The following is a 110,351-nucleotide window of genomic DNA, read 5'->3' on the forward strand; positions in this document are numbered from 1 at the left end:
CGTGGGTTATACCCTAAGAGCAAACCACCCTTTTTAAGGGTGGTTCTGATTTGTGAAGGACGCTTTGGATCCCGCTTTGCAACTGATTCGCCCACGCAATAAGGGGCCGTGGGCAAAAAACGTCAAATATGAGTACTGTCACAAGCCCTGTAGCATTATCTTTTTGCAAAATATGCAGTGTTACGCAACATATGTCCAAGTACTTAGCTGATAAACGCCTGCAATTCCTCCGCCGTAGGACGCCTTGTGTCCAAATCGCCTTCTGATGGCATGAAATCGCTGTTACTAAATTGGTAACAGTACTCATATTTGCTATTTTTTGTCCACGGGCCCTTGGATGACAGTGTGATTTTATGCCTTCGGGGTTCGAATCCCGGCGCATGGGTAGCAAAAAGCCCGCCGCCGCGAGGGCAACGGGCTTCTCAGATTCAGTGGTGCCCCCAGCGGGATGTCCGCGTGCGGCTGGCGCCGCCCGCTTTCGCTGCGTCGCTCCGCTCCTTGCGTGCTGCGCTGGAAAACGCTTACGCGTTTCCTCAGCTCCGCACCCTGTCGGGTTCGAATCCCGGCGTTGGAGAAGAAAAAAGCCCGTCACCACAAGGGTAACGGGCTTTGCATTTCAAATGGTGCCCCCAGCGGGATTCGAACCCGCGATATCCACCTTGAAAGGGTGGCGTCCTTGGCCGCTAGACGATGGGGACAGCGGGGAAGAGTATAGCAGACTTTTTTGCCGGCGCGTATATCGTTGGCAAACTGGAAAACCACCACAAAGGTGCCTGTCCCCTTTGTGGTGGTGAGGTGCTAGGAGAGGAGCTTCATGGCGGCGTCGTGGGCGGCGTGCTCGTAGGTGTCGTCGAGGGGTTTGAGCGGCAGCAGGGCGGCGGCCTGTGTGTCGCCACGGCGCTCGAGGGCGTGCGCGATGAGCCAGTCGGCGAGTTCGGGGTTCTTGGGCAGCGCCGGGCCATGCAGGTACGTGCCGATGACACCCTTGTAGATGAGACCCTCAAAGCCATCGTCGCCGTTGTTGCCGGTGCCCGTGACGACGGACGTTCCGAGCGGCGTGGCATCGGCGTCCAAAAGCGTGCGGCCACCGTGGTTCTCGAATCCCACAAAGGGCTCGGGTGTCAGGTCGGTCTTGACGGCGACGTTGCCGATCAGGCGGTCGGAGCCGCGTACGGTCTCGGCGGCAATGACGCCCAGGCCCTCGATGCGATTTTCGCCCATATAGTACGAACGGCCGAGCAGCTGATAGCTGCCGCAGATGGCGAGCAGCGAACCGCCGTCCTCAACATAGGCTGCGACCTTGTCTTTTTGGGCGAGCAGCTCGTGTGCCACGGCTAGCTGGTCGCGATCGGATCCGCCGCCCATCATGACGATATCGGCATCATGCAGATCGAGCACCTCGCCCATGCGGACCTCATCCACGCGAACGGGGATGCCGCGCCAGGCGCAGCGGCGCTCGAGGGCGATGACGTTGCCGCCGTCGCCATAGAGGTTGAGGGCATCGGGATACAGGTAGACGATGCGCAGCGGGCGCGAGAGCTCGACTGGCGCGATATCGGTGGGGACAGCGCTACCATCGGCGCGCGTTACGGCGTGGGAGGCGACCGAACTTGCATCGGTGCCTTTGAGCCCGTCGAGTTCTTTGACCAGCGGCGGGAAGGCCGTGTAGTTGGCGACGGCGTAGAAGGTGTCATCGGCGGCCTCGTCTGCCATGGCGCCAATTGCCTGCGCGACGTCCGAGATAATGGCGGCGTCGATGCCGGCGTACTTGAGGCGCACCTGCATATCGTGTGCACGCGTGCCGCCGGCAAAGGCGACAAGCCCCGAGGTATCGGCGATGCGCTCGAAGTCGACGTCGTAGATCCACGAGACATCGTGGCCGTCGGCGTCGTTGTCATTGAGGAAGAAAGCGCAGAGTCTGCCGTCTGCCGTCTTGATGGACTGGATTTGTCGATCGAAGCCTACGGGATTCTTGGCCAGGTTGGCCTCGACGGTGCGGCCGGCGATATCCCAGCGCCCCATACGACCGCCGGCAGGCACATAGGCATCGAGCGTAGGCTGTAGAAGCGCCGTGTTCACGCCCAACTCGTGTGTGGCAAAGAAGGCGGCGGCAACGTTATAGACCATGTACAGACCGTTGTAGCGCGTGGCGATGTGCGTTGCGGGTGCGTCGGTATCGGGTCCAAAGACAAGGTCAAAGCCGTAGCCGTCGCAGCCGAGTTCCACGCCCGTCACGCGACGGACAAGCGCAGGGCGGGCCCAGCCGCACGAGGGGCAATGGTAGGCGCCGAGTTGACCATACTGTACGTAGTCGTACTCCAACGGGGCGTTGCACTGCGAGCAAAAGCGCGAGTCGCTAATGCGGTCGGACTCGGTGCCCGTGGCGCCGTCGATGCCAAAGGCAATACTCGCGTTGGGAACGCGCGCGGCAATCGAGGCGCACAGCGGGTCGTCGGCGTTGTAGATGAGCGTCGTTGCCGGCGAAAGCTCCAACGCGTGGGCGATGACCTCCTGGGTGTGATCGATCTCGCCATAGCGATCTAGCTGGTCACGGAACAGGTTGAGCAGCACGAAGTACGTCGGCTTGAGCTTGGGCAGGACGCGCACAGTGTAGAGCTCATCGCATTCAAAAACGCCTACGCGCTTGCCACTGCTGGTGTGCTTAAGGCCGCCGCGGGCCTCGAGCAGAGCACCCACCACACCAGGCTCCATATTGTTGCCGGCACGGTTGCACACCACGGTAGCACCGCTGGCAGCAACGGCGTCGGCGATGAGGTTGGAGGTGGTGGTCTTGCCGTTGGTGCCGGTGATCACCACGCTGCGGTCGACCAGGCTCGCGAGGTCGCTTAGCAGCTCGGGGTCGATCTTCATGGCGATGCGGCCGGGGAGTACGCCGCCCTGGCGCTTAAGGATGGAGCGCAGCCCCCAGCGGGCGATATCGCTCGAGGCACAGGCGAGAGATGAGCGGAAGTTCATGAAGCCGTTCCTAACGTGAATGACATGGTCGTGGCGTTTGCGCCGTTAAAAGCCGTAACGGCGCGCAAATTCCTGGGCAAGCTGCGATACATCTTCGCAGGCGTTGGCCCAGGGGGCAAAGTCGGGGGTGTCCGAGATGATGCCGTCGGCTTCCCAAACTGCCTGATGCGAAAGGTCCCAGGGGTCGTGCGGTTCGGGCCGGCAGGGAAGGTACGGTGTCTGATACATGGGGTTCAGCAAAAAGAACGCGCCGCCCTCGCAACGGTTAGCGAACTCACGCAGCGCGCGCGTCGCCGGGCGCATCTTGTTTGTTTTGAACAGCAGAATCGTGCGGGCGAGCAGGTACCAAGGAGAGTTTTCGAGTGCGTCTGCCCCCATCTGTTCCTCGAGCTGGTGGGCTAGGGCAAAAAAGCCGTCCTGGTCTTCCAGGCGAGCGAGAGCGAGCAACACGGTGCCGGCAGCTCGGGTGGGATAGCCTTCTGCCTTAAGGACGCGGCGGGCGTAGTTGGCAGCAGCGCGGTAGCGGGCGCTTGCCATGCACAGCTGCGAGATGGCCTCGAGTGTGTGGAGCCACCCGATAAGGGCCGGCTCGCTCACGGTAAGGTCCGCTGCGGTGACACCGTCGGCCAAAACATTATTGGCCCAGTAGTGTGGGGCCTCCATGTCGAACCCGGGCACGCTTTGCCGCAGGTAATCGGTCGTGGTCGCTTCGAGCTTCATCAGGTCGCCCAGGCAGGCGTCGACGGGTGTGTCCGCCAAAATGATGGCGAGCAGCTGGGCATCGACCGCCAGCGCATCGACGCGAACGATCTTGAGCAGCTCATCGCGCATATCGTCGAACAGGCGGTTGCGCGTCTGCTCAAACTCCTCGTCGCTGCCCATGTCCTCGATGCGATGGAGCTCGTCGAGCAAATGACGATGCACGCCGGCATAGGAAAGCAGCGCCTGCGCATGCTCGGTCTGCGCGTACTTTTGAGGGTTAACGCTCACGTCGTTATGGACAAGTTCGCGTGCTGCATCGGTGAGTTCGGGGTGCGACGCAACGTAGGCGCGCTCCAGGTAGGCGGGGATGTAGACGCTCGGATCCATTAGAGGTCTCCTCCCTTAAACGGCAGGCCCTGCTCGGCCGCCCGCAGGATGCGCTCGTCGATCTGGGAACGCACGATATCGTTGGTGGCGACCCAGGCGGCGAAGCTGGCGTTGTCGGGGGCGCCCAAGCCCTCCTGCAGTACCGGCGTCGCCTCGGACAGCGCAAGGACAAGCTCGTCGGTAGAGCCCACACCCACGTTGACGCGGGCATAGACGCCATCGGGAAACTCGGTTTGGAAGTAGAGTGCCTCGGCCGCGTGCGGGCACGAGCGTGCAAGGATGCGCAAGTAGTGCTCGGCACCCTCGTAGTCCAGCTCGCGCCAGGCTGCGCTCATCAGTGCGATGAGCGTCCACGGGTCCAAGTCGCGCTCCGCGTCCTTGGGACGACGACGCAGCGGCGTGTTGGCGAGATAGGGGACGGAGTGGGCAGAGCGAAAGCGCTTGAGCTCCTCGGCAGGGTATTCGAGCTTCGCCATGGCGAGCATCGCGGTGTGGCGGACGCCGGCCGGATCGTTGGGGGCAAAGTCGAGGCTGCGGTTTGCAGCTTCGAGCGACATGCGATAGCGTCCGCTAATGAGGGCGCGCGATGCAAGGGCGGCAAGCCAGCGCAGGTAGGGGCGGCGCATAAGGTCGCCCGCGGCCTCGCGCTCATAGGGGTCCTGCGCCGAGGCGATCTTGAACGCCAGGTCATGCTCGACTTCATCGCGCTTGGATACCAGGTACTGTACGTATTCCTCGTTGGAGTCGGCGGTGAGGGCCGTCAGCATGCGCTGGGCATCCCAGTTGGTCGGATCGAGCGCGGCGGCCTCGCGAAGCATGTTCTCGGCAGCGGCCTCTTCCTGCTCGGCTTGGGCATCGTCGGGGATAAAGGGAATGCGGTAGTCGACAGCCTCGACCACCTTGGCAATCAGATGTCCGGCGCGGTCGCGATCATGCACGATGAGCGGCGCGGGGTTGCGGGTGAATTGTTCCATCAGACGCTCTACGGCGGTGCCATCGGTGAGCGGGATATTGTCGCGGCGCAAGGCCTCAAGAACGAGGCGATGGCAATCCTCTTGAATGGGATCGAATGCCATGGGGCCTCCTTTGCTGCGGTTAGGGTTCAAATGTCTCTATATAAGGTTCTAGTTTACCCGCATGTGGCACACCGGGGGTGTCGCACTTGGACTTGCACCTTTGCACCACGAAGACGGATGTCGCACAAATGTCGGCACCTTGGACGACCGAGTGGTATCACGGTGCCGCAAACGGTCGATTTTTGGCGGCGAACGGTGCATATTTTGGAGGGGCACAGTCCTGCCCAGGATATGTAGTCAACCTTGATAAAACGTTTGCCCAGCTTGGGAGTATGAATGCCGCACAAGGGTCTTCAGGGATAGAAAAAACGTTTCATCATTGGCGGCTTTAGGTGAATAACTGACCAACCAGAACGGTAAAATAGTGTTTGTCTGAGCGTTGAGACGTTTAGACATCGCGCATTGTCATCGCCGGCAACGCGCAAACCGGTCCTAACGGAGCCAATTGGGTGCTCCGTTATATACGCAAGTCTAAGAGGGGCTTGTTTAGGAGGCACAGTATGGGACGTTTTACCAATCCTCGCGATCTGTACTTTGGTGAGGGCGCTCGCCACGAGGTGAAGAACCTCAAGGGCAAGAAGGCCATCATCGTTTCTGGCGGCAGCTCTATGCGCCGCGGCGGGTTCCTGCAGGACGTCGAGAACGACCTTAAGGAAGGCGGTTTCGAGGTCAAGCTGTTCGAGGGCGTCGAGTCCGACCCGTCCATCGAGACGGTCATGAAGGGCGCCGAGGCCATGCGCGAGTTCGAGCCCGACTGGATTATCGCCATCGGTGGCGGCTCGCCCATCGATGCCGCTAAGGCCATGTGGGTCTTCTACGAGTATCCCGAGGAGTCCTTCGATAACATCATCCAGCCGTTCAGCTTCCCGGAGCTGCGTCAGAAGGCTCATTTCTGCGCCATCTCCTCTACCTCCGGCACCGCTACCGAGGTCACCGCGTTCTCCGTCATTACCGACTACGCCAAGGGCATCAAGTACCCGCTGGCCGACTTCAACATCACCCCTGATGTCGCCATCGTCGACCCCGAGCTCACCTACACCATGCCCGCCAAGCTGTGCGCTCACACCGGCATGGATGCTCTGACCCACTGCATGGAGGCCTACGTTTCCACCTGCGCCTCTATGTTCACCGACGCCAACGCCCTGCACGGCATCCGCGAGATCGTCGAGTGGCTGCCCAAGTCCTATGCTGGCGACCATGAGGCCCGTCAGCACATGCACGAGGCTCAGTGCATCGCCGGTATCGCCTTCTCCTCGGGCCTGCTCGGCATCGTTCACTCCATGGCTCACAAGACCGGTGCTGCCTTCGAGAACGGCCACATCATCCACGGTGCCGCTAACGCCATGTACCTGGGCAAGGTTATCCAGTGGAACTCCAAGGACCCGCGTGCTGCTGAGCGTTACGCTTACGTGGCCAAGGAGATCCTGCACCTTCCCGGCGAGACCAACGAGGAGCTCATCGCTGCGCTCGTCCAGAAGATTCGCGACCTCAATGACCAGCTCAACATTCCGCAGTCCATCAAGGATTACGCGAATGGTGGCGTGAAGGTCGACGCCGAGAACCCGCAGATGGTTTCCGAGGAGGAGTTCCTCGCCAAGCTGCCCGAGATCGCTGCGAACGCCGAGACCGACGCCTGCACGCCCGAGAACCCGCGTGAGACCAAGGCTGCCGACTTCGAGAAGATCCTCAAGGCCTGCTACTACGACACCGACATCGATTTCTAATCGACTCTTGTTATCGTAACGAGGGGCTCCGCACGTATCCGTACGGAGCCCCTTTCTTTTTTCTTTTAGAGAATGGGATAGTTATGGCTGCAATTTTCAATAGCCCCAGCAAGTACATCCAGGGTCCGGACGAGCTCGCCAAGCTCGGCTCCTATGTCGAGCCGCTCGGCGCTAAGGCCCTCGTCATCGTGACGCCTTCGGGCAAGAAGCGCGTCGGTGCCAAGATCGAGGGCGGTTTTGCCGAGGCTAAGGCCGAGCTGCTGTTTGAGGACTTTAACGGCGAGTGCTCCAAGGGTGAGGTCGATCGCCTGGTCGCGCTCGCTCGCGACAACGGTTGCGACATCATCGTCGGCGTCGGTGGCGGCAAGATCCTCGACACCGCGAAGGCCGTCGCCTATTACCTGGAGTCCCCGGTTATCATTTGCCCCACCATTGCTTCGACCGATGCCCCGTGTTCGGCGCTTTCGGTGCTCTACACCGACGATGGCCAGTTCGATAAATATCTCTTCCTTAAGGCAAACCCCAACATTGTCCTGATGGATACGACGGTTATCGCGGCGAGCCCGGTGCGCCTGACGGTTTCCGGTATGGGCGATGCGCTCGCAACCTACTTTGAGGCCCAGGCGACGCATGATGCCGACGGTGGCACCTGCGCTGGCGGCAAGGGCGGCATGGCCGGTCTGGCGCTCGCCAAGCTTTGCTACGAGACGCTTATGGCCGATGGCGTCAAGGCCAAGGTCGCGCTGGAGAAGGGTGCGCTCACGCCTGCAGTCGAGCATATCATCGAGGCCAATACGCTGCTTTCGGGCATTGGCTTTGAGAGCTCGGGCCTTGCTGCTGCTCATGCCATCCACAATGGCCTGACGATGCTGCCCGAGTGCCACGGCATGTATCACGGCGAGAAGGTCGCCTTTGGCACCATCGTCCAGCTGGTACTCGAGGATGCTCCGACTGAGAAACTCGAGGAAGTCCTGGGCTTCTGCATTGAGCTGGGCCTGCCGGTCACGATGAAGGAGCTTGGCGTTGCCGAGGTTACGCGCGAGCAGGCCATGGTCGTTGCCGAGGCCGCTTGCGCGCCCGAGGACACCATGTGCAACATGCCGTTTGAGGTGACGCCCGAGATGGTCGCAAACGCCATCCTGGGTGCCGACGCGCTGGGCCACTACTATCTCATGGATGAGTAAATCAAGCTAAGGAAGGGGCAAAGCCAACAGATGGCTTTGCCCCTTTTGCTATGGTGCAAAGGGGTCAGGTTACTTTGCACCAATCGTTGTTTGATGAAGGGCGGATTCTCGTATGGCGCTTCCTATGGTTTATGGCGGTCCCGGCCGGTATGTTCAGGGGCCGGGCGAACTTTCGCGTCAGGGCAGGTATTTGTCATGGTTGGGCTGCGCTGCCTATGTCTTGTTTGACCAGGGCACCGAGGATCGGCTGTGCAGGCAGATCGTCGATGGATTTCTGGATGAAGAACTAAGCGAGCCGTTCTTTAAAATTTACAACGGTCCGTGTACGGAAGATGCCGTTGTCGAAATGGCCAAGGAAGCGCGGGCCGAGTATTGCGACATGGTAGTCGGTATCGGTGGTGGCAAGATGCTCGATATCGCTAAGGCCGTTGCGTTTTATGCTGAGCTGCCGTTGTGTGTATGCCCCACGGCGGCTTCGATGGACGGTCCGTGCAGCGCGATTTCGGTGCTGTATCACGAGGATGGGTCGTTCGATCGCTATCTGATGCTCGAGAAGAATCCGGACCTGGTCGTGGTCGATACCAACGTGGTCGCGGCGGCCCCACTGCGTATGACGGTCGCTGGTATGGGCGATGCGCTGGCAACGTACTTCGAGGCGCGTTCGTGCGCCGCGGCGAGAGGTGCGAACGAGCACGGTGGCGCGCCGGGGCACTTGGCACTGGTCGCGGCACGTGCCTGCTACGACACGCTTATGGAATGCGGCGTCGCTGCCAAGCGCGATCTAAAAAAGGGCCGTACATCGCCAGCGGTTGAGCGCCTGATCGAGTGCAATATTTTGCTCTCGGGTGTCGGCTTTGAGAGTGGCGGCCTAGCGCTCGCCCATGCTATCGCTAACGGGTTGACGATTCTGCCCGAGTGCAAGGCCATGCACGGCGAGGCCGTAGCGTTTGGCCTGGTGGTGCGGCTGCGCCTGGAACGTGCGCCCGAGCTTGATCAGGTGCTCGAGTTTTGCCAGCGCGTTGGTCTGCCGACGACGCTCGAGGAGCTGGGCCTTGGCGAGATTTCCGATGCCGATCTGCAGGGTGTTGCAAATGCGGTCTTTAGAAACGAGCGTAATATGGCCAACGAGCAGGCCAAGGTGACCAAACAAAAGCTCGTGCAGCTCATGTGCGAGGCATAGTTTGGTGCTTGATTGACCTTGTGCAATCGAGGCGGCGATAGGCCATGGGCTATTTGCCGCAAAGGTGCTCCGCGTGTAATTTGCTCGAGGCACGGGCCGATGGCGTATCATTATTTCTTGCTTGTTTGCACTGCTCAGGGAGGGGCCGCGCATGGCGCAGGAACACGATCTGTTTGATGACATTATCGAGATCAGCAAGGGTTTCGACTTTCTTAAAAACCCGCTTGGCGGCGTGACCGATGCACTCGATCCGTCGGCGCCGCAGTGGAATCCTGCTGACTACAAGGAGCGTCCGCGCGGCAACACCATTCCGTGCTTGACCTGCAAAAACGAAAAGAGTGGCTGCACCGCGTGCATGGACGTGTGCCCGGTCAACGCCATCGAGGTCGAGGAAGATGCCATCGAGATCCTCGATTCCTGTCGCAAGTGTGGCCTGTGCGCCGCTGCCTGTCCGACTGAGGCGATCATCTCGCCGCGCCTGGCGCCCAAAAACCTGTATGACGACATTGTCTCGGCGGCTACAAGTCACGAGACCGCCTACGTTACCTGCACGCGCGCCCTTAAGCGCATGCCGCGCGAGAACGAGGTCGTCGTTGCCTGCGTGGGCGATATTACAGCCGAGACCTGGTTCTCGGTGCTGGCCGACTATCCCAACGTGAGTGTGTATCTGCCGCTGGGCGTGTGCGATAAATGCCGCAACACCGGTGGCGAGGACATGCTGGGCGAGGCGATTGCGAAGGCCGAGGAATGGGCTGGTACGGGTATGGGCCTGGAGGTCGACCCCAAGAGCCTCAAATGCCATAAGCGCCGCGAGTACGAGCGCAAGGAATACATGGAAAAGATCGCCCGTACCACGGGCCTGACCGTGACCAAACTCAATCCGGCGACGGCGGCACTGGCTTCGGTGACGCAGAAGCTCAAAGCCCATCGCCATCAGATCACCCAGCTGGAGCGCACGCTCAACACCATGTGCGGCACCACGACGACCAAGCGTCGCCGTTCGCTCACCCATGGGCGCCAGCTGGTGCTCTCGACGCTGCAAAACCACCCCGAGCTTGCCCAGAACATGCAGGTGAGCACGCCGGAGTGCGATTTTGACAAGTGCACGTCGTGCGGCGAGTGCGTTAACGCGTGTCCCACGTCCGCCTGCGATTTGGTGGGAAGCGGTCGCTTTGCACTGGAGTCCACGTATTGTTTGGGTTGCGGAGCCTGTGTCAAGGTTTGTCCCGAACATGCGCTCAAGCTGGTCGAACACGATGCGTCCAATCTGGTCGTCGCCGATCCCGAGGCCGAGGAAAAGGCCGCCCAGAAGGCGAAGGCTCACGAGGAGGCCGAGAAGGTCAAGGCCGAGGCAAAGGCCAAGCTCGATAAGATGCTCGATCAGGTGGAAAAGCTCGCAGACTAGTCAGCGACCCCTATCTCTGCTTCATTTGCGCCGCCGTGGCGTCCGGGTTCGCCTGGATGCTGCGGCGGCGCTATACTTATGCAGTTTGAAGTACCTGTATCAAAAGGAGCTGTCGTGTCCCTTTCCATCGGTATCGTGGGCCTGCCCAACGTGGGCAAGTCGACGCTGTTCACCGCGCTTACCAAAAAGACCGGCCTTGCCGCCAACTACCCGTTCGCCACGATCGACCCCAACGTGGGTATCGTCGATGTGCCCGATAGCCGCCTGCAAAAGCTCGCCGACATCGTCAACCCGGGTCGCATTGTGCCGGCTACGGTCGAGTTCGTCGACATCGCAGGTCTGGTGAAGGGCGCTAACGAGGGCGAGGGTCTGGGCAACCAGTTCTTGGCAAACATCCGCGAGACCGACGCCATCTGCGAGGTCGTGCGCTACTTTAAGGACCCCAACGTCATGCGTGAGGTGGGCCGCACCGGCGAGTTCGTCGATCCCGCCGGCGATGCCGACACCATCATGACCGAGCTCATCCTGGCCGACATGGGCACGCTCGAGAAGCAGCTGCCCAAGCTCGAGAAGGAGGCCAAGCGCGACAAGGAGCTCATGCCCAAGTTTGAGGTCGCCAAGCGTCTGCTTGCCTGGCTCAACGAGGGCAAGCGCGCCGCATCCATGGAGATGACTGACGAGGAGCGCGCCGCCGCCAAGGGCCTGTTCCTGCTCACCATGAAGCCCATCCTGTATGTGGCCAACGTGGACGAGGATATGCTCAACGAGGACCTGGCGCCCATCGATGGCGTCAAGCCGCTGCCGATCTGCGCCAAGATTGAGGCCGAGCTTTCCGAGCTCGATCCCGAGGACGCTGCCGACTACCTGGAGAGCCTGGGCCTGGAGCAGCCCGGCCTGGACGTGCTCGCGCAGGCCGCCTACAAGCTGCTTGGCCTGCAGTCGTTCTTTACGGCTGGTGAGATGGAGGTCAAGGCCTGGACGGTTCGTCAGGGCGCAACCGCTCCGCAGGCCGCCGGCGTCATCCACACCGACTTTGAGCGCGGCTTTATTAAGGCCGAGGTCATTGGCTACGACGATTACATCGAGCTCGGTGGCGAGCAGGGCGCCAAGGCCGCCGGCAAGCTGCGTATCGAGGGCAAAGAGTATGTCATGGCCGATGGCGACGTCGTGCACTTCCGCTTTAACGTGTAAGGACGACGCATATGTTTAAATATGGCAAAAAAGCTGGCTACATGGGTATTGCGTTGCTCGTACTTGCGGTGATTCCGCTGGTGGTTGCAGCGTGTGTTATCCCCAACATTGGTCCCGAGGTGGCAACGAAGTTTAACGCGGCCGGTGAGGTGACGCGCTGGGGCAAGAGCTACGAGCTGCTGGCACTGCCGGTGCTCAACCTGCTGCTGAGCGTGGCGACGTACTTTACGGCAGGACGTCAGGCTAAAAACAATGATGACTCCGCCGCCATGGCGCGCATCGTGTGCGAGCGCTACCTGCGAAACGGCTGCATCACGGGTGTGTTCCTCAACGTAATCAACGTCTACTTTATGTACTCGGCTATTACCGGAACAGGCTTTGGCTTTGGTTTCTAGCCTGTCCTTTTAGGCAACGAGCCTGCACGCATATTCAATGGCTGCTGCGAGGCCGCCGCTCGATCGTGGTTTAAAGACCATATCGGCGGCGGCCTCGTTTTCGTATCCGGAGCCGCGGAGGGCGAGTGCGATACCGGCTTCTAAAAGGAGCGGCAGGCCGCGTTGGCTGGTTGCGATTACGGCAGCCTGATTGAGCGAGCAGCTGTGCGCTTGGCATTGGATGGCAAGTTCGCCTTGCGCCGGGCAAGGGACCAGAACGGCGGCGACGCGACTTGATAGTAATGCAAATGCTGTGCGCTCATCGGGCGAAAGGCATTCGGCTTCAACGACGACGAGCTTGGGCGGTGCGCTGTTTGTGCGAAGCGTGGCTCGGTACATGCGGACCGAAGAACCCGACATAGAAAACTCCTGTGTATTCGGCAAAACGTAAACTATAGTTTACGTTTTTGTTCAGCTCCATTTCAAACTCGGCTGCATGGACGAACGTGCGAAACAGATTCTTGGCAGGCGGGTCGAAGAGACACGCAGGGACCTTGGTATCTCCAAGGTTGATTTTTGTGTGGCGACAGGAATCAGCCGACCCTACCTCGACCGAATCGAAGATGGGACGGCAAATTTCACGCTCAAGGTTCTATTTAAGATCGCGCCCGCACTCGGCATGACGGTGTCAGAGCTTCTCGAGGGGATCGAATAGGGGATACCCGTCGACAACTGAATTACGCCATCGGGATGCGGTCGTGGTTGACTTGGCTGTAGAACAGGCGCTGAATCTCGGCCGCATCACGTGACTGGCCGAGTGCCCACATGGTTTTGGCCACGAGCGTCTCGGTGGTCATGTCGTCGCCGCGCAAAATGCCCGGATGATCGGCGTAGGCACGGCCGACCTCATAAACACCCAGGTCAAGGCCCTCTTCGGGGACCTGCGTGGTCATAACGACAGTGCGACCCGAATCGACCCAGCGGAAAATTGCCTCTTGGAACGACTCGCCCGACTCACCAAACTCGGGGATACCGCCAATGCCAAAGGTCTCCAGAATCACAGCGTCGTAGCTATCGGCAAGAGCGTCCAGGATACCCGGGTTCACGCCGGGTGTCAGCTTAAGGACAAATACGCGCGGGTCGATGCTGTCGTAGAAGCGAACCGGGTTCTCGTCCTGGTGAGTGCCGTGGAGTCCGTTGCGAACGATGCGGTCGTTGCGGATATAGGCAATGGGCGGATAGTTGACGCTAATGAACGCGTTAAAGCTCATGGTGCGCTGCTTGCGGGCGCGCGTGCCGGCAATGGCTACGCCGCCAAAGACAATCGAGACGTCGTGCGAATGCTCGTCGAGCGCATAGAGCAGGCTCTGGTACAGGTTGAGCTTGGCGTCGGTAAAGGGATTGCCCATGGGCTTTTGCGAGCCGGTGAGTACGATGGGCTTGGGGCTGTCCTGAATCAGATAGGAAAGCGCCGCCGCGGTGTAGCTCATGGTGTCGGTGCCGTGCAGAATCACGAAGCCGTCGTGGTCGGCATAACCCTCGACGATGACGTCGCGGATACGCATCCAGTCGCTCGGACGCATATTGGTGCTGTCGATGTTCATGGGCTGCACGACGTCGAGCTCGCAGAGGCCCGAGATCTCGGGGACGCTCTGGGCGAGCTCCTCACCGGTCAGGGCGGGGGAGAGGCCGTTGCCGTCCTCGGTCGATGCGATGGTGCCGCCCGTGGCGATGAGAAGGATGCGCTTCATGCTGGTATTCCTATCGTATTTGCCGCCGCAGAGGCGGAGTCGTTCGGCAGTATTGTGGCACAGGGCGTCCAATGTTCAAACGTATTACATCATCTGTAACGTTTGGTAACACTTCAATTGCCGTCAAATAGGCCCCGGTCGTGCGTTTGCCGTGCGCTGATGGCTGCGAGGGACGAGAAACCCCATATAACGTGTACACTATGTAAGCTGTTTTCGTTTATTCGCGCGGGTGGGCACAGGCTCCCCGCCAACAAGAGGGGGAAACCATGGATCAAAAGGCTTCCGCAAAGGTCCTCGTACTCGACTTTGGTGCGCAGTACGGTCAGCTCATTGCCCGTCGCGTCCGCGACCTCAACGTGTATTCCGAGATCGTTCCCTGCGACATCTCGGCCGATGAGATTCGCGAAATGAACGCCTCTGCGCTCATCCTCTCTGGCGGCCCGGCTTCTGTGTATGCCGAGGACGCTCCGTCCATCGATCCCGCCATCTTTGACCTGGGCCTTCCCGTTCTGGGCTTTTGCTACGGCCATCAGATCACGGCCGTGACGCTCGGCGGCAAGGTCGGTCACTCCGAGGTGGGCGAATACGGCCGCGCCACCATCACGCGTACGGCCGGCGCCAAGCTCTTTAACTCCACGCCTATGGAGCAGACCGTGTGGATGAGCCACCGCGACGCCGTGTCCGAGGTGCCCGAGGGCTTTACCGTTACCGCCAGCACCGACGTGTGCCCGGTTGCCGCCATGGAGTGCGTCGAGCGCAAGATCTTCACCACGCAGTTCCACCCCGAGGTCAAGCACTCCGAGTACGGTCAGCAGCTGCTGAGCAACTTTCTGTTTGAGATCTGCGGCCTGGAGCCCAACTGGAGCATGGATAACCTGGTCGAGACCATGACAGCCGAGTTCCGCGAGAAGGTCGGCGACGACCGCGTGATTCTGGCCCTGTCCGGCGGCGTCGACTCCTCCGTCGTGGCTGCGCTGGGCGCTCGCGCCGTGGGCAAGCAGATGACCTGCGTGTTCATCAACCACGGCCTGCTGCGCAAGGGCGAGCCCGAGCAGGTGGAGGAGGTCTTCACCAAGCAGTTTGACGTCGACTTTATCCACGTCCACGCCGAGGACCGTTATGCCGAGCTTCTGGCCGGCGTGACCGAGCCCGAGGAGAAGCGCCGCATCATCGGTACGCAGTTCTGGAAAGAGTTCTTCGCCGTGGCGCAGCAGCTCGAGACCGATGGCAAGCCGGTCAAGTACTTGGCTCAGGGCACCATCTACCCCGACATCATTGAGTCCGGCGCTCGCAAGACGGGCGGCAAGACGGCTACCATCAAGAGCCATCACAATCTGATCCCGTTCCCCGAGGGCGTGCACTTCGACCTTATTGAGCCGCTCGACCACTTCTTTAAGGACGAGGTCCGCGCGCTTGGTCTGGCGCTCGGTCTGCCGGGTCATATCGTGTTCCGCCAGCCTTTCCCGGGCCCGGGTCTGGCCATCCGCATCATCGGTGCGGTCGACAAGGAGAAGCTCGAGATCCTCAAGAATGCCGACGCCATCGTGCGCGAGGAGCTCGACGCCTATAACCAGCGTCTGTTTGAGCAGACCGGCGAGCGCAACTCCGAGCATAGCTGCTGGCAGTATTTCGCCGTCCTGCCCGACATTAAGTCCGTCGGCGTTATGGGCGACGAGCGCACCTACCAGCGCCCAATTATCCTGCGTGCCGTCGAGTCCAGCGATGCCATGACCGCCGACTGGGCCAAGCTGCCCTACGACGTCCTGGCCCGCATCTCCGGCCGCATCGTGGCCGAGGTTCCCGGCGCCAACCGCGTGTGCTACGACATCACGTCCAAGCCGCCCGCGACGATTGAGTGGGAATAGAACATACGTTCGATAAAATAATATAGTATCAGATAGCGGGCACGGTTTCAATTGAATCCGTGCCCGCTGCTGTATGCGTGTCCTTGCACGCCCAATATGCGCCGTAAAAGCCGTCTTCTTCGACGTCAAAGTGAATGCGCTTCGTTTTCGCCTCTCAAAATCTTATTTTCACGATTTGCATTTTCATCCCGTTGTCACCGACCCTTGCGAGAAACCGGAAAAAGCAGCTGACAGAAGAGTCTCTCAAATCGTTGTAGCCCAGCATATAGCCGCGACTTGTGACCTGCAGACGGCTGTCCCACGTGCCGATTTCCTTGGCGGCATCCGAAACCGCAAAATATGCCCCCACATCCTTGATTTTTGCAGTCTTAAGCCATGTTTTTGCGATCATCTTTACCGCCGTCCGATTGGCAGCATCAAAGACCAGCACACTGCCGGGGAAAGCGTCCGCCATCCCCCGCACCAGTTCCCGGACCTGCTGGGTCAGAAAGTAATAGAACACCCCGGAGGCAAAGAACACCGCCCCGCGGGAGGCATCGATTTTGCTAAACCATGCGGTGTCTTTCAGGTCGCAGGGGATATTTTGTTCTCGATCCCCGGCGGGCAGCAGCTGCTGCCGCAAGGCAATCACATCCGGGAAGTCCAGATTGTAGATCTTGCATCTACCGTTGTCGCAGGTTCTGCCGGTGTTGTCCAGCCCGCAGCCCAGATTGACCACCGCCGCATTGGGGTGGTCTTTCAGGTAATCCCGCACCTCGAAAGCAAGATCACTCTGCCGTGTGGCCACCTCCAGCGCACCAAAGCGCTGCATCAGGCTGCGGGAGTTTTTCTCTGCCTCTGAAAAGTCGTAGTCGATCTGGTCGAGCAGACGAACCGCTGTTTCATCCCTGTAAAGGTTCGGGTACAACTCCGTACACAGCTTCCGGGAATACAGCGGGAGGATCAGCGTCTCCTGCACGGTGTTTTTCTCAATTTTACATTTCATAGGTTTCTTCCTCAGTGAATAAAAACTGTCATAATTGCCGCCAGCATAGCCGCTATGACCGTCATGCCTATCGCCATGTGCAGGATGGATGCAAAAATACCCGTGCTTGATGCCCCTACTTCCGCGCCGTGACGCAGAGCCACTTTTTCTTTTTGTGTATCTGCACCTCGTGAAAACCCGCCCGCTCCAGACATGCCTTTAATTCAATGTCCTTGTAGATGGTCATGCCGCCGATGATCTGCGTCCACCTCTCGTCCTTGTCCGTATCGCCATTGCTCTCGTTGCAGATAAGAATTGTCCCGCCTGGCTTCAGCGTCCGCCAGACCTCGCGGAAGCATCGGGGCAAATCAGGCCAAAAATAGACGGTTTCAAAGGCCGTGGCGGCATCGAAGTAGCTATCCTCAAACGCCATATCCGCCACACTGCCTTGCAAGACGGCGCAACGCCCCTCCTGAATTGCAGTTCGGTTGAGCTTTCTAGCCTTCTCCACGCTGACGGGCGAATAGTCGATGCCCTTGACGACGCCATACGGGCATTTTTTCAGCAGCCGTTTTATGTTTGCCCCGCCGCCGCAGCCGCAATCCAGCACCTTTGCGTTTGGCGTGAGTCGTAGAAACTGAAGTCCCCACCGCGCCACAGGGCTGTGGCCCAGGTTCATCATGGCAACCATTAGTTTTCCGCCGAGGCCCACGGGCTTGCGGGTGTTTTCAAAGAACGACATCTGGCCCCTCCGATTTCGTGCATTCCGCATAGGTCAACGGGAACGAGGCCTTCAGCACCGCGCTTTTCCGCACCGCCCAGCCGTTTTGACGCAGGAAACGCAGGTATTCCTCGCTTGTCCATCTGCTGTGGAGGGGGAATCCCGCCATACTCATGAAAAAGGCTTTTGCCTTGCCGGAAACCGAGTTCCCCGCGTGGGTGAAGGTTGGCGCGATGAGCACGCCGTCGTCCTTCAGCACCCGCCTGATTTCGTGCAGGGCCTTTTCCGGATGCGGCACTATGTGAAGTGCGTTGGACACGATCACCACTTCGAAGGACTTCTGTGCATAGGGCAGGCGGAACATATCTTGTACGGAAAAGTGCAGCTTTGCGGATTGATTGTCCCGCTTCGCTTCAAGGATCATCTTTGCAGAGGCGTCCGTAGCCTCGATGTGCGCCGCCGCATTCACGATGCTCTTTGCGATAAGCCCCGTGCCGGTGGCGACCTCCAGTACGGTTTTTGCTTTCACTACCGGCCGGATCAGCCCATACATCTTCTCATACGCCGCCCGGTCGTTTCGCATGAAACGGTCATACCGACCGGCGCTCTTGTCCCAGAAACCCTCGCGTTCGTGCATGGCTGTCGCCCCCAAACAGTTAGAGTCATCTAACTATAACACACGAATCATGCAGTAAGATGAGGCTAACCTTCTTTTCTTGGCTAAGACGCATCTCTTCGGTTTTCGCTTATAACGGCGCGAATCAGATACTAGGCTGGAGCTGAAGAAAGAGCTCGGCGGACAGGTAGGTCGATACCGGTTCCCGGAACGGTGATCCAGCCAATTACACCAGGGCCCTAGTCATTGAGTGGGAATAGAAAATTCCTTAGTTATGGGGGTATTAATTTGATTCCCTTTAGGATAAACCCCCATGACTATATGAATTGACCTGCTGACTTCAATGAAGATTGGAAGGTTGCTGCCAGGGGTGACGACCCAGCGAGTGCTATTTTGCGAGCTATGCGCATTGAAAGCGACCTCTCGTGGTATAAACTACTTGCCGGAAGCCGCGGCTTTCAGAGTACGGCTTACGTGTACGTTTAATCTCCGTGGGCGACGGGGTGCCGCAAGGCGTAGAATATCGCCCACCTGTAGGGGCCCGCAGCGATGCGGGCCCCGCTTCGTATGAAGGGGGCGTAACCGATGAAGATTGTATCCATCCCCAGGACTTCTTCGACCACGCCGAGGGCGACCGCGAGCTCATGCTTAAGCACAATCGTCCCTGCATCGTAGTGGTGAGGCTGCGTTTCCGCGGGAAGCGCAGGGACTTCGCCGTGCCGCTGCGTTCCAACATCGCCCCTAACGTGCCCAAAGACCAGTACTTTGCGTTGCCACCCCGCCCCACGACGCGCCCCAACTGCCGCCACGGCATCCACTACATCAAGATGTTCCCCATAACCAGGCCTACCAGCGCCGCTTCAGGACCGAGGGCTCGGCCTACTACGAGACGCTCCAACGCATCATCGACGGCAGCACCAAGCGCATTGTCTCAGAGTGCCAGGCATACCTCGACCGCTACGAGCACGAGGGAAGGCCTCGCTTTGCCGTCGACATCGACCGCATCGTGGTGCTGCTGGAGGGCGAGAAGTAGGGCACCTCGGCTCAGTCTCGAGCCATACAGAGTCGCTCCGCATTTTTGAACGCCGTGTGTGCGTCCCAAATACTTGAGAAACAAGCTGTGAAGTGCGGCGGCGCGCCCGTGCCCGTGCATAGCCGTCACCATTAGCGTCTACGCGGCGTCGGCTTCAAGTGGAACTGGCTCCACTGCTGTATATGGTTTGCCTTGCTGCACATGGCGATCAATGACCGCGATGCTTCCGCTTGCGCTTCAGTTTTCGCTGCTCGAAGCGCGCCTCCGCCTCGTCCGCGCGACGCTGGCTTCTTGCTTGGGCCGATTCCCGCTTCATCGTCTCCCGCTGATTCGCGAGCGCCTGTTGTGTCTTGGTGCTCACCGCGGGCCGCTTAAGGGCTTTCGCTGCCTCGCGAGCGCGTCGCTTGGGATTCTTCGCGGGCTTGCTTGTTTCCGTGGCCTCGTCACCGAAGAACGAGAGCTTCGCCCATTTGCTTGTAACGAATTGCAGGATTTCCTCATTGGACGGTTCTGCACCGAAGACGATGCGGACGACGCCGTACCTTCCGTCCTCGACGTGCTCCGCCAGCCCGACTCAGAATTGGCCGTCGTGATACACGGTCAGGGCGGACGACACGCTGATCTGCATGGCTGGCTCCTCCTTTATGTAGATGACCATGCAGAGAAGGGACAACCAAGGAGGCAGGTTGCTGATGCGGGCTCCCGCACGCCCACGACTACCCGACGGGGACTGTGTTTTCATCTCTGGTGCCCGCATTGTAGCACGCGCGGATTTACGGTGTTGATTGCCGGCGCCTAGACGGGGATGAAGGCGGTTCGATCCAAGTCAAGCCGGTCGCCCGTTCATGAAGCGGCCGATGGCCGCGTTCATGAACGGGCGTCTGATTCCCTGAAAAATAATAGGCACCCATGAGGACACCTACAGGCTATCTTCGAACTACTTGGTTTGGGGCAGACGGAGGAAAAAAATAGGGCAGAACCGCTCTCACGATCCCGCCCCGCAAACCCGAGGGTTTCTAACTGGCTCCATTATTCCGGGCCTCTCAGTTCTGTCATTGACCCAGGTATCACCCGTCTCCTATAGCGAGTGAATATAAAAATAGGGCAGAGTCGCTTGCGCAAGTCCGCCCCTAAAACCGTGAAGGTTTTGCTATCTGCAGGCTATTCTACCAACCCGAGCGATTCTGTCAACCTGCGAAGGAACTCGAGCGCGGAGCGAGCTGCGGCGTCGGGCCCCTTGTCGGGCAGCGCCTCGGTTTCGCCGTCGGCCCTGGCGAACATCCCGGCGAGCTCGGATGCGGCGCGCGAGCGCGAGGAGCCCTCGGGTACCAAGCCGGAGTGCGCCACGAGCACGGTCGCGACCTCCTGCATGGCCGTGTTCCCCATCCACTTCCTCCTGGTCGCCTTGGGAATTCCCACGGCGGCGACCCTTCGGGAGACGCCGCTGGACGCCGAGCCCCGGGCGGCGCCCCTCTCGGCGAAGCAGTTGATCAGGCACGAGCCGTGCGCGGCGCAGTTGCGGACGGACTTCACGCGCTTGAGGTCGTAGTGGGAGGCCTCGAGGCGCCTGTCGCCCCATCGCCTGGCGCAGAAGCGCACGAAGTCGATGAGGGTGCCGAACGAGGTGAGCTCAAGGAAGGCCCAGACAGGCATGTCGCCGGAGTACTTCGCGTAGAGGCTCGAGCTGTAGGGGCTGCGGCCGCTCATCTTGAGCTCGCGCAGGCGGTACTCCCTGTTTGCAGCGGTAAGCGATGCCATGTAGTCGGCCACGATGGCGTAGCCGTCCTCTCCGCGGTCCTCCATCTCGCGAAGCAGTGTCACCTTCTGGAAATGCTCGATGTCGAGCGTCATGCCGAGCAGGGCGTGGCGCAGCTCCTGGTCGAGCGCCGCGAGCAAGCGCAGCTGGCCGAAGTCGAGGTCTACGTAGCGGCCGTCGCGCGGGCCTCCCTCGTATTTCGAGAAGAGTTTGCGGTAGGATGCGAGCTTGAAGAAGTTGCACTTGTCGCGCAGGTAGTCCGCGGCCTCTTCCTCGGAACACAGCTCGAAGGCTACGCCCTTCTGCTTGAGGTGCTCTATCTGCTGCTCGATCGTGAGGATCGGCTTCCTATCGTGGGGTTCGGCCATGCTCGGTCTCCTGTCATTGATTTGAGAATCCTATTCTACCAGCATGTTTGCCCTGAATCCTGAAGGCCCGTTCGCCAACTCATAAGCAAGCCACCTGAGACTACTCACTTTGTTCACGAATGGCGAAGACCTGCGACCTGGGGTTTTGCAAATGGCGCGCAAGCCCCCGCGTTAATTCACTTGCGATTGCAGCTGGCGGCTTGCAGGCAAAAGGGCGGTTGAGTTTCAAAACGGGCGTTTTCGGCGCCATCGAGCCTCCAAAGGCGACCCGCCGCGCACTTTGGGACAAAAACAAAAACTCAAAGCCCTGAGTTTGAAAAAAGTTTTTTGAGGTTGTCCCAACTTTTGTCCCCAAAGCCGACGAAACGCGACATCGCGTCATTCGGCGGCACGCGTTCCGTGTCGATGCCGAAAACTGGGTGTAACTGGAATGACGGGACGGCAGAACCGACGCCATCGAGTGGGAGTAGCCGAGGGTCTAAAACGGCACGTCACAAAAGGTAGTGAATAGCAATGAAGCCCCAGGTAGAATTGGCTATCTGGGGCTTCTTCATGTAACGCCGCGATGCGCTCCATAACGCTCTATTTGGGGAATTTAGTTCAGGCAATGAAGACGGGCGCATGAACGCAGAAAGGACGGCACGAGGCCCACTTGAATCCACGGCACTCATCCGCATTATCGTTGCCCCAATGTCCTCTGCATCAAGCGAGGTCGGCGGTTAAGTAACGGCTCGGCGAGTGTTATTTCGAGAGCTACGCGCATCTAAGGCGAGTTTTCGTGGTAAAAACTACTTGCCGGAAGCCGCGGCTTTCAGAGTACGGCTTACGTGCACGTTTAACCTCCGTGGGCGACGGGGTGCCGCAAGGCGTAGAGTATCGCTCACCTGTAGGGGCAGCGCCGCTTCAGGACCGAGGGCTCGGCCTACTACGAGACGCTCCAGCACATCATCGACGGCAATACCAAGCGCATTGTCTCCGAGTGCCAGGCATACCTCGATCGCTACGAGCGCGAGGGAAGGCCTCGCTTTGCCGTCGACATCGACCGTATCGTGGGGCTGCTGGAGGGCGAGAAGTAGGGCACCTCGGCTCAGTCTCGAGCCATGCGGAGTCGCTCCGCATTTTTGAACGCCGCGCGCCCCAAATACCCGAGAAACAGGCCATGAGGTGCGGCGGCGCACTCGTGCCTGCGCGCAGCCATCTCCATCAGCGTCTACGGTGCGCTACAACATCGCGGGCAAACCGCCTGACAAGCCGAGCATTCTGATCGTTCCGTCTATGAGCTACGTTGCCGTGCGGGGCAAGGGCGATCCCAATGCCGAAGGCGGCGCGTAGCAGAACGCGTTGCCGCTGCTCTACGGCGTTGCCTATACCATAAAGATGTCGAAGAAAGGCCTGCGGGAAATCGAAGGCTATTTCGACTTCGTCGTGCCGCCGCTCGAGGGCTTCTGGTGGCAAGACCGCGCCGATGGCGAGATCGATTACACGAGGAAAGACGACTTCAACTTTATCTCGTGCATCCGCCTGCCCGATTTCGTCACTTGCGATAGTTAGTGGTCGGGGACGTTCTTTAACGACTAGTCATTTAAGAACGATCCCAATGACTATGCTGCTTGCCTTCGTTATCTGACGACCTGGACGGCAAGTGCGCTCAACTGGATAAGAAAAAGCCGGGGAAAACGTCCCTGGCACTTGGAAGCCTTGCTTGCGGAAAACCAATTATTTTTAAATCATGGGCTGTGCGAAAAGGCAAGTACATGAAACGATCGCTCCAATGGCGAAGCCCCAGCCTGCGCGCCAGCCCATAGGCAAGCCACCTGAGACCACTCACTTTGCTCACCGCTGACGAAGACTTGCGACCTGGGGTTTGCGAGCTGCTCGCAGAACCCATGTTGCATATCAAGCTTTAGACTGACTCAGCCAATCACTTCTCGTCAGGCAAGTGATCTGTTCTGTACGGATGTCGCCCATCAGCTCGCAGCAGACGTCCTTGCGGGTGTGGTGCCAAACAAAGCCGCATTTTTCCTGAACGCGTTTCGATTTCTCGTTCCCGTCGAAATACCCGCACCAGATTTTGTCCAGTTTCAAGTCCTCGAAACCATGGCGGACGAGCTCTCGAACCGCCTCCGGTATCAGCCCCTTGCCCCAGAACGGGACGCCGATCCAGTAGCCTATTTCTCCCTCAGTGTCCGGAATCTCCTTGTCGGACCGCGCGCCAATCATCAACCCTATGCTTCCGATGGCCCTGTTGTCTTCCTTCAGGCAAACGGCGTACGTCTCCGGCGCGGAAAACACGGTGCGGATGATTTCGGCGCTGTCGTCAACGCTCGAGTGAGGCGGCCAGCCGGCAATCGGCCCCACCCTGTCGTCCTTCGCGTATCTGTACAGGTCCTCTGCGTCCGTTTCGGCCCACGGGCGCAGTATCAGCCGCTCGGTTGCCAGTTGCATATCCATCTCCATCGACCACTTTCGATTGATGCTCAGTGCCCATTGTATTCGCTACGTTTAAACTCGGCACAGGGGATACTGGTTTTCCGTGCGAAAACGCTCATGCCGCCAAATTGAGCGACCGCCTGTACTGCAGCGGGATCATCCGCCCGAACGATCCCTTAATCCGTCGCCCGTTGCGCCAATCGGCAGAAGCCACGCGTGGACGCTAATCGCTCGAGCGAATCGTCGTCGGTTTCCGTTTAACGATTTCTTTTTCCGCTATTATCCGACCCTCGGACTTCCTCGTGATAGAAGTAGTCCACGATCACCGGATGCCCCTGGGGGACTCTGCCATAAGGCATTTCGTTGTCCACAAAGGGGCAATCGTACTTCTTGGCCATTTCCTCGGCTTTTAATTCAAGCGCTTCAAAATAGCTACGGTTGCGCTTGTTATAGATCTCATCGTAAAGCGGTACGAGATTGGGATGTTTCTCGGCGATATAATCCAGGATCGCTTTTTTGAAACCACCCCGAAGATTGAGATTTTCGAGCCAAAACAAATCGCACCGATCCTTTACTCGCTCAAAAATCATCTCAAAATCCGTGATGCCGGGAAATACCGGGGACACGAAGCAGACCGTACGGATACCTTCGTCATACACCTGCTTCATAGCAGCGATACGACGCTCGATGCTCGACGCGGAGTCCATATCGTTCTTGAAGTTCTCATCCAGCGTGTTGATCGACCATGAAACGGTCACTCGTCCAAGCCTCTTCAGCAGATCGATATCCCGTACCACAAGATTGGACTTTGTGCAGATCAGAATATCTGCATCGCTGCCAATCAGCTGCTCCAGGAGTTTCCTGGTATTCCCGAATCGCTCCTCCTGTGGATTGTAGCCATCCGTCACAGAACCGATAACCACCCGCTGTCCAGCGTATTTCTTCGGATTCTTGATTTCCGGCCAATGCTTCACATCAAGAAAGGTGCCCCATTCCTCCTTGTGTCCGGTAAAGCGCTTCATAAAGGAGGCATAGCAATACTTACAGGCATGCGTGCAGCCTACATAGGGATTGACCGAGTAGCCGCCTACCGGCAGGCTGGACTTGGTCATGATGTTCTTTGCTTCCACCTCATTGATGAGGATTCCATCGATCACTTCCGCCATGTTCTCTGCACCTCCAGCACTCTTTCGAATTCTTCCGGCAATTCCTGAATCATGTTTTCGTCCCCTATGACAGAGACGAGGTCTTCCTTCATAAACATTGGAATGCCAAGCGCGTGCGCCTGGTCCGTCAAAGACCATGCCCACTCCGGTTCCGTATGAACCTTCCTGCTCTGCGCCCCGGTCATGGTACCGACGACGATCCAGTTGATTCCGGAAAGGTCGACCGTACCGGGATCGTCGAATAGCGGCTCAAAAGTAACGAAGAAGTGATTTGCTTTGACGTTTTTCCGAAGGGCGTCGATACGCCACAGCTCCGCTTTCCTCGTCACCGTAACGCCGAACCATGCGTTTTCCAGGTCGGTATCTAAATCCAGCAAATCGGGTCTCTTGGTCAGGAACAGGAACTGATGCTGTGGATTCTCATGGATCTTTGCAAATACCTCGTCTCGCCATTCCAGCTTCCACCCGGAGAGATCGCTCATGCCGGTAAGGAGAAAGTTCTGCGGGCGTTTCTTTTCCATCATCTTGAGCTTGCTCGGGAAGAACGCAGGATCAGCGAAGTCGTCAATCATATGCCAACGTTTCACATTGTTACGGGCATAGCAATATGGACACCCCACCGTGCAGCCGATGACGATATTCATATTCTGAATCTGATTTTTGATGCAGATACTCATAACGCCTGCCTACCTGCCTCTCCCGTAAACACGCAATCAGCCTCCCCCACCTTGCGGGCAAAAGCCTCGATATCTTGCTTGCAAGCAGCAGGCTCGCAATCGCTCAAATCGTATGACGTGCCGCCGTTTCGATAGACGGCCCGATGGGAAAACGATCGGCTGACAAGCCCGATGCCGAGCTTCTCGCACAGGGTCATCCGTGCTCCCTTTCAGCTATAAAAACAGGTGTCTATAAACAGTATCCTTGTTGATTTTCGCAGGGGCAATGAACAAACGCGTGCACCTGTCGATAAACGAACAGCTACTGGACATTGTCAAACGACTCAGATTGGAGAGGCGATGGGAGAAACCAAGATCGACCGCCGGCGGCGCTACACCCTCTCGGTCATACAGGAGGCGTTCTTCGCGCTGCTGGCCGAGGTCGGCTTCGCGAAGATGACGGTGGCGGACATCTGCCGCCGCGCCGAGATCAACCGGGGAACGTTCTATCTGCATTACGAGGATAAGTACGCGCTGCTCGATGCGCTTATCGACGAGGCCCCGAGTTCGCCCATGCCCAGGAGCTGCTCAACGCCTATTCCGAAGGGGGCTTACTGGCGGTATCCGCTCTTCGCGATTCCGATAACCCATCGTGACCTGCGATTCAGGAATACCAGCCTCCGAGCCCTCTCGTTCGGAGGCTGCGGCTAAAACCTCATTGCGCGTCTACCGCTCCGCGTTACTCGCCACCTGCCCGCGCCACCGAGAGCAGGGCGCCCAAATCGGCCTGGATCGCCTCCGCCTTGCTTCCAAGTTGCAACGGAGCGGAGCCGCTCGAGATGTTCACGCTCAGCAGGTGCGCATCCGGCAGCTTTGCGGCCATGCTCCAGAACGGGAGCGTGATGATGCCGGGGGTCATCTCGCCTACGCCGAGCTCCAACAACAGCACGCGGCGATCGCTGTGCTCGCACACAAAGCGCTCGTATCGTCCGAGGCTCTCGCGCCAGGCCGCACCCTGCAGAAACGTGTCATCGCGCACCCACGGCACAAGCTGCCAGCCGCAATGCGGGCATCGGGGGATATCCTCGCTGAGGACCACGAACCCCGCCATGCCCGCGAGCATGCGTTCGACGTAGGGGCTCGCGTCGAAGAGCTCGTCACAGCATGGCTGCTTGCACTGAAGGTGCGCGAAGCTTCCCTGATAGTTACAGGTTCTCTCGTCGGGAAACGTCTTCTCGACCTGGGTGTCCACATTGGTGCTCAGGATGAAGTAGTCCTTATGGCCGATGAGGGACCGTAGGTCGAGATAGGGCTGCGAGTCCGGCTCGCGCAGCATGAAGTCGATGTATCGCGCATAGTATGCCCATTGCTGCTCGAGGCTGGGGTAGAGGTGGTAGAAGCCGTCGAAAAGGCTCTTGAAGCCAAAGGCTTGCTGCCAGTCCGCCATTCCTGCGCGCGCCATGCCCGCGCGGTTGTAATGGTTGAACCCGGCGGCGCTCGACATGCCCGAGCCGATGCCGACGATGATGGCGTCGGCATCGTCGATAAGGCTTCGAAGCCTACGCGCTTCTCTTTCTAGGGGTGGCATCGGGCGATCTCCTCGAAAGCCGGGGCCATATCGCCGTCAACGAGAATCGTCTCGCACGAAGCGTCGGGCGCCATGGCCTGGCCGTAGTTGAACACGATGTAGGTGGCGTGCTCGCAGGCGTTCGCGATCTGGGCGAGCATGCGCTTTATGACGCCGTTACGCAGTCCCACGCCAAGTTCGAGGATGGCGACCCTGCCGTTGCGATGGGCTTGCACAAGGTGCTCGAGCTCCTCGAGCTGGGCCGTGGCGAGGGCGTCTGGATGGGCGAGACGCCGCTCGTCGATCGACGTGCGTATGCTCCCCTCCGTCTCGAGCACGCGCTCCTCGTCGAACCCGGCGCGCGCGAAGTGCCCGTCGATGTTGCATGTGACCACGAAGGTGTCGGCGTGCTCCGTAAGACGCCGCAGCCCGTTCATGAGCGAGCCGGGCTCATATTCGAGATACTCCTTTTGATGGAACCGCTCGGCCCATCGGCGTCGCACGCTGGCATCCGGGGAAGCGAGCCCCTGCAGTATGCAGCCGATGCCGTCTGCCTGGGCGAGGTCCCCGTACGCCTCTTGGAAATGAGCATCGGCGCAGAAAAGGTTGAGCCCCTCCGCCATGTCGAGTCCGTTGCTAGCGCCGATGATGACAAGATCCGCTTCGGCTAGCGCCCTGCCTATGCGAACTGCTTTCGCCGTCTCCATGCGCTACCTCCCCAGCGTCTTGCGCACGTCGGCGAGCACGTCGGCGATGTCGGCGCGAACGGCGAGCCCCCGATCCTCGATCGCGCGGGGGAGAAACTGCGTCTTGTTGTTTACGGCGATGTAGCTGGCCTGCGGTAACTGCGCCGTGAGGGCCCAGAACGGCTCCTGGATAAACGCGGGCGTCATGCGGCCCACACCCAGCTCGAGGAAGAGGATCCTCTGCCGTGCGTGCGCGTCGAGCCATTCGGACACCTTGCGGTACTGCTCCTCGTAGAGTTCGCCCTGCAGGAAGTTGCCGTAGCCGCGAACCCAGGGGAACGCCTCTGCCCCGCAGTGCGGGCAGCGCGGCACGAGCTCTGTCGGAACCTCAAGGCCGTCTCCCATGGCCTCTACCATGTTGGAGACCGGCTCGACCGCATCCCACACCGCGTCGGTGCAACAGCGGGAGCACTGAAAGAAGCGGTGGTCGCCTTGGATCTCTGCCACTTTCTCCCAGGGATAGAGCTTCACAAACTGCGTGTCCTGGTTGGTGGTGAGCACGAAGAAATCCTTCTCGGCGAGAATGGCGTCGAGGTCCCTGTAGGGCTTGCGCAGCGGGGCGTTGAGCGTGGTGTCGAGGAAGGTGGCGAGGTATCCCCAGCGCGCCTCGGCGGTGGGCCAGCGGTAGAACGACCCCTCGAAAGCGCCCTTGAAACCGTAGCGCTCGGCGAATTTGCCGAAATGCTTGCGATAGGTCGCGTTGTCCTCGTAGTAGAAGTCGCCGCCGCCCGCCGCGGAGAGCCCGGAGGCCCCGCCCACCAGCACGCAATCGGCTTCTTCGATCATACGGGCGAAGTCCTCGATTTGCTGGTCGTAGGGCTCGGGCTCGCGGTCACTCAGCTCATAGGGCGTGCTGCCGCTGCGGTAGGCGGCATGAAGGGAAAACGATCGGTTGGTGAGCTCGATAACGAGCTGCTCGTACAGGGTCACTGGATACCTTCTTTCAGCTATTATAAACAGGTGTCTATAAAAAGTATCCATGTCGATTTGCTTAAGAGCAATGAACAGCTTCGGCCTGCTGTCGATAAACGAGCGTTTGCCGGGCATTGTCGAGCGTTGCAATTGGAGGGGTAATGGAAGCGGGGAAGATCGATCGTCGCCGACGCTATACACTCTCGGTCATACGGGAGGCGTTCTTCGCGCTGCTGGCCGAGGTCGGCTTCGCGAAGATGACGGTAGCGGATATTTGCCGCCGCGCCGATATCAACCGTGGCACGTTCTATCTGCACTACGAGGACAAGTTCGCCCTGCTCGACGCGCTTATCGACGAGGCCTTGGCGGCGGTGCCGCCGCTCGAGGGAACGGAGGCGGGTGCCCTCTGCCAGCGTCCGCCGGCAAACGATGACTATTATCTGCTCTACTCGGATGACGACGCGTACGCCCGGGTGGCACAGCGCGTCGTCGAGCGCGGCGCCGAGCAGATGGTTCCCTCGATCATGGAGGAGACTGGGCTTTCGCGCGAGGACGCCTATCTGCTCTTCGTCCACAACGTCCAGGGAAATCTCGCGGTCAACCGCCTGCTCGGTTGGAGGCGAGGGCCCGAGTTTGCTCACGCTCAGGAGCTGCTCAGCGCCTATTCCGAAGGGGGCATGCGGGCGGTATCGGCTCGTCACGATCCTCGTAGCTCGTCTTGACCGCATGTCATTTCAGGTAGGTGGCGTTGCTATGGGCCCTCTTTGATTTTCGACGTTGTATAAGGCAATCGCAATCGTCTTGAGCTTCTTTAGGGAACTTGAACAAGAGATATGGCCTGCTGGCGATTGATTAACACCATTCGTTTTGGTTACAAGAAAGCATGCTGCGCGCCTGCAGCATGAGGGAGAGGGAATCCTATGAATATCGTTGTATTGAGCGGCAGCCCGCGTAAGGGCGCTAATACCGATACCATGGTCGAGGCGTTTGCCGAGACCGCGCGTGAGGGCGGCCATACGGTCGAGGTCATCCGCGTTGCCAGCAAGAAGATCGCCGGCTGCTTGGGATGCCAGTACTGCTTCGCCCATGAGGGCGTCTGCGTGCAGAAGGATGACATGGCCAACGTGATTGAGTCGCTGAAAGACACCGACATGGTTGTCTTCGCTTCGCCTATCTACTGGTTTGATATCACTGCGCAGGAAAAGACCGCCATCGACCGCCTGTACGCCTTCGGTGCCACGGGATTCCCGTTCACCAAGACGGCCCTTTTACTCGATAGCCACAGCGAGGGTGTCTATGATGCGGCGATCGCTATGTACAAGTCAACCTGCGCGTACTGCAAGTGGGAGGACCAGGGCATTGTCACCATCAGCGGTATGACCGAGCGCGACAGCATGGCATCCTCGCCCAAGTTGAAAGAGGTGCGAGAGCTCGCTCGCAAGCTTGCCTAAGGACAAGAAGAACGCATGGCAATCAGCGTTGGTGGAAATGCTTGCTGTCCTTACCGAGAGATAGGGGCGAATTCCCTCAAGTGCCGTATAGAACAATTTTTAAACGCAGAAAAATAACTGAAAACAAATTAATCCGCGTTAAAATATTGTCAAATAGAAGTTCATGAGGGAAGGTTGCGTATGCGTCGCAAGGCAGACGAGCTCCTTAGGGAATGGCGAGACAGAGCTGATAGAAAACCTTTGCTGGTCAAAGGCGTGCGCCAGTGTGGCAAGACCTATTTGCTCAGAACGTACGCCCAGGATCTTTTCGAATCGGTTGTCTACGTTAATCTTGAGAACGACCGGTCGGCGCGAGCGGATTTTTCGGGCGGTCTTGACCCTCATTCGATTGTGCGCGCGATCGAGGCTCGTACGGGACAGCGTATCGTGCCTGGCAAAACCTTACTGTTCATTGACGAGATCCAGGCATGCGAGGAAGCGCTCACTTCCCTTAAATACTTTTGCGAAGATGCTCCTGAGTATTACGTTGCGGCTGCCGGGTCGCTTCTTGGGGTTGCCATTAACCATCAGTCGTATTCGTTCCCCGTCGGAAAGACCGACTTGATTGAGATGACTCCACTCGATTTCGAGGAGTTTCTCTGGGCGATGGGGCACGATCAGCTGGTCGACGAGATACGCTCATCATTCGAGATAATGGGTCCTCTTGCGCCAAGCCTTCATGAAAAGGCGCTTGGGCTCTATCGACAGTATCTTGTTGTTGGCGGAATGCCCGAGGCGGTCCAAACGTACATCGATGATCAGTCAATCATTGATGTGGCCGAAAAGCATCGGATTATTCTCGACGGATATTCCGCCGACACCAATAAATATGCTGATGAGCGCTTGAGCGCAAAGACGCGTGCGTGCTTCGATTCCATTCCACAGCAGCTTGCCAAAGAGAATCGTAAATTTCAATACAAGGTAGTGCGAGCGGGGGGCAATGCGTCTCTCTTTGGAGATGCTCTCGATTGGCTTGTATTGTCGGGTACGGTGGCGCGCTGCAGCCTAGTCGGGCAGATCGAAAGCCCCTTAGAGGCCTTCGTTAACCCTTCTGCTTTTAAAATCTATCAGGCGGATACAGGGCTGCTGGTCTCCAAGGCCGGTGCTCAACGCGCCGATATTCTTGCCGGTATCGGCGGCACATTCATGGGTGCACTTACCGAAAACTACGTTGCCCAACAGCTTTCAGCCATGGGTTATCCACTGCATTATTGGGCGCGAGATAATCGTGCGGAAATCGACTTTGTAGTAGAGAAGCAGGGATGCTTGTCTGCGATTGAAGTCAAGGCGGGGGAGAACACAAGATCTCGAAGTCTGTCCTCACTTAAAAAGACCCATCCGGGCGTGCGCCTTATCAGGCTATCGACTAAGCCCTTTGGAATGAATGATGGGCTTATGTCTGTTCCGCTTTATGCGGCATTTTGTCTATAGGGATGATGCTGGTGTAATGCATGGGGCCCGGGGCGCAGCGTTTACTGCGCTCCGGGCCCCGCTGCTTTGTAAAACCATGACGGTTTAGTCGCCGTTGTTTTAGTCAAACAAACTCGGCATGTCATTTTCCTTCATGAGGGCGCCGGCGGAGGGCAGGCTCTGCGCGGTGAACTTCTCGGCCGAGACGCCGGCGCCAAGGATTTCCTCGGTCGTGCCGACGGTGGTGACCGAGCGGCCCTTCTTGGCCGTAAAGGCCTGGACGCCCTGCGTGTTGGTGGTCGTCTTGGTCTTGAGCAGCGACGTGTTGAAGTTCATCAGGCGGTAGTCGCTCGAGACCAGCGCGAGGTCGCGGTCCTCCTTGAGCACCTGCGCATACAGCAGCTTGCTGCCGCCGTAGATGGCGTTCTTAAGGCGCTTGCGGTTGGTCTTGGTAGCGTATCCAGAAAGCGCGACACGCACCACGCGGCCGTTCTCAAAGACGAACAGCACGTCGGCCTTGTAGTCCTCGGGGTCGATGACCCAGATGACGCTCTCGTCGGGTTCCATCTCGAGATCGGTCGGAAGGTACGAGCCCAGCTGGGCCGACTTGGTATCCTCAAACGCCGCGACCTTGCACTTGTACACCTGGCTCTTGTTGGTAAAGACCAGCAGCTCGTGCGTGTTGGAGGACGGGAACTCGATAAAGGGTTTGTCGCCGTCCTTGTACTTGAGCGTGGTCGCCTTCTTGAGCACGCGGTCCGTCATCTTCTTGAGGTAGCCATCGCGCGAAAGCATGATGGTAACCGGGTACTCCTCGACCTCGGGCTCCAGGCTTACCTCGATAACCTCATGGGGCTCGATCCTGCCCGTGCGGCGCGGCATCACGTACTTCTTGTTGACCGCGGCCAGCTCGTCGCTGATGACCTTCTTGATGTTGTCCTCGCTCGAGAGGATCTCCTCGAGTTCGGCGATCTCACCCTCGAGCTTGGCGATGTCCTTGGTGCGGTTGAGGATGTACTCCTCGTTGATGTTGCGGAGCTTGAGCTCGGCGACAAACTCGGCCTGGGTCTCGTCGATGTCGAAACCCTTCATAAGGTTGGGTACAACCTCTGCCTCGAGCTTAGTGCCGCGGATGATGGCGATGGCCTTGTCGATGTCGAGCAGAATTGCCTCAAGGCCGTGCAGCAGGTGCAGGCGCTCGGACTTTTTGCCCAGGTCAAAGTTAATGCGGCGACGCGTGGACTCAATACGCCACTTGACCCACTCGTGCAGAATCTGGCGCACGCCCATAACACGGGGATAGCCGTCGACGAGCACGTTGAAGTTGCACGAGAACGAATCCTGCAGCGTGGTCGAGCGATAGAGCTTGGCCATGAGCTTGTCGGGGTCGACGCCGCGCTTAAGGTCGATGGCGATGCGCAGACCCGAAAGGTCGGTCTCGTCGCGGATGTCGGCGATCTCCTTGACCTTGCCCTCCTTGGAGAGCTTGACGATGCGTTCGATGATGACATCGGTCTTGGTGGTGTAGGGGATCTCGTACACCTCGATGATGCGCTCTTCGGGAATCCAGCGCCAGCGGGAGCGAATCTGGAAGCTGCCAAGACCGGTCTCGATGATCTTCTCCATCTCCTCGCGGCGGTAGATAATCTCGCCGCCGGTCGAGAAATCGGGCATGGGCATGTACTCGAGCAGGTCGCAGTCGGGGTCCTTCAGGTAGTGCATCGTGGCGGTGCAGACCTCGTTGAGGTTGAAGCCGCAGATATCGGACGCCATAGCGACGCCGATGCCCTTGTTGGCCGAGACGAGGATGTTGGGGAACGTGGTGGGCAGCAGACGCGGCTCCTTCATGGCACCGTCGTAGCTGTCAACGAAGTCGACCGGGTCCTTGTCGATGTCTTTGAAGATCTCGGCGCTGATGGGGGAGAGCTTGGCCTCGGTATAACGCGAGGCGGCGTAGCTCAGGTCGCCCGAATAGTACTTGCCAAAGTTGCCCTTCGACTCCACGAAAGGAGCAAGCAGCGCCTCGTTGCCCGTGGCCAGGCGCACCATCGTCTCGTAGATGGCGGCGTCGCCGTGTGGGTTGAGCTTCATGGTCTGGCCCACGATGTTGGCGCTCTTTTGGCGCTCGCCCTTGAGCAGGCCCATCTTGTACATAGTGTAGAGCAGCTTGCGGTGCGAGGGCTTAAAGCCGTCGATCTCGGGGAATGCACGCGAGACGTTGACGCTCATAGCGTAGGGCATGTAGTTGACCTCGAGCGTCTGCGTAATCGGCTGGTCGGTGACCTCGGAGTGCAGGCCGATGACGTTCTCGGCGTTGACCTGCTTTTTCTTGGGCTGGTTCTTCGTCTTCTTCTTTGCCACGATTTCCTCTTGAACTTCTTATGGGCCGTCGTTATCGATTTGCTGCTACTGCAGGTCCAGCTGGTCCAGGTATTCCTTGCCGTGCTCGGAGATGTGACGCTTGCGGCCCGTCTCGTCGTTGCCCAGCAACAGGTTGAACATGGTCTCCATCTTGGTGACGTCCTCGGGTTCTACCTTGATCAGGCGGCGCGTCTCGGGGTTCATGGTGGTGAGCCACATCATGTCCGGATCGTTCTCACCAAGACCCTTGGAGCGGTTGATCGAGCACTTCTGGTCGCCAATCTCCTTGAGGATGCCGTTCTTCTCGAGCTCGGTGTAGGCAAAGTAGGTCTTCTCTTTGCAGTTGATCTCGTAGAGCGGCGACTCGGCGATATACACGTAGCCCTCGTCGATAAGCGTGGGCACCAGGCGATAGAGCATGGTGAGCACAAGCGTGCGGATGTGATAACCGTCGACGTCGGCGTCCGTACAGATGATGACCTTGTTCCAGTTGAGGTTGTCCAGGTCAAAGGCGCCAAGGTTCTTGATGCGCTTGTCCTTGATCTCCACACCGCAGCCCAGCACGCGCATGAGGTCCATGATGATGTCGGACTTAAAGATGCGCGGGTAGTCCTCTTTCAGACAGTTGAGGATCTTGCCTCGGACGGGCATAACACCCTGGAACTCGGCATCGCGCGAGGTGCGGATGGCGCCTGCTGCCGAGTCGCCCTCTACGATGTAGATCTCGCGACGGCTCTTGTCCTTGGAGCGGCAGTCGATGAACTTCTGCACGCGGTTGGCCATGTCGGTCTTCTGCTGCAGATTGGTCTTGATGCTCTGGCGCGTCTTCTCGGCGTTCTCGCGCGAGCGCTTGTTGATGAGCACCTGCTCCATGATCTTGTTGGCGGCGTCTTTGTTCTCGATCAGATAGGTCGAGAGGCGCTCCTTAAAGAATGCCGTCATCGCCTGCTGGATAAAGCGGTTATTGATGGCCTTCTTAGTCTGGTTTTCGTAGGACGTCTGGGTGGAGAAGCAGTTGGTCACCAGCACCAGACAGTCCTGGACGTCCTGCCACTTAATGCCGCTCTCGTTTTTGTTGTACTTGCCCTGTTGCTTGATGTAGGCATCGATGGCGCTGGTCAGAGCACTACGGGCGGCCTTTTCGGGCGAACCGCCGTTCTCGAGCCATGACGAGTTGTGGTAGTACTCCTGCATCATGAAGGTGCGCGAGAAGCACATGCACGCGGTGATCTTGACGTTGTAATCGGGCAGGTCCTCGCGGTCGCGACCGCGACGGTCAGCCTCGATAAAGAAGGGCTCGGTAAGGTAGTCGGTACCGACCTTCTCGAGCACGTAGTCCTCGATGCCCTTGGGATAGCAAAAATCCTCTTCGGAAAACTCGCCATCGTCGCCCTCAATGCGCAGGCGGAAGGTCACGTTGGCGTTGACCACGGCCTGGCGGCGCATGGTCTCGCGATACCAGTCGTGGGGAATGCTGATGGAGGTAAAGACCTCAAGATCGGGGCGCCACTTGATGGTGGTGCCGGTGCGGTCCTCGTCGCTGGGCTCGATCTCAAGCGCTTTCTTTTTGGCGCCAACGACCTTGCCTTTCTTAAAGTGCAGGGAGTACTTGTTGCCGTCGCGCCAAACCGTGACGTCCATGTACTCGGATGCGTACTGGGTCGCGCACGAGCCCAGGCCGTTGGTACCGAGCGAGAAGTCGTAGTCGCCGCCCTGGTTGTTGTTGTATTTGCCACCTGCGTAGAGCTCGCAAAAGACGAGCTCCCAGTTAAAGCGCTTCTCGGAGGGGTTCCAGTCGAGCGGGCAGCCGCGGCCGTTGTCCTCTACCTGAATGGAACCATCGCGAAAGGCGGTAAGGGTGATGAGCTTGCCGTAGCCCTGGCGCGCCTCGTCAACGGCGTTGGACAGGATCTCGAAGGCGGCATGCGCGCAGCCGTCGAGTCCGTCCGAGCCAAAGATAACGGCGGGGCGCAGGCGTACGCGCTCCTCGTCCTTGAGCTGACGAATACTGTCGTTACCATAGTTTGCGGTGTTTTTTGCCATGCTCGCTCTCTCGATGCTCCTTTGCTGCGTTGTAGTCATATAGATAGTCAAGGTAGCATAGCCCAGGCCTCGGACGATTCCAACTAACACGAATTCCATCGAACGCGCGTTCGGAGTCGGTGACCTTTAGCTTCTGCGGTCATTCCCTGCGCGGCGTGGTGCTCGTGTTAAAACCGTGGCTTATCGGCTGGTAGAATTGCCGCATCAAGACTGTATGTTGTTTGAGGGGGCGCAATGACTGAGAAAGAGAAGATGGAGCGCGGGGAGTGGCATGATGCCAACTTTGACGAGGAGCTCCTGGCGCAACGCGCAAAGGCGGAGGCGCTCTGCTATGACTTTAATATGGCAAAACCCGGAAGCGACGCGCAGCTTGACGCTTTGAAATCCTTGCTCGATACCGATCTTCCGCAAGGGCTGACGGTCCTTTCGCCTGCCTACTTTGACTACGGGAGCAAGACGAGCTTTGGTGAGGGCTGCTTTGTAAACCATGGCTGCTACTTTATGGACGGCGGCTCTATCACCTTTGGTGGCAACGTGTTTATCGGGCCGTTTTGCGGCTTCTACACCGCTTCGCACCCCCTAAAGGCAAAGGACCGCAACTTGGGTCTCGAGAAGGCTCTGCCTATTGTTGTAGGCGATAACTGCTGGTTTGGCGCGAACGTATCCGTGTTGCAGGGGGTTACCATCGGCAGCGGTTGCGTAATTGCCGCGGGCAGCGTCGTGACGGAAGACCTTCCGGACAACGTGGTGGCGGCAGGCGTTCCCGCGGTCGTCAAGAAGATCATCGAACAATAACGGAGCTATTAAACGATGGGGCACGCATGGTTCCGGCAAATCCGGTTATTGGCGTGCGCGTTGGCCATGCTGATAAGTTCCACTTACTCGGGTCCTTCCGACTCGGTTTTGTCCGAGGAAGATTGAATAGCGAATCGAAATTGTTATGTCCACATGGCGATGGCGGACATGGTTTCCATAATGACAGATATAGTTGACATCTTGTGAAGGATGCAATATATTTCTGTCATGTTGCAACGGATATCTGTCCATTACTACGAAAGGAACTCCATGCCGGGCAAAAAGAACCTACGCATGAAGGCGGCACGCGCGGCGGCTGGCCTTTCGCAAGCTGACTTAGCCCAAGCCGTGGGCGTTACGCGCCAAACCATCGGCCTTATCGAGGCGGGCGGCTACAACCCCACGCTCAATTTGTGCGTGGCAATCTGTAAGGCGCTGCGCGTTACGTTGAACGACTTGTTTTGGGAAGACGAAACCGACGCCGACCCTAATGCTCTTTAGGAGTTCACTATGAAATATGAAGATCTGAAAATCGTGCAAAAGTGGCGTGAATATGCCGGCCCAAAGGATGAACGCCTGGAGGCTGAGAACGCGAAGATCTACAAGATTGGCTTCGTGCTGCTTTCGTTTGGCATGTTGATGATCTTTTTCTACCAGTTTATAGCTCGACAGGTTACGTGGGTTCACAGCGACGCTAGTGAAATGCCGCATGGCTTTGCAACGCCGTTCGAGGCAGCCATGTATTTGTGGCTCGTTCTCGTGATGTTGATTTGCGCAGGACTGCAAACGCGGAAGGGCTATGTCGATACCAATCGTTTTGGGCAAACCGAGCATCTTCCTGTTGGATATTTCCTGCTTGTCAGCGGTCTTAGCGGCGCCGCGTTCGCGCTTGTTATTGCCGCAATGCGCTGTATCGCTGAGGCGCAGATCGTACCGCTCGAAAGCGTCTTTTGGTTGGCGAACCTGGTCACGGGCGTGTTCTGCGGTGCGACGATTTTCGCGGCCACGTTTGCTGTCCTGTGCGCAACGTTTTTCACGGCGAAAAGACGCCGTGCCAAGCTCGAGGCAGAACTCGACTCCTCAGACGACATTTAATGCGCAATGGGCTGGCTCTGGGTATTCAGAACCAGCCCATTTTGATGTTCGATGAGCCGAGTCGGCGCCTCTCACAAAAGTAACTAGGAGCTAGCGAGGCCTATCCGAATTGTCCTCATTGGCGGTGTCTTTTTCGAGCGCCATGCGGCGGGCGCTGTAGGCGACAAGGCCGGCACCAACTGCGGCGAGCGCTGCTGCGGCTGCGGTTAGGGGGACGTTGCTGTCGCCCGTGCCCGCAAGCGCGCCCGCTTTTCCGGAGCGCTTGTTATTGCCGTGGTCCTTGCCACTGCCGGAGCTGCTTCCGCCGGAGCCGCCGCCCTCGTCAGTACCGCCGCCACTCGAGCTACCATCGCCGTCTGCTGTCATCGGGGCGTCGTGAAGTCCTGTCGTATCCGCGCTGTCGCATACGCCGACCTGAACTTCTGAGCGTTCGCATGCCGCGTCGGGCACATGAAGCTCGTGCAGAACGGCACTCAGCGCCGAGTTTGCGCCCGGTCGGATCTCCTCGAGCGTTACGGGATCGAGCGCCACCAGATTACGCGCCTTCGCATACAGCGTGACGCGTTTGCCCACTTCGTCGCTCCAACTCTCGGGGATGGCGAAGCTCATGCGGAACTGTGCCGTGCAACCCGGTGCCAGCACGGCGTTGCCGTTGTCGGCTACCAGCGGGTGCGTTGCAAAACGTGCGCCCAGCGTCTCGAGCGCGTACTTTACGTGTGCCATGTCGTTGGCCGAAGCGTCTTCGGCAAGCTCTGGATCGTAGATCGAAGCCATGCGTGCGTTCGCTCCGAATCCGATGGATGCGCTGGAGAACGGCTGGCTGGAGCCCTCTCGGTACAGATCGATTGTGCCGGCAGTCAGCAAAGTGTTGCCGTCGTTTCGCACCGTGACCATGAAGGATTCGCCTGCTGCTCCGGGCACCACCGCGCCCGAGGTAGCGACCGCGCCCGTCGGAGTGGCACACGCCACCAGAGGCACTTCGATGCCGTGCAGCTCTGCCTCGCTCTTCTCCGCGCTCACAATGTGCGTGGCGAGCGCGGAGAGCATGCCTCCCGACGTCAAAAATGTCGTTATCTGATCGACGGGATGGTCCAGCTCGCACATCACGAACGGCTCCGTGAACAGATCGCCTGCCAAGGTGCTGGCGAAGATGCGGAAGTGCTTGCCCATTACTGCTACCGGGTTGCCTTCTTCGTCGTAGGTTTGCCCCACCTTGCCATCGGTGTTCTCTACATAGAGCGCGCACCTGCCGTTGTTGCTTACGCTAAACGATGCCGGGCCACAGCCTGCGGCACCCACGGGCTGCGTTGCAAATGCCGATGCGCCTCGCGTCCAAGTAATATGCTGCAGCTGCTCGTTGACGGTGGCCAAAAAGCCCGAATGTTGTGGCCACGGCACCGCATGGGGCACCGTGGCGTCTGGTGGCATAACGCCCCAGCCCGCAATGGACTGGCCGATCACGGCGTACGATGCGCAGCCGCAACCGTCTGCGGTCTCGTACGCAACGGGCACCACCATTTTGCCGTTGATATTCTCGGGCTCGCTCAGCTCGATACTCGACGGTGCCTGCGGAAAGCGAAGAACTTGGCGGAACGTCAGGCTGTCGCCCAAATCATCCGACCACAGGGTAAAGCATTCCAGCGCAACCTCGGCCTCGCTGCCGAGCGCCTTCTCTGCGGTGGTTCCGCGGCGGTGGAGGTAGGCACCCGACAGGCGCCCGTCGACCAGCGTCTTGCCTGCCGTGATGCGCGGGCACTGCAGGCAATGGTAGCCATCCTCCTGAAGGCGGCCGCGCGAGATGCTGCGCCACGACGTGTGCGATATCACGCGAACTCCGCCGTTGCTTATGCGCAGGCGCACAACGGACAGTATGCCGGATGTGCTCGCCGCATCGAAAAGGGTGTTGTCGCCGGCGGGGCGCTCGCCCGAGACCAGCAGCACGTAGGCGTCCTGGTTTCCCCTCCCGTCTGTATATTCCACCACATCGAAGTCGTAATCGAATATGCCGTCGCGCTCCACGTCGCCCTCGCCAAACCCAAGGGGAAAGTCCACGGGCGTGGGAGCGGACCACGTGCCGTTTGCCTTTGTGTGCACCACTAGGCGCGAGCGTCCATTGTCGCCGTAGCGCACCGAGGCGATACGGAATAGGCATTCTGCGCCGGCAATCATTGCCAGCTTCATGTGAGCTTCGCTGAGCACGCCAGTAAACAGCACGTTGTCGCTCGAGGGCTTGATGCCGCCACGCTCGTCCTCCGATACACCGGCAGAATTGGCGTTGGGGTCCGCAACGGCGTTCGTCGCCTGACCGATGTAGGTGTACTCATACATCGGCGCGGCGTTTTCGTCGTTCTCTACCAGTGCGTGGACGAAATGCTCGATCTGTCCCGTGTCGTCGCTCTCCGCGTCCGCCTCGAGCTCAATGCGCGTGACCGCTTGATCCCAATCGCGCACGACAGGCGCGGCGTTTACGGCAGTGGCCTTAACCTCGGCGCGTGCGAGCAGCTCGGCGTTGGTGACGATGGTGGCCGATGCGATAAATTGCGGCACACCACCTGCCTCGGCGTTGCCGGGCGTGCCGAAGCAGGCATCCAACGTATAAGGCGTATTTCCACCCAATGCCAGCTCAGAGCGCTGGAGTACATACTGGTCGCCATTGTTCACCGACATATTCCACGAATCGATGAGTGTGGGCCACGACCCCGACCAGGCCTTGGTGGTCCATTTGAACATCACGAACTGGAGTATCACGTCGACATCGACGTCTGCGCCCACGCGCAGCCGCGGAAGCTGGTGTCCATCTGCCTTCTCGTACCCAATGAACAGTGTGAGGGATGCGGCGCCACGCACAGCGGACGAAGCGACGCCTGCAGCGCCGGCTCCAAAGGTGACGGCAAGTCCGATCTGGATGGTGAACGAGCCCGACGTGTTGGAATAGTCGAGCGAAATGTTCTTGAAAAACGCCGCGCCGCTACCGTGCGTGTGGGCGCCCACGGCGAGCGTCAGTTTTGCCAGCACCCAGGGGTTGACGTTTAGGAAAAACGGCACCGGTCCCAAGGTGAACTGCTCGGTCCAATTGAGGTCGGTTCTTACCTGGAAGAGGGCCTTAATATTGCCGTATGCGGGGTCGTTGTTGTTACCCCAGGTTTTGCCTACCCAATCGTAGGCGAGCGAGCCGTACAGCTGTGTGGCGATATCCATCGTGAACAGCGGCGTGCAATGGTGGCGAAGGAGCTTGGTGTTTCTTGGATCGGTGCCCGAACCGGCACTCATACTCTTGTACTGATTCCACTTCCCCTCCATCTCGTCGAGGTAGCGGTTTGCCTGCTTGGCGCCCGACTCGCGCGGCGATTTCTTCCAGTATTCCGGATCAGGGTTGCCCGAATCGTTCATATAGCTGGCTGGTTTGTATCCTCCACCAAACAGCACGTATCCAGCAAACGAGAAATCAAAGAGGATCGGAAATGTGGGCATCCAACACGTGAACTTATTACCACCGATGCCGGGAAACGCCGCTGGGAAATCAAACGGAGTGACCTCTTGGTCCATAGTGGTGGGAATGATGGTGGTCGAGCCCGATTCTGCCTTTGCGGCCGGCGCGGTGACAACGGCCATGGGGGATGAGAGCGTGTAGGTTTTGCCCTGATAGTTGAGGACAAAGCGCAGCTTGCATCCTTCTTCCAGAAGGCTCGACGCTGCATCGAGGAACTTGTCTTCGAGCGTGAACGTCGCCAGATTATCCGCGCCCGATGCGCTGGCTTTGACTTGGCCAATCTGCGTGACGGTTTCGGTTGAGCTGCCCGCAGCGGGCATCACTTTATTGATATGCAATGTTGCCTGCCCGCCCTGCGGCAGATGAGCCTGCACGGTAAAAGCGTGCGTGTCGGGCTGGTCGTTTGCTGCTTCGTCCGCTGGCATTGCCATAAACGTGGCGTCGGCGTACTGGATGTCCCATTCGTCGAATGTGAGCTGTCGAAAGTACGGCTCGCCGTCGGAAAGCGGACGCGTGGGCGCGGTTATGGCGGTGCCGCCCTGGATACGCGCAAGGGGAATCTCGACATCGCGGTAGCCCGCCATGCTAATGGAGATGCCGCCGTTAAAGTCGTACGCGTCAAGGAGCGTTGCCTCGTCTACGTAGCCTTCCGAAAGCGAGGCAATCTCAAAGATGGCCGTGCCTTCTTCATCGGTCGTGGCGGCGAGCTGCTTGCCTGCGGCGTAGCGCGACGTGAGCGTGACCTTGGCACCTGCGATAGGCGTATTCTTGTTGGCGACGTCGACCACGACCACGCCAAACATGGTGCGCGAGAGAACGAGCACCCTGAAGGGGTCTTTTTCGTCGGCATAGGCTTCGGTGGGCGCGAACGGCAATATGAAGGCGTTTGCGCTGCCCGGCACGCGAGGCAGCATGATGCCTGCCAGCGAGGATGCTCCGGCGATAAGTAACGAACGGCGATCAAGCATTTTGGGCTCCCATCCCGCAGGTATCGGTGGAAATAATCCAATTTTGCGAGAAGGTGCCCCGTGGCGGTAGTGCCGTTCAAGGGTCAAAATGTCCAAATTGATCGAGCGAAGCGCTGGGTTTCGGAACGCGTTCGATGCGCTTGGCAGCCCGGTCGCTAACGCAACATGTGCGCGACCAGCTCGGCGCGTGTGCCGATGCCAAGCTTTGCATATACGCCGGATAGGCGGTTTTTAACTGTGCCCGGCGACACGCCCATATGGCGTGCGATTTCGGCGTTGGTCCACCCACGGCAGGCGAGCATGGCCATGGTGAACTCCGTGGTCGTTAGATCGTCGGCCACGTCCTCGCCCGAATCGGGGTTGTGGATGCGCCGCCAGCCGTAGCTGAATCGATACGTGATCTCGATGATGCGAGCGAAATCGTCGGGGTATTGCGATTTTAAGCATGCCTCGATAAGCCCCTGCAAAAGGCCGTGGTGCTCGCCAATGAGCTCGATAAGGCCGTCGGGACGCGCAATGTCCCAAGCGGCTCCGAAGTGTGCCTTTGCGGCGTCGACGTCTTTGAGACTCATGCAGGCCATGGAAGCCGACAGGTGCAGGAACAGCTCCGAGATGGGATAACTTCCCTGTTTCATGATCAGGGCGTTTTCCGCCATGCCTAGACTGCGGCCATATTCGCCGCGCAGGTACAGGGCATGCGCCATCACGTAGCTGGCGAACAGGCGCAGGCCTTCGGGCAGATGCGCTGCAAGCGGATAAAACTCTTCGGCGGAATACGGGGAAGGCAAGTGCAGCAGGACGCTCGCGGCCGAGGCGAACAGGATATGCGTGGCGTGGACGGCGGGTGATTCCTCGTCGGCCGGCGTATCGAGGATGCCAGCAAGGCAACGGCGGGCATCGGCGATACGGTTGAGCGACAGACTGGCATATCCGCAGATAAAGCATGCGGAATAGCGCAGCGCGGGGTCGGTGGCGTCAAGATAGGAGCGTGCTGTCTTGGCGGCGAGTGCGGCCTGTCCGCGAAAGTACAGCGCTTCTGCCGTGGCGATGGTGCGTGAATCGGGGCCGGAAATGCCTGCAACCGCAGCGTCAATCTGCCCCGGCGCAAAGGCAGTGCACATCAACGGCATGGGAACGCATGGGTAGCCATCGCAGTCCATCTTCCATCTCCCAACAGCTGGCAACAATAGCAGCAATTGTACTCCTGTTGCTCGGGACTGAAATTTGTGGGTATCGCCTGCGATTATGCCGAACGTATAAAGGGAGGTTCCCGGCATCTGTCGTGTGTGCTACGACCTCACGCCCAAGCCTGTCGGCACCGTTGAGTGGGAGTAAGCTTCTACTCTTTTGGGCGAATTGCATTGATGGAGAGGGGGTCCCGCACAAACGCGTGCGGGACCCCTTTCGTTTTACTGATCGGTTAACGCTACAGATCGTTTTGGAAGGCTTGCGAGCATAGTGGTCCCGTTCTCGGAACTTGCTTCGACCTCTACAGCGCCACCGTGAAGCGCTGCAATCTCCCAAACGAGCGCGAGTCCGAGTCCTGCGCCGCCGTATGCCCTGCTGCGGGATTTATCCAGGCGAAAGAACGGTTGGAAGATGCTCTCGCGGTACTGCTTGGGTATTCCCGGGCCCTGGTCCTCGACTCGCAGGAACACGCGGCTGTTGTTGTCGCAGATGGAGACGTTGACAGTCGAGCCGGGGCGGCTGTAACGGATGGCATTTTCGACCAGGTTAAACACCAGCCGATAGAGGAGCGTGTCGCTCCCGATTACTAAAGCGTCTCCAGCACAATTGAGGGCTATGCCCTTATTTTCGGCAAGTGGCGCAAGGTCGGTGAGGACCTCTTCGGACAAGGGACCAAGTTCAACATCGTCCTCGCAAGGAACGCTGCGGAGCTCACTCATCTCGAGCAACACCTTGGTCATCCGCGACATCCGCTCAGTTTGTTCTTGTAGCAGGCCGAGCAGCTCGGCTGTTTCGGGTTGCAAACCGGAGTGCTCGGAGATGAATAGTTCAATCTGTGCTTGCATAAGGGCGAGCGGGGTGCGAAGCTCGTGTGCGGCGTTGCCGGTAAACTGACGCTGTGCAGAGAACCCTTCGCCAAGACGAGCGATCATGTCGTTGAAAGAGGCGCTGCATCGTTGTAGCTCGGTGGGCACATCTTCATTGAGTCTGATTTCGCTTAGGTTGTCAGGTTGCACACGCTCAACCTGAGCTGCAAAAGCCCGTAGCGGTTTGAGTGCACGGCCGCTCACAAAGTATGCCAGCGCGCCGCCAAGGAGTGTGACTCCAGCCGTGATGTACCAGGTTGTCGTGCCAAAAGACTCCTGTGCGTCGTTTACGACGATCGTGACCTTTTCATCGAGGGTCGCTTTCGTTGGGTCGAACGCTTGGGGCGAATCTTCACCGGTTGCGTTAAAGGCCGAGATGTCACTGCCGATGGCATCCATGTAGCGCATACCCGTATAGCCGACCAGGCAGTTCGTCAGCACGCACGCCGCGCACGTCAGCAGTGCCGTCATGATCGTTATGCGCCATTGCAGCGAAAGCCCTTTCATTCGCCATCCTCCATAACGTAGCCCTCTCCAATCCGATTGCGAATCGGGTCGTATCCCAAAGCGCCGCGCAACTTTTTTCGGAGCGACGAGATGTGAACGCGGGTTGCGTTGCTAAAGCTGTTCACGGTGCTATCCCAAACGTGCTCTATAAGCTCCTCTTGGCTTACCGGTCGCCCCTGATTAAGCATCAGGTATTCCAAGATTCCCGTTTCCTTGCGTGTAAGAGATAGAGCCTCACTGTCCACGGAAGCGATGCGCGCCTTGGTGTCAAAGTTGAGCTTTCCGCAGGTTAATACTATGTCGCTTTGTGCGAAGCGCCTGAGGGTAAGGCTGCGGATCCTTGCCGCAAGTTCGTCCAGATGAAACGGCTTGGTAAGGTAATCGTTGGCGCCGGCATCGAGTCCGGCGACTTTATCGGATACTTCGCCACGTGCGGACAGAATCAGTACCTTGGTCTCGCAGTCGGTTTTCCTAAGTTCCCTGAGCACGGTCATGCCGTCGATACGGGGGAGATTGAGGTCGAGCACCACGAGGTCAAAGACTTCGACGCCCAGCAGGTCGAGCGCCTCCTGTCCATCGTGACAGCAGTCGACGCTGTACGCCAAGTTTCGCAAGCTGTGCGCGATTGCATCGCACAGTGCTCGCTCGTCTTCGACGATCAAAATACGCATAACAGTCTCCTTGCACATTCCATATCGCGCTTAACACGGATTTTATAGCCGATATGGTCCAATGGTCGCGTAACGAAAGGAGTGGTCGTGTTGTTCAAAGCGGTAAAACCCGTGGTACAGGTCGCTTTGTTGATCGTCGGAATTACCATGGTGTGCTTTGGTGTTATGCGTGGCGAGGCGGATGCCGTGCTGGCCAAAGCGATTAGGCTGTGCTTGGAGTGTATCGGAATTGGATAAAAGAAAAAACACCGGATCGCATCTTTTGGCGCGATTTCGCGGATTGATTCAGGCGGCGGCGACGCTTGCGACCAATATTCATCTGCCCAATTTTGCCAAGGGAGGCATTTACCAAGGGGCGGGCAAGGCCGTCTGTGTGCCGGGACTCAACTGCTACTCGTGTCCGGCGGCTTCGGGTGCGTGTCCCATCGGCTCGTTTCAGTCGGTGGTGGGCTCGTCTAAGTTTAGCTTTTCGTATTACGTCACCGGAACGCTCATTCTGATCGGCGTACTGTTGGGGCGTTTTGTATGCGGCTTTTTGTGCCCGTTTGGATGGCTGCAGGAACTTCTACACAAGATTCCCGGCAAAAAGCTATCAACGAAAAAGCTCAAGCCGCTCACGTACATCAAGTATGCCGTGCTGCTGTTTGCCGTGGTGCTGCTGCCTGTCTTGGTGGTCAACGATGTGGGCATGGGCGACCCGTTCTTTTGCAAGTACATCTGCCCACAGGGCGTGCTCGAGGGTGCGATTCCGCTGTCCATCATGAATACGGGAATCCGCTCCGCGCTGGGAAAGCTCTTTACCTGGAAGCTCGCGATTCTCATTGCGGTTGCGGTGCTGAGCGTGTTGTTCTACCGCCCCTTCTGCAAATGGATCTGCCCCCTCGGTGCGTTTTATGCGCTCATGAACAAGGTGTCGTTGTTGGGGATTCAGGTTGACCAGTGCAAATGCGTTTCGTGCGGCAAGTGCGCCAAGGTGTGTCTGATGGACGTGGACGTTACGCGTACGCCCGACCATGCCGAGTGCATTCGTTGCGGCAAATGCGTGGGTGCGTGCCCCGTCGATGCCATTAGCTTTCGCTACGGGCTGGGCGTGACGGGCGACAAGACCGCGCAGTCCGCGCAGGACTGCGAAAACAAATAGGTACCTATTAAGCTTCGATACAACGGAGGAACCATGAAACTGTCGAAAATTGCGGCCCTGTTGATGCTGCCCGTGCTGGCGCTGACTCTCGCGGCGTGCTCTGCCCCCAAGGGCGACGCGAAGGATGCCACGAGCGGCGATGCGCAGATTGCCGAGCTTGTGGCACAAAAGCCGTCGAGCGCCGAGGAGGCGGCCGAGCTGTACCAGCAGCTGCTGCAAAAGGAAAACGAGATCTTTGCGAGCGATAACGCCCTATGGGAAAAGGTATTCAATGCCGCAAATAAAGACTCGGCAATGATTGAGGACGGTAGCAATTACGGCGACTTTTTGCTTGATACCATCGAGGGCGCCAAGGATCAGTTTACGGCTGACGAGCTCAAGACGCTTAAGGCCGGCGCACAGCAGGTCAAGGAGATCGAGGATAAGCTCATGGCGCTGGAGAAGGAGTTTCCCGGATGCGGCAGCACGCCCGGCGAGGGGGAGAGCGTCGATGCCTCGACCGCAGGCATGACCAACGGCGAGAGCGGGGAGACGAAGTTCCCCAGCTTTAAGGGCAAGGACTTGGACGGCAACGATGTAAACAGCGACGAGCTGTTCTCCAAGAACAAGGTCACCGTCATGAACTTCTGGTTTACCACCTGCAAGCCGTGCGTGGGAGAGCTGGGCGATCTGGAGAAGCTCAACAAGGAGCTTGCCGAGAAGGGCGGCCAGGTCGTGGGCGTCAATTCCTTTACGCTCGATGGCAACAAAGACGAGGTGGCAGACGCCAAGGACGTACTTTCCAAGAAGGGCGTGACGTACAAGAACATCTGGTTCAAGTCGGATAGCGAGGCCGGCAAGTTCACCTCCAACTTGTACTCGTTCCCGACCACCTACGTGATCGACCAGAACGGCAACATCGTGGGAGAGCCAATCATGGGCGGCATCAACTCCGCCGAGCAGCGAGAGGCGCTCAACAAGCTGATCGATCAGGCGCTTGCTAAGAGCGAGCAGTAGAAAACGCGTAAAGCATGGCGAGGATCGTGCGCCGCTGTGCGGAGTAGTCCGCTGCCTTTCAAGATAATCTCCACCATATAGAGGTCCCGCTCGGGACCTCTTCTTTTAGGCACCGTCCCGTTCGTTTTTTGATGCGGTTCCCTACATTCCTCACTGGCGCCGGCAAAAAATGGGGATAGAGTAGGACAAACGCGTCGAATACGAACGGCGGGGGAGAGCGGGCAGGGTGCCTGCGCAGGAGAGGTTGCCGTCCATGCTGGAGCTCAAAGGAATTTGCAAAAGGTACGTCACGCAGTCGTTTACGCAGGTGGCGCTCGACAGCGTGAGCCTGTCTTTTCGCGATAACGAGTTCGTGGCCATTCTGGGCCCCTCGGGTTCGGGTAAGACCACGATGCTCAACGTTATCGGCGGACTCGACCACTTTGACTCGGGCGACCTGCTGATCGACGGTATTTCGACCAAGGATTTTCACGATCGCGATTGGGATGCCTACCGCAACAACCGCATCGGCTTTGTGTTCCAAAGCTATAACCTCATTCCGCATCAGACCATTTTGGAAAACGTGGAGCTGGCGCTCACGCTCACGGGTGTGGGGCATGCCGAGCGCCGCCAGCGTGCGCGCGAGGCGTTGGAGAAAGTCGGCCTGGGGGAGCACGTTAACAAGCGCCCGAGCCAGCTTTCGGGTGGGCAGATGCAGCGCGTGGCCATCGCCCGCGCTCTGATCAACGATCCCGAGATCGTGTTGGCAGACGAGCCGACCGGCGCCTTGGATTCCACAACGTCCGTGCAGGTCATGGATTTGCTCAAAGACGTTGCGCGCGACCGTCTGGTCATCATGGTCACGCACAATCCCGAGCTGGCGTACCAATACGCTACGCGCATCGTCAACCTGGCGGACGGCAAGATTACCGACGATTCCGACCCTTTTGATGTTGCCAAGGCCGCGCGTCGCGAGGCTAAGCCTACGCGAAAAACCTCGATGAGTTTTGTGACGGCGCTGGGGCTTTCTGCTCGAAATCTCATGACCAAGAAGGGCCGTACGGCCATGACTGCCTTTGCGGGCTCGATTGGCATTATCGGTATCGCGGCGATTCTGGCGCTGTCCAATGGCGTAAACGGCTACATCAAAAAGGTCGAGGAGGATACGCTCTCGAGCTACCCGCTCACCATTTCCAAGCAGGATTACGACCTGTCGTCCATGATGGGCGGGCAGGGGGCTGCGGATGATGACTCGCCTGAAAACGTGGATTCGTCCGACGACAGTGCCGGCGGCAAGGCTAAGGGAACCGATAAGATTCCTGTGGTCACGGCCGTAAAGGATATGTTTGCGAGCGTTAAGTCCAACGACATGACGAGCTTTAAGGCATGGCTCGATGCCGGTGGCGATGGCATCGATAAAGAGGTCAACGCCATTCAGTACGGCTACGGTGTATCGCCGGTTGTCTATCGTGCCGGCAAGGGCGATGAGAAGCCTGTCCGGCTGGTGCCCAACGCCATGACCGAGGCCATGAGCGGAGGCGCGAGCTCGGCAGCAACGGTGAGCATGGAATCCATGGGAACCTCGGTCTTTAACGAGATGATTGACGACCAGAGCCTGCTCGACAGCCAGTACGATGTCGTCGCCGGTCATTGGCCCACGTCTGCCAACGAAGCCGTGATGGTGCTTTCGAGTCGTGGCACGGTGGGCGACTATACGCTCTACAGCATCGGTGCGCTGGATATCAATGAGCTCAACGACCTGGTTAACAGCGCTATGACGGCTGACGGTGGCGTCGGAGCGCCCGAGACCGGTACCGACTTTACCTACGACGATGCGCTGTCCACGACGTTTAAGGTGCTGTCGCCGGCCGATGCGTATCGCAAAAACGAAGAGACCGGCATGTGGACTGACATGTCTGGCGACGCCGACTTTATGACGGCCAAGGTTGCCGACGGTATTGACGTGCGTATTGTGGGCGTGGTGCGACCGAACGAGACGGCCAACGCGAGCGCGTTGTCCCCGGGTATTGCCTATACGCACGCGCTGACTCGCCAGCTTATGGAGCGCGCCGCCAATTCGCAGATCGTAAAAGAGCAACTTGCCCATCCCGAGACGGATGTCTTTACGGGCAAGTCTTTCGATGAACTGCAGGGCGAGGCCAAGCAAGGCGTGGATCTGGGCAGCATGTTCAGCGTGGACGAGGCGGCGCTCAAGGGCGCGTTCTCGTTCGATACGTCTGCGCTCTCGGGCACTGCCGGCGGTATGGACCTGTCGGGTCTTGACTTGTCCGGGCTGGACATTGACCTTTCGGGCGTAGGTAAGGATATCGACTTCAGCGACATTATGGCAAAAGCACCGGCCCCAGATTTCTCGGGCATCTTTGACGGTCTGGAACTCACGCCCGAGCAAATGCAGCAGGTCGGAACGCTTGCCAACCAGCTGTTTGAGGGCTTTCTGCAGTCCGATCAGTTTAAGGCGCTGTCGCCCGAAGATCTTAAGGACGCGTCAAAGCTTGCCGCCGCATTCTCGGCGTATCTTGAGAATGATGCCGCAGCCCAGCAACGCCTGGCTCAGCTCAAGGCGCTGGGCGGTGATGCCCTGGCCGAGCGTCTGCAGCAGGCGATGACCGACTATGTGCAAAAGCAGCTGGCTCCGTATCTGCAGCAGGCTATGGATCAGGTGATGAGGACGATTAGCGAGCAGATCGCGACGACGGTATCGGCTCAGCTCAAGGCGGGCGCGGCAGGGCTTATGGACCAGATGGCGACGCAGATGTCTTCGAGTTTTGCTAACCTGGCGAGCGCCATGCGCGTGGATGCGAGCGCCTTTGCTCGTGCCATCCACTTCAACATGGACGCCGAGGACCTGAGTTCGCTCATGATGAGCTATGCCAAGGCGTCAAAGCTCACCTACGACAACAACCTGACCACGTTGGGCTATGCGGACGAGGCGGACCCCATCTCGGTCAAGATTTTCCCGCGCGACTTTGAGGCCAAGGAGCGCGTGCTTGATCACATCGACGCGTACAACAAGCAGGCCAAAGCCGCTGGCCACGACGAGCAGACAATCTCGTACACCGACTACATGGGTATCATCATGGGCTCGGTGACCGACATCGTGAACACCATCAGCTTGGTGCTCATCGCATTCGTGAGTATCAGTCTGGTGGTGAGCTCCATCATGATCGGCATCATCACCTACATCAGCGTGCTGGAGCGCAAAAAGGAGATTGGCATCCTGCGCGCGATCGGCGCGTCAAAGCGCAACGTGGCCAACGTATTCAATGCCGAGACCTTTATTGAAGGCCTCATTGCCGGCGTCTTTGCCATTGTCGTTGTGGTGCTCGTGAGCTTCCCGGTCAATGCCTGGGCGCTTGCGGCCAAACAGGTCCCCAACCTGATGAGCCTGCCCGTGCAGGATGCGCTGGTGCTCATCGCGATTTCGGTGCTGTTGACGGTTGTCGCCGGCCTGCTGCCGGCCCGTAGCGCATCCAAGAAAGACCCCGTAGAAGCCCTGCGCTCCGAATAATGTGACAAAGGGACAGTCCTTTGTCACATTCATCTCCCTACACCTAGTTCGTTTTGCTCATCAGCGTAATGCGGATGGTTGGATGGGTGTACTCGTCAAACTCGTCCTTAGGATCCGTATCAAACGAGTAATACGCTTTAATGGGGTCGTCACTCGTCCTGATAGAGATTCTCTCGTAGAGCGAGCCGTTCAAAAAAGCCTGCCTAAACTCTTCGGGGAGCTTCTGCGCTGCTAGGAGCTCGGGGCTTGTGGTCTTGACGTCTATGGTTTGGACGGCAGAGGAAAGCTCGTCAAGGTCGAGCTCGATACGGGTAAGGTTGTCCTCGAGGCTCGCGCCGGGGTCGACTTCTGCCGCGTAGCTCACTTCCGTGAGCGTTCCCTTGTTGTCAAAATCCAGGTACGTATAGGTCTTCTGGGCATCGGAGCCGCCGTCGTGCAGATAGCCGCGGACGTGATAGCCGTAGTCTTGATATCGCTCGTAGGGGTCATCGGCGGACACGTACTCGCATGAGGACTCGAGCGCCTTGCGAGCGATGGCGATCTGCTCGGCCGCGGCTGCGGCGTTTTCTTGCATCTCGATGTTTCCCTGCGCCAGCTGTGGGATATAGACGCCGCACACGATTGCGAGGGGCAGCGCCACAAGCACGACGATCCACTTTTTTGCATGGGGGATGGGCACGCCACAGGCCTCTGCCATGGCCTTCGCGTTGGCAAAGCTCTCGGCAAGCACGTCTGCCGCGGTGGCGACGGCGCCTGCGGCAGCGGCGACTTCTGCCGCGCCGCCCAGGTTGCGTGCAGCCTCGTTGTCGCTGTTCTTGAGCAGGCGTGCGGCGGCCTGCGTGCCAACAACGCTCGCGATCTGTGTCGAGCGGTCTTTCTCGCTCTGCTCGACGGCGAGCCGATACTGCATTTCCTTCCACTGCTTGCCACGCATGCCAAAGCGCGGGGCGAGAGCGCAATAACAGAATATGACGAGCTCGATGGCGGTGAGCACCAAGGCGGTCATCATGCCCGTCTCATGGAAGCCTTCGTGATGGAAGACGATGTCGTCGATCATTTCGAAAGGTATGATCGATAAGGGCAGCACGAATGCCATGGCAAGCGCCGCGCCGGCAACCTTGGGGCAGATGCAGTATCGCTGGATGCGCTTACGTTCTTGTTCGGAGAGTGTTGCCATAGCTGGTCCTTGGTGTCGTGGCGGTCGTTGTGGCGCGATGCCGTCATATGTGACTCAGTATAGGGAATCCCGCCATCGATGAGCGCATGGTCATACGGCAAAAGTGCCACGACTGCCCTGGTTTAGAGCGGGTGCTCCTGTGCCCACGCGATGATGCCGCCCGATACGTATGTGTGCCAAAATAAGCACTCGTATGATGATTTGCAATGTGACAAAGGGACTGTCCCTTTGTCACATTGAGTTGAGAGTGGATGTTGATGTATTTATCGCTGGCCCCTATGGAGGGGATTACCGGGCATGTGTTCCGTCGCGTGCATGCGGAGTGCTTCGGCGCGCTCGATTGTTATTACACGCCGTTTTTGCCGCCGCCGCGGGTGGGCAATCGCTTTGGCGGCAAGGCGTTTAAAGAGGTCGATCCTGCCAACAACCAGGGACTTAACGTGGTGCCCCAGCTGATGTCCAAGAATGCGGACGAGTTTGTGTGGGCGGCGCAGGTGCTTGCCGATATGGGTTACCGCGAGGTCAACCTCAACCTTGGCTGCCCTTCGGGTACGGTGGTCGCGAAGGGCAAGGGTTCGGGCTTTCTGCGCAATTTGGATGAGCTCGAGGTGTTCTTGAGCGACGTGTGCGAACGCTCGCCCTTGCCGGTGTCGGTCAAGACCAGACTGGGGCTCGAATGCGATGACGAGTACGAGCGCGTGCTCGACCTCTATTGCCGAATGCCGCTGGCGGAGTTGATCGTGCATCCGCGCGTGCAAAAGGACCGTTATACGGGCTCACCGCGCAAAGAGTTTTACGGCGAGACGCTGGAACGGGCGCCGTTCCCCGTGGCCTATAACGGCGACATCTTTGATCCTGAGGACATGGATGCGCTGGTGAAGGCCTATCCCGGAACACGCCACGTAATGTTGGGGCGCGGCTTGCTTGCGAATCCCGCGCTGGCTCGCATGGTTAAGGGCGACCCTGCCGCTACCGCCGCTGAGCTGCAACGCTTCCATGACATGCTGTTTGCGGCCTATGCGGACGAGATTGGGGGCAACGCGGTCTTTCGCATGAAGGAGTGGTGGTTCTACGCCAAATGCGCCTTCGCCGATCCCGCGACCGTTCACAAACTCGTACGCAAGACCAAAAAGGTCGATGAATACCGTGCTGCTGTCGACCGTGTCTTTCGCGAGCAGCAGCTTGCGCCCATCGCCCGCTTTTGTGGCTAAATGATCCCTTGGGGACGGAGAAGAACGGATCGCCTGTGCCGGACCCATGCAAAAAACTGTACGTCAGCATCCAAGGATGTCGAAAAATATCGTTTTTGGATGCTGACGTACATGTTTGGTTCGGCAGGGGACTAGGCAATCATTGCATCGAGTGTAATGAGTTCCCTGAGTCGCTCCGTGCGCGTTTGCCCATGGCGCTTTGCCTTTGCGTCAAATGCTTCAAGAACCGATTCGCCCACACGTGCCGATAAAACAACGCTTGGTTCATCGGAAATCGGCGGCCTTCCCAACTTGACGGTGTGGCCCTTCGGCCACTCATCTTTTTCGTATGCCGCTGCGGCTTTTTCTAGCTCACCGGGAGCAAACCCCATCATCTTTTCGAGCTGTTTAGCGTCCATAGCGCCTCCTATCGATTGACATAATGTCGAGCGCTGGTTACCGGAATCTCTTTTTGTATACAGTTTTGTAGACAAAAATACAAGCAGTTTATTAAGCTAATTAGCGTGTATTGACTAGTTTTTTCGATAGGAAATGAGCATCGATGGCTTCGATATTTCTTCACTTTCTAGTCTGGAACATGAGCGCTCATTGAACCTGCAGAGGGGGCACTTTAACAAACTATCGAGATTCTGGCCAGGAGCTTTCACCGGTCTTCGGTGGTGAGAACAGCTCAATTCGCGACACAGTGTGTCGCGAATTGGAGTAGTCGCTGAGTGTTCTTTAACAACTAGTCATTCAAGAAGAGAGCGTCTAAGTGCCGGAATTGCCATTTTGAGTCGTCCCTAACGACTATTCTGGAGGGCTGTGTGCAAAAAAGGGCAAATATGAGTACTGTTGCCATTATGGTTGCATTTATTTTGTTCAAAAATGAGGTCACTGATGAGATTTAATACCATTAGGCGTCTCTTTTATTGAACATATGGGGAGAAATAACGTCGTCTGTGGGCGCTTGGGGCGTTGAATGATCCCTGGAATGATTAAAATCGCTGTTACTAAACAAGTAGCAGTACTCATATTTGCCATTTTTTGGACACGGTCCTCTAAGGAGCCCTTTCCAGAGACGTCAGATGGCCTCAAACAGCCATAATCCAAAGGCTGTCTCAAACAACTAGTCATTTAAGAACGTCCCCAACGACTGCCCACAAATAGCTGTACGTCAGCATCCAAAGATGTCGAAAAATGTCGACTTTGGATGCTGACGTACATGTTTGGGTCGTATGGGCTTGGACGTCGGGGCGAGCCGACCGCGGCGCGCGGGCTAGAGCAAATTCTCCTGCACCCACGCGATGATGTCGCCCGACTCGTAGAGTGGCGTGCCGTCAATGAACAGGCAGGGAACTTGGCGCTTTCCGCCGACGGCGATGAGCGTCTGCTCGGCATCGGAATCGGTCGAGATATTACGCTCGGGGATGGTCACGCCGTTATCGGCCAGGAAGCGCTTGACCTTTATGCAATACGGGCAGCCGGTCATAACGTAGAGCGCGAGCTCGTGATCAGTAGCCATAGGTCTCCAATCGGTTGAGGTTTCGATTGAAATACCCAAAGCCGCCGCGGTCTATGCACGCGTCAACGACGACTCGATTGCCTGTACCAGAAACGCCGTGGCTCCGGTGCCGCAGGGCTTGTCGTAGTAGTCAACAAAGCGCTGGTCGGCAAGATAACCATTGGCGAGGCCCAGGTATGCTTCGTCCTGGGGCTCGTGTCCCCAGTTAAGGCCAACCCATCGGCGGTGCATTGCGACAAGCTTGCGGGCTTCGTTACTCTTTGGATCGCCGTCGTCCATGGCAATCGAGAGCTGGCCCAAAATCGCGCGCTCGAGTTCTTTCATGTCGTTCCAGGTTTCGGGGTCCATGTCCAACAGCACTTCGTTTGCCGTATCAATGGCCTCATCGCCATAGCGCGCCCGGGCTTCGGCACCGTAGCGCTCCTCGTTTTCCTGCACGGTGCGCCAGCGCTCCAGTTGGGGCAGCACGGCGCCCATGAGCGAGACAGCTTCGTCGAGCGACATGCCGGTGTTTTGTGCCAGCCGCGGAGCACAATCCTCGATCATTGCCTCCATTGTGGTGTCGTAGGTGTACTTGCCGCGGTCGTAGCACCACTTGCAGTAATGATCGGTCCTGGCGCCCGCGGCATCGGTGCCGCAGTCATCGGGCGTGAGCATCATGCCGCAGCTCTGGCAATAGTGCTCGGGCATTTCGAGCAGGTGCGACAGCGGTTCTCCGGTTACGGCGGCAATGAGCTTCATCATGTCGATGCCCGGGGTGACTTCGCCGCGCTCCCAGCGGCTTACGGCTTGGCGCGTGACGTAGAGCTTTGCGGCGAGCTGCTCTTGGGTAAGGTTGTTGGCGCGACGGACGGCGATGAGTTTTTCTGCAAAGGCCATAACGGCTCCTTTCTGCTGCTTGCGGCTTTAAGCATACGCGGCGGCCGACGCCCTTCCAAGCAACCGTTGGTTGCAAAAGGGGCGGTCGCGGTGAGGGATTACGCGCATCGCGCATGCCCTCATGCCGTACAATGACCGGCATGGAACCTATTGCACACATACATACCGACCTGCCGCAAAAGTTCGGCATCCCGCGCAACAGCTTTTTGGCGCCCCATCTTGAGGGACGCATCGTCTTTGAGCCGGAATTTGCCTCCAACGCGGCAGTTGAGGGTCTGGACTCCTTCTCTCACCTGTGGCTGCTCTGGCGCTTTGAAAACGGAACGCCCGGTGGCACGGCCGAAGACATCGCCGCCGATGCCAAGACGCAGGACAGGTCCGGCACCAACGCCAAGTGGTCGAAGACCGTGCGTCCGCCGCGCTTGGGTGGAGCCGAGCGCGTGGGCGTATTTGCCACACGCAGCCCGTTTCGCCCCAATCCCATCGGTCTTACCTGCGTCAAGCTCGATCGTGTCGAGCTTACCGACGACGGTCCCATCATCCATGTGCTGGGAGCGGATCTGCGCGATGGCACGCCCATCTACGATATCAAGCCCTACATTCCGTTTGCGGACTGTCACCCGGATGCGACCGGCGGCTGGATTGAGGATGCGCCGTGGCAAGAGCTCGACGTTGACTTCCCGCAAACGCTGCAGGATATGGTCCCGCCCACAAAGCTCTCCGGCTTGATAGAGGTCCTTCGCCAAGATCCGCGCCGCGCGGGCAGCAAGCACGAGCCAAACCGCGTGTACCACTTGGCTTACGCCGGGCTCGATATATCGTTTACGGTTGACGGAACCAGGCTGACGGTAACCGCCGTCGACGACGCGCAGGACTAACCGGCCATTTGTCCGCATTCCCATAGTGGTGCCACGAGCATGGCCGCGATATTCAGTGGCTGCTCGACGAGGGGGCACGCGTGGGCGTGGGGTATCAGGATGGCCGTCCGTTCCACGGGCCCTGCCACATTCGCGTGAATCTGGCGCTGCCGCTTTCGCGCGTGAGGGAAGCGTGCGACCGCCTGGACCGCTACGTTTTTAATGCACGGTAAGTGCGCGCTGCATGCGGGGCTTCCTCCAAGTCGGATAGAAGGCCACGCGGGGTAAAGCGTCTGTAACCATTGGGCGCTCGAGTGGTTTCATTTGCTATTATTTCTAGCATTTCAGTCTGTAAACAGGATCGTCTGGAGCTCGATGAAAAGACCCCGTCGCTCGGTTGCCATTTCGTTGTTTGTTGCGCTTGCAGTGTCGGGCGCCTTTGTCGTAGCGATAGCTGGCTGTTCAGGGTCGAATGACGAAGCCTCGACGTCTGCATTAGAAGATCTGGACGCCTCGCAGGTCAAGGATGACGACCTTAAGACGCTCAACGTCGGAAGCGATCTCTATCCACCGTTTGTGTATACCGACGAGTATGGCGATATCGTTGGCCTGGATGTCGAGATATTGACCGAGGCTTTGGCCCGCATTGGTTACAAGCCAAAATACCAGCTGATTGACTGGGAAAAGAAGAAAGAGCTGCTGGCGAGCGGCGAGCTCGATTGTGTCATGGGTAGCTTTAGCATGACGGGTCGCGAAAGCGAGTATCGCTGGGCCGGTCCGTACCTTGCGAGCCGCCAGGTGGTCGCGGTCAATCCCGAAAGCGACATCTACACGCTCGCCGATCTTGAGGACAGGGTCGTGGGGGTACAGTCCACCACCAAGCCCGAGGGCATTTTGCTCAACCGTACCAATGGAAAGGTTCCGCAAATCAAGGAGCTCTACAGCTTCTCGGACCGCTCATACCTGAACCCGGCGCTCGTCGAGGGCCTGGTCGACGCTATCGCCGCACATGAGTCCTCGCTGCTCACCTATGAAAAAGACTATGGCGTGACGTATCGCATTCTGAACGAGCCGCTGCTGGAGGTCGGTTTGGGCACCGCTTTCGATCTCAACGATACGCGCGGTATCGACGTTAAACTCACCCATGCCTACCAAGAAATGCTTGCCGATGGCACCATGGAACGCCTGGTGTCAAAGTACTTTGATGACCCCTCACCATTTTTGAATATGGAGGGCCTGTCGTGATCGATGCGCCCGACTACACCGCTCAGGAGCGGGGCAATCATTCGACCTGGGTATGGCTCCTTGCCGCCCTGGTGGGTATAGCGCTCTCGGTTGTCGCTGGCATGATGAGCTACGGTTACACCACGGCCCAGGCCGAGCAGCGCTTTGCCGACGTTGTCGATTACGTGGCGACGCAGAGCCTTTCCTACGATGCGTTCAACAGCGCTTATACGACCAAAAACCTGATTCGCGTTATGGAGATCGCCGGAGAGGTGGCGCGCGATACGGAGCGCGACGGTTCGGTGGATAATGCCGCGCTGGAGCAATATGCTGACCAGTTCAACGTGAGCGCACTGATCGTGACGGACGCATCGGGCAATTTGGTGTCCGAGTCCTCGACGGATGGCGTGGGCTACGAGTCGCTTGCTACGTATCTCAAAGAGGCGCCCGTGCTGGAGGTGGCAACCCATCCGCTTAAGTCCTATACCGCCCGCATTACGCTTGCGGATGATTCGGTTGCAGACATCGGTTGCGTGACTCGGCAGGATGGCGAGGGTATCGTTATCGCGGTAAGGCATCAGAGCGCGAAGGCAGTTGCAAGCAATACACTCAAACTGCAGAGCCTGCTCGAAGGCTATGAAACCATCGATAGCGGCAATATCGTGATCGAAAACGATGGCAAGGTCGTTGCGACCAATGCCGTCGAACCCACCGTATTGGGCGTGTTCGACCTGCCCGCGACGGACGCCATTATTGTCGACGAAATTAAGGATCGATGCCTGCCCGGCAAAGTCCGACTGGTCAACGTCAACGGCGAGTGGTATTTGGGCACATACGGCAAAGCGCAAAAATTCTACGTGTACACCTATGCCTCGGCGCAGCGCTACTTTGAGGTCGTCGCGGCTGTCGCTGCCGGCGTGCTGGTGCTCTACAGCGGTGTTGTAGCCACTGTTGTGATGGTGCGTCGCCGCGCTGATCGTCGACGTTTGACGGACTTGCTGCAGCAGGAGCGCGACTATGGCGACAAGCTGGCAAAGGCGGCGCGTGAGGCCTCGTCTGCCAACTCGGCAAAGACGGAGTTCCTGCGTCGCATGAGTCACGACCTGCGCACGCCCATCAACGGCATTCGCGGTATGGTCGAGGTGGGCAATGCCAACGCGGACGACTTGCAAAAGCAGACTGAGTGCCGCTCAAAGATCTGGACGGCGTCGGGACTGTTGCTCGACCTTGCGAACGAGGCACTCGATATGAGCCGCTTGGAGAGCGGGCAGGTCGACCTGAATCTCGTGCCTACAGATATGGTGGCCCTCAACCGTGAGGTGTGCGATATTCTGGAGCGCCAAGCCGAGGAGCGCCTGGTGACAATTATCTGCGACCAACGGACTCTTGATCATCCCTATGCCCGGGTGAGCGTGACGCACCTCAAGCGTCTGTTGCTCAATATTGCCGGTAATGCCGTCAAGTACAACCGCCAGGGCGGCTATGTTCGCCTGACATGCCGCGAGGTGGAGCCGGTGGACGGTGTCCCCGTCTATGAATACACGATCGCCGATAACGGCATTGGCATGAGCGAGGAGTTTCAACAGCACCTCTACGAGCCGTTCAGCCGCGAGGAACAACAGGTGGAAGGCGCTTCATCGGGAACTGGCCTGGGTGCGTCTATTGCCAAACAGTTGGTCGAGCTTATGGGCGGAACCATGAGCTTTACGAGCGCCTTGGGGCGGGGGACGACGTTTACCATTTGCCTGCCGTTTGAGAAGTGCAAGAGTTCCGAGATTCCCCAGGCAGTACGCGTGAATGCGGGCGACGGCGATGCGCTCCAGGGCCTGCGTGTTTTGCTCGTAGAGGATAACGACCTGAATGCCGAGATCGCACAGTTTACGCTCGACCGCGCCGGTGCCGTCGTGACACATGTCAAAGATGGCGAGTCTGCCGTCGAGACGTTTGCCGCGAGTGCGCCGCACGAGTACGACGTGGTATTGATGGACATCATGATGCCCGGCATCGATGGCCTTGAGGCCACGCGTCAGATTCGAGCGCTCGATCGCGAGGACGCCGCGACCACGCCGATTATCGCCGTGAGCGCCAATGCCTTTGCCGACGACCGTAGGCTTTCGCGCGAGGCGGGCATGAACGCGCATCTGAGCAAACCCGTGAGTTCTCAGGATCTCGTTGAGGCGCTTGCGCACATAGCCGCCGACGCTTCATAAACAAATGGCTCGGTTCCAATACTGGTTGGAACCGAGCCATTTTGCTATTTGCAGGACCTGTTTTTGGGCTTACTTTTCATGGATCTGCTTGCCGCAAAGATGCTCAATCGAAATCTCGTAGAGTTGGACGCCCTTGATGTCTTTGGCGATTTCCTCCTCGACTTCTTCGGCAGAAGGGTAGTACTTAAGCGCTAACTGGCGGACTTTGTCCTCGATAAACGAAGGCGTCTCGTTTACCAGGCGGCAACGGCCAAAGACCACGGTGCTCATAACGTAGGGAGCCCAGTCGTCGCCCTTGTACCACTCGTTGCCGTACACGGTAAAGCAGACTTTATCGTCACGCTTGAGCGAATCGACCTTGTGGCCAGCCTTGGCGCCATGGAAATAAATCTTGTCGTGCTTGGGGTCAAAGAAGTAGTTGACGGGAATGGCGTATGGGTAGCCATCATCGCCGTTAACGGCAAAGACGCCGCGCTTGCTGGTGGCCAGCAGCTCGCGCGCCTCCTCGTCGGTGATGGCACGTTTCTTTCGGCGTAAGGGTCTAAACATCGTCGGCTTCCTTTCTAACTGTGCATGACAGTTGGGCACAAACTATAGCGAAACAGTTCCGTTTTGCTTGATGCGGGCGAGCATGCTTTTGAGCTTGTTAAAGTCGAGCGGTTTGGGCAGATGGGTGTTCATGCCGGCGTCACGTGCCGCTTGTGCGTCCTCGACAAAGGCGTTGGCGGTGAGCGCGATGATGGGGATATCGGCCGCATCGGCCTTTTCGCTCAGACGAATCGCGCGGGTTGCCTCGTAGCCATCCATGCCCGGCATCATAATGTCCATCAGGATCGCATCGAAGCTGCCGGCGGGACGACTAGTGTATAGTTCGACCGCTTCTTTGCCGTCGGCGGCGCGAGTTACGACGATGCCTTCGCTTTCGAGCAGGGCCTGGGCAATTTCGGCATTGAGCTCGTTGTCTTCGGCCAAAAGAACGTTCATGCCGGCAAGCGAGCAGCTGATCGCCTGCTCGTCCGCACCTTCTCTTGCCTGAGGGTTCTTGTCGATATCGAGCGGAATCTGGACGTTGAACGTACTTCCCATGCCGACCTCGCTCGAAATCTCAATCGTGCCGCCCATCATGTCTATGAGCGATTTGACGATCGGCATGCCCATGCCAGTTCCCTGAAATTTACTGCGGGCATCGTTGCCCTCTTGGGCAAACGGTTCGTAGATGTGCTTAAGAAACTCGGGCGACATGCCGATGCCGGTGTCCGAGACGTTAAAGCAAAACACGGCGTGCTCATCGTCGAGCGGTTTGATGGTCGACGAGAAGGTGACGGTGCCACCGCGTTTGTTGTACTTGATGCTGTTGTCGAGCAGGTTGACGAGGATTTGCCGAATATGGGTGGGGCTGCCGATCATGTATTGGTCGACAACGTAGGGTTCGCTGGTGTCGAGCATTGTTATGCCACGGTCCGATGCGCGAAGCTTGCATAGTACGAGCGCATCGTCGCACAGTCCTTTAAGATTGAACGATTCGTGATCGAGCGTCACTTTGCGTTCCTCGATCCGGCCCATCTCGAGGATGTCATTAATGAGCGACAGCAGGTGGTTGGCGGCAACACGCGCTTTGGTGCGGCTTTCGCGGGCGACTTGCATGTCGCCTTCTTTCAATTCCTCAATTTCGATAAGGCCCAGGATGCCGTTGAGCGGCGTGCGGATGTCGTGGCTCATGCGCGTGAGAAAAGCGGTTTTGGCGGCGTTGGCGGCGTCGGCTTTCTGCCGTGCTTCCTGTGCGCGTTGAAGCGACCAGACAAGGATGGCGATGCCGGTGAGCAACATGCAGATGATAACGGTCGCAATGGCGGTGCGGTTGCGGTAGACAAACTGGAACGTGTCCGATTCTTGCACTGAGTACGATGCGGAGGAATAGCTGCTCGCAGAGAGCGATTCGCCTGCATTGATGATGCCCTTATTGATGATTCCCAACAGCTCGGGTTTGCCGCGCGGAATCATGCACGATAGTTCTGCCGTGTTGGTGAGTTCCTGTGTTTCAAAATCCTCGATGTCGTAGGTGTCGCGGATGGTTTCCAGGCGCGTGCTGGGGACAACGATGCAATGTGCCTTTCCCACACGGAGAGCATTGAGCGCTTCGTCTTTATTCGGATATTCGGTTACCGCTGCGTCGGGGAAGAGGCTTTCGAGCTCAAACCGGTTGATGATCGCGTTCTCTGTGCAAGCGATGTCCTTTAGGTCGCTGTCTAGGTCGTTACTGACGTGAATAGCGGTTAGGGAAACCGTTCCCATCGAGTTTGACTGGGCGACCCCCTTCTGTTCGGCAAGCCAGTAGTCGCGAAAGAATGGTAGAGCGGCATCGATGGTTCCGTCGGAAAGGGCTTCAACCATCTTCTCGTTGCTGGAGAATGCGACGGTTTCAACCGTAATGCCAAACTTGTCATGCAGCGTCGTTGCAAGCGAGGTGAGCGATCCCTCCAACTCGCCATCGTCATTTTGCGTGCAGTAGGGAAGCTGGTTGACAAGATAGCCGAGCGTGACGGTGTTGCCGTTTGCTTTGAGCCAGGAGACCTCGGGGCCGGTGAGTGATGACGAGCCGCTGTTTTGGGCCGAGTAACTCGATTTGACTTCGTCGTTATAGCGCGGGTTGACGCGGGCGATGGCCGTCATGGCGGCGTTGATGTCGTTCATCAAATCGGGGCGGCTTTTGGGAACGGCAAAATAGTAGTCGCTCGAGCCTACGTAGAACATGGGCGACGCATCGGGCGACGAGATGGTGTCGTTCATGATGATGGCGTCGACCTCGCCGTCTGAAAGCGCTTCAAAGAGGGCACCGCCGGTGTCGATTTCTTTATAGGTGCAGGTGATGCCTTGGTCGGCGAGCCACTGCTGGCCGACGATGGTTTGCATAACGCCAGCGTTGCAGCCGATGGTAAGGCCTTGGAGCGCTTGAGGGTCGCCCTTGGCCAGATCGTCGCGGTCGGGCTTGGCGTAGATGTAGTAGCGCTCGGTGCCCTCGGGGTTCGAGGAAAAGAGCAGCGTCTGCTCGCGTTCTTCCGAATACGAGATGTTGGTCATGAGGTCGATCTCGCCTGCCTCGAGCATGTTCATAAGCTCGGTGAAGGTGCCGCTGACGTATTCGTATTGCCAACCCTTTGTGTAGTACGAGAGGGTCTGGAGGTATTCGTAGCCCCATCCCGAGAGGCGCTCGCCCGGCGTGCCTTCCTGGAAGCCTGCATTGTTGACGAGCCAGCCAACGCGGACTTTCTTGACCTGCTGGTCTGAGTCAGCGGCAAAGGCAGGTGCGGGCAGGACGGCGCTCAGTACGGTGAGCGCGGCAAGCGCGACGGCCAGGGTGCGATATAGAGCTAAGCGGAGGACGGCGGAAGGTTTCACATGCAATCCTATCGAGTCGAGATAATACCGCATAAGGATACCAGCTCAGCTGCCCAGCTGCCGGACGCGCCGCTAAGTGGTCGCGCCCGGCAGTAGTCATTGGGGACGTTCTTAAACGACTAGTCGCTGGGGACACTCTTTGCCGGAGTTGGCACTTGGGGAGTTGGCACTTAGGGACGTTCCTTATGTGCCGGCAGTTGGGGACAGTCCCAATCTGTCCGGCATAAAAGGAGCGTCCCCAAGTGCCGGGTGTGGGACAATAACGAGCGAATGTGATTGGGCGTCTGGAAAAGGGGTCGCGATGAATAAGTTGAGGACGCTTGCTGACGTGTTGCGCCAGGCTGGCTTTGCGCGCATCACGGGCCTGTTTCTCGTCTTCTATCTGCTGTGCTCGACGGCCGTCTGGCTGTCCGAGCCCACGACCCTTACGTTTGGCGATGGCCTGTGGTTTAGCTTTGAGACGGTCTCGACGATCGGCTTTGGTGATATCCCGGCCGAGACGCCGGTTGCCCGCGCTATCACCGTCGTCCTGAGCGTCATCAGCATCTTCTACATCGCCATGCTCACGGGCGTGGCAGTGAACTACTGCAATACGCTCATCAAGATGCGCCAAAAGGACACCATGGCGCGCTTTATGGACGATCTGGAGCATTTGGAAGAGCTCGACCGCGATGAGCTCGCCGACCTGTCGCGCCGCGTGCGCGAATATCGCCGACGCCAACGCTAGGGCGGGCGCCGCGCGTCACGATGAGGGGGACAAAAATATGAATATCACGGTATACCTGGGCGCCAGCGTCGGTAACGACCCGGCGTTTCTGCCTGCGGTGCGGCAGCTTGGCACCTGGATTGGCCGCAGTGGCCACGCGCTGGTGTACGGCGGGTCCAAGTCGGGCCTGATGGGCGCGCTTGCCGATAGCGTGCTCGATGCTGGCGGGCATGTGACGGGCGTTGAGCCGAGCTTTTTTATCGAGGCAGAGTTTCAACACGAAGGTATTGACGACCTTATCGTGACGAGCGATATGGCTGGGCGCAAAGCCAAGATGATTGAGCTTGGTGATGCGTTTATCGCCTTTCCGGGCGGCACGGGCACACTCGAGGAGATCGCCGAGGTCATGTCGGCTGTATCGTTGGGGCATCTGAGCACGCCGTGCATTCTGTACAACCTGAACGGTTACTACAACGACCTCAAGGCGCTGCTCGAGCACATGATTGATAAGGGGCTTTCGAGCCCGAGGCGCCAGCAAGGCATTTACTTTGCCGAGGACCTGCACGAGATCGCATCGATTATCGGCAGCTAAGCCGTAGGCCTATCGCACGTGCGGCGCCCAATGGCGCCGTTCGCGGTGTGGATGGTCGGCACGTCCGCGCTGTGCCCGTCTTACAATAAAACGTATCCTTGTCGATTTTGACCACGGGAGGCCCCGATGGATAACCTTGCAAAACCCAAAAATCGTGCGTTGTTTTTAGTGAGCGTTGCCGTGACCGGTGCGTTTGCAGGCGCCGCGGTCTGGCTGTTCTTTTTTGCGATGGAGCACGGTATCGACTATCTATGGACCGAGATCCCGCATATGCTGGGCGTCGCTTCGCCCGAGCTTGCCAGCGGCCCGTTCGGCTTTTTGCCGTACCCGTTTTTCGTCTGCCTGCTGGGCGGCCTGCTGATCGGTCTGTACGAAAAGCTTACGGGCACCAAGACCGATGACCTCAACCAAGTGATGGCTAAGGTTAAGCAAGACGGGTGCTACCCGTACGACAACCTTGGCAAGCTTTCGCTTGCGGCATTGCTGCCGCTGCTGTTTGGCGGAAGCATTGGACCGGAGGCCGGCCTGACCGGCGTTATCGCAGGTCTGTGCAGCTGGGTCGGCGACCGCATGCGTCGCTTTGGCGCCGAGTTTAGGCAGCTCACACTGCTGGGTACTCAGGCTGCCCTGACGGCGCTCTTCACCGCGCCCGTGTTTGGCTTTGTGGCGCCGCTCGCCGGTAGCGCCGACGGCCAGGGCGCTAATGACGATGAGTCCGCGTCCGATGAGATCACGATCAAGCTTCCCAAGGCGCAAAAGACCGTGGTCTACGGCATTGCGATTGCCGGCGGTCTGGGTACCTACCTGCTGCTCGGCCAGCTTATGGGCGGCGGCATGGGCATGCCCAGGTTCGAGTCCGCTCAGGTGGGCAACCTGGAACTTGTCTGGCTCATTCCGCTGGCGTTGGTCGGCACCGTATGCGGCTGGCTGTACTTTGTCTCTGAGCATGCAAGCGAGGCACTGTCCCATGCCATAGGGGAGCGCCCTGTCGTCAAGGCCATGCTAGCCGGTCTGGCGCTCGCCATCTGTGGCACGGTCCTGCCCTACACCATGTTTGCCGGCGAGACCCAAGCCGACGTGCTCATGGAGACCTATCTGACCATTCCCGCCGGCGTGCTTATCGCGACCGGTCTGGTCAAGGCCATGCTGACGCCCGCCCTCATCAACCTGGGCTGGCGCGGCGGTCACTTCTTCCCGGTTATCTTTTCGGGTGTGAGCCTGGGCTACGGCTTCGCTATCCTTACCGGCGCCGATCCGGTCTTTTGCGTCGCCGTCTGCACCGCCTCGACGATGGGTGCGGTCATGCGTCAGCCGGTCATGGTCGTGGGCCTGCTGCTCATGTGTTTCCCGCTCAAGGGTATCGTCTGCATGATTATCGCCGCCGTCATTGCGGCAGGCATTCCGCTGCCCAAGCCGCTGCGCAAGTAGTACGGTGGCGCACGCCGGGGACATGCCGTTTGCCACGGATTTGCGGGGAGGGGGGCGATCACGCCCTTCGTGGATCGAGACTCGCGTGCTTACAGATCGCGTACTCGATAAACCTTGGTGCTGACGGTGCAGCTGATTGCACATAGCGCGAGGGTAAGTGTGGCGATGCCTGCGCACAGGCAGCCGAGGACGGCGGGATCGGGATTCGCTCCGGCAATCGACATGAGCCAGTTGCTGATGGGGTTGGAGGAGCTCAGTGTGGCCATGGCAAGGCATCCGAGCAGGGCAAACAAGCCAACAGCTAGGCGCAACGCCTCCATGTGTCCAAAGCGAAAGAACAGCGGCTGTGCCAAAAACACCATCATGAGGGAGATGAGCATCGATGCTGCCGAGGCTATTGCGATCTCAAAGACGGTTTGTACCGTCGAAGTCACGCCCGCACTGTTGAAGAGCGGAAGAACGATGATGCTCAAAAGCGCGGCGGCGCACGCCATGACAGTCGAGAAGACAACGATGCACAGGTAGCGGGCACAAATAATGTCTTTGCGCGAGAGGGGCAGCGTTGCCCGATAACGCTCCCATCCGTTTTGATTGTCGAAGCCGGCCAGCGAGCTCATGACCATGATAGGCGACATGGCGCTGACCGCGCAGGCGCCGGCGCTCATGCCGGAATCGCCATTCGATGCGTTGGCGAGGGTCAACACGACGAAGATGAACAGGCCGACGCCCGCAATGCTCGGGATGAGCGTGCGAACGATGGCGAGCTCGGACATAAAGGCGCGTTTCATTTCGAAGCCCCTTTCAGCATAAGGCGCAGGTAATCATCAATGGTTGCCCGATCGCAGGGAATCTCGGGAAAGGCCTCGAGCGTATCGCGACGGTTGGGCACGAGCACGTCCACGCTGTAGGCGTGGCGGGCGGCGCGGGGGCCTTCGACGCAAGCCATGAGCTCGGCGGCCTGTGCCTGGGTGCAGTGGGCGATGCCGGCGCGGTCGGTAATGTCCTCGCGTGGCAGGTCAAACACAATCGAGCCGTTATCGATGCAGATGACGCGGTCGGCAGCACGATCGAGATCAGACGTAATGTGGCTCGAGAGCAGCACGCTGCGCTGGCCGTCGGCGACAAAGGCGAGCAGCTCATCGAGCAGTTCCTCGCGTGCCATGGGATCGAGGCCCGCGGTGGCTTCGTCCAAAACGAGCAGCTTGGCATTGTGGCTGAGCGCGCAGGCGAGCTGCAGCTTCATACCCATGCCGCGGGAGAGGTCCTTGACCTTTGTCTTGGGATCGAGGCCAAATCGGTTGATGAATCCGGCGAACGTTTCGCGGTCCCACGTGGGGTACGCCGGGCCTACGAGTGCCTCGATCTGGCCGACCTTGAGCGTGGAGGGGAAGGGGCATGTGTCCAGCACGAGGCCGATGCGAGAGCGCAGGTGGCGTTGCGACTCATCGGGCGCGTCGGTGCCACAGCGCTGCCCAAACAGGTGCACCTCGCCGGCATCGAGCTTTATAAGCCCAAGCGTGGCGCGAATGGTCGTCGTCTTGCCGGCGCCGTTTGCGCCCACAAAGCCAACAATTTGGCCGGGCTCCACGGCCAACGTGACGCCACGTAGCGAAAAGCGGTCGCTCACGCGGCGTGAGATGCTTTTGAGTTCTAGCAAGTTTTGCATGGCATAGCCTTTCTTGCAGATGGTTACTGCATGGTTTCGGGGGCTACGAGGTCGAGCATTTCGTGCAGTTTATCGCGCGTGACGCCCACGGCTTCGGCTTGCGTTGCTGCCTGTGCGAGCAGCTCTTCGATATGGCAGAGCTGATTTTCGCGCAAGAGTTCTTGGTTGCCCTCGGCGACAAAACAGCCCTTGCCCTGCACAGTGCAGATAAAGCCGAGTTGCTCCAGGTCGGCGTAGGCGCGCTTGGTGGTGATGACACTCACGCTAAGATCGCTCGCGAGTGCACGGATGCTGGGGAGTTTGGCTCCCGCAGCAAGCGTGCCCGAAAGGATCTGAGCTTTGACCTGCGAGGTTATCTGTTCGTAGATGGGCTTATCGCTCGAATTGGATAGGATGATGTCCACAGCGGCTCCTTAGCTGATGGGCTACACGTGTATATAACCGGTAAGCACAGTATATACACACTATGCACAGTTGTGCAAGAGGAAATTACGGGGCTGTCCGTCCCTCTACTCATTCATCTCAATCTGTAACACTAAGACCCGTTTTGGATGACTAACTGTTACAGATCAAGATATTGGATGCCCGCCCTGTGCGTTCATCTCAATCTGTAACATCTGGAGGTCAAAAACCCTTCTAGGTGTTACAGATTGAGACAAACCGTCGCGGAACACCGCTGACATTCCACCGTCCGAGTCCCAACTGATGAATTTGTCCTGATAGGCGCTCTATGGCGAGGTTTCGCGGCTACAATAATACGGTTACATCGACGTAATGCACTCAATGCAAGAAAGGATCCGCATGGCAAGCCTGTCGGATGAAATCTCGTCGCGCCGCACATTCGCGATCATCAGCCACCCGGACGCCGGTAAGACCACACTGACCGAGAAGCTGCTGCTCTATACCGGCAGCATTCAGACCGCCGGCTCGGTTAAGGGCAAGAGCTCGGCCAAGCATGCCGTCTCGGACTGGATGGACATCGAGAAGGAGCGCGGCATCTCCGTTACCTCCTCGGTACTGCAGTTCACCTATAACGGCGCCTGCGTCAATATCCTCGATACCCCCGGCCACCAGGACTTCTCGGAGGATACCTACCGTACCCTTATGGCCGCCGACGCCGCAGTCATGGTCATCGACGGCGCCAAGGGCGTCGAGGCCCAGACCAAAAAGCTTTTTAAGGTCTGCACGCTGCGCCACATTCCCATCTTCACCTTTGTGAACAAGCTCGACCACGATGCTCGCGATCCGTTTGAGCTCATGGAAGAGATCGAGAATGTCCTGGGTATCAATACGTATCCCATGAACTGGCCGATCGGCAGCGGCCGCAACTTCCGCGGCGTGTTCGACCGTCAGACCCGTCGCGTCATTGCCTTTGAGGGTGACGGCCACGCCAACGCCACCAAGAAGGTCGCCGAGGTCGAGGCCGAGCTGGGCGATCCTTCCATGGACGAGCTCATCGGCGAGGAGAACCATAAGAACCTGATGGACGACATCGAGCTGCTCGATGGTGCCGGCGACGAGCTCGACTTGGATGCCGTGGCCTGTGGCAAGCTGAGCCCGGCGTTCTTTGGCTCGGCGCTCACCAACTTTGGTGTGGAGCCCTTCCTCAAGGAGTTCCTGCGCCTGGCCCCGACGCCGCGCGCCTATACCGATACGCTCACCAGTGAGCCGGTCGATCCCTGCCGCGACGACTTTAGCGGCTTTGTGTTTAAGATCCAGGCCAATATGGACAAGAACCACCGAGACCGTATCGCCTTTGTGCGCATTTGCTCGGGCAAGTTCGAGCGTGGCATGGACGCCTTCCACGTGCAGGGCAACCGTAAACTCAAGCTTGCAACGGGCACGTCGATGATGGCCGATGACCGCGCCATCGTGGACGAGGCGTACGCGGGCGATATCGTGGGCCTGTTCGACCCGGGTATCTTTAGCATCGGCGACACCGTGTGCTCCGGCAAGCGCCACGTGCAGTATCCGCAGATCCCGACGTTTGCCCCCGAGATGTTCGCTCGCATTACGCAGGTCGACACGCTCAAGCGCAAGCAGTTCGTCAAGGGTATGGAGGAGCTTGCCCAGGAGGGTGCCATCCAGATCTTCCGCGAGCTGGGTGCCGGCATGGAGAGCGTTATCGTGGGCGTGGTCGGTGTGCTGCAGTTTGAGGTACTCGAGCGCCGCCTCAAGGCCGAGTATCGTGTTGAGGTCCGTCGCCAGCCGCTGCCCTATACGGACATCCGCTGGATTCAGAACGACCCCGATACCATTGATATCCCGGGCCTTTCGCTCACGCGTGACACGCTGCGCGTCGAGGACATGCGCGGCGGTAAGCTGCTGCTGTTCACGAGCCCGTGGAACGTGGATTGGGCAACCGATCACAACCCCGATCTTATCCTGTCGGAGTTTGGCAACGTAGCCTTTTAGCGCGTCGGTGCGGTGGCCTTGCGGGGCTGCCGCGCCGTTTGCTTGCCTGCGGCTGCGTGAGCGGCTATCATACCCACCGTTGCCTCAAGACCGGGGCGGCCGAGCAGTTCGGGTCCGATATCCTGCTCGTTAAACCTAAAACCAAAGGAGTACATAATGATCAAGAAGGTCATGGAGGACTACAAGGTCCTGTTGCGGAGCATTCCCGCGGCAACGGTTTCGCTGTTTTTCGTGAGCGTCATCATGATGAACCTGCTGGCCAACAAAGAGCTCATCAGCCTGCCGTATCTGGCACTCGATTGCGGCTTTGTGGTGAGTTGGGTCTCGTTTTTGTGCCAGGACATGATTTGCAAGCGCTTTGGCGCCAAGGCATCCATCAAAATCTCTATCCTCGCGCTGCTGGTCAACCTGGCCGTGAGCCTGTGCTTTTGGGCATGCTCACTTACGCCCGGCATGTGGGGCGCCTACTATGACACGGGCATGATCGAGGTCAACACCGCCCTTAACGCCACCATCGGCGGCACCTGGTACGTGGTGCTGGGCTCTTCGCTGGCAATGCTCGTTTCTGCCGTGGTTAACTCCACGCTCAACCAGTCGCTCGGCCGTATGCTCAAAAAGAATAACTTTGCGAGCTTTGCCTTCCGCTCCTATGTGTCCACGGGTGTTGGCCAGTTTATCGACAACCTGGTCTTTGCCATTGTGGTGAGCCACACGTTCTTTGGTTGGACTTGGGTGCAGGTCCTTATGTGCTCGCTGACCGGCGCTGTCGCCGAGCTGCTGTGCGAGGTCTTCCTGAGCCCCGTGGGCTACAAGGTCGTGCGTGGCTGGGAGCGTGAGAATGTGGGCGCCGAGTACCTCGAGCGCCACGCAACCGCCTAAGGAGCAAGTATGCGGGTTTTGATCACGGGCGCTTCGGGCGGTATCGGAGCCGCGTGCGTGCAGCGCTTTTTGGACGAGGGCCACGAGGTCGTGGGCTTTGACCTGCTGCCGACGGCGGTCGAGCACGAGCGCTACCGCCATCTGATCGTTGATGTCCGCGAACCAGACTTGTTTCCAGACGACCTTGAACCCCAGGTAATCGTAAACGTTGCCGGTGCGCAGGATTCGGCCGACGATATCGCCGCCAACCTGTGTGGCACCATCAACGTGACCGAGCGCTACGCCTTTGTGGGAGAGGGGCTTGCCGCCAAGCCGGCGCCGGCTATCAAATCCGTGGTCAATGTGGGGTCGGCGAGCGGACATACGGGATCGGAGTTTCCTGTCTATGCTGCCAGCAAGGGCGGCGTTATCGCCTACACCAAAAACCTTGCAAACCGCCTGGCGCCGCAGGCCATCGCCAACAGTGTGGACCCGGGCGGCGTTATCACGCCGCTCAACCGTTGCGTGATGGAAGACGAGCGCCTGTGGAACCAGATTATGGAGCTCACGCCGCTTAAGCGCTGGGCCACCGCCCAAGAGATCGCCGAGTGGATCTACTTTGTGGGCGTGACCAACCGGTTTATGACCGGGCAGAGCCTGCTGATCGATGGCGGCGAGGCCGGCCGTACACAATTTATTTGGCCCGAATAGGAAACGCGCCCGATGGAAAGCCGTCGGGCGCGTTTTTGATGTATCGATTTTTAGCCGAGGCAAGTCCAGTTGACGGGGGTCGAGCCGTGCTGTTCGAGTAGCCGATTGGCTGCCGAGAAGGGGCGCGACCCCATAAAAGCGGGGAGTTCTGCCGTGGCACGGTTGGCCGAAAGTGGCGAGGGGTGCGTGGAGGCCAGACAGAGCTTGCCGCTTGCCTTGCCCGCGCTGGTCGCGGCGAGCTTGCCCTCAACCATCTGCTGGGCAAAGCGGCCCCATGCCAAAAAGACTACCGGCTGGGGCAGCTGACAGCAGCGTTCGATAACGTAGTCGGTGAGCGCGCTCCAGCCCAGCTTGGCGTGCGAGTTCGCGGCATGCTCGCGCACGGTGAGCGTAGTGTTGAGGAGCAATACGCCCTGCTGTGCCCATGGCGTTAGATCTCCCGTGGCGGGAACGGGGCAGCCCAGGTCGGCATTGAGCTCCTTATAGATGTTGCGCAGGCTCGGCGGCAGCTTGGTTTGCGTCGCGGGGACCGAGAACGAAAGCCCCATGGCCTGGTTGGGTCCGTGATAGGGGTCTTGACCCAAGATGACAACTTTGGCTTGGTCTGCCGGCGTGTAGACGAGGGCATTGAGGATGTCGTCTTGTGCCGGGTAGATGGTTTGCTCGGCACGCAAAAGGGCGATGCGCTCGAGCAGCTGGTTCGTAGTGTCACGTACCGGCTGCGGCGCATCGCCCAACCAAGTTGCTATGTTGCGGTTGCGGGTCGCGGTGTCCATGGGGCTCCTTTATGGCAGATGCTCTGTTGGCATCTATTGTAAAGGCACACCGGAAACCTTTATGCCGCGGCTGCATAAGGAGTGGGGACTACGAGACGCGCTCGGGCGCTCCTGCCATGTGAGCGTGTCCTTGCGAGCGAAGGCGCGGGAGCTCGACGGTTGCCACCATGACGCCGGTGAGGATGAGGGCGGCGCCAAAGAAGGCGATGGGGCTCAGGACCTCGCCAACCAGGAAAAACGAGAAGACGGCGGAGCAGACCGGCTCGAGCGAGAAGGCAAAGCCCGTGGTCTCGGCGGGCACGTGGGGCTGTACGAGCGTCTGGGTGATAAAGCCGTAGGCAGAGCAGATGAGTGCGAGCGCGATGACGACCGCGACCTCGCCCGGCGTGCCGGGAAGCGTGAAACCGCCAAAGGTGAATGCGGCGATACCCGAGAATAAGCCGCCGAAGCCAAGCTGCCAAACGCCCAGGGCCAGCGGGTCGACTTCTTCGACAAAGCGCTTGGCTACGATAATGTGGCTGGCATAGATAAAGGCTGAGAGCAACATGATGAGCGCGCCCGGGTTCAGGCTGGTGAAGTCGGCGCCCGAGAGCAGCAGCATGCCACAGGTGACGATGGCGGTGCCGACAAGAACTTTGCGCTCGGGGGCGCGGCGCAGCAGGGCGGCGTTGGCAAACGGCACGATTACGACCGTCAGGCTCTGCAAAAAGCCGGCGGTTGAGGCGGAGGTGAGGCTGGAACCCAGGCACATGCAGGTGAGCTCGGTTGCCATGATGGCGCCGATGATGGCGGCGCGAACCATAAGGTCGCGGTTGATGCGGAAAGCGCGCTTGTGGAAGAGCAACAGGCAGGCCGCAAAGGCGATGATGCAGCGCAGCGCAACGATGCTCGTGGCGTTCATGCTGTCCATGCCGATCTTCATGAGGGGGTACGAAAAGCCCCATGCGACGGGAACGGAAAACGAGAGCGCGATTGCTTTTTTGCGATCCATGGGACTCCTTTTGTTACAGAACGGTTTCGCAAAAAGGATTCTGCTCCCAGATTTAGATGTAGTAAAGCGAATGTATCTTCAGTATGATTAAGTATTACTAATGTAGGCGGGAAAAGCGCTGGCAAAACGTTTTACGGCTACGTCGATGTGGAGGTACGATGGCATCGCGGTATCAGATTGTTTGTATGGTGGTCGATCGCGGCAGTCTTAAGGGTGCAGCCGATGAGCTGGGCTATACGCAAAGCGCGGTGAGCCAGGCCGTCAAGGCGCTCGAGCGCGAGCTGGGTACCACGCTTATCGAGCGCGGTAAGCAAGGTGTCTCGCTTACGCGCGACGGCAAGCAGTACCTGCCGTATCTGCGCCAAATCGTAACTGCCGAGGCCGAGCTTGAGGGCAAGCGCCAGGAATTGCTGGGACTCTCCCCGACTGATATTCGTATCGCAACGTTTACCAACGTGAGCCGCACCGTGTTGCCGCGCGTGATCCGCGACTTTGGTGCCCTGCATCCGGGTGTACGCTTTACGCTCAAACAGGGCGATTACACGCGCAATGCCCAGTGGGTGCACGATGGCGTGGTTGATTTTTGCTTTACGGCACGCGGATTTACTGCTGGGCTCGAGAAGCGCGTGGTCTATCACGATGAGTTGGTAGCACTGTTGCCGGCCGCGCATCCGCTGACGGCAAAGGAAAAGGTGACGCTCGCCGACCTGGCGTCCGAGCCGTTTGTGCTGCTGGATGAGGGCGAACAGAGCCTGGTGCTCGATGCATTCGCGGCGCATGGGCTGTCGCCGCACGTGACGAGCGAGGTGACCGACGACTACACCATCATGGCGATGGTGGAGGAGGGCCTAGGCGTGAGTATGCTGTATCGCCGTACCGTCGAGGGCATGAGGGCCGATATTCGCGTGCGTCCCATCGTGCACGCTCCCTCGCGCGACGTGGTGGCGGCCTGGCGCAGCTGGGACACCATGCCTATCGCCACGAGGCACTTTATCGACTATATGAGCTCACATATTGTCAATTAATGACTGGCATGGCGTTGAGTGCGGTGTTTAGCGGGCTGTCGCTTTGGCTTGGGCGGCGCGATAGGTGCGTGCCGGGTGGCAGAGTAGTACCGCCACGACCATAAAGAACGCCGTGGTGCCCAGGCTGATGGGGTAGACCATCATGATGTTCGCAAAGGTGCGGAAGTGCGGGAACACGCAGAATACCCAATAGAAGCGAATACCGCAGACGCAGATCATGGTGATGAGGGCGGGCATGAGCGAGATGCCAAAGCCGCGCAGGTAGCCGGACATGTTTTCGTAGAACATGCTAAAGGCGTAGGCAGGGAAGATCGAGCACACGCGGATATAGCCGATCGAGACGATGTTGGGGTCGCTGTTGAACAGCGCCAGGATTTCGCGTCCCAAGCCTACGATGATGACGATGGTGGTGAGCGCGACGATACCGCCTTCGATCAGGCAGACCTTGAGCGTCTTGGTGCAGCGGTCGATCTGGCGAGCGCCGTGGTTTTGTCCCACAAAGGTGGTGCAAGCCTGGCTAAAGCTGTTGAGCAGGTTGTAGCACACGTACTCCAAGCTCATGGCGGCGCTTGATGCCGCCATGACCTCGGTGCCCAAGCTGTTGATGGCGGACTGGATGATGATGTTGGCGACGGCAAAGACAGCGCTTTGGATGCCGGCGGGCAGCCCGATCTTGACGATGCGCTTGAGGGCGACGGGGTCGATAGTCAGGTCGCGTGGGGTGACGCGGACGACGGAGTCAGTCTTGAGCAGGTGGACAAAGAGCGTGCCGGAACTGACGGTGTAGGCGATGGCGGTGGCGATGGCGACACCCGCGACGCCCCAGTGGAGCACGGGGACAAAGATGAGATCCAGGCCAATGTTGAGGATGGTGGACACGGCAAGCGCCTGCAGCGGCATGCGGGTGATGCCGACAGAGCGGAAGATTGCTGCCTCAAAGTTGTAGAGCAAGATCGAGGGCATGCTGAGCAAAAAGACGCGCAGGTAGAGCGAAGCGAGCGGCATGGTTTCGTCAGGGACGTTGAGCGCGGCGAGCATGGGCTCGGCAAAGATCTCGCCCAGCGCGATGACGACAAAGCCCACGAGTGCCATCAGAATCGAGGTATGGACGGCGCGCTTGACCATGTTCTGATCGTTGCGGCCGATGGCGTTGGCGATGACCACGTTGGAGCCAAGCGACAGCCCAATAAACAGGTTGATCATAAGACTGGTAAGCGGAACATTGGAGCCGACCGCCGCCATGGCGAGGGTTCCCTGGTCGCCCGAGAAGTTACCGATGATGACCGTGGCGATGAGGTTCGACAGCTGCTCAAGGATGCTCGTGGCGGCGACGGGAAAGGCGAACAGGGGAATATTGCGCCACAGCGAGCCGGTGGTCATGTCAATGTGCTTAGATGCGGTGTCTGCCATACGCTCTCAATCTCTAACATGCTCATTCGCGCTTATTTGCGCAGACGATGATACTCCTAATCGACTAGTCGGCACTTAGGGACGTTCCTTTTCTGCCGGCAGCTGGGGACACTCCTTCAGACTAGTCATTGGGGACGTTCTTAAATGACTAGTCGAACAAGAACGTCCCCAATGACGAGGCGGGGGAGGCGTGCGACAATGGTGGGCGTTGTGTTGTTCGCGCTAAGGAGTTGCCATGTTGTTGTGTCCCGTTTGCCATGAGCCGTTGGTGGACGATGAGCGCGGTGCTGCATGCGCGGGCGGACATCGGTTTGACCGTGCGCGCGAGGGCTATCTGTATCTGCTGCGCTCGTCCAAGAGCGGCGACTCCATGGGCGATCCCAAGTCGCAGGCGCGCAGCCGTCGTGACTTTCTAAACCGCGGCTACTATGCGCCGTTGCGTGATGCGATGGTCGAGCTGGTGCGCGAGCAGGTGTCTGGACGTGCAGCGTCTGCGAATGGCCCCATGACGCTGCTCGATATTTGCTGCGGCGAGGGCTACTACACCAGTGCCATGGGCGCGGTGCCGGGCGTGGATGCTTACGGGTTCGACCTGGGAAAAGAGATGGTGCGTCTGGCCGCCAAGCGCGGCGATGCGACCTATTTCGTGGCCAATATGAAGGATATCCCCGTGGCCGATGGTGCCTTCGATATGGTGACCGAGCTTTTTGCCCCCTTTAACGAGCGCGAGTTTGCCCGCGTGCTGGCACCCGAGGGCTCGCTCTACACCGTGGTGCCGGGTGCGCGGCATCTGTTTGGGCTCAAGGAGGTGCTCTACGACACGCCGTATCTCAACGACGAGAAGCTGCCGAAGACTACCGAACTCGAGTTGGTCGGAACGCAGCGGGTGTCTGCGAACATTACGCTCCAGACCCAGGCTGACATCGAGGCGGTGTTCCAGATGACGCCGTACTACTACCGTACGCGCCCCGCCGACAAAGAGCGCCTGGCAAACCTGGACACCCTTCAGACCGATATCGACTTCATCATCGCCGAGTACCACCACAGCTAACAACCTGCCAAAAAGGGACAGGTTTATTTTGGCAGGTTTTATCTGGGCAAATGTAAAGGGCCGACCGCGTTGCTGCGCGATCGGCCCTTGTTGGTTGCTTGGATGTAGGGGGCAGTGGAAGGCGGGAGTCTACAGGCGGTCCTTGTTCTCGGCCTTAACGGCGTGTGCCTGCTGAATAAAGAACAGGTCGTACACCACGATGACAAAGGCGCCAAAGTTGATGGCGTCGCCGCCAAACGCGGGAAGCGTGAGCACGGCCTGCGCAATCGTGGCGATTGCGGCGACGATGCCGAGCTTAAACGCACCATCCACCTGCGAAGGCTTGTTGGCGCCCTTGATGCCCGCAACACCTGCGGCAAGATCGACAAGACCCTTGATGACAAGTACGGCCGCGGCGAGCATGGCGTTCGGCCCGTACGTGGAATCGAGACTGCCTCGGGCGATGCCGACGCCGGCGATGACGAGGCTGGCGATGCCCAAAACAAAGTAAATGAGGGCAAGGACTTTGAGTGTCTTGCGAGTGTAGCTCATGGCTGGTCCTTTCGAAGTGGACATGACGTATTTGATGCGCATGCATGGCGCATGTCGCGAAGCATATTGTAATTCAACAAGGCGCTGCGTACGTTCATCCAATAGTTGAACGCTCCGTTCGCGACATGCCGGCACTTGCGTTGTGCTAGGTTTTTACTTAACTGGATCATACTGTGCATTTATTTGAGGTGAATGGTGAATATCAAGCAGGTTGGCTATTTTATCGCCGTATTTGAGACGAAGAGTTTTACCGCTGCGGCACACCAGTGCAACGTGACCGTCCAGGCCATTTCCAAGTCAATTAGCGAGCTCGAGCAGTTGTTTAACGTTCAGTTTTTTGAGCGTGGAAATAGTGGCGTAAAGCCGACTCGGGCCGGCCGCAGCTTTTATGCCAAGGCTCGCCACGCCGTCGAGGCGTATCGAGAGGTTGAAAGCTTTGACCCGTCTGGATGTGACCTGACCGTCCTGTCGGCCTCTGGGGCACAGGTGATGCCGGAGCTCTCGATTGGCCTGTGCGTTCCCGCACTCGATAACGACGATAAGCTATATAAGGGGTTGTCTGCGCTTATCATGCGTGGCGCCCGCGTGCGCGTGAAGTTCTGTACCGTGCATCCCGGAATTGCCCAGCAGGAGCTCGAGCAGGGCGACCTCGACGCCTTGCTTACGGTGGGCACATATGACAATACCACTGATGATTGCGAGCAGCTGGGAACCTTGCCCACGGGTATTGTCGTCGCCGCCGACCATCCGTTCGCTAAGAGGCCTTTTGTGACTGTGGCTGATCTGGGTTCATATCCGGCAGGGCAGTCGGCTGCGTTTGATAACTTTAATAATTCGATTTTTTGGCAGTACGAAAGCCGCGGTGTCCTTGGTGAGACGCGCGTTATCGATGGTCCCGCTCAATTTGGGTCGTTTTTGGCGGCAGAGCACGGCTTTTTCTTAAATGCGATTCTTCCCGTTCCCGGCCAGATTGCTAGCGGGTTCGAGGTTGTCCCCATTGTGGGTGAAGGGGCCCTGACAGTTCCGGTATGCTTGGTTTCCCTTAAAGATGAAAAGCCCCAAGCTTATCACGTCGTAGAAAATTACTTGATTCGCATGGTAGGTTGCGCCAACGGGTCCGCTGCTCGCTAGCATATCCTTCGATACGCTCGTCGCTGTCAGCTCGGCTGCCTGACAACATGCTGTCGATTGTGCCGGTGCCGCACTCGACAGCATGTGAGCGCCATTCATAGCAGGCCGCCCTCCGTTTCTCGTCTGTCTGAGAAACGGAGGGCGGTTTTTTATGCGTGGCGCTTTGTACAGTTGGACCCGATGCCTAGCTCAGGCGCTCCTGATTTTCCTTTTTAACGCGGTTAGCAAAAACGAAGTACGCGGCACTTATGACCACGGCGGTTACATCGGTGGCGCTGGTGCCGACTCCGCCCAAGAAGGGCTCGGAAAGCAGCAGGCTCACAACGGCGCATACCAGGCAAATGATAGCCCAGACCCAAACGATACCAATCTTGCTGGGGTTATTTGAGGCACGGATGCCCAACGCGGCAGCGATGATTTCGATGACGCCCATCACGATGACGACAACGCTGTAAACCGAGAGGTCGCCGCTGGCGTCGCCCGAAGCCGACGTGAGCGCTAACGCGCCTGCGGCGATGCTGAAAACACCTCCCAATAAATAGATGATGGACATGACCTTTAGGACTTTACGGTTGTTGCTCATGTTCAGTTCCTTTCCCTTGAGCCGTTATGGCACCGTGCACGTATTGCCTGGCACCATGAATTACTGATTGAGGGGTTCGTTACCCAGATCTTGCGAGGCGAGTTCCTGTTCTTCATTAAACTCGTCCGCTTCGGCGAGTTCCTCGGCGGTGGCCGCCCTTGGAGCGGACTCAACGGCGTCGCAATGGTCGAAAACGAGTTGATAGGGGGCGATGTCGCGGCGGGAAAGCATAAGCTTTACCTCACGGCGCAAAGAACGCATGACGCTGCCGCGGTCTGTCTCCTTGCAGGTGGCGACAACGCGAATGGTCATAGCGGTGCTGCTAAGGTCGACCACGCCCTTGTAGAAGGGGCCTTCGATAATGGCGGGAACGCGGTCATGCACACTTTTGAGCTCGTCTTTAAGCACCTTTTCGACATAGGGTAGAGATTCTCCCACCGGTATGGTGATGTCTATGCTGGCGTAAGAATTAAGTTTGGTCATGTTGGTGACATTCGAAATCGAGCTATTGCGCAGCAGTAGAACATTGCCGTTGCCGTCATTGATCTTTGTTGTTCGCACGCCAATTTCCATAACGGTGCCGGTATTGCCGCCAACCGAGATGACGTCTCCAACGCGGAACTCGCCTTCAAAGATAATAAAGAGCCCGCACAAGATATCCGTGATGAGGTCTTTGGCTCCAAAGGAGACGGCGAGCGTGATGATGCCTGCCGAGGCCAAAAGCGTTGCGGTATCGACGCCCAAAACACCGAGGCACCAATAGAGCATAGCGATGAGAGTCCCGTATTTTGTCAGGCTCGAGAGAAGTCGACATATCGTCTCGCCGCGCGCTCCAAGCACATTGGACAGCATACGAAGAAGCGCCTGCACGATTGCGCACACTGTGAGAGCCACACAGGCGTACATGATTGAAGCGGTGAGCGCGAATATGTTGAGGCCGTGCTGCCAGTCATTACCCAGGATGTAGGTGAATACCGAACGCGGGCCAAACAGCGTGTCTTTAAACAAGACGGCCAAAAAGACGATAAATACTCCGATGCCGGTAAACCATCTGAGGACTGTGCCGAGTTTTTGCTCGGGGGTTTTGTCTTCCCATTTAAAGGAGATGTTGAGCCATCGGCCAATGGCACTTTCGCTGTGCTTAATACGGCCATCGGACGTCGTGACGGTGATGTTGTACCGTCTTGCCGTGAAATCGTCTTCGCGCTTCGAACGTTTTTCTTCGCCTCTTATAGTGTCGAGCGTCAGCAGAGGGTAGATGAGGACAAAGCATATAGCGGCGATGATTCCGGTTGCGATGGTGAGCGGAACGCGCTGGTGCATAAAAGAGTCTTCGGGTGCCGCGACGTAAACGTAATAGTCGCCAGTCTCCAGGCAGGAGGCGTAGAGTTTTTGGTTGTCGATGTAAATGAAGTCGCTAAAGCCGTCTGCAAGGTGCTCGTCGGCTAATCCTATTTCGGACGCCTTTTTCCCCATAAGAAGATTGTTGGGATGATATGCAACGGTGCCCTCTTTTTTCTCGATTGCAAAGGCGAAGCCTCCGGCGCCCGCCTTGATGCCATCGAGCACTGCGTCGATCTTGGTGCTCTTGAGCATTTCCTCTAGGCGCATAGGGCGCACGGCAATCTGTGCGATTCCGTCTGCAATGCCATCTTGATCGTAGAGCGCGACGCCGATGTACTGATATGTCTCGCCAGTGGTTCTGTTGATAGAGAGAGGTTGTATATACTCATCCTTGCCGGCCAAAAGCGAGCGGAACTCGTAGGAGGAGTCGCCGTACTTGGTCGAAAGACTATAGGATCGTTGTGACGTGCTCGAGCTCGTCATATTGCCGTCGCCGTCGTAGAGGTAAATTGACTCGACGCCAAGCGTTTCTGCCAAGCTGTGCAGATTGGCTCGCGTGGCGAGCTCTGGATTGTGCTCAACGATGTAGGCAATAATATGGCAGGTAGTGGCGTAGTGCTCACTATATTGCCTCGTAAGTTCATCCTCGCGCATCGCATTGTTTTTGAGCGTTTGATCAATCTGCTCTACACGCTCTCGATTGACCGTCGCTTGGCTCGAAAGGGCAAAGAGCGTTTGCATATAGAAGGTTACTGCCAAAAGTAAGACGAGTCCTGCAATGGACAAGGCTGTTGCACGCCTGCCCACGGCGGGGTTAAACCTAAGGTTGCGACCGATCTTGACGTATTCGTGATCGCCGTGGTCGTTATGCTCGTCATCCGCAAGGACAAACAGGTCATAGAGCGCCACGGCGGCGACGATTGAGATAAAGGCAAAGAGGATGACACCCACGGTGATGTTGCGTGCGGTGGCGGTGTCGCTTTCGGGAATGGCGAGAACGTAATAGGTGTCATCGACCAACTTGACGCGACAGTACAGGCTTGTGTTCTTGACGGAAGTGAAGAATGTCTTGCCGTCCTCAAGATTGTCAATGTCGATGCCGTTGTCGAGTGCATCGGTACCTATCATGTTCTGGTCGGGATGGTAGGTGATCAGATGCGTTTTTGCCGATACGGCGAGGACAAATCCGTGGCTGCCGAGTGAGATGTTCTTGAGCATGCTCTCGGTCGATCCGGTGTCCTTGACAAGGGCGTGCAGCTCTTGGGGATTTTGTTCTACGATGACCATGGTGTCGTCATCGATTTTGGCGGCATAGTATCGCATAAGCCAGTCTTGATCGGGAAGATCGACCTCAACCGGATCGGAGGGCCTGCCGGTCTCGAAGCACTGACGCAGCTGGTTGAAGCGGGCGCGGCTAAAATCGGCTTTGGTGTCAGCTGCCTTGGCGATGATGGAACCGTCGCGTCGGGCGACGAGAACGTTATCGACCTTGAGCAGGTCCTTGAGCTCGGCCATTTTGACATCGGTCGCTTCATAACCGGCATCGTTGGCCGCCATAAATGCGATGCTTGCGGCGCGCGTGCGATACAGGTCATCAAATGTTTGGGTGTTGTCTTCCGTTTCTGACCGAGCCATTTTAACGAGATCGGGGAGTTCGGCGGCAACGCGATCGAATTCCAGAGCGTATTCCTCTTGCGATAGACGCGTTTGCATCGAGGCGAGTAGGAGTCCCATCGCCAACGCGCAGACGGTTACGGCAACGGCAAGCGCCATAGATTTCTTCTTTAGTCGCTTGGACATGGGTGGCTCCCTTAGTTCCATTTATTGATGAACTTATCGACTGTTTTGTCTTTGAGCATTGAGCGCACTTTGGCGGCAATCTTGGGCGAAAGCTCAGAGTCCTTCTGCGTTGCGACGGCATAACGCTGTGGGTTGATGCCAAAATCGGGCAGGACGGTGCGCTCGCCATCGAGATAGGTTTTGGCAATCGCGCCGTCCGTCGCCATGGCGTCGACGTCGCCGGCTTCCAATGCTTGGGAAAGCTCAGCGTAGCTTGCGTATTGGCTTAGATGCCATGTGTCGTAGTCGATGCTGCCGCTCTCGGCATCCTGTTGCCGGGGTATGCCGTCCGAAAGTCCCAGTTCCAAAAACTTCGCGGCAAGTTGAGGTGCGGCGTTCGTTCCGGCTACCGTGCCAATTGTTCCGCCTTCAAGCTGGGAAAAGGATTGAATGAGCGATGTGTTTTCGACAACAAGAATTACCGAATCGGTGTAATAGGCGGGAGAGAAGTCAAACAGCTTTTTACGTTCGTCGCTTATCGAGTAGCAAGCGATCAGACAATCGACTTTTCCCGACGAGAGCATTTCTTCGCGCGTCTCGGGCGTTACGGTTATAAACGAACAGTCTCCATAACCGAGACGGTTTGCCAGCTCGTTGGCGAGGTCGATTTCGAATCCGTAGTACTTGCCGTTGTTGGGATTGCGTTCGCTAAACCCAACGATATCCGCGCGGACGCCTACACTCAGCTTGCCCTTGCCAGACATGCCGGAATTGCTGTTTGAGCAGGCTGGTAGCAACATGGCTGCAAGTGCGGCTCCAGTTGCCGAGATTGCCAGCCGGCAGGCATTCCGGCGTGTGACTAAATGGTCCATTTGCATTCCTCACGACGATTGTCCAGTTCTTTAATGATATGGATGGGTAACTGTGGAATAGTCGTGAAGCGGCAGGTAAACAAATGGTTGAGGTGGAGGGTAAAATCTGTCGGTATCGGACACTTTATTGCTAAATAGATGTCAGCATGCTGCGATGGACGATAGGTCCTGGACACCCTTCAGACCGATATCGACTTCATCATCGCCGAGTACCGCCACAGCTAAAACCTGCAAAAAGGGACAGGTTTATTTTGGCAGGTTTTATCTGGGCAAACGTAAAGGGCCGACCGCGCTGCTGCACGATCGGCCCTTTCTAGTTGCTTGATTGCGGGATGGGTAAGCACGGCCTGAAAGCGCTTTAGGCCTGCGCACCTCAACCTTTCAAAAAGGAAAGCCGGGCGTAAGCCAAATCGATGGCAGCTCATGCGCAGCGCTGCGATGATGGAGTCGTAACAAGGAGCTGGTCTAAGGAGGAGCCATGATGTACGGAACAGGGCAGGCGCGCGAGCCGCAATCATTGGGAAGGCGCATGAGCGATTCTGTGATCGCTGCCGTGTGCACGGGATTGATGGCGGTGCTTTGCATTGGGATGCTGTGGGCCATGTCGCATGTGGGACAATAGCGGACGGTTGGGTGCCAACTGAGGTGGCGCTTACGTATTCGTTTTGCTTGGTAAGGAGTGTCCATGGGCGTCGTCGATCCCTTTTCTGTTGCTCGGGCCGTGGGGCTTGAGCTGACCGGGAAGCCCGAGGGCCTCACGCTCACCGACGGCGCGATGGAGCTGCGTGCCGATTTTAGCCGCATGCTTCCACGGCTCAAGCAGGGTCGTTTGCAGCAAGAGCTGCTGGTGAAGGCTGCGCGCACAAAAGGCATCGAGCAGCCATGGGCGATTGACGCCACGGCAGGCTTTGGCGAGGATTCGCTGCTGCTGGCGGCCGCGGGCTTTACCGTCGATCTATATGAACTAGACTGCGTGATCGCGGCGCTCCTCAAGGATGCCTTGGATCGCGCGGCAGATGATCCGGTGCTTGCGGCTGCCGTGGCGCGCATGCGCTTACATGCGGGCGAGGACAGCATTGCCGGCCTTCGCCATACGGCTAAGCTGGTCGAGCGCGGTGAGCTCGCGGCTCCCGATGTGGTGTATCTGGACCCCATGTTTCCCGAGCGCACCAAGAGCGCGGCGGTTAAAAAGAAGTTTCAGCTCTTGCATCATTTGGAGCAGCCGTGCGCCGATGAGGAGACGCTGGTCGAAGCCGCGCTTGCGGTGCACCCGCGTAAGGTCGTTATCAAGCGGCCGGTGAAGGGGCCGCTGCTTGCCGGCGTTAAACCGAGCTATCAGCTTGCGGGCAAGGCCGTTCGCTACGATGTTTTGGTGCCGCCGCGCCCGTAGCTTGCGTGCGATGGCCGGCGCTTCGCCAGCGCCGTGCCGATGCGGGGTCTATTTCCAGGGGTGCGACGTCAGATGCCATCCGCCGCAGTATTCGCATTTGTAGCAGGCAAGGCCGCGCCGCCCGCGGTTTTCGCAGTCGGCCATAACTGCCTCGGCCTCGGCGCGCGTGTCGTAACGGTTTTTGCGTTCGCACGACTTGTAGCGCCAGGCTTCATCGCGCTCGGCGTCTAGTGCGTCGCGGCGCTCGTCTTCGCGCGCAAACAGATCGCTCATATCGCCGCCGGTGGCAGCGCCCAAAAACTCGCTCTTTGCCTTTGACCAGGCGGCTCGCTTTTTGCTCCCCATCTGCTTCGCGCCCCTCTTCAAACGCTGGTATCATTGCTCAATCAAAGTGATACCAATAAACGTGAGGTCGCCGCGTGATGATCAGAAAAACCCTCGATACCGACATTCCCGCCGTCATGGCTATCTATGACGCGGCCCGCGCCTTTATGCGCGCGCATGGCAACGCCACGCAGTGGCCCGAGGGCACGCCTTCGGCCGAGCAGCTGGCTGCCGATATCGCCGCTGGTGGCAGCTATGTGTGCGAAGTTGACGGTCACGTGGTAGCGACGTTTGCCTTTTTACCGGGTCCGGACGAGTGCTATGACGTAATTGAGGACGGTCGGTGGCGCAGCGACACTCCGTACGCCGTGCTGCACCGTGTGGCATCCGACGGCACCGTGCACGGTATCGCGGCTGCGATGTTCGCCTTTGCCAAAGAGCGTGCCGATCACCTGCGCATCGACACGCATCAGGACAATTTGCCCATGCAGCGTGCGAGCATCAAGGCGGGATTCGAGCGTGTCGGCATTATCCATGTGTCGGACGGCACGCCGCGTGTTGCGTTCGACTGGCTGCGCGAGGCATAAGCGCCCAGGCGCATACCAACACTCCATCTAAATGAAAATGGCCCCGGGTGGGGCCATTTTTTGGCAAAACGCGTTGTTGTGGGGCTCGCGTCGCTGCCGTTCCAGATGAACCCGGGCAGACAAAAAGGGGAGGTGCCGGCTTTCGCAAGGCGCGAACCTACGAAAATCGCCGCGCGGCAACGCGGGGCGATGAGCTCGGTCGGGGGATAGGGCCCGCTTCGCCCGCCGGCCCGTAAATTGTATCATCCAGTGTGGAACGAGGATGCCCGTTGCCGCGTGCGATGGGCTTGCAATAAGAGGAGAGCCATGTCGAAGCAAGCGGTCGTTGGAATCTTGGCGCATGTCGATGCCGGCAAGACCACGTTGGCCGAGGCCATGCTGCTCAACGCGGGCCGCATTCGCAAACGCGGCCGTGTGGACGATGGCGACTCGCACCTGGACACCAACGCGATTGAGCGCGAACGCGGCATCACGATCTTTTCGTCGCAGGCTGTGCTCGACCACGGTGAAACCCACATTATGCTCGTGGATGCCCCCGGTCACGTGGATTTTTCGGCTGAGGCGGAGCGCACGCTGCGCGCGCTCGACTACGCGATTTTAGTTGTGGGTGCTAACGATGGCGTGCAGGGGCACACCGAAACCCTGTGGCGCCTGCTTGCGCGCTATGACATCCCGACGTTCGTCTTTATCAACAAGATCGATTTGGAGCATCCCGGCCGCGATGTTTTGCTGGCACAGCTGGGACAGCGTCTTTCCGAGGGCTGCCTGGATGCCAGCGAGCTGCTGGCGGGCGGTGCCGCCCGGGAGGACGCTGCCGCGTTGGACGAGGCGGCGCTCGAGGAGTTTCTCGAGGCGGGCGAGCTTTCCGTCGCAACGCTGTCGCGCATGGTCGCTGAGCGCAAGCTCTTTCCCTGCTTTGCCGGCTCGGCGCTCAAGGACCAGGGCGTGGACAAGCTGCTGGATGGCATATGCGCGCTGATGCGTGAGCAGGCGTGGCTCCCGGAGTTTGCCGCGCGCGTCTATCGCGTGAGTCGTGGAGACCGTGGTGAGCGTCTTGCCTGGGTTAAGGTGACGGGCGGTGTGCTGCGCGCAAAGCAAGTTGTCGAGGGATGCTCTGGCGCCTCCACTTGGGAGCAAAAGATCGACCAGGTGCGCATCTATAACGGTGAGAAATACGAGCTTGCCCAGGAAGTTGCCGCTGGCGGCATCTGCGCCGTGACGGGCCTTGCGCACGTTCGCCCAGGGGACGCCCTGGGCGCGGAGTCCGCGGGCGATGCGCCCGTCATTGCGCCAGTCCTCACCTATACGGTGCTGTCGGGCGAACACGACGTCCATATGGTGTTCAAAGCATTGACTGAGTTGGCGGACGAAGATCCCATGCTCGGCGTAAGCTGGAATACGCATCTTGAGCAGATTCACCTGCAGTTGATGGGCGCCGTGCAGCTCGAGGTCGTGCAGCGCGTGCTGGCCGATCGTTTTGGCCTTGCGGTCGAGTTTGAGCCCGGCGGCATTCTCTATAAGGAAACTATTTCGCAGCCGGTCGAGGGTGTGGGCCATTTTGAGCCACTGCGCCACTATGCCGAGGTGCATTTGCGCTTGGAGCCGTTGCCGGCGGGTTCGGGCGTGCAGTTTGGCACCGTCACCTCGACCGATGAGCTCGATCTTAACTGGCAGCGTTTGGCGCTCACCAACGCTATGGAGCGCGACCACCTGGGCGTGTTGACCGGCTCGCCCATCACCGATGTGCGCATTACGCTCACGGGCGGCCGCGCGCATGCCAAACACACCGAGGGCGGCGATTTTCGCCAGGCCACGTACCGCGCAATTCGCCAGGGTTTGATGCAGGCGCGCGAGGCCGGCGCAGCCGTGCTGCTGGAGCCGTGGTACCACTTTGAGCTCGAGGTGCCGGGGGAGTGCGTGGGCCGGGCGCTCTCGGATGCCACGCGCATGGGTGCTGAGTACGAGCCGCCGACGATGGCGGGCGACCGGGCGAAGCTTGTGGGTCGCGTTCCGGCATCCGAGGTGCAAGATTATGCGCTGGAGGTGGCTGCCTACACGAGCGGTCGCGGTCATCTGTACCTGGAGTTCGCCGGTTATGCGGCTTGCCATGATGCCGAGCGCGTCATCGTGACGGCCGCCTATGAGCCCGAGGCCGATCTGCCCAACACGCCCGATTCGGTCTTTTGCTCTCACGGCGCCGGTTACACGGTCAAATGGTACGACGTACCCGCCGCGGCGCACGTAAAGATCGATCCCGCCACCTTCCGCCCCTGGCGAGCAGCAGACGCCGAGTTTTTCGGCCACATGTGACAAAGGGACAGTTCCTCTGTCACATGCTATTGGTATAACTCGGTATAAGTTGGTATAACTGTTACCAGGGTTTGCCAATCCGAGGAGGCCGATATGAATCCAAATCCCTTTAAGCCCACAGCTGGTAAGCGGCCTCCGATACTCATCGGTCGCGAGTCGGTCATCGAAGATTTTGAGGAAGGGCTCGACAACGGCGCCGGAGCGCCGGGCAGGCTCATGCTCATTACGGGAAACCGCGGCTGTGGCAAAACGGTTCTCCTGCGGGAGCTGCAACGTCTAGCCAGCGAGCGCGGATGGGCGGTTGTCTCCGATTCCGCTTCGCTTGGTTTGTGCGACCGCTTGGCCGACGCGCTTCGCTCGAATAAACCCGTTGTGACGTCAATGGAGTTTGGGCCGTCGTTTGGCCGGATGTCGGTCGAGGCGGCGCGGGCAAAAGGCGAGACATTGCGAGGGCTGGTCAACGAGCGTCTCAAGAAGCTCGGTCCGGGCAAGGGCGTCTTGTTTGCGATTGACGAGGCACAATCGGTGTCTATCGAGGAACTGGCGGCTCTTGCCGTCCTCTATCAGCAGGTGCTCGGAGACCAGGATGCCACGGGCTTGCCCGATAGCGACCAGCGCGGTCTTGCGCTGGCGTTCGCCGGCTTGCCCAGTATGGTTGACGATCTGCTCGAAGAGCCGAGCGTGACGTTTTTGCGGCGTGCCCAGCAGCGTACGTTGGGGGCAATATCTTTGCCCAAAGTGCGCGATTCGTATATCCAGACGGTCAAAGACGCTGGTCTTTACGTTGACGCGGAGACGGCGGACCTTGCGGCGCGCAAGAGCATGGGGCATCCCTATATGGTTCAGCTGGTGGGCTATTACATGTGGCGGTCTGCTGTCCGGCGTGGCTCGCAGGTCATCGAAAGGCGCGATGTCGAGAATGGCCATGCGGATGCCGTCTCCGAGTTCTACGAAGCGGTTGACGCACCTCTGTATTACGGTCTGCGCAGCCCTCAGCGCCTCTTTATCGAGGCTATGGCGGTTGACGAGGACAAGCCGACGCGCACGGCGGATATCATTGAGCGCTGCGACCGTACCCAGAGCTGGGCGAGTAAATATCGCGCAAGCCTGATTCGCGAGCGCGTCATCGAGGCCGCCGGATACGGCCTTGTGCGGTTTACCGTGCCCATGCTGGGCGAGTATATCCGCGACCGCGTTTTATGGCATGAGTAGGGTGATAAAGGTGACGGAACAGAAGATGAGCCCGCAGGCTATCGAGGTGCGCGGTGCACGTGTCCACAATCTCAAGGACATCGATATCGATATTCCGCTGGGGAGGCTCGTGGGCATTGCCGGCGTGTCGGGCTCGGGCAAGAGCTCGCTGGCGCTGGGAGTTCTTTATGCCGAGGGCTCGCGCCGTTACCTGGAGGCGCTCAGCACCTATACTCGACGTCGCCTGACGCAGGCCGAGCACGCCCAGGTGGACGAGGTATTGCACGTACCGGCGGCACTCGCGTTGCATCAGCGTCCCAGTGTGCCAGGCGTGCGCTCGACCTTTGGTACCATGACCGAGCTCAACAACAGTCTGCGTTTGCTCTTTAGCCGCTGTGCCCATCACGTGTGCCCACATTGCGGGGCGCGTGTGGAGCCGAGCCTTAACGTGGCTGCGGGCCTGTCGCTCACGTGCCCCGCATGCGGCCGCGAGTTCTACGCGCCGAGTGCCGAGGACCTTGCCTTTAACAGCGGCGGTGCGTGCCCTACCTGCGGCGGCACCGGTGTCATGCGCGAGGTGGACGAAGCGAGCCTGGTGCCCGACGAGTCAAAGACCATCAACGAAGGCGCGGTGCTTCCCTGGGGTACGCTCATGTGGGATCTGATGAAGCAGGTAGCCGGCGAGATGGGCGTGCGCACCGACGTGCCGTTTAACCAGCTCACGCCTCAAGAGCGCGACATCGTGTTCCACGGTCCGGCGGTTAAAAAGCACATTCTCTACGTTCCCAAAAACGGCGAGGGCGCCACGCCGCTCGATTTTACCTATTACAACGCTGTCTATACCGTCGAGAATGCGCTCGCCAAGGTTAAGGACGACAAGGGCCTCAAGCGCGTGGCGCGCTTTTTGCGCGAGGGGCCATGCCGTGACTGTGGCGGCACGCGTCTCTCCGAGGCCGCACGCCATCCCCAGGTGCGCGGTATCAATCTGGCGCAGGCCGCGGCTATGACGCTGGGTGAGGCGATTGAGTGGGTGCGCGGGGTGCCCGCATCCTTGCCGGCCGAGATGCAGCCCATGGCGACGGATATCTGCGATTCGTTTTTGAGCACGGCCCGTCGACTGGTCGATCTGGGCCTCGATTACCTTTCACTCGACCGCGCCGGTGCCACGCTCTCCACGGGCGAGCGTCAGCGCGTGCAGCTCGCCCGCGTGGTGCGTAACCGATCGACGGGCGTGCTCTATGTGCTGGACGAGCCCTCGATTGGCTTGCATCCTGCCAATGTCGGCGGCCTGGTAGGCGTGATGCGCGATTTGGTGGATGACGGCAACACCGTGGTCGTTGTCGACCACGACACGCGCGTACTGGCGGAAGCCGACTATCTGGTCGAGATGGGCCCCGTTGCCGGAGCAGGCGGCGGCAATGTGATCGCCGCGGGCGCGGTAGGCGAGGTCGAAGAATCGCAGGGCAGCCGCATCGCCCCATTTTTGCGCTCGGAGCCTGAGCGCTTGCGTCCGCAGGTGCCTGACGACGAAATGTTTGACCGGGGCCATATCCGCATGGCGACCGATGCCATCCATACCGTCAAACCGCTCGAAGTCGATATACCGCGCGGTCGCCTTGTCGCGGTGACGGGCGTTTCGGGTTCGGGTAAGACGACGTTGGTGCTCGAGACACTCATCCCGGCACTTAAGGCGCAGGCAGCCAGCGAGCGCCTGCCAAAACACGTGCGTTGGGTCGATGCCGAGGGCATTGCACGTGCCAACCTGATAGACGCCACGCCCATCGGTGCCAACGTGCGTTCGACGGTAGCGACTTATGCCGACATCCATGATGAACTGCGTCGCGCCTTCGCCCGCACGCCCGAGGCCAAGGCAGCCGGCTACAAGGCAGGCGCATTTAGCTACAACACTGGCGCTTTGCGCTGCCCTACGTGCGATGGCACGGGTTCGATATCGCTCGACGTGCAGTTTTTGCCCGACGTCGAGATCGTCTGCCCGGCATGTCGCGGCTCACGTTATGTAGACGCGGCTTCGCATATCCATCGCGAGGGCAAGGACGGGAGCCTGCTTACGTTGCCGCAGCTCATGGACATGAGTGTGGACGAAGCGCTCGACGCCACGGTGGGGCTCAAGAAGGTTCAGGCGCGCTTGCAGACCTTGCACGACCTGGGATTGGGTTATCTCACGCTCGGTGAGCCCACGCCGGCGCTTTCGGGCGGCGAGGCGCAGCGTCTTAAGCTTGCGAGCGAGATGGGCCGCGTGCAGGACGATGCCGTATTCGTATTTGACGAGCCCACAATCGGACTACATCCGCTCGATGTTCAGGTGTTGCTGAGTGTGTTTGACGGCCTTGTTGCCAAGGGCGCCACGGTTGTCGTGATCGAACACGACCTCGACCTTATCCGTAACGCCGATTATGTGATCGACATGGGCCCGGGCGGTGGCGATGCCGGCGGGCAAATCGTCTGCGTCGGCACACCGGGCGACATCGTGGCCTGCCCCGCAAGCATCACCGGCCGCTACCTATAACCGAATGTGACAAAGGGACAGTTCCTTTGTCACATTCCCGAAAAGCCTGTTTGGCGCAGGGCCTCGTAGAGGACGATAGCGGCGCTGTTGGAGAGGTTGAGAGCACTGATGCGGTAGTCGTCCGGGTCGACGAAGTTGCCGCAGATATCCTGTCGAAGGATGGCTTCGTGGCTGTCCTCGGTATGCCCGAGCGACTCCTCGTGGGCCTCCCAGGCGTCGGCGTTTTCGAGCGAGTCGCAATCGCGCAACATGGGGATGCGCTCACAGCGCTCGGGCGCCGCGGCAAGCAGTGGCTCGGGAATCCCCGAACTCTCGCTGCCAAAGACCAAAAAGTCACCGTCGCGGTAGGTACTTTGCGCATAGGTGCGGCGCGCCTTTTTGGTCAGCAGATGCAGGCGTTCGTCGGCGGGGGAGAGGCCGTTGCGCGCAAGGAAATCCTCCCAGCCGGCATAGGTCGTCACGTCCAAATTTTGCCAGTAGCCCAGGCCGGCGCGACGCACCGTCTTGTCGTCGAGCGAAAACCCCAGCGGCTCCACCAGATGCAGGCGGGCGCCGGTAACCACGCAGGTGCGGCCGATATTGCCCGTATTGGCCGGAATCTCGGGCGCATACAGCACAATGTTGAACATGAATCTCCTTGGCTCAGAACGAAAAACCACCACGAAGGGCACCTTCGTGGTGGTTTGGCGGTTACGTAGGCGGAAAAATGCCCGCTTGGATAAATCTAGGCGCGGTGCCAGTCGGTCAGGCAGGCATCGAGGGAGGCGATGAGCGCATCCTTGTCCATGTGACGGCCGATGATGCACAGGCTCGTCATGCGGTCGCCCGTCTCGTCGTCCCAAATCTGCATGATCTCGGGGTTCTCGTCGATGATCTTCTGCTTCTCGCCCTCGGGCGCGGAGTCAACGAACAGACCGTTCTCCATCAGGCGCATTTGGTGGCCGGCCTGCTCGAACATGTAGCACATGTCCGGATCGCCGGTCTGCCACAGCGGACCCTTGACGCGGATGACCTCGTCGGGCCACTCCTGCTCAACAAAATCGGTGAACTTCTGCAGGTCAAACGGCTTGCGGCGCGAGTACACAAAGGTCTCGATGTCGTACTCGAGCACCTCGGGGTCGTCGTGCTCCTCGGGATGCTCCATGGCCTCGATCCAGGCGGCGGAGTTGTAGGCGCGCATAAAGTCGAAGCGGTCGGTGTCGAGCAGCTGCTCCATGGGGACCTCGCCGTTTTGGGCCTCGACAATCACGGCGTCCTTCTGCAGGCTGCGCACGATAGCCTTGAGCTCGGCGATCTGCTCAGGGCTCACGGTATCGGTCTTGTTGAGGATCAGCGTGGAGCAGAACTCGATTTGCTGGATGAGCAGGCTCTCGATGTCGTCCTCGTCGATATCCTCGGCCAACAGGTCGCGGCCGCCGTTGAACTCGTCGTACATGCGGGCGCAATCGACCACAGCCACGATGTTGTCGAGTGCAAGCTTGGGCTGGCCGCCCACCTTGGCCTCGTCGCAGAAGCTCGAGATGGTGTAGGCGATGGGGATAGGCTCGCAGATACCCGAGGCCTCGATGATGATGTAGTCGAACTTGCCCGAATCGGCGATGCCCTGCAGCTGGTTGGCAAGGTCGTCCGAAAGCGTGCAGCAGATGCAGCCGTTGGTGAGCGGGATGAGGTCGTCGGTCTCGGAAAGGCCGCCGTCGGCGATGAGGCTGGCGTCGACGTTGATCTCGCCGATATCGTTGACGATCACGGCGGCGCGGATGCCGCCGTCGTTAGCGAGGATGTGGTTGAGCAGTGTGGTCTTGCCGGCACCGAGGTATCCGGTAAGCATGATGATCTTCACGGGTTTGTTGGGCATGTGCCCTCCTTTGTTAGACATGGCTTACAGTTGAATCTTATGCCAAACGCCTGCTCTTATACCCACGCGCCGGCAAATAACACAGGCTACTCCCAGGCTCCCCATACATCGGGGCAATAACCGACGGTGGCCTTTTTGCCGTTGCGCACGATGGGCTCGGCTAGAACCTGCTGGTTCTCGAGCAACTTGTCGAAGCGCTGGCTAGGGGTGAGGTGCTGGATGAGCGCGAGCGTCTCCTCGTCCTTGGCCTTGGGGTTGAGCAGCTTGTCGATGCCGCCGACCGCCTGCATCACGCTCGTGAGCTCTCCTTTGCTCATCTCCTTTTCCTTAAGGTCGATAAACTGCACCTTGATGCGGCGCTCCTTAAAATAGCGCTGGGCCTTCTTGGTATCGAAGGACTTCTTGGTGCCAAAAATCTGGATATTCATGTTCCGCCGTTCTAACGAATGAAGTTGGTGCGCTCGCGATCGGCTTCGGGGGCTTCGATGCCGGCAGCCTGCCCTGCCTCGATACAATGCAGGAGCCAAGCCATGTTCTTGCCGATGTTGCGCATGGTGGCCAGGCCCTCGGCGTCCTGGGCGGCCTCGCCCGGCATGGCACCAAAGACGTTGTTCCAGTATGTGGAGGCCACCACGGGCATCTGGTTGATAGTGAAGTATTTGTTGAGTACATCGAAGGTGGTCGACGTGCCGCCGCGACGGGCGACGGCGACCGCGGCACCCGGCTTGTGCACAAAGGCCTTGCTGCCAGCATAGAATGCGCGGTCGAGAGCCGAGAGGATGCGTCCGCTGGGATGCGCATAGTAGACGGGGGAGCCAAAGACAAAGCCATCTGCCTGCTCGGCGGCAGCGATGAGCTCGTTCACCACGTCGTCGTCAAAGGTGCAGCGACCGCCAAGCTTGCCGCACTGACCGCAGCCGATGCAGTCGCGGATGGGCTTGGCGCCCAGTTGGAATACCTCGCTGTCGATGCCCTCGGCTTTAAGTTGCTCGGCGACTTCGGCGAGCGCGCGAGCGGTGTTGCCGTTTGCCTTGGGGCTGCCATTGACCAAAAGAACCTTCATCACAAACTCCCTCTGCTGTTGGTGACTTCTGCAGAGGATTATCGCACGATGGGGGAGGCGGTGCGGGCGTGGTGCTAATCCAGTTTGGTACCTGGCACCTGCACGGCTTTCCCGAGCAACACTTTGAGCTCGTTCAAAATGGAAACGGGCTGTCGGTCGACGGTATCCAGATGAAGCGTGGCCACGCGAAGGGGCGGCTGATATTCAAACGAGCCAAAGAGCACGGGAGAGCCCAGGAACCGCTCGATTTCCTTTGCGATCGCGTCGGTCTCTTCGGGATCGAATTCGTCGAAAAGCGCCACGAACATCGGTCCGGTCGAGCGGAACAGACGACCCTTACCGCGCGAACAATCCATGAGGCAGGCGGCGCTCTCCGCCAAAACGCGGTCGCCTGCATCAAAGCCAAAGCGGGCATTGACCTGAGCGATATCGTCGATTTTAATGGCGACCAAGCCCGCCTTGCGCGCGACGCGACGCATTTCGCCAATGGCGTTGACCAGGGCGTGGATGTCGCCCAGGCCGGTCACGGAATCGGTCGTATCTGCCAAGCTGCGGTTGATAATCATGCCCACGTACATGTTGGGCTCGGTATCGGTGCCGTCCAAGCGGTAGCCCGTGCAGTCGCAAAGCACGTATGCTTCGGTGGCATCCATCACGCGATACTGCATGTAGTGGAAGTGCCACGTACCGTTTATCACCATGTCGAGCTCGGCGCGTACGTTGTCGCGGTCCTCGGGGTGAACGCGGGCAAGCCACAAGTCGAGTGAGTTGTAGGGATGCTGGGAGGGCAGGTCAAAATCGCGTACGGCATTAACCGACCATTGTGATTCGCCCGTATCGAGATTGAGGATAAACGGATAGCGCGTCTCGGAGCTCATAGAGATCGCTTGGAATACGCGGTCGTTGCACGGAAGCTGCTCGGCAATTGGGTGTGGCGGCGCGTCATTGTCTTTCGGTTGCTGCACACGATGCATAAGCTTATAGCGATACATCTTGCGATCGGCATCCATCGTCATCTGGCGACGCGTGTCGCCGGCAAGTGGATTGACGCGCGAGCAGCCAAAGCTAAAGCTAGCGATCATGGGCGCCTTGCCACCTGAGCTCGCCTCGATCAGCCCGGCACGTACCTGCTCCAAGCGCTGCTCGAGTTCAGTCTCGTTTGCAGAGAGCGAGATAAGCACAAACTCGTCTCCACCGATACGGAACAGCATCTCATCGTGCTCCATGGTTTCGGAGAGCGTGCGACAGATGCTCAGAATATAGCGATTGCCTTCGGCGTGGCCAAACCTATCATTGCAATGCTTGAGATGGTCGATGTCAATATAGGCGCAGGTGAAGGGGTCGCCTTTGCGCCAGAGCTGCTCGACGTGACGGTCGAGTCCGCCACGGTTGTCCAAGTTGGTGAGCGGATCGATATAGGCGTTGCACTCAAGCAGCTGGCGCTCTTGTTGCAGGATGGCATGCGTCTTTTGCAGTTGCTCACCAACGGCGCGTAGCTCAGCAGGCAGCACGGAAACATCGAGTTCGGCGGTCGAGACACCATTCGCAAGTCGCTGAAGATAGGCAATAATCGATTGCTCGCCCAAGCGATATGACTCGTTCATGATGAATAACCTCCTTGGGCAGAACAACGGTTTGTATCATATCCCCAATTCGGTTTGAATTGGGGATATAAGTTAGCTAATGGAGACAAATGTCCCCTTCGGCGGTGGTGTTTTGCGCGCGAGCGTATCAGTTGTTTTTGCCACCATCGAGCAATGCCTCAAAATCATTCGCCGGCATGGGGCGGTAGTAGAGGAAGCCCTGAGCGTAGCGGGCGCCCATGTGGCGTAGTATGTTTGCCTGCTCATTTGTCTCGACGCCTTCGACCACGACGGGCAGATGGAGCGACTGCGCCATCTCGAGCATCGATGACACGATCTGCGCGCTGCGGCCTTGATCGCGGTCGGTGGGCACAAAGGTGCGGTCGAGCTTGATGACGTCGACGTTGACGTTCTTGAGCATCGCGAGCGTGGACTGGCCGGTGCCAAAATCGTCCATATAGGTCGAGAAGCCGCGGGTGTGCAGGTCGGCTGTCAGTTTGTCCACGGCCTCGGACTCCCCCGTATAAGCCGTCTCGGTGATCTCGATACGCATGAGCTCGGGCGGTAGGTTGTATTGGGCGGCGAGCGCCCCCATATGTTCGGCAACGTCGCAGGCAAGGATATCCACGCGCGACACATTAAGCGAGACCGGAACCACGCGAAGTCCTCGATCGATGCGCCCGCGCAGCCACGAGGCGACACCCTGCCAAATGTACTTGTCGAGCGTCACCACAAAGCCGCTTTCCTCGAGTGCGGGGATAAACGTTGCGGGCGAAATGAGAGAGCCGTCCTTGTCAATCCAGCGGGTGAGTGCTTCGGCGCCAATGATCTCGCCGGTTTCCATATCAACCTGGGGCTGCAGGTAGTAGGTGATGCGGTCGTTTGAGAGCGCATACTGGAACTCGGTGAGGGTGCGGTGAAACGCCACCTCGCGCTTGTATTCCTCGGGGCGAAAGACGGCGATGCGATCCTTAAAATCGTTTTTGGCGCGCCGATTGGTAAACATGGCCTTGGCCTGCGCGTCGATGGTGATTTCCTCGTTGGGGCCGATGGGGCAAACGCCCATGGACGGCCAGAAACCCACGCCGTCATCATGCTTGGCCACGGCGGCGCGAACGCGGTTATAGATTTGATGGACGGTGTTGTGCTCAAAGGGGATGAGAATGCAAAAGTCGTCTTGGCCCCAGTATCCTGCGACGCCCATCTCGGCATTCTCGATGTCTTTGAGGACCGTGCCCACATCGGCGAGCACGCGGTCGCCCTCGGCCTGTCCGTGCCATTCGTTGAACAGTCGCATATGACCCATGTCGACGGTGGCGATACACCAAGCGGCGTCGCGCCTTGTCTTAAGAAATGCGTTGGCACGCCGCATAAACTCGCTGGGTCGATAGAGGCCCGTGAGCGTATCGATGCGTTCGGCGACGGCGCTTTTACGCTCAATCTCGGGTATGGGGAGGCTGTCGTTGGGTGCAAGCCCGCCGGCGGCGCGAAGACGACGGTCGAGTTCGCCTAAAACAGCGGTCGCTTGATTGATTAAGCGCTCGTAAAAGGCCGGGACGACAAGACAGACGGGGGTAATGGTGTCGTTCGCGATTCGAACAGGAGCGAAAACGGCCTCTTTAAGATGATGGGTCAGTTGCTCGAATGCCTCGTGGTCCAGATCGTTGCTGAGCACGACGAACTGGGCGTTTCGCGAGCGGAAGACGCGACTTCTGCCGCGGGTGATCGATAGCATGCGGCCTGCGTATTCGGCGAGCATGTTGTCGACAGCCTCGGCCCCGTAGAGCTCGTTGAACTTTGCCGTGCCACAAACGCGGACCGCTATAAGCCCCGTCTCGCAACGGTCGCGACGACAGGCATCGATAGCGTTGATCAGCATACGCTGCGTTCCGAGGCCCGTGGCGGCGTCGACGGTCTCGGCGAGTGAGTGGTTAACAAGTTCGCCGACATAGAGCGAGGGGGTATTTCCGTCGCCGTCGATGCGAAACCCGCGAGCGCGGCAGAGGACGTAGTCGCCCGCGGCATTGCGCATGCGGTACTGCATGACGCGGCGGTGTTTGGAGCCATTATAGATTTGGTCGATGTCGTTGATGTAGGCCTCAAGGTCATCGGGGTGGACGCGCGTTTTCCAGTAATCGTGGCAGTTGTCTACATGCTCAGAAGGAAGACCGAGATCGCGCAGGGCGCCTTGTGACCATAGGGTGCGATGTTTGTCCAAGTTCTCGATAAAGCAATAACGGCCTTCGTTGAGCATCGAAAAGGCGTCAAAAACGCGATCGCTTATTTCGAAGTCGTCGGTGTGGACTTGCGCGATATTGCGTCGATCAAGATGCATGGCATGGCGTAGCTTGTAGTCGTACATGCGATGGTCGGCATCGAGTGTCATGCGATTGGAGACTTCACCCAGGGCGGGGTCGGCGTGCGACACTCCGTAGCTAAACGAGTGAGGCATCTCGGAATCGTTGTTTTTGAGTAGGACCGTTCGGCAGTGTTCCAGGCGCTCGGCGAGGTCGTCCTCGGTCGCAATCGTAGACAGGATGGCAAACTCGTCGCCGCCTATGCGAAACGCCGCCTCGTCCACTTTCATATACAGCTTGAGATAGAGACTTACCTGCAAGATATAGCGGTTGCCCTCGTCATGCCCAAAGACGTCGTTGCAGTGCTTAAGGTTATCGATGTCGATAAACGCCATGGTCACGGGCAGTTCCTGCTCCCAGATTTCCTCTAGGGAATGGGCAAAGCCGCCGCGGTTGCCAAGTCCGGTGAGCTGGTCGGTAAAGGCCGTCCTAATCAGATCATCCTGACGCTCGAGAAGGTCACGGACGGTCTTTTCGAGCGTTTCGGTGTAATTGCTGGCGGTGTCCATGTTGTAAGCGGCTTTCTGAGGTCGGGGCGGATGGCGTCGGGCGAGCTCGTAGTGTACACGCGTCGTTGCTCGGCGCCTTGCGTGTATCCAGGCCCCCGCCTTGCTGCGTTGTTGAGTTACTTTGCCGGCTAATGTTCGCTGTTGATAACAGCTGAGTAGTATAGACAACAGTGCACAATTATATATGGGCGCACATGCTGTGGGCGGCTATTATTCGCCAAACGGCAACGCCTGGGTGCGCATGAAAAATGCGACTGAGTCGATATATGTTGACGGGTATACTTGTCCCGTTTTAAAACGCAGGAACGGAGATGGTCACATGGCACAGCCGGATACGACGCGCACGGTGGGGCTTGCGCTCGAGGGAGGCGGCTACCGCGGTATGTATACGGCGGGCGTGCTCGACGTATGGATGGAGCACGGCTTAACCTGCGACCATATGGTGGGTGTCTCGGCGGGCGCGGCGTTTGGCTACAACTTTAAATCGCGCCAGATCGGCCGCGCCATTCGCTACAACAAGGCCTATTGCGCCGACAAGCGCTATGCGAGCGTGACGAGCTGGTTGCGAACCGGCGATATGTTCAATGCCGAGTTTGCCTATCATGAGGTACCCATCGAGCGCGATCCCATCGATCTGGAGGCATATCGCGCCTGCCCCATGCGGTTTACGTGCGTATGTACCGATCTTAAGACGGGGCAGGCCGTCTACCATGACCTGCCCTATGGCGACGAGCGCGATATTGAGTGGATCCGGGCGTCGTCGGCGATTCCCGTGGCGACGCGTCCTGTTGCCATCGAGGGTCGTAAGTACTTGGATGGCGGTGTTGCCGATTCCATTCCCAGCGCTTGGCTGTTTGAGCAAGGCTATGACCGCAACGTGGTGGTGCTGACGCAGCCGGCGGGCTTTGTAAAGCAGCCCAATAGCGTGATGCCTATGCTGCGTCGCGTGTATCGTCACTATCCGGAGTTTGTTGCGGCGCTTGAGCATCGGCACGAGGTCTACAATGCCGCGCTCGATGACCTGGCGCGTCGCGAAGCCGCTGGCGAGATCTTTGTGGTGCGGCCGAGCGAATCGGTGAAGGTGCCGTCGCTGTGCCGCGAGCCCGATGAGCTCGAGCGCATCTACCAGATCGGCCGCCGCGATGCGGAGGCGACGTTGCCCGCGCTGGAAGCGTATCTGGCGGGGTAGGGGCCGCGGTCGCGGTCGTCGGCGGAAAGCGCATCCCAGAATTTGCGCTCAAAACGGGATGCAGTTTCCCGGACGGCGGGTTTTGGAAACGGCGTCCCAGAATTTGCGTCTGGAATGGGATGCGGTTTCCCAACGGAGCTTCATGCGGAAAGCGCATCCCAGAATGGACGTCCAAACTGGGATGCGCTTTCCGCTATTGAAGATATGGGACTGCGGAGCAACTGCTCGGTCTAGGCTTATGCCTGCTGCCAGGTATCGACGAGCTCCTTGGCTGCGGCGTAGGGGTCGTCGGCACTGCAGACGGCGCTCACCACAAAGAAGCCGTCGACGCCGGTAGTCTTGAGCTGCGGCAGATCGGCCGTTTTGACGCCGCCGCCCACCACGATGGGCACGGGGCTTGCTGCATGGAGGGCAGCCAGGTCCTCAAAGCTCTTGGTGATGATGGAGCCATCTGCCGCGCGTCCGCAGTCGCGCTTGGTCTCGGTCTCGTGGAGCGGGCCGACGCCCAGGTAGTCGACCAGGCTCATGTCGGCGGTCTTGACGTACTCGAGCATCTCCTCGCAACGGGCCGAAAGGCCCACAATGGCATCGGGGCCCAGCAGCTTGCGGCAGACCTCGACGGGAATGTCGCTCTGGCCTACGTGCACGCCATCGACGGCAATGCCCTGCTCGCGCGCGGCAAGCACACAGTCCAGACGGTCATCGATTAACAGGGCGACCTGACCGGTCTTGCCGGCCTGTGCGATTGCCTGCGCGGCGTCGTCGGTCAGCGCAATGATCTCGCGGGCGCTTGCCACCTTGGAGCGCACCTGGATGCAGGTAAAGCCGGCGTCGAGTGCCTGGGCCACCACATCGCCCACGGGGCGTCCGAGGGTGTTTTCGGGGCCGAGTACCAGATAGGCCGAGATATCAAGGTTGTCGCGGATGCTCATCGTGCTTCCTCCTGCTTTTTGATCTGTGCTTCCATGCGCTTGAGTTTGCCGGTCATGGTGTCGGTAAATCCGGGTCGAATATCGGCTTTGAGCACGACTTCGGTGCGGATGCCCTTGCTCGCCAACACAAAGGTCGCGTCGCGCACGACCTGCATGACCTCGTCCCAGTCGCCCTCGATCTCGGTGAACATCGAGGTGGTGCGGTTGGGAAGGCCGCTCTCGCGAATGACGCGCACGACCTCGGCGACCTCGGCGGACAGCTCGTCGCCGGTGCCGCATGGGGCGATGGCCACGGCGACGAGCGTGTTCATGCCGGCATCGGTTGCGGGTTCGGACATGGCTTATGCCTCCTCGAGCTCGAGTCGGTTGTCGGCAATATCCTGGGCGGTTGCGCGGTAGAGCTCGTCGATAAAGGCGACCTTAAAGCTTGCCGGGGCATCGGCGACGGCGGCGGCACGCGTGCCGGCAACGTTGTAGACGGCGGTGCCGCAGACTGCTGCCGTAAACGGATCGGTAGCACAGGCGTACACGGCCAGCACGCCGCCCTGCGAGCAACCGCAGCCGGTGATCTTGGACATGAGCGGGCTGCCGCCGTGGGATTTGGCCACGGTCGTGCCGTCGGTAATCAGGTCGACTTCGCCCGAGACCACAACGGCGCCGCCGGTGTAGCGAGCGAGCGCCACGGCGGCGCCGCGGGCGGCGTCGACCGTGTCGGTGGTATCGACACCACGTACGCGGCTCAGATCGGCCGACTCGCCCTCAAGACCCCACAGGCCGGAGAGTGCGATGATCTCGGAGGCGTTGCCGCGTACGATGGCGGGCTTGTACTGCTTGAGCTCGTTTACCAGCTGGGTGCGCAGGCTACCGATGCCCAGACCCACCGGATCGAGCACCCAGGGCTTGCCGGCGTCGTGTGCCGCCTTGGCCGCGCGGGGAATCGTCTGCTCGTAGATGGGGAAGAGCGTGCCCATGTTGAGATAGATGGCGCCGCCGCCGGCAACGAGCGCCTCGCCCTCGTCGGGCAGATAGACCATGGCGGCCGAACCGCCCACGGCGAGCTGCGCGTTGGCGACAAAGTCGATCGTCACCGTGTTGGTGATGGAGCCGGCCATCGGATTGGTGGCTCGAATCTCCTCTACGGCCTTAACCACATTTTGCTTAAGCTGTTCCGAATCAATCACTGCACATGCCTCCTTGGCATAGAAAAGGGGCGCTGTGCATAGACAGCGCCCCTGTAAAGGCAGCATGCTCCCTACGCCAGCATTAACTGACAGGTTCAAAGGATTGGGCCCATTGCCCTCTCAGCCTTGTGGTTTGCACCGCCGGCACTCCCGCATCGAATCTGTTGTTCCCTATACTAGCGCACCTGCCAATATGGGACAGGTTTATTTTGGCAGGTGGCAACAGGGGCGCTGCATTTTCCCAGATAAAACCTGCCAAGATAAACCTGTCCCTTATTGGCAGGTCGTTACAATAGACGGGATAAAGAATGACCGAGGGGACCTTATGATCAAACTTGTGCTGACCGATATGGACGATACGCTGATTCCTGCTGGACACGATGGCGCCAGCGACTGCGCCATCGAGGGCATTCATGCCATGCAGGCGGCGGGCCTGCATTTTGGCCCGGTTTCGGGTCGCCAGCCGTCCGCGATGAGCTGGATGTTCCGCAATCGCTCCGAGTGCTTCTCGACCGGTGCGTTTTGCAACGGCCAGGTGATGTTTGTCGATGGCGAGGCGGTTGCCTCGCGCGCAACTGATAACGATGCCCTTATGCGCCTGGCCGACTACCTGGAGCAAGAGACCGACGATACCTATTTGAAGGTCTACCGTCTGGGTGATGGCTTTTGGGACAACGACGCCTATTGCGTGACAAGCGATCCCGAGCGTGTGCGTCGCGCCATGGAGTCAGGCGGCAACGCGTGGCTCAAGGGCGAAGAGGCTCCCTGTCGCCCTGTCGTTGACGATGCCCCGGTATACAAGGCGAATATCTGGAGTGCCCGTTCGCGCGAGGAGCTCGCCGAGCTGCGCGAGCGTGTTGCCGCCGAGGTGCCGGAGCTCTCGCTCGTGTTTCCCAACAACCGCGTGCGCCTGTTCGACGTTCTTCCGACCGGCTGGGACAAGGGCTGTGCTGCGCTGGAGCTGGCGCGCGCTTTGGGCCTGACGCCCGACGAGGTGGCCGTATTCGGCGATTCCGATAACGATTTGCCCATGATCGATGCCGTTCCCAATTCCGTTGCAGTCGCCAATGCCAACGAGGCCGTCACGGCTGCCGCGCGCTGGCATATCGGCGCTGCGGCAGATGATGCGGTTGCCGGGGCTCTGCATCAGATTGCCGTCTGCGCCGCGACGGGGGAGATGCCGTCGTTTATGCGTCAGATGGACGCGACGGGTTTCGACGTCACGAACGTCTAGGGAGAAAGCCATGAAGCTCCAGCAGCTCAGATATGTCGTCAAAGTTGCCGAATGCGGCAGCATCACCGAGGCCTCGCGCCGGCTCTTTGTGTCGCAGCCTTCGATTACCGCGTCAATTCGCGATCTCGAAAACGAGATGGGTGTACACATCTTTGAGCGCACCAACAAGGGCGTCATTGTGTCCGAGGAAGGCGAGACCTTCTTGGGCTACGCGCGCCAGGTGCTCGACCAGGCCGACCTGCTCGAGGGCAAGTACAAAGGCACGTCCGAGCAGGTGCCGCACTTTAGTGTGAGCTGCCAGCATTATTCCTTTGCCGTTAATGCATTTGTCGATGTGATCCGCGAGTTCGATGCCGCGCGCTACGACTTTACCCTGCGCGAGGAGCAGACCCACGAGATTATCGAGGACGTCGCGCATATGAAAAGCGAGCTCGGCATCCTGTACTTATCCGAGCATAACCGCGAGGTCATCGAGCGCATGCTCGCCGCCAACGAACTCGTATTCGAGGGGCTCTTCTGCGCCACGCCGCATGTCTTTGTATGCGCCGACCATCCACTGGCGGACCACGCCAGCGTGACGCTCGAAGATCTCGAGGACTACCCGTTCCTGTCCTATGAGCAGGGCAGCTATAACTCGTTTTACTATTCCGAGGAGCTGACCTCGACCTTTGAGCGTCGCAAGAATATCCGCGTGCGCGACCGTGCGACGTTGTTCAACCTAGCTATGGGCCTTAACGGCTACACGGTTTGTTCGGGCGTGATCAGCCATGAACTTAACGGCCCCGGCATTATCTCCATTCCGCTCGATGTAGACGAGTACATGGAGATCGGCATCATCACGCGCAAGAACACGACACTTACGCGCTACGGGCAGGCCTATATCGAAGCGATTCGTCAGCACATCTAGACTGCTGCGTTCTGCACGGGTCAAATCTCTTTATGGCAGTCCTAGCTGATATAGGAAACATCTATATCAAACTGTTATAAACATATATTTTACGATGGCCATATGAGCGCTCATACTCTGTCCCAGTAAAGCAACCAATGCAAAGGGAGATATCCATGAGCACTTCGATTCAACCGAACGCGCCGTTTCGCGCCGATATCGTCGGCAGCTTTCTTCGTCCGCAGGCCGTAAAGGACGCCCGCGCTGCCTATGCGGCAGGCACGCTTGATGCCGAGGGGCTTAAGGCCGTCGAGGACGATGCCATTCGCGATTTGGTGGCAAAGCAAAAGGCCGCCGGCCTGCAGGTCATCACCGATGGCGAGTTTCGCCGCAGCTACTGGCACCTCGATTTTATGTGGGGGCTGAACGGCGTCGAGCGTCGCACCTCGCGTACGGGCTATATGTTCCACGATGAGGAGACTACCGCCGACACCGCCGTGGTAACCGGTTCCATTAGCGGCGAGAATCATCCGTTCGTCGAGCACTTTAAATTTGTCAAGGCGCTCGAGGGGGAGGGCCAGGTCGCACGGCAAACCATTCCGGCGCCGATCCAGACGTTCTCTGAGGTCACGCTCGATCGCTGCGATGGCCAGCAGGAGAGCCTGCGCGCCGTCTACAAGACCGACGAAGAGCTCGCCGATGCCATCGCCGCAGTATATCGCACCGTGATTGCCGACCTGTATGCCGCAGGCTGCCGCAACATTCAATTTGATGACTGCACCTGGGGCATCTATTGCGATACCGACTTTGTGTCCAAGACCGGTATGAGTCCGGTTGACCTGCAAAAGGTGAGCGAGCTGGGCGTGGCGCTCAACAATGCTGCCATCGCGGGCAAGCCCGACGATCTGGTTATCAACACGCATGTATGCCGCGGCAACTACCACTCCACCTACGCTTTTGAGGGCGGCTACGACCCCATCGCGCCGTACCTGTTTGCGCATGAGGACGTTGACGCGTTCTATCTGGAGTTCGACACGCCCCGCGCCGGTGGTTTTGAGCCGCTCAAGTACGTTGCTCCCGGCAAGAAGGTCGTGCTGGGCTTGGTGACCACCAAGGCGGCAGAGCTCGAGAACGAGGATGTTATCGTCGAGCGCATCCGCGAGGCGGCAAAGTACGTGCCGCTCGAGAACCTGTATCTGTCTCCGCAGTGTGGCTTTGCCAGCTGCGAGATTGGCAACAAGCTGACCGAGGACGAGCAGTGGGCAAAGATCGCCCTGGTCAAACGCATCGCCGAGCGCATCTGGAAGTAGTGCTGCCGTTCGCAGGGGCGTCGTGGTCGGAGCGGCATGCATCGCGTACAATGGTTCGGATCGTATCGTTCGGGCAGGTAATCCGATATGCCCGAGCGCCCTTCCATTATGAAAGGACATCCATGTCCCAATCCTCGACGCCCGCCGTCGCCGATGCCATCTACGATGCGTCGTCGCTCGGTCGCCCGCGCATGTTCCTACTCGGTCTGCAGCATCTATTCGCGATGTTCGGTGCCACGGTGCTCGTACCCGTGCTCACCGGTCTCTCGGTGTCGGCGACCCTTTTGTTTGCCGGCCTGGGCACGCTGCTCTTCCACTTCCTATCGCGCGGCAAGGTGCCAGCGTTTTTGGGATCTTCGTTTGCCTTTATCGCGGGCTATGCCGCCATCGCGCCCAACGGCGAGGCCGAGCTTTTGCCCTACGCCTGCCTAGGTGTAGCCTGTGCCGGCCTGCTCTATCCGGTGCTGGCGGCCCTGTTTCGCGCGTTTGGTGCCAAGCGCGTTATGCGCTTCTTCCCGCCGGTAGTGACTGGCCCCATCGTCATTTCCATCGGCCTGATCTTGGCAAGCTCTGCCATCGCCAACTGCCAGACCAATTGGCTTGTTGCCGTTGTCGCTGTGGCGGTGATCGTCATCTGCAACATCTGGGGCCGTGGCATGGTCAAGATCGTGCCGATTCTGCTGGGCGTTGTGGTGAGCTATGCCGTTGCGACTGCGCTCGGCGAGGTTGATTTCTCGGGCGTCGCAGCCGCTCCCTGGGTTGGCTTGCCCGTCGTGTGGGATAACACCGTGTTTGCGCTCTTTGGCCCGCAGTTCGATAGCGGTCTTGCCACGACGGCCATCATCACCATTATGCCGCTGGCCTTTGCGACCATGATCGAGCATATCGGTGACATCTCGGCTATCGGCTCCACTTGCGAGCGTAACTACATCGCCGATCCTGGCCTGCATCGCACGCTGCTTGGCGACGGCCTGGCGACCATTCTCGCATCGCTCTTTGGCGCTCCGGCTAACACCACCTATGGCGAGAACACCGGTGTGCTTGCCCTAACGCGTGTGTTTGACCCGCGCGTGATTCGCATTGCCGCATGTTGTGCCATTGTGCTCTCGTTCTGCCCCAAGTTCGCGGCTGTCATTGCGGCCATGCCGGCGTGTGTAATCGGCGGCGTGTCGCTCGTGCTCTATGGCATGATCAGCGCCGTGGGCGTCCGCAACCTCATCGAGAACCAGGTCGATTTCCAAAACAACCGCAACGTGCTGGTGGCCGCCCTGGTGCTCGTGCTTTCGCTCGGCATTGCGTACAGCACCGCCGGCGCCATCGTGCTTGAGCTGGGCGGCGTGACGATTTCGCTTTCCGGCCTTGCCGTGGGCTCGCTGGTGGGCATTGTGCTCAACGCCATCCTGCCGGGTAACGACTTTGAGTTTGATGTCTCCGAGCTTGAGGAGGCTGCTGAGTAACAACTGCGTCCAGCTGAATCAAAAAATGGCGCCCATGCGTACGCGCGGGCGCCATTTTTAATGCGCCAATATCCAGTGGATGCCACGTGCCATGCGCAGATCGGTTTGGGCAAAGTGATTGCCGGGGTTGAGCTCCAGCGTTGTTGGAATGCCGCGCGCGATGAGCAGCGCTTCCGTCGCGCGCGTGTCGTCGAGCACATGCCGCATCATGCGGTTGGGCGTCTTGGTCTCTTTTTTGCCGAGCGACAGATAGACGGCTTGCGGGCTGCCGGCAAAAGGGGCCGTGCTGGCACGGTCGACAAAGTCGGGAAACCATAGCGACCCCGATGCGCTCGCGGCGCGGTCAAAGGCGTCGGTTTGCCAGAGGGACCAGAGTGCGAAGAGGCCCGCGAGCGAGTAGCCGGCAATGCCGCGCCAGGTGGGCGGCTGAGGAAGCGACGACTCGGCCTCTGGGATTATCCAGTTCAACAGCTCATCGAGAAATCCGGAAGCCTGACCGCCAAAGGGCTCGGCATCGCGCACGGTTCCGTCGCATCCCCAGGGGCTCAGCTCGCGATTCCAGTTGAGGCTGCCAATGCCGACAAGCGTGAAGGGCGGGCAGTTGAGCTCTCGGCAGCGTTCATAAACCTCCGCGCCGTCGCCCATGACCACGGGAAGATAGATGACTGGTGCGCTTTCGGCATGCTGTGCATGAACGGTTATCTGCTTTTGATGCGCTTCCATGACGGGCTTCTCTCGGCGTTGTGATATCGACGGCCCCCATTGTCGCACGCCGGCTCATGCAGGTTGGGCTAGACAAAAGACAATCTCGTGCATACCCTGCGGACGCATATGGAAAACGCCACCGCCGGAGGGGAGCTCGGCGGTGGCGTTGTTAAACGGTGCTGGGACTCGGGGCCTTCGCGGGAGCTGCCATGTGCGCAGAGGCGTCTACGAGCGTTTGCGGCTCGCCATGGTGCCTGCGGCGATAGCGGCTGTTCCCGCAAGGACGGTTGCCACGATGGCCGCACCCGAGGTGTCGCCGGTTGCCGCGAGCACGCCGGTGGCCTTGGCCTTCGTGGTTGCAACCGCAACGGTCTTGGTCGTCTTTGCGCCCTCGGGCTTGGGGTCCTGCTTGGACTCCGCGGGCTTGGTCTCGTCGGGCTTGGGGTCTTCCGGCTTGGCTACCTCGGGAGGTGCGATGACCATGCTCTTGGCGACAGCTTCGTTATAGGGGGAGTCGATCACAGCGTCGCCCGTGCCGATGGCTTGGCCTGCCTCGTAGATGCCGTTACGGAGCTTGCGATAGTCAATGACCTTGCCGCCTTCGGGCGTCTGGATGGCGGCGTTCTCAATCTTGATGGTGCCGATTGTCTTGCCGTCAGCGCTCATGGCACGGGCAAAGATTGCCGCTGTATCTCCTTCGGCCGTTACCTTGCTGCGGATGATCGAGATGACTGCGGGTGTGACGCCCTCGCTGGTCTGGGCGATGATGCCGATGTTCTCGCCTTGGGGCTCGGGGCTCGTCTCACCATCTTGGTTTTCGCTGTAGGGGATGGGGCCGTCGCCGTTCTCGACATAGCGGGCTATGGCCTTGACAACGGAGTCGCTGATGTAGATGTGGCCACCCTCCTCGTTGGGTCGATCGTTTCTGGTGGAGAATGCAGCCGAAACCTCGCCTTCCGCAAACGCGTCCACGGTGGAGCCGTTCTTGACGACGATGTCGTCCTGGTAGGTGAAGAGGGCGATGGCGCCACCGTATCTGCCTTTACTTGCACGGACCGTCACGTTTGCATGATCGAGGGTGATGCCCTTGTGGGCATAGACGCCATATTCAACACCGTTTACGTTGAGGGAGGCGTTTGTGGCTGCGAGGCTGCCCTTGGCCTCGACGGCAGCGTCTTTCTCGGAGCTTGCCTCGACCGTCCCGCCACCCTTGATGGTGAGGTTCTTGTCGGTTCCAATACCCTTGTCCTTGGTAGCCCTGGCGGTGACGGCTCCGCTGTCGTCAATCGTGATATTGCCGTTTGCCCTGATGCCATCCGATGCACCCGTGGCGTTGACGTTGCCCGAACCTTTGATGGCGAGATCACCCCCGGCATTGATGGCATCAAACCCAGTGCTCGTGGCGTTGACGGATCCGGCTCCGTCGATGTTGATATTACCCGTGGAGAGGATAGCGTCCTCAGTAGATGTCACGCTGAGCGTGCTGCCCGCGTCGCCTTGGATATTGAGCTCGGCATTCTCGTTAGTGCCATGAGAAACGTTGATGCTTTCGATCCATTCGGCAGTGACGATGTTGGTCCCCGAGTAATTCACGTTGAGCTTGCCTGCGGCCTGGATCTCGCCGCCGTTATAGTTGTTGAGCTTCAAGTCGTCGGCGCCGTCCCACGACCAGGTACCGGCCTCGTCGCTCGCCGCGGTGTTGTACTTGTTGCCGCCGACCTTGACCCATTCCGCTGCGAGCGAGACGCTCGGCATGAGCAGTGAGCTCACCGTGAGCGCGCACACGGCGCCCGTGACGATGCGGCGCGTCACGCGGCGCCAGCTGCCGTGCGCGAGTCCTATGCGACGGCGAACGTCGGGTTCGGCAACATGGGTTCCGGCGGTAGTGTCATTGCGTTTGGGGGTCGTGAACAAGGCTGCCATGGTTGCTCCCGTTCTCATAGGGCCTATACGACTAGATTCAGCGTATCTGCTGGATGTTGCCGGCGGTAGTGCCGTTTGGAGGGCAAAATGGCCAAAATGGGGGAGAAATAGGCCGCACGCCGGCGCAGGGACTGGCGCTAAAAGAAAAGCGCGGGGCCGCATGGCGACTCCGCGCTTTATTAAAGGCTTTAGCCTGTGCGGGGCGCGCAGCGCGCCGCATCAGAAACCACCC

The 110,351-nt window shown here is 58.9% G+C and carries 94 protein-coding genes, 1 tRNA gene, 2 pseudogenes and 1 riboswitch; of the genes and pseudogenes, 45 read left to right on the forward strand and 52 right to left on the reverse strand.

Annotation, left to right across the window (positions count from 1 at the left end):
• Positions 1 to 621: 621 nt before the first annotated feature.
• The 4 genes from CHY22_RS05195 to CHY22_RS05210 all read right to left on the reverse strand — a co-directional run bounded on the left by CHY22_RS05195 (position 622) and on the right by CHY22_RS05210 (position 5,141).
• Positions 622 to 698: transfer RNA gene (locus CHY22_RS05195), tRNA-Glu, on the reverse strand.
• 100 nt (positions 699 to 798) lie between these two features.
• Positions 799 to 2,976 carry a MurT ligase domain-containing protein gene (locus CHY22_RS10190; RefSeq protein WP_233502828.1) on the reverse strand — a complete coding sequence of 726 codons (2,178 nt, stop codon included), beginning with the start codon at positions 2,974 to 2,976 and terminating at the stop codon, positions 799 to 801.
• Between the two features lie 45 nt (positions 2,977 to 3,021).
• The gene (locus CHY22_RS05205) at positions 3,022 to 4,065 is read right to left on the reverse strand and encodes a hypothetical protein (RefSeq protein WP_089572771.1); all 1,044 of its coding nucleotides are present in this window, start codon (positions 4,063 to 4,065) and stop codon (positions 3,022 to 3,024) included.
• Positions 4,065 to 5,141 (reverse strand): hypothetical protein, encoded by a 1,077-nt coding sequence (locus CHY22_RS05210; RefSeq protein WP_089572774.1) that lies wholly within the window; start codon positions 5,139 to 5,141, stop codon positions 4,065 to 4,067. Before CHY22_RS05210 ends, CHY22_RS05205 begins: the two co-directional genes overlap by 1 nt.
• Positions 5,142 to 5,641: 500 nt before the next feature.
• Here CHY22_RS05210 and CHY22_RS05215 point away from each other — a divergent pair, with 500 nt between their 5' ends.
• The 6 genes from CHY22_RS05215 (at position 5,642) to CHY22_RS05240 (ending at position 12,220) form a co-directional block, all read left to right on the forward strand.
• Complete coding sequence (locus CHY22_RS05215; RefSeq protein WP_089572776.1) at positions 5,642 to 6,865, forward strand: iron-containing alcohol dehydrogenase; 1,224 nt, start codon at positions 5,642 to 5,644, stop codon at positions 6,863 to 6,865.
• Between the two features lie 83 nt (positions 6,866 to 6,948).
• Complete coding sequence (locus tag CHY22_RS05220; RefSeq protein ID WP_089572778.1) at positions 6,949 to 8,049, forward strand: glycerol dehydrogenase; 1,101 nt, start codon at positions 6,949 to 6,951, stop codon at positions 8,047 to 8,049.
• A gap of 112 nt (positions 8,050 to 8,161) precedes the next feature.
• A complete protein-coding gene (locus CHY22_RS05225) occupies positions 8,162 to 9,229 on the forward strand; it encodes a glycerol dehydrogenase (RefSeq protein ID WP_089572780.1) in 1,068 nt (355 codons plus the stop codon).
• Between the two features lie 151 nt (positions 9,230 to 9,380).
• On the forward strand, positions 9,381 to 10,634 hold the full coding sequence (locus tag CHY22_RS05230) for a 4Fe-4S binding protein (RefSeq protein ID WP_089572782.1): 1,254 nt from the start codon (positions 9,381 to 9,383) through the stop codon (positions 10,632 to 10,634).
• Between the two features lie 114 nt (positions 10,635 to 10,748).
• The gene (gene ychF, locus CHY22_RS05235) at positions 10,749 to 11,825 is read left to right on the forward strand and encodes a redox-regulated ATPase YchF (protein ID WP_089572784.1); all 1,077 of its coding nucleotides are present in this window, start codon (positions 10,749 to 10,751) and stop codon (positions 11,823 to 11,825) included.
• 11 nt (positions 11,826 to 11,836) lie between these two features.
• A complete protein-coding gene (locus CHY22_RS05240; RefSeq protein WP_089572786.1) occupies positions 11,837 to 12,220 on the forward strand; it encodes a DUF1648 domain-containing protein in 384 nt (127 codons plus the stop codon).
• A 9-nt stretch (positions 12,221 to 12,229) separates the two neighbouring features.
• Here the strand turns inward: CHY22_RS05240 and CHY22_RS05245 are convergent, their stop codons facing one another.
• Both CHY22_RS05245 and CHY22_RS05255 read right to left on the reverse strand, forming a co-directional pair.
• Positions 12,230 to 12,619, reverse strand: coding sequence for a hypothetical protein (locus CHY22_RS05245; RefSeq protein ID WP_089572787.1), 390 nt, complete (start codon positions 12,617 to 12,619; stop codon positions 12,230 to 12,232).
• Positions 12,620 to 12,936: 317 nt separating this feature from the next.
• Entirely contained in the window at positions 12,937 to 13,950 is a 1,014-nt protein-coding gene (locus CHY22_RS05255) for an asparaginase (RefSeq protein ID WP_089572789.1), read from the reverse strand.
• A 266-nt stretch (positions 13,951 to 14,216) separates the two neighbouring features.
• On the opposite strand from CHY22_RS05255, the gene guaA reads away from it, so the two are divergent.
• Entirely contained in the window at positions 14,217 to 15,815 is a 1,599-nt protein-coding gene (guaA, locus tag CHY22_RS05260) for a glutamine-hydrolyzing GMP synthase (protein WP_035136929.1), read from the forward strand.
• Positions 15,816 to 15,969: 154 nt separating this feature from the next.
• On the opposite strand, the gene CHY22_RS05265 is transcribed toward guaA, so the two are convergent.
• From CHY22_RS05265 to CHY22_RS05295, 5 genes are all read right to left on the reverse strand, one after another.
• Positions 15,970 to 16,800: a class I SAM-dependent methyltransferase gene (locus tag CHY22_RS05265; RefSeq protein WP_089572790.1), complete on the reverse strand. Its 831-nt coding sequence runs from the start codon at positions 16,798 to 16,800 to the stop codon at positions 15,970 to 15,972.
• 115 nt (positions 16,801 to 16,915) lie between these two features.
• On the reverse strand, positions 16,916 to 17,521 hold the full coding sequence (locus CHY22_RS05270) for a class I SAM-dependent methyltransferase (protein ID WP_089572791.1): 606 nt from the start codon (positions 17,519 to 17,521) through the stop codon (positions 16,916 to 16,918).
• Positions 17,508 to 18,137 carry a class I SAM-dependent methyltransferase gene (locus CHY22_RS05275; protein WP_089572793.1) on the reverse strand — a complete coding sequence of 210 codons (630 nt, stop codon included), beginning with the start codon at positions 18,135 to 18,137 and terminating at the stop codon, positions 17,508 to 17,510. Before CHY22_RS05275 ends, CHY22_RS05270 begins: the two co-directional genes overlap by 14 nt.
• A 1,220-nt stretch (positions 18,138 to 19,357) precedes the next feature.
• Positions 19,358 to 19,717 (reverse strand): YjdF family protein, encoded by a 360-nt coding sequence (locus tag CHY22_RS05290; RefSeq protein WP_255413288.1) that lies wholly within the window; start codon positions 19,715 to 19,717, stop codon positions 19,358 to 19,360.
• A 593-nt stretch (positions 19,718 to 20,310) separates the two neighbouring features.
• Positions 20,311 to 21,273, reverse strand: a complete 963-nt coding sequence (locus tag CHY22_RS05295) for an Abi family protein (RefSeq protein WP_089572800.1) — start codon at positions 21,271 to 21,273, stop codon at positions 20,311 to 20,313.
• A 1,215-nt stretch (positions 21,274 to 22,488) separates the two neighbouring features.
• On the opposite strand from CHY22_RS05295, the pseudogene CHY22_RS05300 reads away from it, so the two are divergent.
• A pseudogene (locus tag CHY22_RS05300) lies at positions 22,489 to 22,812 on the forward strand (transcriptional regulator); the annotation flags it as partial.
• 357 nt (positions 22,813 to 23,169) lie between these two features.
• On the opposite strand, the gene CHY22_RS05305 reads toward CHY22_RS05300, so the two are convergent.
• The 4 genes from CHY22_RS05305 to CHY22_RS05320 form a co-directional block, all read right to left on the reverse strand.
• The gene (locus CHY22_RS05305) at positions 23,170 to 23,718 is read right to left on the reverse strand and encodes a GNAT family N-acetyltransferase (RefSeq protein ID WP_089572802.1); all 549 of its coding nucleotides are present in this window, start codon (positions 23,716 to 23,718) and stop codon (positions 23,170 to 23,172) included.
• Between the two features lie 242 nt (positions 23,719 to 23,960).
• On the reverse strand, positions 23,961 to 24,869 hold the full coding sequence (locus CHY22_RS05310; RefSeq protein WP_089572804.1) for a radical SAM mobile pair protein B: 909 nt from the start codon (positions 24,867 to 24,869) through the stop codon (positions 23,961 to 23,963).
• Positions 24,857 to 25,546, reverse strand: coding sequence for a radical SAM mobile pair protein A (locus CHY22_RS05315; RefSeq protein WP_055252677.1), 690 nt, complete (start codon positions 25,544 to 25,546; stop codon positions 24,857 to 24,859). Before CHY22_RS05315 ends, CHY22_RS05310 begins: the two co-directional genes overlap by 13 nt.
• Positions 25,543 to 25,743: a hypothetical protein gene (locus CHY22_RS05320; RefSeq protein ID WP_089572807.1), complete on the reverse strand. Its 201-nt coding sequence runs from the start codon at positions 25,741 to 25,743 to the stop codon at positions 25,543 to 25,545. Before CHY22_RS05320 ends, CHY22_RS05315 begins: the two co-directional genes overlap by 4 nt.
• A 142-nt stretch (positions 25,744 to 25,885) precedes the next feature.
• On the opposite strand from CHY22_RS05320, the gene CHY22_RS05325 reads away from it, so the two are divergent.
• A complete protein-coding gene (locus CHY22_RS05325; protein ID WP_089572809.1) occupies positions 25,886 to 26,236 on the forward strand; it encodes a TetR/AcrR family transcriptional regulator in 351 nt (116 codons plus the stop codon).
• 28 nt (positions 26,237 to 26,264) lie between these two features.
• On the opposite strand, the gene CHY22_RS05330 is transcribed toward CHY22_RS05325, so the two are convergent.
• From CHY22_RS05330 to CHY22_RS05340, 3 genes are read right to left on the reverse strand one after another with little or no spacing between them, the layout of a single operon-like run.
• Complete coding sequence (locus CHY22_RS05330; protein WP_089572812.1) at positions 26,265 to 27,113, reverse strand: hypothetical protein; 849 nt, start codon at positions 27,111 to 27,113, stop codon at positions 26,265 to 26,267.
• Entirely contained in the window at positions 27,101 to 27,799 is a 699-nt protein-coding gene (locus CHY22_RS05335) for a hypothetical protein (protein ID WP_089572814.1), read from the reverse strand. The genes CHY22_RS05330 and CHY22_RS05335 overlap by 13 nt, the downstream gene beginning before the upstream one ends.
• Positions 27,800 to 27,802: 3 nt before the next feature.
• Entirely contained in the window at positions 27,803 to 28,819 is a 1,017-nt protein-coding gene (locus CHY22_RS05340; RefSeq protein ID WP_055252415.1) for a hypothetical protein, read from the reverse strand.
• A 92-nt stretch (positions 28,820 to 28,911) separates the two neighbouring features.
• Between CHY22_RS05340 and CHY22_RS05345 the strand changes: the two genes are divergently transcribed.
• From CHY22_RS05345 to CHY22_RS05355, 3 genes are all read left to right on the forward strand, one after another.
• Positions 28,912 to 29,472 carry a TetR/AcrR family transcriptional regulator gene (locus CHY22_RS05345; protein WP_089572815.1) on the forward strand — a complete coding sequence of 187 codons (561 nt, stop codon included), beginning with the start codon at positions 28,912 to 28,914 and terminating at the stop codon, positions 29,470 to 29,472.
• 198 nt (positions 29,473 to 29,670) lie between these two features.
• Positions 29,671 to 30,201, forward strand: a complete 531-nt coding sequence (locus CHY22_RS05350) for an NAD(P)H-dependent oxidoreductase (protein WP_055252412.1) — start codon at positions 29,671 to 29,673, stop codon at positions 30,199 to 30,201.
• Between the two features lie 180 nt (positions 30,202 to 30,381).
• A complete protein-coding gene (locus CHY22_RS05355; protein ID WP_089572817.1) occupies positions 30,382 to 31,671 on the forward strand; it encodes an ATP-binding protein in 1,290 nt (429 codons plus the stop codon).
• A 99-nt stretch (positions 31,672 to 31,770) separates the two neighbouring features.
• On the opposite strand, the gene CHY22_RS05360 is transcribed toward CHY22_RS05355, so the two are convergent.
• Complete coding sequence (locus tag CHY22_RS05360) at positions 31,771 to 34,011, reverse strand: DNA gyrase subunit A (protein ID WP_089572818.1); 2,241 nt, start codon at positions 34,009 to 34,011, stop codon at positions 31,771 to 31,773.
• Between the two features lie 45 nt (positions 34,012 to 34,056).
• Positions 34,057 to 36,054, reverse strand: a complete 1,998-nt coding sequence (locus CHY22_RS05365) for a toprim domain-containing protein (RefSeq protein ID WP_055252409.1) — start codon at positions 36,052 to 36,054, stop codon at positions 34,057 to 34,059.
• 234 nt (positions 36,055 to 36,288) lie between these two features.
• On the opposite strand from CHY22_RS05365, the gene CHY22_RS05370 reads away from it, so the two are divergent.
• From CHY22_RS05370 to CHY22_RS05380, 3 genes are all read left to right on the forward strand, one after another.
• Complete coding sequence (locus tag CHY22_RS05370; protein WP_055252408.1) at positions 36,289 to 36,849, forward strand: sugar O-acetyltransferase; 561 nt, start codon at positions 36,289 to 36,291, stop codon at positions 36,847 to 36,849.
• Positions 36,850 to 37,119: 270 nt separating this feature from the next.
• Positions 37,120 to 37,350 carry a helix-turn-helix transcriptional regulator gene (locus CHY22_RS05375; protein ID WP_055252407.1) on the forward strand — a complete coding sequence of 77 codons (231 nt, stop codon included), beginning with the start codon at positions 37,120 to 37,122 and terminating at the stop codon, positions 37,348 to 37,350.
• Between the two features lie 9 nt (positions 37,351 to 37,359).
• Positions 37,360 to 37,944, forward strand: coding sequence for a hypothetical protein (locus CHY22_RS05380; protein ID WP_055252406.1), 585 nt, complete (start codon positions 37,360 to 37,362; stop codon positions 37,942 to 37,944).
• Positions 37,945 to 38,034: 90 nt separating this feature from the next.
• On the opposite strand, the gene CHY22_RS05385 is transcribed toward CHY22_RS05380, so the two are convergent.
• Both CHY22_RS05385 and CHY22_RS10140 read right to left on the reverse strand, forming a co-directional pair.
• Entirely contained in the window at positions 38,035 to 42,402 is a 4,368-nt protein-coding gene (locus CHY22_RS05385; protein ID WP_089572820.1) for an Ig-like domain-containing protein, read from the reverse strand.
• A 155-nt stretch (positions 42,403 to 42,557) separates the two neighbouring features.
• Positions 42,558 to 43,562, reverse strand: a complete 1,005-nt coding sequence (locus CHY22_RS10140) for a helix-turn-helix transcriptional regulator (protein WP_199408748.1) — start codon at positions 43,560 to 43,562, stop codon at positions 42,558 to 42,560.
• A 109-nt stretch (positions 43,563 to 43,671) separates the two neighbouring features.
• On the opposite strand from CHY22_RS10140, the pseudogene CHY22_RS05395 reads away from it, so the two are divergent.
• Positions 43,672 to 43,737: pseudogene (locus CHY22_RS05395) on the forward strand (hypothetical protein); the annotation flags it as partial.
• A 74-nt stretch (positions 43,738 to 43,811) separates the two neighbouring features.
• Here CHY22_RS05395 and CHY22_RS05400 read toward each other — a convergent pair.
• Together CHY22_RS05400 and CHY22_RS05405 are read right to left on the reverse strand one after the other, a co-directional pair.
• Positions 43,812 to 44,963, reverse strand: coding sequence for an ATP-binding protein (locus CHY22_RS05400; protein WP_089572824.1), 1,152 nt, complete (start codon positions 44,961 to 44,963; stop codon positions 43,812 to 43,814).
• Positions 44,960 to 45,634: a response regulator transcription factor gene (locus CHY22_RS05405; RefSeq protein ID WP_281491818.1), complete on the reverse strand. Its 675-nt coding sequence runs from the start codon at positions 45,632 to 45,634 to the stop codon at positions 44,960 to 44,962. The genes CHY22_RS05400 and CHY22_RS05405 overlap by 4 nt, the downstream gene beginning before the upstream one ends.
• Before the next feature lie 90 nt (positions 45,635 to 45,724).
• On the opposite strand from CHY22_RS05405, the gene CHY22_RS10275 reads away from it, so the two are divergent.
• The 4 genes from CHY22_RS10275 (at position 45,725) to CHY22_RS05425 (ending at position 51,279) form a co-directional block, all read left to right on the forward strand.
• Positions 45,725 to 45,871 (forward strand): CD1871A family CXXC motif-containing protein, encoded by a 147-nt coding sequence (locus CHY22_RS10275; RefSeq protein ID WP_035136962.1) that lies wholly within the window; start codon positions 45,725 to 45,727, stop codon positions 45,869 to 45,871.
• A complete protein-coding gene (locus CHY22_RS05415; RefSeq protein ID WP_089572828.1) occupies positions 45,864 to 46,775 on the forward strand; it encodes a 4Fe-4S binding protein in 912 nt (303 codons plus the stop codon). The genes CHY22_RS10275 and CHY22_RS05415 overlap by 8 nt, the downstream gene beginning before the upstream one ends.
• A 33-nt stretch (positions 46,776 to 46,808) precedes the next feature.
• A complete protein-coding gene (locus CHY22_RS05420) occupies positions 46,809 to 47,771 on the forward strand; it encodes a redoxin domain-containing protein (protein WP_089572830.1) in 963 nt (320 codons plus the stop codon).
• A 253-nt stretch (positions 47,772 to 48,024) separates the two neighbouring features.
• Positions 48,025 to 51,279, forward strand: a complete 3,255-nt coding sequence (locus CHY22_RS05425; protein WP_089572832.1) for an ATP-binding cassette domain-containing protein — start codon at positions 48,025 to 48,027, stop codon at positions 51,277 to 51,279.
• 43 nt (positions 51,280 to 51,322) lie between these two features.
• Here the strand turns inward: CHY22_RS05425 and CHY22_RS05430 are convergent, their stop codons facing one another.
• On the reverse strand, positions 51,323 to 52,456 hold the full coding sequence (locus tag CHY22_RS05430; protein ID WP_089572834.1) for a hypothetical protein: 1,134 nt from the start codon (positions 52,454 to 52,456) through the stop codon (positions 51,323 to 51,325).
• 257 nt (positions 52,457 to 52,713) lie between these two features.
• Here CHY22_RS05430 and CHY22_RS05435 point away from each other — a divergent pair, with 257 nt between their 5' ends.
• Positions 52,714 to 53,667: a tRNA-dihydrouridine synthase family protein gene (locus CHY22_RS05435; RefSeq protein ID WP_089572937.1), complete on the forward strand. Its 954-nt coding sequence runs from the start codon at positions 52,714 to 52,716 to the stop codon at positions 53,665 to 53,667.
• Between the two features lie 131 nt (positions 53,668 to 53,798).
• Here the strand turns inward: CHY22_RS05435 and CHY22_RS05440 are convergent, their stop codons facing one another.
• From CHY22_RS05440 to CHY22_RS05450, 3 genes are all read right to left on the reverse strand, one after another.
• Positions 53,799 to 54,065: a ribbon-helix-helix protein, CopG family gene (locus CHY22_RS05440; RefSeq protein WP_055252530.1), complete on the reverse strand. Its 267-nt coding sequence runs from the start codon at positions 54,063 to 54,065 to the stop codon at positions 53,799 to 53,801.
• 860 nt (positions 54,066 to 54,925) lie between these two features.
• Positions 54,926 to 55,171, reverse strand: a complete 246-nt coding sequence (locus CHY22_RS10145) for a glutaredoxin (protein WP_117854828.1) — start codon at positions 55,169 to 55,171, stop codon at positions 54,926 to 54,928.
• 51 nt (positions 55,172 to 55,222) lie between these two features.
• Complete coding sequence (locus CHY22_RS05450) at positions 55,223 to 56,050, reverse strand: TipAS antibiotic-recognition domain-containing protein (protein WP_089572836.1); 828 nt, start codon at positions 56,048 to 56,050, stop codon at positions 55,223 to 55,225.
• A 140-nt stretch (positions 56,051 to 56,190) separates the two neighbouring features.
• Here CHY22_RS05450 and CHY22_RS05455 point away from each other — a divergent pair, with 140 nt between their 5' ends.
• From CHY22_RS05455 to CHY22_RS05465, 4 genes are all read left to right on the forward strand, one after another.
• A complete protein-coding gene (locus CHY22_RS05455; RefSeq protein ID WP_233502830.1) occupies positions 56,191 to 56,928 on the forward strand; it encodes a tRNA (N6-threonylcarbamoyladenosine(37)-N6)-methyltransferase TrmO in 738 nt (245 codons plus the stop codon).
• A gap of 80 nt (positions 56,929 to 57,008) precedes the next feature.
• On the forward strand, positions 57,009 to 57,140 hold the full coding sequence (locus CHY22_RS10255; protein ID WP_255413287.1) for a hypothetical protein: 132 nt from the start codon (positions 57,009 to 57,011) through the stop codon (positions 57,138 to 57,140).
• Between the two features lie 142 nt (positions 57,141 to 57,282).
• Positions 57,283 to 58,152: an ABC transporter substrate-binding protein gene (locus tag CHY22_RS05460; RefSeq protein ID WP_089572840.1), complete on the forward strand. Its 870-nt coding sequence runs from the start codon at positions 57,283 to 57,285 to the stop codon at positions 58,150 to 58,152.
• Positions 58,149 to 60,341, forward strand: coding sequence for an ATP-binding protein (locus tag CHY22_RS05465; RefSeq protein ID WP_089572842.1), 2,193 nt, complete (start codon positions 58,149 to 58,151; stop codon positions 60,339 to 60,341). Before CHY22_RS05460 ends, CHY22_RS05465 begins: the two co-directional genes overlap by 4 nt.
• Before the next feature lie 69 nt (positions 60,342 to 60,410).
• Here the strand turns inward: CHY22_RS05465 and CHY22_RS05470 are convergent, their stop codons facing one another.
• Together CHY22_RS05470 and CHY22_RS05475 are read right to left on the reverse strand one after the other, a co-directional pair.
• Complete coding sequence (locus CHY22_RS05470) at positions 60,411 to 60,890, reverse strand: pyridoxamine 5'-phosphate oxidase family protein (protein WP_089572845.1); 480 nt, start codon at positions 60,888 to 60,890, stop codon at positions 60,411 to 60,413.
• A gap of 42 nt (positions 60,891 to 60,932) precedes the next feature.
• A complete protein-coding gene (locus CHY22_RS05475; protein WP_158551168.1) occupies positions 60,933 to 63,737 on the reverse strand; it encodes a transporter substrate-binding domain-containing protein in 2,805 nt (934 codons plus the stop codon).
• Between the two features lie 301 nt (positions 63,738 to 64,038).
• Between CHY22_RS05475 and CHY22_RS05480 the strand changes: the two genes are divergently transcribed.
• The 3 genes from CHY22_RS05480 (at position 64,039) to CHY22_RS05490 (ending at position 66,463) form a co-directional block, all read left to right on the forward strand.
• Positions 64,039 to 64,464 (forward strand): potassium channel family protein, encoded by a 426-nt coding sequence (locus tag CHY22_RS05480; protein ID WP_055252221.1) that lies wholly within the window; start codon positions 64,039 to 64,041, stop codon positions 64,462 to 64,464.
• Positions 64,465 to 64,501: 37 nt separating this feature from the next.
• On the forward strand, positions 64,502 to 65,035 hold the full coding sequence (locus CHY22_RS05485) for a TIGR00730 family Rossman fold protein (RefSeq protein WP_089572849.1): 534 nt from the start codon (positions 64,502 to 64,504) through the stop codon (positions 65,033 to 65,035).
• Between the two features lie 126 nt (positions 65,036 to 65,161).
• Positions 65,162 to 66,463: a chloride channel protein gene (locus tag CHY22_RS05490; protein WP_089572851.1), complete on the forward strand. Its 1,302-nt coding sequence runs from the start codon at positions 65,162 to 65,164 to the stop codon at positions 66,461 to 66,463.
• Between the two features lie 89 nt (positions 66,464 to 66,552).
• Here the strand turns inward: CHY22_RS05490 and CHY22_RS05495 are convergent, their stop codons facing one another.
• From CHY22_RS05495 to CHY22_RS05505, 3 genes are read right to left on the reverse strand one after another with little or no spacing between them, the layout of a single operon-like run.
• Positions 66,553 to 67,251: an ABC-2 transporter permease gene (locus tag CHY22_RS05495; protein WP_089572854.1), complete on the reverse strand. Its 699-nt coding sequence runs from the start codon at positions 67,249 to 67,251 to the stop codon at positions 66,553 to 66,555.
• Positions 67,248 to 68,129 (reverse strand): ABC transporter ATP-binding protein, encoded by an 882-nt coding sequence (locus tag CHY22_RS05500; protein ID WP_089572857.1) that lies wholly within the window; start codon positions 68,127 to 68,129, stop codon positions 67,248 to 67,250. The genes CHY22_RS05495 and CHY22_RS05500 overlap by 4 nt, the downstream gene beginning before the upstream one ends.
• A 23-nt stretch (positions 68,130 to 68,152) precedes the next feature.
• Complete coding sequence (locus CHY22_RS05505; protein ID WP_089572860.1) at positions 68,153 to 68,533, reverse strand: GntR family transcriptional regulator; 381 nt, start codon at positions 68,531 to 68,533, stop codon at positions 68,153 to 68,155.
• Positions 68,534 to 68,930: 397 nt separating this feature from the next.
• Between CHY22_RS05505 and CHY22_RS05510 the strand changes: the two genes are divergently transcribed.
• The 3 genes from CHY22_RS05510 to CHY22_RS05520 all read left to right on the forward strand — a co-directional run bounded on the left by CHY22_RS05510 (position 68,931) and on the right by CHY22_RS05520 (position 72,113).
• Positions 68,931 to 70,544, forward strand: a complete 1,614-nt coding sequence (locus tag CHY22_RS05510) for a peptide chain release factor 3 (RefSeq protein WP_089572863.1) — start codon at positions 68,931 to 68,933, stop codon at positions 70,542 to 70,544.
• Positions 70,545 to 70,700: 156 nt separating this feature from the next.
• The gene (locus CHY22_RS05515; protein WP_226812554.1) at positions 70,701 to 71,423 is read left to right on the forward strand and encodes a VUT family protein; all 723 of its coding nucleotides are present in this window, start codon (positions 70,701 to 70,703) and stop codon (positions 71,421 to 71,423) included.
• Positions 71,424 to 71,432: 9 nt separating this feature from the next.
• Positions 71,433 to 72,113, forward strand: a complete 681-nt coding sequence (locus CHY22_RS05520) for an SDR family oxidoreductase (RefSeq protein WP_089572865.1) — start codon at positions 71,433 to 71,435, stop codon at positions 72,111 to 72,113.
• A 50-nt stretch (positions 72,114 to 72,163) separates the two neighbouring features.
• Here CHY22_RS05520 and CHY22_RS05525 read toward each other — a convergent pair whose 3' ends face one another.
• The gene (locus CHY22_RS05525) at positions 72,164 to 72,889 is read right to left on the reverse strand and encodes a uracil-DNA glycosylase (protein ID WP_089572867.1); all 726 of its coding nucleotides are present in this window, start codon (positions 72,887 to 72,889) and stop codon (positions 72,164 to 72,166) included.
• An 88-nt stretch (positions 72,890 to 72,977) separates the two neighbouring features.
• Positions 72,978 to 73,880, reverse strand: a complete 903-nt coding sequence (locus CHY22_RS05530) for a DMT family transporter (protein ID WP_089572870.1) — start codon at positions 73,878 to 73,880, stop codon at positions 72,978 to 72,980.
• A 158-nt stretch (positions 73,881 to 74,038) separates the two neighbouring features.
• Between CHY22_RS05530 and CHY22_RS05535 the strand changes: the two genes are divergently transcribed.
• On the forward strand, positions 74,039 to 74,905 hold the full coding sequence (locus tag CHY22_RS05535; RefSeq protein WP_089572872.1) for a LysR family transcriptional regulator: 867 nt from the start codon (positions 74,039 to 74,041) through the stop codon (positions 74,903 to 74,905).
• 27 nt (positions 74,906 to 74,932) lie between these two features.
• On the opposite strand, the gene CHY22_RS05540 is transcribed toward CHY22_RS05535, so the two are convergent.
• Positions 74,933 to 76,315, reverse strand: coding sequence for an MATE family efflux transporter (locus CHY22_RS05540; protein ID WP_089572875.1), 1,383 nt, complete (start codon positions 76,313 to 76,315; stop codon positions 74,933 to 74,935).
• 235 nt (positions 76,316 to 76,550) lie between these two features.
• On the opposite strand from CHY22_RS05540, the gene CHY22_RS05545 reads away from it, so the two are divergent.
• Positions 76,551 to 77,366, forward strand: coding sequence for a putative RNA methyltransferase (locus CHY22_RS05545; protein WP_089572878.1), 816 nt, complete (start codon positions 76,551 to 76,553; stop codon positions 77,364 to 77,366).
• Positions 77,367 to 77,495: 129 nt separating this feature from the next.
• On the opposite strand, the gene CHY22_RS05550 is transcribed toward CHY22_RS05545, so the two are convergent.
• Positions 77,496 to 77,897, reverse strand: coding sequence for a hypothetical protein (locus CHY22_RS05550; RefSeq protein ID WP_089572880.1), 402 nt, complete (start codon positions 77,895 to 77,897; stop codon positions 77,496 to 77,498).
• A gap of 195 nt (positions 77,898 to 78,092) precedes the next feature.
• Here CHY22_RS05550 and CHY22_RS05555 point away from each other — a divergent pair, with 195 nt between their 5' ends.
• On the forward strand, positions 78,093 to 79,028 hold the full coding sequence (locus CHY22_RS05555; protein ID WP_158550107.1) for a LysR family transcriptional regulator: 936 nt from the start codon (positions 78,093 to 78,095) through the stop codon (positions 79,026 to 79,028).
• A gap of 184 nt (positions 79,029 to 79,212) precedes the next feature.
• On the opposite strand, the gene CHY22_RS05560 is transcribed toward CHY22_RS05555, so the two are convergent.
• Genes CHY22_RS05560 through CHY22_RS05570 form a run of 3 tightly spaced genes read right to left on the reverse strand, consistent with a single transcriptional unit; the run spans position 79,213 to position 83,606 of the window.
• The gene (locus tag CHY22_RS05560) at positions 79,213 to 79,611 is read right to left on the reverse strand and encodes a hypothetical protein (RefSeq protein WP_089572885.1); all 399 of its coding nucleotides are present in this window, start codon (positions 79,609 to 79,611) and stop codon (positions 79,213 to 79,215) included.
• A gap of 60 nt (positions 79,612 to 79,671) precedes the next feature.
• Positions 79,672 to 82,755, reverse strand: a complete 3,084-nt coding sequence (locus CHY22_RS05565; RefSeq protein WP_089572887.1) for a mechanosensitive ion channel domain-containing protein — start codon at positions 82,753 to 82,755, stop codon at positions 79,672 to 79,674.
• Positions 82,756 to 82,766: 11 nt separating this feature from the next.
• Positions 82,767 to 83,606 carry a transporter substrate-binding domain-containing protein gene (locus CHY22_RS05570; RefSeq protein ID WP_158551171.1) on the reverse strand — a complete coding sequence of 280 codons (840 nt, stop codon included), beginning with the start codon at positions 83,604 to 83,606 and terminating at the stop codon, positions 82,767 to 82,769.
• 478 nt (positions 83,607 to 84,084) lie between these two features.
• On the opposite strand from CHY22_RS05570, the gene CHY22_RS10075 reads away from it, so the two are divergent.
• Both CHY22_RS10075 and CHY22_RS05575 read left to right on the forward strand, forming a co-directional pair.
• Complete coding sequence (locus CHY22_RS10075) at positions 84,085 to 84,228, forward strand: hypothetical protein (RefSeq protein ID WP_158549061.1); 144 nt, start codon at positions 84,085 to 84,087, stop codon at positions 84,226 to 84,228.
• Between the two features lie 63 nt (positions 84,229 to 84,291).
• Positions 84,292 to 84,996: a class I SAM-dependent methyltransferase gene (locus tag CHY22_RS05575; RefSeq protein WP_089572892.1), complete on the forward strand. Its 705-nt coding sequence runs from the start codon at positions 84,292 to 84,294 to the stop codon at positions 84,994 to 84,996.
• Between the two features lie 48 nt (positions 84,997 to 85,044).
• On the opposite strand, the gene CHY22_RS05580 is transcribed toward CHY22_RS05575, so the two are convergent.
• Positions 85,045 to 85,341: a hypothetical protein gene (locus tag CHY22_RS05580; RefSeq protein WP_055310006.1), complete on the reverse strand. Its 297-nt coding sequence runs from the start codon at positions 85,339 to 85,341 to the stop codon at positions 85,045 to 85,047.
• 77 nt (positions 85,342 to 85,418) lie between these two features.
• Between CHY22_RS05580 and CHY22_RS05585 the strand changes: the two genes are divergently transcribed.
• The 4 genes from CHY22_RS05585 (at position 85,419) to CHY22_RS05600 (ending at position 91,935) form a co-directional block, all read left to right on the forward strand.
• The gene (locus tag CHY22_RS05585; RefSeq protein WP_089572893.1) at positions 85,419 to 85,907 is read left to right on the forward strand and encodes an N-acetyltransferase; all 489 of its coding nucleotides are present in this window, start codon (positions 85,419 to 85,421) and stop codon (positions 85,905 to 85,907) included.
• Between the two features lie 306 nt (positions 85,908 to 86,213).
• Positions 86,214 to 88,217 (forward strand): TetM/TetW/TetO/TetS family tetracycline resistance ribosomal protection protein, encoded by a 2,004-nt coding sequence (locus CHY22_RS05590; protein ID WP_089572896.1) that lies wholly within the window; start codon positions 86,214 to 86,216, stop codon positions 88,215 to 88,217.
• 93 nt (positions 88,218 to 88,310) lie between these two features.
• A complete protein-coding gene (locus CHY22_RS05595; protein WP_089572898.1) occupies positions 88,311 to 89,429 on the forward strand; it encodes an ATP-binding protein in 1,119 nt (372 codons plus the stop codon).
• 10 nt (positions 89,430 to 89,439) lie between these two features.
• Entirely contained in the window at positions 89,440 to 91,935 is a 2,496-nt protein-coding gene (locus tag CHY22_RS05600) for an excinuclease ABC subunit UvrA (RefSeq protein WP_233502831.1), read from the forward strand.
• Positions 91,936 to 91,964: 29 nt separating this feature from the next.
• Here CHY22_RS05600 and CHY22_RS05605 read toward each other — a convergent pair whose 3' ends face one another.
• The 6 genes from CHY22_RS05605 to CHY22_RS05630 form a co-directional block, all read right to left on the reverse strand.
• Positions 91,965 to 92,564: a tRNA (cytidine(34)-2'-O)-methyltransferase gene (locus tag CHY22_RS05605; protein ID WP_089572902.1), complete on the reverse strand. Its 600-nt coding sequence runs from the start codon at positions 92,562 to 92,564 to the stop codon at positions 91,965 to 91,967.
• 95 nt (positions 92,565 to 92,659) lie between these two features.
• Positions 92,660 to 93,790 carry a GTP-binding protein gene (locus tag CHY22_RS05610; RefSeq protein ID WP_089572904.1) on the reverse strand — a complete coding sequence of 377 codons (1,131 nt, stop codon included), beginning with the start codon at positions 93,788 to 93,790 and terminating at the stop codon, positions 92,660 to 92,662.
• A gap of 86 nt (positions 93,791 to 93,876) precedes the next feature.
• On the reverse strand, positions 93,877 to 94,218 hold the full coding sequence (locus tag CHY22_RS05615; RefSeq protein ID WP_022093957.1) for an ArsC/Spx/MgsR family protein: 342 nt from the start codon (positions 94,216 to 94,218) through the stop codon (positions 93,877 to 93,879).
• A gap of 11 nt (positions 94,219 to 94,229) precedes the next feature.
• Positions 94,230 to 94,853, reverse strand: coding sequence for a flavodoxin family protein (locus CHY22_RS05620; RefSeq protein WP_089572906.1), 624 nt, complete (start codon positions 94,851 to 94,853; stop codon positions 94,230 to 94,232).
• Between the two features lie 74 nt (positions 94,854 to 94,927).
• On the reverse strand, positions 94,928 to 96,457 hold the full coding sequence (locus CHY22_RS05625) for a diguanylate cyclase (protein WP_089572908.1): 1,530 nt from the start codon (positions 96,455 to 96,457) through the stop codon (positions 94,928 to 94,930).
• A 127-nt stretch (positions 96,458 to 96,584) separates the two neighbouring features.
• A complete protein-coding gene (locus CHY22_RS05630; protein ID WP_089572910.1) occupies positions 96,585 to 99,302 on the reverse strand; it encodes an EAL domain-containing protein in 2,718 nt (905 codons plus the stop codon).
• 319 nt (positions 99,303 to 99,621) lie between these two features.
• Here CHY22_RS05630 and CHY22_RS05635 point away from each other — a divergent pair, with 319 nt between their 5' ends.
• Positions 99,622 to 100,491 (forward strand): patatin family protein, encoded by an 870-nt coding sequence (locus CHY22_RS05635; RefSeq protein WP_089572912.1) that lies wholly within the window; start codon positions 99,622 to 99,624, stop codon positions 100,489 to 100,491.
• 236 nt (positions 100,492 to 100,727) lie between these two features.
• On the opposite strand, the gene CHY22_RS05640 is transcribed toward CHY22_RS05635, so the two are convergent.
• Genes CHY22_RS05640 through thiM form a run of 3 tightly spaced genes read right to left on the reverse strand, consistent with a single transcriptional unit; the run spans position 100,728 to position 102,604 of the window.
• The gene (locus tag CHY22_RS05640) at positions 100,728 to 101,423 is read right to left on the reverse strand and encodes a thiamine phosphate synthase (protein WP_089572914.1); all 696 of its coding nucleotides are present in this window, start codon (positions 101,421 to 101,423) and stop codon (positions 100,728 to 100,730) included.
• A complete protein-coding gene (locus CHY22_RS05645; protein WP_233502832.1) occupies positions 101,420 to 101,761 on the reverse strand; it encodes a thiamine-binding protein in 342 nt (113 codons plus the stop codon). The genes CHY22_RS05640 and CHY22_RS05645 overlap by 4 nt, the downstream gene beginning before the upstream one ends.
• A gap of 3 nt (positions 101,762 to 101,764) precedes the next feature.
• Entirely contained in the window at positions 101,765 to 102,604 is an 840-nt protein-coding gene (gene thiM, locus CHY22_RS05650; protein WP_089572916.1) for a hydroxyethylthiazole kinase, read from the reverse strand.
• A 51-nt stretch (positions 102,605 to 102,655) separates the two neighbouring features.
• Positions 102,656 to 102,766, reverse strand: a riboswitch (TPP riboswitch).
• Positions 102,767 to 102,929: 163 nt separating this feature from the next.
• Between thiM and CHY22_RS05655 the strand changes: the two genes are divergently transcribed.
• From CHY22_RS05655 to CHY22_RS05670, 4 genes are all read left to right on the forward strand, one after another.
• Complete coding sequence (locus tag CHY22_RS05655) at positions 102,930 to 103,838, forward strand: HAD family hydrolase (protein ID WP_158551172.1); 909 nt, start codon at positions 102,930 to 102,932, stop codon at positions 103,836 to 103,838.
• Between the two features lie 10 nt (positions 103,839 to 103,848).
• On the forward strand, positions 103,849 to 104,745 hold the full coding sequence (locus CHY22_RS05660; protein ID WP_089572921.1) for a LysR family transcriptional regulator: 897 nt from the start codon (positions 103,849 to 103,851) through the stop codon (positions 104,743 to 104,745).
• A gap of 155 nt (positions 104,746 to 104,900) precedes the next feature.
• Positions 104,901 to 106,034 (forward strand): 5-methyltetrahydropteroyltriglutamate--homocysteine S-methyltransferase, encoded by a 1,134-nt coding sequence (locus CHY22_RS05665; RefSeq protein WP_168170426.1) that lies wholly within the window; start codon positions 104,901 to 104,903, stop codon positions 106,032 to 106,034.
• A gap of 122 nt (positions 106,035 to 106,156) precedes the next feature.
• Positions 106,157 to 107,491, forward strand: a complete 1,335-nt coding sequence (locus tag CHY22_RS05670) for a uracil-xanthine permease family protein (protein ID WP_089572925.1) — start codon at positions 106,157 to 106,159, stop codon at positions 107,489 to 107,491.
• A 57-nt stretch (positions 107,492 to 107,548) separates the two neighbouring features.
• On the opposite strand, the gene CHY22_RS05675 is transcribed toward CHY22_RS05670, so the two are convergent.
• Both CHY22_RS05675 and CHY22_RS05680 read right to left on the reverse strand, forming a co-directional pair.
• Complete coding sequence (locus CHY22_RS05675; RefSeq protein ID WP_089572928.1) at positions 107,549 to 108,214, reverse strand: alpha/beta hydrolase-fold protein; 666 nt, start codon at positions 108,212 to 108,214, stop codon at positions 107,549 to 107,551.
• Positions 108,215 to 108,421: 207 nt separating this feature from the next.
• A complete protein-coding gene (locus CHY22_RS05680; RefSeq protein WP_089572931.1) occupies positions 108,422 to 110,119 on the reverse strand; it encodes a hypothetical protein in 1,698 nt (565 codons plus the stop codon).
• Between the last annotated feature and the right edge of the window lie 232 nt (positions 110,120 to 110,351).

It is taken from the genome of Collinsella sp. TF06-26 (assembly GCF_002232035.1).
In the GTDB taxonomy this organism is placed as follows: Bacteria; Actinomycetota; Coriobacteriia; order Coriobacteriales; family Coriobacteriaceae; genus Collinsella.

Coding starts and splice junctions, on each gene's coding strand:
- CHY22_RS05550 (WP_089572880.1), bottom strand. CDS start 77,897: ATGAGCTACACTCGCAAGACACTCAAAGTCCTTGCCCTCATTTACTTT.
- CHY22_RS05535 (WP_089572872.1), top strand. CDS start 74,039: ATGGCATCGCGGTATCAGATTGTTTGTATGGTGGTCGATCGCGGCAGT.
- CHY22_RS05350 (WP_055252412.1), top strand. CDS start 29,671: ATGAATATCGTTGTATTGAGCGGCAGCCCGCGTAAGGGCGCTAATACC.
- CHY22_RS05525 (WP_089572867.1), bottom strand. CDS start 72,889: ATGGACACCGCGACCCGCAACCGCAACATAGCAACTTGGTTGGGCGAT.
- CHY22_RS05620 (WP_089572906.1), bottom strand. CDS start 94,853: ATGAAGGTTCTTTTGGTCAATGGCAGCCCCAAGGCAAACGGCAACACC.
- CHY22_RS05245 (WP_089572787.1), bottom strand. CDS start 12,619: ATGTCGGGTTCTTCGGTCCGCATGTACCGAGCCACGCTTCGCACAAAC.
- CHY22_RS05405 (WP_281491818.1), bottom strand. CDS start 45,634: ATGCGTATTTTGATCGTCGAAGACGAGCGAGCACTGTGCGATGCAATC.
- CHY22_RS05325 (WP_089572809.1), top strand. CDS start 25,886: ATGGGAGAAACCAAGATCGACCGCCGGCGGCGCTACACCCTCTCGGTC.
- CHY22_RS05565 (WP_089572887.1), bottom strand. CDS start 82,755: ATGTCCAAGCGACTAAAGAAGAAATCTATGGCGCTTGCCGTTGCCGTA.
- CHY22_RS05365 (WP_055252409.1), bottom strand. CDS start 36,054: ATGGCAAAAAACACCGCAAACTATGGTAACGACAGTATTCGTCAGCTC.
- CHY22_RS05560 (WP_089572885.1), bottom strand. CDS start 79,611: ATGAGCAACAACCGTAAAGTCCTAAAGGTCATGTCCATCATCTATTTA.
- CHY22_RS05680 (WP_089572931.1), bottom strand. CDS start 110,119: ATGGCAGCCTTGTTCACGACCCCCAAACGCAATGACACTACCGCCGGA.
- CHY22_RS10075 (WP_158549061.1), top strand. CDS start 84,085: ATGATGTACGGAACAGGGCAGGCGCGCGAGCCGCAATCATTGGGAAGG.
- CHY22_RS05640 (WP_089572914.1), bottom strand. CDS start 101,423: ATGAGCATCCGCGACAACCTTGATATCTCGGCCTATCTGGTACTCGGC.
- CHY22_RS05255 (WP_089572789.1), bottom strand. CDS start 13,950: ATGAAGCGCATCCTTCTCATCGCCACGGGCGGCACCATCGCATCGACC.
- CHY22_RS05330 (WP_089572812.1), bottom strand. CDS start 27,113: ATGCCACCCCTAGAAAGAGAAGCGCGTAGGCTTCGAAGCCTTATCGAC.
- CHY22_RS05265 (WP_089572790.1), bottom strand. CDS start 16,800: ATGAAATGTAAAATTGAGAAAAACACCGTGCAGGAGACGCTGATCCTC.
- CHY22_RS05515 (WP_226812554.1), top strand. CDS start 70,701: ATGATCAAGAAGGTCATGGAGGACTACAAGGTCCTGTTGCGGAGCATT.
- CHY22_RS05605 (WP_089572902.1), bottom strand. CDS start 92,564: ATGTTCAACATTGTGCTGTATGCGCCCGAGATTCCGGCCAATACGGGC.
- CHY22_RS05440 (WP_055252530.1), bottom strand. CDS start 54,065: ATGGACGCTAAACAGCTCGAAAAGATGATGGGGTTTGCTCCCGGTGAG.
- CHY22_RS05270 (WP_089572791.1), bottom strand. CDS start 17,521: ATGTCGTTCTTTGAAAACACCCGCAAGCCCGTGGGCCTCGGCGGAAAA.
- CHY22_RS05540 (WP_089572875.1), bottom strand. CDS start 76,315: ATGGCAGACACCGCATCTAAGCACATTGACATGACCACCGGCTCGCTG.
- CHY22_RS05635 (WP_089572912.1), top strand. CDS start 99,622: ATGGCACAGCCGGATACGACGCGCACGGTGGGGCTTGCGCTCGAGGGA.
- CHY22_RS05430 (WP_089572834.1), bottom strand. CDS start 52,456: ATGGCAACACTCTCCGAACAAGAACGTAAGCGCATCCAGCGATACTGC.
- CHY22_RS05380 (WP_055252406.1), top strand. CDS start 37,360: ATGAAATATGAAGATCTGAAAATCGTGCAAAAGTGGCGTGAATATGCC.
- CHY22_RS05275 (WP_089572793.1), bottom strand. CDS start 18,137: ATGCACGAACGCGAGGGTTTCTGGGACAAGAGCGCCGGTCGGTATGAC.
- CHY22_RS05460 (WP_089572840.1), top strand. CDS start 57,283: ATGAAAAGACCCCGTCGCTCGGTTGCCATTTCGTTGTTTGTTGCGCTT.
- CHY22_RS05530 (WP_089572870.1), bottom strand. CDS start 73,880: ATGGATCGCAAAAAAGCAATCGCGCTCTCGTTTTCCGTTCCCGTCGCA.
- CHY22_RS05310 (WP_089572804.1), bottom strand. CDS start 24,869: ATGGCGGAAGTGATCGATGGAATCCTCATCAATGAGGTGGAAGCAAAG.
- CHY22_RS05385 (WP_089572820.1), bottom strand. CDS start 42,402: ATGCTTGATCGCCGTTCGTTACTTATCGCCGGAGCATCCTCGCTGGCA.
- CHY22_RS05305 (WP_089572802.1), bottom strand. CDS start 23,718: ATGCAACTGGCAACCGAGCGGCTGATACTGCGCCCGTGGGCCGAAACG.
- CHY22_RS05450 (WP_089572836.1), bottom strand. CDS start 56,050: ATGGCCTTTGCAGAAAAACTCATCGCCGTCCGTCGCGCCAACAACCTT.
- CHY22_RS05355 (WP_089572817.1), top strand. CDS start 30,382: ATGCGTCGCAAGGCAGACGAGCTCCTTAGGGAATGGCGAGACAGAGCT.
- CHY22_RS05485 (WP_089572849.1), top strand. CDS start 64,502: ATGAATATCACGGTATACCTGGGCGCCAGCGTCGGTAACGACCCGGCG.
- CHY22_RS05675 (WP_089572928.1), bottom strand. CDS start 108,214: ATGGAAGCGCATCAAAAGCAGATAACCGTTCATGCACAGCATGCCGAA.
- CHY22_RS05370 (WP_055252408.1), top strand. CDS start 36,289: ATGACTGAGAAAGAGAAGATGGAGCGCGGGGAGTGGCATGATGCCAAC.
- CHY22_RS05575 (WP_089572892.1), top strand. CDS start 84,292: ATGGGCGTCGTCGATCCCTTTTCTGTTGCTCGGGCCGTGGGGCTTGAG.
- CHY22_RS05595 (WP_089572898.1), top strand. CDS start 88,311: ATGAATCCAAATCCCTTTAAGCCCACAGCTGGTAAGCGGCCTCCGATA.
- guaA (WP_035136929.1), top strand. CDS start 14,217: ATGGATCAAAAGGCTTCCGCAAAGGTCCTCGTACTCGACTTTGGTGCG.
- CHY22_RS05655 (WP_158551172.1), top strand. CDS start 102,930: ATGATCAAACTTGTGCTGACCGATATGGACGATACGCTGATTCCTGCT.
- CHY22_RS05215 (WP_089572776.1), top strand. CDS start 5,642: ATGGGACGTTTTACCAATCCTCGCGATCTGTACTTTGGTGAGGGCGCT.
- CHY22_RS05210 (WP_089572774.1), bottom strand. CDS start 5,141: ATGGCATTCGATCCCATTCAAGAGGATTGCCATCGCCTCGTTCTTGAG.
- CHY22_RS05220 (WP_089572778.1), top strand. CDS start 6,949: ATGGCTGCAATTTTCAATAGCCCCAGCAAGTACATCCAGGGTCCGGAC.
- CHY22_RS05480 (WP_055252221.1), top strand. CDS start 64,039: ATGAATAAGTTGAGGACGCTTGCTGACGTGTTGCGCCAGGCTGGCTTT.
- CHY22_RS05315 (WP_055252677.1), bottom strand. CDS start 25,546: ATGAGTATCTGCATCAAAAATCAGATTCAGAATATGAATATCGTCATC.
- CHY22_RS05495 (WP_089572854.1), bottom strand. CDS start 67,251: ATGAAACGCGCCTTTATGTCCGAGCTCGCCATCGTTCGCACGCTCATC.
- CHY22_RS05230 (WP_089572782.1), top strand. CDS start 9,381: ATGGCGCAGGAACACGATCTGTTTGATGACATTATCGAGATCAGCAAG.
- CHY22_RS05335 (WP_089572814.1), bottom strand. CDS start 27,799: ATGGAGACGGCGAAAGCAGTTCGCATAGGCAGGGCGCTAGCCGAAGCG.
- CHY22_RS10145 (WP_117854828.1), bottom strand. CDS start 55,171: ATGGCTACTGATCACGAGCTCGCGCTCTACGTTATGACCGGCTGCCCG.
- CHY22_RS05340 (WP_055252415.1), bottom strand. CDS start 28,819: ATGGATACTTTTTATAGACACCTGTTTATAATAGCTGAAAGAAGGTAT.
- CHY22_RS05470 (WP_089572845.1), bottom strand. CDS start 60,890: ATGTTTAGACCCTTACGCCGAAAGAAACGTGCCATCACCGACGAGGAG.
- CHY22_RS05435 (WP_089572937.1), top strand. CDS start 52,714: ATGTATTTATCGCTGGCCCCTATGGAGGGGATTACCGGGCATGTGTTC.
- CHY22_RS05490 (WP_089572851.1), top strand. CDS start 65,162: ATGGATAACCTTGCAAAACCCAAAAATCGTGCGTTGTTTTTAGTGAGC.
- CHY22_RS05520 (WP_089572865.1), top strand. CDS start 71,433: ATGCGGGTTTTGATCACGGGCGCTTCGGGCGGTATCGGAGCCGCGTGC.
- CHY22_RS05590 (WP_089572896.1), top strand. CDS start 86,214: ATGTCGAAGCAAGCGGTCGTTGGAATCTTGGCGCATGTCGATGCCGGC.
- CHY22_RS05225 (WP_089572780.1), top strand. CDS start 8,162: ATGGCGCTTCCTATGGTTTATGGCGGTCCCGGCCGGTATGTTCAGGGG.
- CHY22_RS10140 (WP_199408748.1), bottom strand. CDS start 43,562: ATGGACTGCGATGGCTACCCATGCGTTCCCATGCCGTTGATGTGCACT.
- CHY22_RS05610 (WP_089572904.1), bottom strand. CDS start 93,790: ATGCCCAACAAACCCGTGAAGATCATCATGCTTACCGGATACCTCGGT.
- CHY22_RS05205 (WP_089572771.1), bottom strand. CDS start 4,065: ATGGATCCGAGCGTCTACATCCCCGCCTACCTGGAGCGCGCCTACGTT.
- CHY22_RS05615 (WP_022093957.1), bottom strand. CDS start 94,218: ATGAATATCCAGATTTTTGGCACCAAGAAGTCCTTCGATACCAAGAAG.
- CHY22_RS05625 (WP_089572908.1), bottom strand. CDS start 96,457: ATGAACGAGTCATATCGCTTGGGCGAGCAATCGATTATTGCCTATCTT.
- CHY22_RS05295 (WP_089572800.1), bottom strand. CDS start 21,273: ATGGCCGAACCCCACGATAGGAAGCCGATCCTCACGATCGAGCAGCAG.
- CHY22_RS05420 (WP_089572830.1), top strand. CDS start 46,809: ATGAAACTGTCGAAAATTGCGGCCCTGTTGATGCTGCCCGTGCTGGCG.
- CHY22_RS05660 (WP_089572921.1), top strand. CDS start 103,849: ATGAAGCTCCAGCAGCTCAGATATGTCGTCAAAGTTGCCGAATGCGGC.
- CHY22_RS05645 (WP_233502832.1), bottom strand. CDS start 101,761: ATGTCCGAACCCGCAACCGATGCCGGCATGAACACGCTCGTCGCCGTG.
- CHY22_RS05320 (WP_089572807.1), bottom strand. CDS start 25,743: ATGACCCTGTGCGAGAAGCTCGGCATCGGGCTTGTCAGCCGATCGTTT.
- CHY22_RS05665 (WP_168170426.1), top strand. CDS start 104,901: ATGAGCACTTCGATTCAACCGAACGCGCCGTTTCGCGCCGATATCGTC.
- CHY22_RS05510 (WP_089572863.1), top strand. CDS start 68,931: ATGGCAAGCCTGTCGGATGAAATCTCGTCGCGCCGCACATTCGCGATC.
- CHY22_RS10190 (WP_233502828.1), bottom strand. CDS start 2,976: ATGAACTTCCGCTCATCTCTCGCCTGTGCCTCGAGCGATATCGCCCGC.
- CHY22_RS05570 (WP_158551171.1), bottom strand. CDS start 83,606: ATGGACCATTTAGTCACACGCCGGAATGCCTGCCGGCTGGCAATCTCG.
- CHY22_RS05545 (WP_089572878.1), top strand. CDS start 76,551: ATGTTGTTGTGTCCCGTTTGCCATGAGCCGTTGGTGGACGATGAGCGC.
- CHY22_RS05425 (WP_089572832.1), top strand. CDS start 48,025: ATGCTGGAGCTCAAAGGAATTTGCAAAAGGTACGTCACGCAGTCGTTT.
- CHY22_RS05240 (WP_089572786.1), top strand. CDS start 11,837: ATGTTTAAATATGGCAAAAAAGCTGGCTACATGGGTATTGCGTTGCTC.
- CHY22_RS05345 (WP_089572815.1), top strand. CDS start 28,912: ATGGAAGCGGGGAAGATCGATCGTCGCCGACGCTATACACTCTCGGTC.
- CHY22_RS05455 (WP_233502830.1), top strand. CDS start 56,191: ATGGAACCTATTGCACACATACATACCGACCTGCCGCAAAAGTTCGGC.
- CHY22_RS05585 (WP_089572893.1), top strand. CDS start 85,419: ATGATCAGAAAAACCCTCGATACCGACATTCCCGCCGTCATGGCTATC.
- CHY22_RS05580 (WP_055310006.1), bottom strand. CDS start 85,341: ATGGGGAGCAAAAAGCGAGCCGCCTGGTCAAAGGCAAAGAGCGAGTTT.
- CHY22_RS05670 (WP_089572925.1), top strand. CDS start 106,157: ATGTCCCAATCCTCGACGCCCGCCGTCGCCGATGCCATCTACGATGCG.
- CHY22_RS05375 (WP_055252407.1), top strand. CDS start 37,120: ATGCCGGGCAAAAAGAACCTACGCATGAAGGCGGCACGCGCGGCGGCT.
- CHY22_RS05500 (WP_089572857.1), bottom strand. CDS start 68,129: ATGCAAAACTTGCTAGAACTCAAAAGCATCTCACGCCGCGTGAGCGAC.
- CHY22_RS05630 (WP_089572910.1), bottom strand. CDS start 99,302: ATGGACACCGCCAGCAATTACACCGAAACGCTCGAAAAGACCGTCCGT.
- CHY22_RS05400 (WP_089572824.1), bottom strand. CDS start 44,963: ATGAAAGGGCTTTCGCTGCAATGGCGCATAACGATCATGACGGCACTG.